The organism is Streptomyces sp. NPDC049627, assembly GCF_044465645.1.
Classification (GTDB): Bacteria; Actinomycetota; Actinomycetes; order Streptomycetales; family Streptomycetaceae; genus Streptomyces.
The window spans coordinates 82,514-195,824 of record NZ_JBITLW010000007.1; the positions used below are offsets into that span (position 1 = coordinate 82,514).

A 113,311-nucleotide genomic window follows, 5' to 3' on the forward strand; every position below is an offset into this window, starting at 1 on the left:
GACGCTGTGCGGTGGGACGTGCCGGTGCCGGTGCACGACGCTGTCGGAGACGGCTTCCAGCGCGCCGCCCGGCCCACCGCCCCGCGAACCCGGCGAGCAGGGCGCCGCGCTCGGCTTCACCCATGAGTTCCAGGGCGAGACGGAGTCGGAACAGCGCTGGCGGGCCCGGTTCGAGCGGCTGATCGAGGTGCTGGAGGGCGGATCCCAGGGACGCTGTGCGGTGGGACGTGCCGGTGCCGGTGCACGACGCTGTCGGAGACGGCTTCCAGCGCGCCGCCCGGCCCACCGCCCCGCGAACCCGGCGATCCACGACCCGCCCCCGTCCACCAGCAGGATCCGCTCCACCCCACGCCGGACGCACCCGGGAGTCGGCGGCCGGCCGGCCGCCCGCTGCGACCGCGAGCAACCGTTCGGTGCGCTTACGAGACGGGCGGGCGTGCGGACGGGACCGCCGAGGCGATGACGTCCCGTAGCCGCTCCACGTACAGCCGCATGTTCTTGTGCGCGATGTCGGTGTCCGGGAAGCGGCTCGCGAACCACAGGCCCTCGTGGAGCCGGGTGATCCAGGCGCACACCTGGTCGCCGTACGACACCCTGATCAGCCCGTACGCCTTCTGCTCGGTCCAGCGCACGGAGCCGGGGACGCCGCGGGCGTCGACGTAGGAGACGATCGAGTACAGGTCGGGGGAGGTGGGGCGGAAGTCCGAGCCGAGCAGGCGCAGCACGCGGGCGAGCGGCATGCGGGCCAGGTGCCGGTTGGCGTGCAGCGCGGCGCGTACCGTCCGCAGGGCGCCGGGCAGGTCGCGGGCCTCGGACATGGGGATCTCGATGGGGGCGCCGCCCACGTACCAGCCGACGGAGTCCGACCAGCGGGACTTCACCCGGGTGTGCAGGGGCACGACGGTGCGGTAGACGGGCTGTCCGCCGATGTCGTGGACGGCGAGGGCGGTGGCGGCCAGGACACCGACCGCGCTGCCGCCGTAGGGACGGCAGTACGCCTCGAAGGCGGCGGCGGTGTCCGCGTCCGTGAGGCTCTCGCGCAGGAGACTCTGCGTGGGCAGCCCGCCGTCGGGGTCCAGGCCGAGGTCGAGGGGGAAGTCCGGCAGCCTGCCGTCGCAGCGGCCGACGAACTCCCGCCAGCGGGCGACGATCTCGTGGCTGTCGTCGATCCGGTCCGCGTCCGTCCGTTCGATCTCGCAGAAGTCGACGTAACTGCCGACCGGCGCCAGTGTCGTGGCCCGGCCCGCGACGGCCGCCGCGTAGAGCTCCTGGATCTCGGCGGGGATGCGGTGGATGGAGTGGCCGTCGACGTTGCTGTGGTCGAAGGCCATGTACACGCTGGTGGAGTCGGAGCGGACGACGGCCGCGTAGATGAGGTTGGGCCAGCGCAGCGCGTCCGCGGTGACGTCGAAGCGGCTCTGGAGGTGCCGCACCAGGTCCGCCGGCTCCGTGAAGTCGCCGACGTCCTCGCGCTGCAGGGACACCGCGTCGGCGTCGAGCGTGAACCGGCGCATCTCGTCGCCGGGTTCGCCCGACCAGCGGAAGCCGCTGCGCAGCGTCTCGTGCCGCAGCGTCCAGCCGCGCAGCGCCTCCTGGAGCGCGTCGAGGTCGGCCCGGCCCGGAAGGTCGAACGCCGCACCGAGCCAGGTCGGCACGAACAGGCCGTCGTCGCGCACGGACCGGGCGGTTCTGATGTGCGACTCCTGGATGTACGCCGGCGGCCGTGAGTCCTCCGGCAGTCCCGTCGCCGCCGCGACGGCCGCCGGACCGAGCGTCCATTCGACGAGACGTCCGGGCCGGACCTCGCAGCGCTGGATGTCAGTGATTCGCACAGGCGGCTCCATTAGCGGCGGGGGGGGACACACCCGAAAGGGTGGTATCCCGCCCAACGAGGCAACCCTTTCCCAGAAACGGTTCGCTGCGATCAGCCCAGGCGGAGCGGCCGACGGCGTCAGCCGACGGTGATCGAGTCCAGCTTCGCCCGCAGATACACATGCGAGTCGACCGGTTCGTACGCCACCCGCCCCACCGGCGCGGGCACGGACTCGACCAGCGTCCCGGGCGTGCACTCGCCGAAGTAGACGAGGGACATCAGCTCCTCGGCGGGCGCGTCGGCGGGCGGCGGCAGCACGCGATGCCGCCCGGACCGCCACCGGTCGCCGGTCCAACGGGCCATCAGATCCCCGATGTTGATGGTGAGGGCGTCCGGATCGTACGGCGCGTCCTCCCACCCCGCACCTCCGTCCGCGGGGTCCGTGTAGACCTGCAACCCGCCCTTCCCCGCCTGCCGGTCGAGGATCGTCACCGTCCCGAAGTCGGTGTGCGGACCGATGCGGAACTGACCGGGCTCCGGTTCCCCGACGACTTCGGTCCCCGGGTACCAGTTGATGTTGAAGCCGTACGTCGGGTGGTCCATGTGCCGGGTGAAGAAGTCGGGTTCGAGACCGAGGGCCGCGCCGAGCAGGGAGAGCAGCCGGTTCTCCAGCTCGCCCATCCGCGCCAGGTACTCCTCGCACAGCGACCGGAGGCCGGGCACCTCGGCCGGCCACACGTTGGGCGCGTACCACTCGGCGTTGACGACGGGGTCCTCGAACGGCTCGTGCGTCGCGAAGGTCAGCGACTCCTTGAGGTCCGGCGGGGTTTCCGTGCCCTCCGCATAGCCGTTGGCCTCGGCGCCGGGCCCGAGCCAGCCGCGGCCGCCGACCCTGGCCGCGTAGGCCTGCTTGACCTCGGCGGGGAGGACGAAGAAGGCACGGGCCGCCGCTCGGATCCGCGCGCGCAGCGCCGGGTCCACACCGTGCCCGGTGACCAGGAGGAACCCGGCGGTCTGCAGGGCCTCGTCGACGGTGCGGGCGATCGCTCCGCGCGTCTGCGCGTCCCCTTCGAGCCAGGGCCTGAGGTCGATCGTGGGGATGCGTGGCGCGTGTGGCGTATGTGACGTGTGTGGCATGCGTGGCCTACTCACCGATGTCCTCGTTCCACAGGGCCGGATGGTTCCTGACGAAGTCGCGCATCATCCCGATGCACTCGGGATCGTCCAGGAGCACGACGTCCACGCCGTGCTCGGCCAGCCAGTCGTGCCCGCCGTGGAAGGTGACCGCCTCGCCGATCACCACCCGCGAGATCCCGAACTGCCGGACCAGGCCGGAGCAGTACCAGCAGGGCGAGAGCGTGGTGACCATGGTCGTTCCGCGGTACGACCGCTGCCGTCCCGCCGCCCGGAAGGCGGCCGTCTCCGCGTGCATGGACGGGTCGCCGTCCTGGACGCGCCGGTTGTGACCGCGGCCGAGGAGTGCCCCGTCGGGGCCGTAGAGCGCGGCGCCGATGGGAATGCCGCCTTCGCCGAGCCCGGCACGCGCCTCAGCTACGGCGGTACCGAGCCACTGGCGCGCCTGTGCTTGATCCATGACCCCACTCTCCTGTGACCGGAACACTGCCGCCGGCGGAACACTGCCCCTGGCGCAGGGTGACGAGACTCGGTCCGTTGAAGGGGGCGTAACACGTCACCGTCTTCGGGGTGCGCAGTACGTCGTCCTCGGTGAACAGCCTTCTCGCCGCCTCGACGGAGAAGTCGCCGCTGACGACGGGGGCGACCCGGTCGTAGAACGCGCGTGACGACTCCGGCAGCGGTTCCCCGGGCTTCCCCTCGTCCTCGCTCCACACGTCCCACAGCAGCGTCTCGACCTTGTTCACGGCGGCGAGGTCGAGCCGGATGTTGCCGGCCACGAACCGCTCGCCCCAGAACGGGCCTTCTTCCGGCGGGTGGAGCCCGAAGGTCCTCCGGTCCGCGCCGCCCTCGCGGATGGCCCGCCAGGCCTCGCCCGCGACGAGGAAGCGGTCGCGCGGCACGTCCATCGGGTCGAAGTCCACGTGCCCGGCGTGGTGCAGGGCGGGATCGGCGAGCTGCGGGTCGGCGAGCAGCCAGGTGCCGCGCCGGTCGTCCCAGTACTCGGTGACGACGTGGTCGCAGTGGAAGGCGTCGGCACGGAAGTAGTCGGCGAAGCCCGAGCGCACCCGGGCCGGGATGCCGTGGTGGCGCAGCAACGAGCAGTGCAGCAACGCGAAGTCACGGCAGACCCCGACGAACCGGTCGCCGACCGCACGCGGTTCGGACAGCGGGGCGGCGCTGCGGCCCACGACGATCCGCAGGATGTCGTCGATGTAGCGGGACTCGGCGTCGTGGTGGAGACGGTCGGTCGGATGGATGTGCCGGAACAGCTCGGCCTCCCCGCGGTGGACCATCAAATCCCGGACGACACGGGCCAGTTGAGCGGGGTCGGAAGGGAGGCCGGCGTAGTGGGAGGCGAGTTCGCCGGGATCGGAGAAGGTGCTCTGGGTGGTGTAGAAGGCGACGGCGTCCGGGTGCGCGGGCATGAGGGACCCCCAAGCAGAATCGATTACGCGTTCGATTGCGGGCTGGCGCTCCTCACCGTGTCAAAATTCGCCGCGCATTGTCCATGCCCTCTTCCGCTCCGGCTCCGGGGGCCGGTCACTGCCGGCCGGGCGACATCAGATCCTCCACCACCATCACCAGGGCCGACTTCGGCACGGTGGAGTTCGACGCACTGTCTGTGGAGCCCGAGCCCTTGGTGTCGTTGACGCCCTGGAAGATGCCGAAGTCGATGGGCCCGTCGTCCGCCGAGGCGGGGACGGCGGCGGCGAGGAGGGCCGCGCCGGCGAGGGCGGCGTAAGCGATGATCTTCATGCCCGACCCAACGACGGGACAGGCGCCAGGATGTTCTGCTCTACGCCTTTCGGCCGACGCACTCCAGGTAGTCGTCCAGGCGTCCCGCACCGGACAGCATCGCCCGGGTGCGGGCGGTCAGCATCTCGCCCCGTGTCCTGATCGCCGTACGCAGGGCCTGCGTGCTGCCCTCCCGGCGCAGGCCGTCCAGGACCGGGCGGATCTGGTCGAGGAGGTAGTGGCTGCGGCGCAGGGTGTGGATCAGGCGGGCGTCGCGCACGTCGGCCGGCCGGTAGACGCGGTACCCCGTGCCCCGCTCCCGCTCCGGTGCGAGCAGTCCGGCCGCCTCCCACACCCGCAGCGCCGACGTCCGTACGCCGAGCAGCGCGGCCACCTCGCCGATGCGCAGACCGGAGTGCGGCAGCTCGGCCGGGGGCGCCCCGGTCAGGGTCTCCAGGGCCTCGCTCGTCGCCCGCAACCCGGCCCGCTCCCCGTGCAGCGCGGCATGCGCGGCGTCGACGAGGGCGAGCGCGGCCGGGACGTCACCGCTGTGCACGGCCCGCATGATCCCGGCCGCCGTCACCGGCCCGTACCCGTGCAGCAGCGCGCGGTACGTCAGCAGCGCCCGCCGGTGCACGGCCGTGAACGTCCGGTAGCCGGAGGCGGTACGCGCGGCCGGGGGCAGGACGCCGGCCTCCTCGTAGTTGCGGACCTGCTGCGTCGAGATCCCGGCCAGGCGGGCCAGGTCGACCGGCCGCAGTCGTTCGTCGTCGTTGCTCACGGGACTTGAAGGTTACGCGGCAGGAATCTCCGTGTCATCAGGGAGGCATGTGCGAGACGTCCGGCCAAAGTCTCCACAAGCACTTCAATGGAAAACTTGAAGGCATGGAGGACTGCATCCGCATCACTGGCGCCCGTCTGCACAACCTCGACAACGTCACCCTCGCGATTCCCAAGAACAAGCTGGTCGTCATGACCGGCCTCTCCGGCTCCGGCAAGTCCACCCTCGCCTTCGACACCCTCCACCGGGAGGGCCAGCGGCAGTACATGGAGTCGCTGGGCATGGTCACCGGCCTCGTCAGCCGCCCCTCCGTGGACTCCGTCACCGGTCTGTCCCCGTCCATCAGCGTCGACCAGCACCTCACCAACCGCAGCCCCCGGTCCACCGTCGGCACGGTCACCGAGGTGTTCACCTATCTGCGGCTGCTCTGGTCGCGGATCGGGGTACGGCCGTGTCCCGGCTGCGGGAAGGACGTTCCGCCGTCGCATGCGTACGAGTACGGCTACGACGACGAGGTCTCCGAGGGCGAACAGGTCCCCTGCCCGCACTGCGGCACGCCCGTCCCCGAACTGGTGATGGGTTCCTTCTCCTTCAACAAGCCCGCCGGCGCCTGCCCCGCCTGCACCGGCCTCGGCGAGGTGATCCGGGCGGACGTACGACGCCTGGTCGACGAGGAGCGCTCGGTCACGGAGGGCGCCGTACTGGGCTGGCACCCGAAGACCGTCGAGCGCAATGTGCAGCTGCTGCGGGCGGCGGCCCGGCACTACGGGTTCACCTTCGACGCGGACCGGCCGCTGGGCCGACTGAGCGGACCGGAGCGGGACTTGCTGCTCCACGGCGTCGAGAGCCCGGAGTTCCGGCGCTACTTCCCGGACGCCGAGCCGCCCGCCACCGTCACCGCCGGACGCTTCGAGGGCGTCGCCACCGCGCTGATGCGGCGCTACGCCGAGCGCATCGAGGACACCGAGTACCGCGAGCGCACCGAGAAGCAGGCGCTGGTGAAGGAGGCGTGCGGCGAGTGCGGCGGCGCCCGGCTGCGGGCGGAGAGCCGGGCGGTCACCGTGCACGGCCTGACGATCGTCGAGGCGGCCCGCGCGTCCCTCGACGAACTCGCCGCCTGGCTGGGCGGGTTGCGCGAGCGGGTTGCCGCGGACGAGTGGCTGTTCGTGGAGCCGGTCGTGGCCGACCTCACGGAGCGTGTACGGCGGCTGGTCGACGTCGGCGTCGGCTATCTGACCCTGGAGCAGCCGACGCCGAGCCTCTCCGCGGGCGAGGCGCAGCGGCTGCGGCTGGCCGCGCTGCTGGGCTCGGGGCTCACCGGCGTGCTGTACGTCCTCGACGAGCCGACCATGGGGCTCCACCCTTCGGACACCGCCCGCCTGGTCGACGTGCTGCGCAGGCTGCGGGACCTCGGCAACACGGTGCTGGTGATCGAGCACGACCTGGACGTGCTGCGGGCGGCGGACCATGTGGTGGACGTCGGTCCGGGTGCGGGCCGGCACGGCGGGCGGATCGTGGCCCAGGGGACGCCGGAAGAGGTGGCGCGGGCGGGCGCGGCGGCCGCGGGTCCCTCGGTGACGGGGGCGTATCTGTCGGGGCGGCTGGCGTCGCCCGCGTCGAAGCGGCGGGGGGACGCCGACCGGGCGCTGGTCATACGCGGGGCGCGGGCGCACAACCTCAAGGACCTCACGGTACGGATCCCGCTCGGCCGCCTCGTCACCGTCACCGGGCCGTCCGGATCGGGCAAGTCGACCCTGCTGCTGGACATCCTGGGCCGGGCCGCCCGTCGGCACTTCCACGGCGCCGGTGACCTGCCCGGGGAGCACGACGGGATCGACGGCTGGGAGCACCTCGGCAAGGTGGTGACCATCGACCAGGAGCCGATCAGCCGGCTGCCGCGCTCGAACGCGGCGACGTACTCGGACGTGTTCACACCGATCAGAGAGACCTTCGCTGCCCGCTCCGGGGGACGGCTGACGCCCGGCGCCTTCTCCTTCAACGTCCCCGGCGGCCGCTGCGAACGCTGCGAGGGCGCCGGTGTGCTCTCGGTCCACATGCACTTCCTGCCGCCGGTGGAGGTGAGGTGCCCGGGCTGCCGCGGGCGGCGCTTCCGGCCGGAGGTGCTGTCGGTGCGCCACGACGGGCACGACATCGCCGAGGTGCTTCAGGCGACGGTCGACGAGGCCCTGGGGATGTTCGCCGGCATCCCGGCGATCAACGCGCGCCTGCGACGCCTGTCCGACGTCGGCCTCGGCTATCTCCCGCTCGGCCAGCCGGCCACGACGCTCTCCGGAGGCGAGGCCCAGCGGCTGAAACTGGCGAAGGAACTGGGCCGCAAGGCCGCGGGCAGCACCCTCTACCTCCTGGACGAGCCCACCACCGGCCTCCACTCCGCCGACACCGCCCGCCTCCTCGCCGTACTCCAACGCCTCGCCGACACCGGCCACTCGGTCATCACCATCGAGCACAACCCCGACGTCGCCCACGCCTCGGACTGGCTGATCGACCTGGGGCCGGAGGGCGGGGCGGGTGGGGGGAGGGTGATGGCGGAGGGGGCACCGGGGACCGAATAATGCCCGGGCCATAAGCGCGGGCCCACGGCATAAAGCGCGGGCCCACGGCGCGGGGCCGGAGTTACGCTCGCCCGAGGCCGCCCCCTCGTGCCGAGAGGAGCAACTCCGTGCCCCGTCCCCGCCCCCTGCTCTACCTCGACGTCGACGGCCCGCTGAACCCGTACGCCGCCAAGCCCGAGCGCCGCCCCGACGGGTACTCGACCCACCGTATGAAGCCCGAGGGCTGGCTCGCCCAGCACGGCGACACGCCTGCGCACCGGGTGCGGCCGCTGCGGGTGTGGCTCAACGCCGGCCACGGCCGTCGGCTCCTGGAACTGGGGGAGTCGTACGACCTGGTGTGGGCGACGACGTGGGGCGCGGAGGCGAACACGTTCATCGCGCCGGTTCTGGGGCTGCCGGAACTGGCCGTGGTGGGGTGGCCCACGATGCACGACGCGGGGCCGGACGGCACGTTCTGGAAGACCCGCCACCTCGTCGCGCACGCCGAGGGCAGGCCGTTCGCCTGGGTCGACGACGAACTCGACGCGGCCGACCGCGCCTTCGTCGCCGCGCACCACGACGGCCCCGCGCTGCTGCACCGCGTGGACGCCCGACTCGGCCTGCGCGACGAGGACTTCGCCGCCCTCGACGCGTTCGCGCACGCTCTTCGCCGTCGGGCGCCCGAAGTGTGCTGACGCGGAGGAACGCCGGGGTGGGGAGGCTTGACGGGCTGGTCGGTGAGGGAGCGGGCTTGGCGTGTCGCGGAGCTGCGGCAGCGGGGCGGTGCGCTCGCCGCATCCGTGGCCGCGTGTACCGACGACGCCGGCCGAGTGGGCGGACGAGCTCGCCGAGCACCCGGGCTGCCGCCGAACGAGAGCCGGCATGCCTGAAGGAGCCCCGCGAGGCCCACCCCGCACAGGCGCCCACAGGCTCTCAGCCCCCGGACACCCGCAGCAGCAGCTTGCCCGTGCTCGCCCGCGCCCCCATCAACCGGTGCGCCTCCGCCGCCTCCTCCAGGCCGAACTCCGCCGTCACCGGCAGGGACACCGTCCCGTCGGCCACCGCGGCGAACGCCCGCTCGGCCAGCGCCCGAAGCTCCGCCGGAGCGGTCTTCGCCAACGTCAGGATGGAGAAGCCACCGACCGAGACGCCGAGCGGATACAGCTCGGGCTGCCCCACGCTCCACGGCTCGGCGGAGCTCGCGTTGCCGAAGGAGACCAGACGGCCGAACGGCGCGAGGGAGCCCAGGGAGGCCCGGAAGGTGTCGCCGCCGACCGGGTCCAGGGCCAGATCGACCCCGCGGCCGCCGGTCGCCGCCCGCACCCCCTCCGCGAAGTCGCCGACGAACACCTCGTCGTAGCCGTGCTCGCGGGCGTACGCCGCCTTGGCCTCGCCCGACACCACGCCGTACACCGCACCGGCGCCCGCCGCCTCGGCCAGCTGCCCCACCACCGTGCCGATGCCGCCCGCGGCGCCCTGCACCAGCACCGTCTCGCCGGGCTGCAGCCGGCCCACCGCGTGGACCAGCGCGTACGCCGTCGGCAGCACCGTCGGCAGCGTGGCCGCCGTGCGCAGGCCGACGCCCGCGGGGAGCGAGAAGACGGTCACCGCGTCCGCGACGGCCACGTCCGCATAGGCGCCGCCCTCCGTCAGCGCGGTCACCTCCTGGCCGACGGCCAGGTCCGTCACGCCCGCACCTACCGCCCGGATCCGCCCGGAGACCTCCAGGCCGGGGACGAACGGCAGCCGCGCCACCCGGTAGCCCTCCGCACGTGCCTTGAGGTCGGCGAAGTTCACCCCCGTGTAGGCCACGTCGATGCTCACCTGGCCGGGGCCCGGCTCGGGGACCTCCGCCTCCACGACCTTGAGGACGTCCGGACCGCCGTACTCCTGCACCTCGACCGCACGCATGACGACACACCTCTCCTGAAGTGTTCAACAGGGATCGAACACTCGGGAGTGTATGGTTTTCATCGAACACTCGGCAACCGGTCAGAGATCCACAGATCCAGAGATCCACAGATCCATCGATCCGCAGATCCAGCCGGCGACAGATCAGGGGGTACGGCATGGCTCAGCGCACCGGTACCAGCCATCGGGTCGCCCCCGAGCACACGCACCCGGACGACGTCTCCGTCCAGACCGCGCTCGCCGCGCTCGCCGACCCCGTACGCCTCGCGCTCGTACGGGAGTTGGCGGCGTCCGACGTCTGGTCCCGCAGCTGCGGCAGCTTCGACGTCCCCGTCGGCAAGGCGGCCCTCAGCCATCACTTCGCGGTACTGCGCGGAGCCGGTCTCGTGGAGCAGCGCGACGAGGGGCCCAGGCGTGTCAACCGGCTGCGGAAGGAAGAGTTCGACGCCCGGTTCCCGGGGCTGCTGGACCTGGTGCTGCGGGCGGACCCGTAGCCATCGAGGACGCCGGTCACCCCCTCGGGGTCAGGGCTCGTCCCGCTTGTGCCGGTCGTCCTTCTTCCCGTCGTCGTCCTCGTCCAGGGACTTCAGGAACTCGGGGTTGTCGTCGGGGGCGACCCACTGCTGCCGCTCCCGGCCGGCCCGCATGCCGGACCAGCCGTCGGCGGCCGGGCTGCGCTTCTTGCCCGCGATCAGCCAGGAGATCGAGCCGACGAGCGGGAACACCAGGACGAGGATCGCCCACAGCGGCTTGGGCATGTGGCGGATGTCCTCGTCCTTCGTGCTGATGCAGTCGATGAACGCGTACACGCTCAGCGCCAGTGGCACGAGGAACATCAGCACCCGGAGCATGGGCCCTCTCCAGCGAAACGGTCGTCGGTGCCGGGGGCACGGCCCCCGGGTTCAGGGCCAGGGTAGCCGCTCGGGGATACTTGACCCCATGGCTTACGACGATCTTCGTTCCCTGCTCAGGGCACTGGAGCGCGAAGGCGACCTCAAGCGCGTCAAGGCCGAGGTCGATCCGTATCTGGAGGTCGGGGAGATCGTCGACCGGGTGCAGAAGTCCGGCGGTCCCGCGCTGCTCTTCGAGAACGTGAAGGGCTCGTCCATGCCCCTCGCGATGAACGTCTTCGGCACCGACCGCCGACTGCTGAAGGCCCTGGGCCTGAAGTCGTACGGCGAGATCTCCGACAAGATCGGCGGCCTGCTCAGGCCCGAGCTGCCGCACGGGTTCGTCGGCGTCCGCGAGGCCTTCGGGAAGCTCGGCGCGATGACGCACGTACCGCCGAAGAAGGTGAAGTCGGACAACGCTCCCGTGCAGGAGGTCGTGCTGCACGGCGACGAGGTGGACCTGGACCGGCTCCCGGCCCTGTTCACCTGGCCCAAGGACGGCGGTTCCTTCTTCAACCTGGGGCTCACCCACACCAAGGACCCGGAGAGCGGCGTACGGAACCTCGGGCTGTACCGCCTCCAGCGCCATGACAAGCGCACGATCGGCATGCACTGGCAGATCCACAAGGACAGCCGGAACCACTACCAGGTGGCGGCGCGGCGCGGCGAGCGCCTTCCGGTCGCCATCGCCTTCGGATGTCCGCCCGCCGTGACCTACGCCTCCACCGCCCCGCTCCCCGGCGACATCGACGAGTACCTCTTCGCCGGGTTCATCGCGGGCAAGCGGATCGAGATGGTGGACTGCAAGACGGTCCCGCTCCAGGTCCCGGCGCAGGCCGAGGTCGTGCTGGAGGGCTGGCTGGAGCCCGGCGAGATGCTGCCGGAGGGGCCGTTCGGCGACCACACCGGCTTCTACACCCCGCAGGAGCCCTTCCCGGCCCTGAAGATCGACTGCGTGACGATGCGCCGCCGGCCCCTGCTCCAGTCGATCGTCGTCGGCAGGCCTCCGACGGAGGACGGCCCCCTGGGTCGCGCGACGGAGCGTTTCTTCTTGCCGTTGCTGAAGATCATCGTTCCGGACATCGTGGACTACCACCTGCCGGAGGCGGGCGGCTTCCACAACTGTGCGATCGTCTCGATCGACAAGAAGTACCCCAAGCACGCCCAGAAGACGATGCACGCGATCTGGGGCGCCCACATGATGTCCCTGACCAAGCTGATCGTGGTCGTCGACTCCGACTGCGACGTCCACGACCTGCACGAGGTCGCCTGGCGGGCCCTCGGCAACACCGACTACGCCCGTGACCTCACGGTCGTCGAAGGCCCCGTCGACCACCTCGACCACGCCTCCTACCAGCAGTTCTGGGGCGGCAAGGCGGGCATCGACGCGACGAAGAAGTGGCCCGAGGAGGGCTACACCCGCGACGGCGGCTGGCCGGACATGGTGGAGTCCGACCCCGAGACGGCGGCGAAGGTCGACCGCCGCTGGAAGGAGTACGGCCTTTGAGCAGCGCATCCGCCGCGATTCCGCAGCCAGGACGCACCAAGGCGTTCTTGCGTCTGGTGATGATCGAGCACTCGGTCTTCGCGCTGCCCTTCGCGTACATCGCCGCCCTCACCGCGATGTTCCAGTGGGACAAGAACATCCACTGGGGCCGGCTGCTCCTGGTGACCATCTGCATGGTGGGTCTGCGGACGTTTGCCATGGCGGTCAACCGGATCATCGACCGGGAGATCGACGCCCGTAACCCGCGGACGGCGCACCGTGAACTCGTGACCGGCGCGATGTCGGTGAAGCACGCCTGGACGGGCGCCCTGATCGCGGTCGCGGTCTTCCTGGGCTCGGCGGCGATGCTGAACCCCCTCTGCCTCGCCCTGGCCCCCATCGCGGTGATCCCGATGGTGGTCTACCCCTACGGCAAACGCTTCACGAACTTCCCGCAGGCCATCCTGGGCCTGGCCCAGGCGATGGGCCCGGTCGGCGGCTGGCTGGCGATCACCGGCGAGTGGTCGTGGACGGCCGTGATCCTGGGCCTCGCGGTCGGCATCTGGATCGGCGGCTTCGACCTGATCTACGCCTGCCAGGACGTCGACACCGACCGCGAGATCGGCGTCATGTCGGTCCCGGCCCGCTTCGGCATCCCGGCGGCGATCTGGGGGGCGCGCGTCTGTCACGCCGTGACGACGGGACTGTTCGTCTGGTACGCGGTCGTCACCGACGCCGGCGCCTTCTTCTGGCTGGGCCTGCTGATCGTGGCAGGCGCGTTCCTCTACGAGCACTCGATCGTGCGCCCGCATGACCTGTCCCGGGTGAACAGGGCGTTCTTCAGCGTCAACGGATTCATCGGGATTGCCCTGTTCGGGTGTGCGCTCCTGGATCTCTTGGTTCGAGGTCTGACCGTGTGATTACGGTGCGGCCTACCATCGAGTGCAGAGAGAGGGAGGCCGATGTGACCATCTCGGACAGCGACCGCCTGCACTCGCAGCTCGCCCGGTACGAGGACATGTTCCGCGGGTACCGGATGGAGATTGTCGAGGGCAACATCGTGATGAGTCCCCTCAGGCCGTTCCACAACGAGACCATCGTGCGGCTGTGGACGCAGTTGGAAGCTCAGCTCGGCACGGAGTGGGGTTTCATCAGTGATGTGGCCGTCCCCTTCAGCGACGACTTCGAGTTCTGTCCCGACCTCGCGATCATCCCCGCAGCCGAGAAGAACCGGAATCTGACCGCCTACTCACCGGATCTCATCGAGCTCGCGGTCGAGGTCGTTTCCCCGAGCAGTGTTCGCAACGACTACGAGGTCAAGAACAAGCAGTACGCGTCTCGGGGCATCCCCAACTACCTGATCTGCGATCCGCAGAAGGGACACGTCGTCACTCTCTGGAACCCCGGGCCCGACGGCTATCGGGGACGAGACACGCTCCCGTACGACGGCAAGGTGGCTGTGGAGACCAAGATCGGACGCCTCACGGTCGATACCAGCCGCCTTCCTGTGGACCCTGAGTCGCCCGACGCGTCCTGAGCGCGGCCCCGCCCGCCCGGCGCCGCAGCACGAACGCCGCCGCCACCCCCGCCGCCAGCCCCACCAGATGCCCCTGCCAGCTGACGCCGGACTGGGTCGGGGCGAGGCCCGCCAGGACCGAGCCGCCCCAGACCGCGCCCACCAACAGGCCTGCCAGGACGCCGAGAGGACGCCGCTCCACGAAGCCGGTGACCACGAGGAAGCCGAAGAGACCGAAGACCAGGCCGGAGGCGCCCGCGGTGTTGGTGCCGGACGGGGATATCAGCCACACGCCCAGGCCGTCGGCCACGATGATCAGGGCGCAGACAGCGGCGAACCGGCGTATCCCGCCGAGCGCCGCGATGAACCCGAGGACCAGCAGGGGCACGCTGTTCGCGGCGACGTGGGCGAAACCGAAGTGGATGAAGGAAGCCGGGACGACGTCCACCAGCTCGGAGGAGGTGCGCGGGATGATGCCGAAGCCGTCCAGCGCGTGCCCGCTGACCACGTCGATCACTTCCAGCAGCCACAACAGCGCGACCCAGCCGACCATCAGCTTCGCTGCGGCCTTCGCACGGTCACCGCGCGACCACTCGAGCTCCCCGACCGACATGGCACCCCCACTGATCCTTCGTCCCCTCCGGGGAACGCCCGGGCCCCCTTGGCCGGTTCCCACCCCGCGACGCCGGATAGGCTCGGTGTCGTGAACCCAGTCAAGCCAGGAGAGACACCGCGTACGCCTTGGATCGTAGGGGTCTCCGGCGCTTCCGGCACCCCCTATGCCGCCTCGGTGCTGCGTGCGCTGCTCGACGCCGGCGAGAGCGTCGACCTGGTGGTGTCCCGGGCCTCGCGGCTGACGCTGCTCGACGAGACCGGGATCTCCTTCCGGGACGCGCACTGGCAGGACGACCTGCGGGAATGGCTGTCGCGGGGAGCCGACGGCAAGCCGGGGACCTTCCGGGTGGACATCGAGGGCGTACGGCACTGGAGCGCGGGCGACCTCGCCGCCGGTCCGTCCTCGGGGTCGTACCCCGCGAAGGGCATGCTGATCGTTCCGGCCTCCACGGCCTGCGTGGCGGGCGTCGCGCTCGGCCTGTCGAAGGACCTGTTGCAGCGCGCGGCGAGCGTGACCCTCAAGGAGGGGCGCAAGCTGGTCGTGGCCGTTCGGGAGACCCCGCTGAACGGCCAGACCCTGCGGCACCTGGTGACGCTGGACGACGCGGGCGCGACCGTGGTGCCCGCCTCGCCGGCCTTCTACGCGGGGGCGACGCACATCCAGGACCTGGTGGACTTCGTCGCCGGACGGGTCCTCGACGCGGCGGGCGTCGAACACCGGCTCTACCGCCGGTGGAAGGGCGAACTCGGCGGCGCGGCCCGCACGACATGAACGCCCTCTGAGCAAGTCGCAGTACCTCGCATCACTTCGGGAACCATTCAAGATCTCTTCAGCGGAAGGCTTCGAATCGCATGGACGCGGTGGACAGGCAGCTCATCCAGGCCCTGAGGGAGAACGGCCGGGCCTCCTACGCGGAGCTGGGACGCCTCGTCGGCCTGTCGGGACCCAGTGTCACCGACCGCATCAACCGGCTGGAGGCGGCCGGTGTCATCACCGGCTACCGCGCCACCGTCGACGCCGCCTCGCTCGGCCTCGGCGTCACCGCGCTGATCGGCATCTCGCTCTCCGACGCCACCGACCACGAGGACGTGGCGAACCGCCTGCGGGACCTGGGCGAGATCGAGGACTGCTGGTTCATCGCCGGCGACGACTCCTACATGCTCAAGGTACGCGCGGCCGACGTGGACGGCCTGGAGAAGATCATCCGGCGGCTGTCCGGCACCAAGGGTGTGTCCCGGACCCGTACGACGATCGTGCTCTCCACGAAGTGGGAGAACCGGGTCGGGGAACTGCCCGAAGAGGCGTAGACGTACGGTTGCTGGACAGGTCGTCGTAGAAAGGTGTGGGCATGGACGTCGGGCTCAAGCGCGAGCTGGAGGAGAAGGTCAGGGCCGGTGAGCGGCTGACCCGCGAGGACGGCATCGCGCTGTACGAGTCGGACGACCTGGCGTGGCTGGGCGGCCTCGCGCACGAGGTGCGCACCCGCAAGAACGGCGACGTGGTCCACTTCAACGTCAACCGTCACCTCAACATGACCAACGTGTGCACGGCGTCCTGCGCCTACTGCTCCTTCCAGCGCAAGCCGGGCGAGAAGGACGCGTACACGATGCGCATCGAGGAGGCGGTGAAGCTCGCCAAGGCGATGGAGAGCGAGAACCTCACCGAACTGCACATCGTCAACGGCCTGCACCCGAACCTCCCGTGGCGCTACTACCCGCGCTCGCTGCGGGAGCTGAAGGCGGCGCTTCCGAACGTCTCGCTCAAGGCCTTCACGGCGACGGAGATCCACCACTTCGAGACGATCAGCGGTCTGTCGGCGTCCGAGATCCTGGACGAGCTGATCGACGCGGGTCTGGAGTCGTTGACCGGCGGTGGCGCGGAGATCTTCGACTGGGAGGTCCGGCAGCACATCGTGGACCACCGCACCCACTGGGAGGACTGGTCCCGTATCCACCGCCTGGCGCACGAGAAGGGTCTGAAGACCCCGTGCACCATGCTGTACGGCCACATCGAGGAGCCGCGGCACCGGGTGGATCATGTGCTGAGGCTGCGCGAGCTGCAGGACGAGACGGGTGGCTTCCAGGTCTTCATTCCGCTCCGCTACCAGCACGACTTCGTCGACATGAAGGACGGCAAGGTCCGCAACCGCCTCCAGGCCCGCACCCAGATGGCCACCGGCGCGGAGGCCCTGAAGACCTTCGCGGTGTCGCGCCTGCTCTTCGACAACGTCCCGCACGTCAAGGTCTTCTGGGTCATGCACGGCGTCCAGACCGCCCAGCTGGCCCTCCAGCACGGCGCCGACGACATGGACGGCTCGGTCGTCGAGTACAAGATCACCCACGACGCGGACAACTACGGCACGCCCAACAAGCTGACGCGCGAGGACCTTCTCGACCTCATCCGGGACGCGGGCTTCCGTCCGGTGGAGCGGAACACGCGGTACGAGATCATCCGGGAGTACGAGGGTCCGGATCCGCTGCTCCGGGAGTCGCCGCAGCCGATGAGGGTTTGATTTCCGGGAGCGGGACTGCGCCGCCCTGTGAACCGGCGGACCCCTCCTGGTAGCCGCCTCGGACGAGGGGTACTCGTCCGCCATGGTGAGCACAAAGGCACCCGAGGACGCCTACACCGCTGCACCCTTCGTTCCGGACCGCGGCGGCCTCCCCGCTCTGCGCAAGGCCGCCGCCGAGTGCCGGGGCTGTCCCCTGCACCGCAACGCGACCCAGACCGTGTTCGGCGCCGGGGACAAGAACGCCCGCGTGATGCTCGTCGGCGAACAACCCGGCGACCAGGAGGACCGCCAGGGCAAACCGTTCGTGGGCCCCGCCGGTCGCCTCCTGGACCGCGCCCTGGAGGAGGCCGGCATCGACCCCTCCGAGGCCTACGTCACCAATGCCGTGAAGCACTTCAAGTTCACGCAGGCGGAACCCCGCAAGCGCCGTATCCACAAGGCACCGTCGCTGAGGGAGATGACGGCCTGCGGCCCGTGGCTGGCCGCGGAGCTCGCCGTCGTGGAGCCCGAGCTGATCGTGATCCTGGGAGCGACCGCGGGCAAGGCGCTGCTGGGCTCGTCGTTCCGGGTCGGTGAGGTGCGCGGGGCGCTGCTGGAACGGGAGATCCACGGGCGGCAGGAGAAGCTGGTGGCCACGGTCCACCCGTCGTCGGTCCTGCGGGCACAGGACGACGCGGACCGGAAGGCCGCGTACGAAGGTCTGGTCTCGGACCTGAAGGTGGCGGCGCGGGCACTCTCGTAATGGTTACGATGGCCTGGTGCCACTTACTTTTACTCTCGACCCCGCCGTCACTCCCGCCCTCCGCGACGGCATCCTCGACGTGTGGACCGACGTCTCCAACGCGGGCGGAGCCGTGGGCTTCGTGCCGCCGGTGACGCGGGAGGCGGTCCGGCCGTCGCTCGTGAAGCACTTCGTGGCGATGGCGGAGGGGCAGAGCCGGCTGCTCATCGGGCACGACGAGGCCGGCGAGGTGGCCGCGACGGCCTTCTTCACCTTCAACACGCACCCCCTGATGACCCACTGGGTGTGGCTGTACACGGTGATGGTTCATCCGCGGCACCAGGGCAAGGGCTACGGCCGCGACCTGCTGGCGGCCGCCGAGCGGTCCGCCCGCACCTTCGACGGCATCGAGGCGATACGCCTCACCTGCCGCGGCGGCGTCGGCCTGGAGCGCTTCTACGGCTCCTGCGGCTACAAGGAGGTCGGCCGGATCCCGGACGCGATCCGGATCGCCCCGGGCGAGGACCGCGACGACGTGATCATGCTGCTGCCGCTCGGCTGAGCCCGGCCCGGGGCGTCCGTACGCCCTGCCGACCCCCCTGCAAGATCGGCTGCCCCGCGTGCTTCACTGGACAGTGGCCCTTTTTGGAATCGGAAGAGTGGATTGAGATGCTCCGCTACACACTGATGCGCCTCGGGATCTTCGTGGGCTGCCTCGTGGTCGTCTGGGGCCTCGTCTACTCCGGCCTCGCCCCGCGCGGCCTCGGCGACTCCAACGGCATGTGGATCATTCTGCTCGCCCTGGTGCTCTCGGCCCCGATCAGCTTCGTCCTCCTGCGCAAGGAGCGCGACCGCGCCTCCGTCCGGATCGTCCAGAAGGTCGACCGGATGAAGGCCAACCTGGAGGCGAACCGCAGCCAGGAGGACGCGGCCGTCGACTCGGCGCAGGCGCAGGCACAGGGGCACGCTTCTTCGCAGGCTTCGTAGGACCGCCGCCCGATTGCCTCCGGGTCTTCCGGCCCGGCCTCTAGCGACCCCGCAGCCATACCGGGGGGTAACCGCACGGGCCGACCCCCTTACCCTGGCCGGGATCATGATGTGGGATGGCTGGAACCACATCGGCCCGACCGGTGTATCACCAGTAGGACCCGCATCCGACGGGCATCGCAACACAAGGGGGAACCGTGGCACGAGGGCGAGCGCGTGCGCAGCAGGGCGCACAACGCGTTGCCGAAGCCGTCGCCTCCGGCACCGATCCGCGGAAGGCCGCGCAGGAGGAACTGCGGCGGCAGATCGGCGGACGAGGGACGCAGGGCGCCGACGGCGAGGAGTACGACGCGCAGGGCTGGGCCATCGACCCGTCCGACTTCCTGGCCGCCCGGGAGCAGGGCGGCTCCACCGCCACCGTCATGCGGCAGAAGACCGTGCCGCTGGACGAGGCGGGCGAGGCGCTCGGCCGTAGCGAGCAGGTGCGCGAGGGCGGCGAGGTGGCGCACGCCATCTGCCCGATGGTGATGCCCAAGGGCCGCTCGTTCGTCTCCATGCTGCCGGTGCTGATGCTGCTCGTGCTGGGCGCCGTGGGCGCGGGAGTGGTGGGCGCGGCCGGTGCCGACGTGCTGACCAACCCGCTGTTCGGCGTGCACTACTGGGTCATCGCGGTGCTGGCCGTCGCCTTCGTGTGGTGGCGGCAGGGCATGGTCATGGTGCCGGACGGCTGCCAGGCGCTGATCACCCGGTTCGGCAAGCTGGAGAAGATCGTCGGCCCGGGCCGGGTCGTGCTGCTGAGCCCGTGGAAGCGGGTGTCGTACATCGTCAACACCACGCGCGAGTACCCGTTCAACGCGCCCGTGCGCGAGGCACCGACCAAGGGCGGCGTGAAGGCGTCGATCGACCTGTTCATCCAGTTCCGGATCAGCGACCCCACCGAGTTCGTCTACACGCTGGGCGCGGTGCGCGGCTTCGAGGAGAAGCTGAGCAACGCGGTGAGCGAGACGATCCGCACCCTCGTCTACGAGCAGGAAGCCGCCGGCATCTACGACATGGTCGGCGAGGACACCGGCCGCCTGCTGGAGCAGCTCAACCAGCAGTTCCGCCCGGCCGTCGAGCTCACCAACGCCAACATCACCCACGCCGAGCCCTCCGACCAGCGCTACCGCATGGACCTGGCGGCGCCCGAGATGGTGCGAGTGGCCAAGGAGGCGTACACCCACGAGTACGCGCTCCAGCTCCGCAAGGAACAGGACGAGGGCGACCTCACCCGGGAACTGGCCTCCAGCCTGGAGACGCTCTCCGCGATCCAGGCCGACATCGCCCAGTACCAGGCGCAGATGGACACGGCCGTGGAGCGCGAGACCAACCGCGCCGAGGCGCTCGCCCGGCAGCGCTACGTCCAGGCCGAGTCGGAGGCGAAGGCCAACGCGGCGCTGCTCGAAGCGCAGGCGCTGGACATCCGCGCGGTGACCGCGGCCGAGGCGCCGGAGATCCTGGAGTACCGCTACCAGCAGCAGGTGCTGGACACGCTGGAGCAGGTGGCCGACCACCTGCCGCGGCTCGTTCGCATCGGCGGCACCGCGGATGCGGGGATCGACTTCCTGGAGCTGGCCCGCGAGCTGGTCGGCGAGCGCGGCACGGAACTGTTCTCCGAAGAGGACATGGCCGCCGTACGGTCGCGGCTCGCCGAGGTGTCCGAGCGGATCGCCGCGCGCGAGGCGGAGATCGGCGCGCTGCTGGCGGCCGAGCGGCCGACGGTGCCGCAGGTGCCCGAACAGCCCGAGCCGGCCGACGGCTCTCCCGACTCGTCCGACCGCTCCGACCGCTCCGACGTGTCCGAGGAGGCCGCCCAGTGAGCAGCGCCCGTTCCCACCGCCGCTCGGTCATCTCCGAGTCCGTCGCCCCCTGGAGCGAGATCGCGCGGCTGCTGCGCGGCGGCGAGGCCGACACCCTGATCCCGGTCATCATCCCCCGCCACCGGCGCCGCCTGTGGTGGATGCTGCCGCTGTGGCTCGGCGTCTACGCCCTTCTGGCGGGCGTGATGCTGTCCCTGGGCGAGGCGGACTCCACCGCCGGGGACCTCGCCTACGACACCCTCGCCGTCCTCTCCTACGTCGGCGGCGTCGTCCTGCTGCTGATCGGCGCGCTGTGGTGGTGGCGCTCCTCGATCGTCGAGATCGAGCAGGGCACCAACGGTGTGCTGACCCGCTACGGCGCCGTCACCCGCACCCTCGACGCCGGCCGCCACTACCTGTGGCACCCGTGGTCCCGGGTGGACTTCGTCGTCGACACCGCCACCGAAATCCCGTACTCCGCGCCGGTCATGGCCTGCCCGACGCAGGAGAACGTGCCGCTGCGCTCGATCGAGTTCTTCCTGAAGTTCCGCATCACCGACGCCGTGCTGTTCGTCCGCACCATCGGCGCGGGCAACTTCGACCTGGTGCTCTCCAGCGCCGTCCAGGACGCGATCCGGCAGCGCGCCCGCAAGATGCGCACCGAGCGGGCGTACGACCTGCGCGGCTCGGACGTGGCCGACATGCAGGAGTTGCTCAACCGCCAGCTGTCCGGCTACGGCGTGCGCATCACCGGCTCCAACATCCCGGACGTGCAGCTGCCGACGCAGTACCAGCAGCACCTGGCCACCCGGGAGCGGGTCGCCAAGGAGCGCGCCGCGTACGAGCAGGAGTGGGGGCTGATCCGCAAGCGCCGGATCGACCAGCTGGGCATGGACATCGAGCGCGCCAAGAAGGTGCGCGACGCCCGGATCGTCGAGGTCAAGGCCGCGCTGAACCGGGCCCGCGAAGAGGTCGCCCAGCTGCTGGAGCAGCAGGAGACCAACGCGCAGCGTGTGCGGTTCGAGATCGAGACGCGGGGCCGCAGCGGTCTGATCGCCGCCGAGAACGAGGCACGCGCCCAGCGCGCCCTCGCCAAGGCCTACCGCGACAACCGCGCCGTCCTGCAGTACGAACTGGCCCGGCGTCGCCTGGAAGTGGGCGCGAAGCTCGCGGGCAAGGCCCCGCAGCCGGTGGTCGTCCGCACCGACGGCACGAGCGCCGACACCTCGGCCCTGTCCACCCTGCTCACCGCGCAGCTGCTGCCCCGGCTGACGGCCCTGCCGTCGGTGGACGGCAAGGCGTTGACCGACCGGATCGCGCGGTTCCAGGACGACGGGCACGACGAGTAGGAGCCAGCGGTTGCAGCGGGCCGGGTGGGATCGCCCCTTCCGGCCCGTACGCTAATCGCCATGGGTGCTGTGAAGACCAAGCGGATGCCGCGTGCCGTCCGTGAGCAGCAGATGCTGGACGCCGCCGTGCGGACCTTCGGTCAGCGGGGGTACATGGCCGCGTCGATGGACGAGATCGCCGAACTCGCGGGCGTGTCGAAGCCGTTGGTGTATCTGTACCTGAATTCGAAGGAAGACCTCTTCACCGCCTGCATCCGGCGGGAGGCCGCCGCGCTCACCGAGGCCGTCCGCGCGGGCGTGCGCCGGGACCTGCCGGCCGACCGCCAACTCTGGGACGGGCTGGGCGCGTTCTTCGCGCACACCTCGCAGAACCCGGACGGCTGGTCCGTCCTGCACCTCCAGGCCCGCACCCATGGCGAGCCGTTCGCCTCCGAGGTCGCCGCGATGCGCGCGGAGATCGTCGCGTTCGTGACCCAGCTGATCCTCGCGGCGGCCCGGGAGGCCCATCGCGACCCCGACCTCCCCGAGCGCGAGGTCGCCGGTCTCGCCGAGGCGCTGGTCGGCGCCGCCGAGTCGCTCGCCGACTGGGCCAACGCCACGCCGGGCGTGACGGCGAGGGAGGCAGCGGCCACCCTGATGAACTTCGCGTGGTCGGGGCTGGGCAATCTCATGGGCGGCCGGCCCTGGACGCCGCCGGAGGCCACGCCTCAGGCGAGCGGATGAACCCGGCCGCTCACGTGCACGCGCTCCGCTGACCCACTTCGCAGCTCGAACCGCCCGCCCTCCGCCGCGTACGTCACCGTCCCCGGCAGCAGCACCGGCGCCCGGAACTGGGCTTGCACCAGCACCGCCTCCGGGGTGCCGTGCGCGGCGAGGCAGCGGGCCACCGTCCACATGCCGTGCGCGATGGCGCGCGGGAAGCCGAACAGGCGGGCGGTGAGCGGATGGAGGTGGATGGGGTTCCGGTCGCCGGAAGCGGCGCCATAGCGTCGCCCGACGTCGGCGCCGAGCCGCCATTCGGCGATGGCGGGCAGTGGTTTGTGTTCCTGTGCGGGTGGTGCCGCCGCGGCGCTGCCGGTGCGGTGCCGGGCCAGATAGGTGCTCCGCGACTCCCAGACCACCTCATCGCCGGCCCGTATCTCGGTGATCACGGAGGCCTCCGTACCGCGCCGGTGCGGCGCAAGTCCATCGATGTGCACGGAGAGTTCGTACGCGCCGGTGGCCGTCAGCGCCGTGTGCCGGGTGATCTCGATCGACGTATGGACGAGCCCGAGCAGTGGCAGCGGAAAGTCCCGGCCGCTCATCAGCCGCATCGCCATCGGGAAGCCGAGCACATGCGGATACGTCACCGGCAAGGCGTCCTCCCCGGTGGGGAACCCGCACACCCGCTCGTACGCCGCGAGCCGGCCGAGGTCGACGCGCAGGCCCGGCAGGACGAGTCGGGTGCGCGGGAACTCCGCGTCGGGGCTCGGGCGTTTGAAGAGTGACAGCAGGGCGCCCCGGGCGAGCAGGGGTGTGAGGGAAGGAGCACTGGTGAGGACGAGTGACATCACGCCCCCAACAGGCTCTGGCCGCATACGCGTACGACCTGGCCGTTGACGGCTCCGGCCCCGGGATCGGCCAGCCAGGCGGTCGTCTCGGCGACGTCGACCGGCAGTCCGCCTTGCGCGAGGGAGTTCATCCGGCGCCCCGCCTCCCGGATGAACAAGGGAATCGCGGCGGTCATCTTCGTCTCGATGAATCCCGGCGCGACCGCGTTGACCGTCACCCCGTGCTCGGCGAGCGCGCGCGGCGCGAGGGAGCGGACCAGGCCGACGATGCCCGCCTTGCTCGCGCCGTAGTTGGTCTGACCGGCGTTCCCCGCCAGCCCCGCGATGGACGCCGTCGCCACGATCCGGCCGCCCCGCCTCAGGCAGCCGCTCGTCAAAAGCGCGTCCGTCGTGCGCAACACGCTCGCGAGATTGACGTCCAGTACCGAACTCCAGCGCTCGGCGGGCATGTTGACCAGGCGCCGGTCGCGGGTGATCCCGGCGTTGTGGACCAGGACGTCCAGCCCGTCGGGCAGCGCGGCCGCGATGCGTTCGCCCGCGTCGGGGGCGGTGATGTCGAGCGCGAGGGCGGTGCCGCCGAGCCGGTCGGCCACGCGCCGCGCGTCCTGCTCGGCCTGCGGCACGTCCAGGACGACGACCCGGGCGCCGTCCCGGGCCAGCGTCTCGGCGACCGCCTCGCCGATGCCGCGTGCGGCGCCGGTGATCAGGGCGGTGCGGCCGCTGAGGGGGCGGTCCGGGTCGGCGGGCGGGGCGATCTCGTCGTGGGCACCGACTTCGATCACCTGGCCGCTGATGTACGCCGATCTGGGAGAGAGGAGGAAGCGCAGGGTGGACGCGGCCGCGCGTGCGTCCGTCAGCCGCAGGAGATTCACCGTCCGCCCGCGTCCGATCTCCTTGCCGAGGGAGCGCGTGAAGCCCTCCAGGGCCTGCTGGGCGGCCGCCTGGTGGTGGTCGGCCGGGTCGAGGGGTGCGCCGAGGACGACGATCCGGCCGCTCTCGGCGACCGACCGTACGACGGGGTGGAGGGCCGCGTGCACCTCGGTGAGCGTCTCGACGTCCCGGACGCCGGTGGCATCCAGGAGGACAGCGGCCGGCTTCTCGGCGGAGACCGTCAGGCCGAGGCCCTTGTCGGCGTCGGCGAGGGCGAGGTCCGACCTGCCGGCCGTGAGCAGCAGCCGGTCGCCCTCCAGCGCGGGCCCCTGCGGTGACCAGCGTTTCAGCGCCGCGGGCTGCGGCAACCCGAGGCGGCGGGTGAGGAAGCGACCGGGCGCGGTGCCGGTGAAGGTCAGATAGCGATCGGCCATGTCCAACTCCCAGTGCCCTCCGGTGCTGACTCCAGAGTAAGGTTACCCGAGGTAAGCCAAGGTGACGTGAGGAGTGGGTGGAGATGAGGAGTGAGCGGAGATGAGCCTTCCGACGGCGCCGACGGTACGGCGCATCGCGGTCATCGGCGGCACCCGCGTCCCGTTCGCCCGCTCGGACGGCCCGTACGCCACCGCCTCCAACCAGGACATGCTCACGGCTGTCGTCGACGGCCTGGTCGAGCGGTACGCGCTCGATGGCCCGGGTGCGGTCGGAGAGTTCGTCGCCGGGGCCGTCCTCAAGCACAGCCGCGATTTCAACCTCGCCCGCGAGACCGTCCTCGGCTCGAAGCTGGACGCGCGCACGCCCGCGTACGACATCCAGCAGGCCTGCGGCACCGGGCTGCAGGCCGTCATCGCCGCCGCCAACAAGATCGCGCTCGGCCAGACCGAGTCGGCGATCGCGGGAGGCGCGGACACGGCGAGCGACGCGCCCCTCGGTGTCAACTACGAGCTGCGCCGGATCCTGCTTCAGGCCCGGCGGGCCAAGTCGCTCGGCGGGCGGCTCAAGGCCCTCACGCAGGTCCGCCCCGCCCACCTGATCCCCGACATCCCCCGCAACGCCGAGCCGCGCACCCACCTCTCCATGGGCGAGCACGCCGCCGTCACCGCCCACGCCTGGGGCATCACCCGCGAGGCCCAGGACGAGCTGGCGGCGGCGAGTCACCGGCGGCTGGCGGCGGCCTACGAGCGCGGTTTCTTCCAGGACCTGGTCGTGCCCTTCCGGGGCCTGGACCGGGACCAGAACCTGCGCCCCGGCTCGACGCCGGAGAAACTGGCCGCGCTGAAGCCGGTGTTCGGGCTCGACCGGCCCGACCCGACCATGACCGCGGGCAATTCGACGCCGCTGACGGACGGGGCGGCGGTCGTGCTGCTGGCGAGCGAGGAGTGGGCCGAGGCGCGGGGGCTGGAACCCCTCGCCTACCTCACCGCGTACGAGACGGCGGCCGTCGACTTCGTGCACGGTGATGTCGCGGACGGCGAGGACGGACTGCTGATGGCGCCCGCGTACGCCGTCCCGCGCATGCTGGAGCGGGCCGGACTCGCCCTCACCGACTTCGACTTCATCGAGGTCCACGAGGCCTTCGCATCCCAGGTGCTGGCCACGCTGGCGGCGTGGGAGAAGCGGGGTCTCGCCCCGGTGGACCGCGCCCGCCTGAATGTGAACGGATCCTCCCTGGCCACCGGTCACCCCTTCGCCGCGACCGGGGCGCGGATCGTGGCGACCTTGGCCAAGCTGCTGGCGGAGAAGGGCGGTTCGGGCCGCGGACTGATCTCGGTCTGCGCGGCGGGCGGGCAAGGGGTGACCGCGGTCCTGGAGCGGAGGTGATCGGGGGAGCCCGAGATGAACCTGAGGGGCCCTCACATAACCCCCGACGTTGCACATACCCGGCCCCGGACCCCCGCCGAACGCGCACAACCCTTACACGCGGGAGCCGTACGATCACCTGCCTAACCAGCGGTAACCCTTTCCGCAGGCCTCCGCAGGTGAACGCCACGGTGCGCGAGGCACGTACGTCATGCAGCAAGCAGTTTCTTCGCTGCACGCCCGCCGCAGGAGCCGCCCGTGTCCACCTCGCTTCCCTCCTTCGCCCCCTCGGCCGCATTCGACGACGCTCCCGGACCGGCCCTGGTCCAGCCCGAGACGCGGCGGCTGGACGGAGTCGTACGGGAGGCGTACGTACCGCCGTTCGCGCCTCCGGTGACCCACGGATCGCTCGCGGACCTGCCGTTCGACAACGCGAGCGCGGTTCCCGGCGCGGTGGTGCTCAGCCGCAGGGGCGAGGACGGGCGGTGGGCGGACGTGACGGCGAGTCAGTTCGCCGAGCAGGTGCAGTCGGTGGCCAAGGGGCTGATCGCCGAGGGGCTGATGCCGGGGGACCGGATCGCCGTCATGGCACGCACGCGCTACGAGTGGACGCTCCTCGACTTCGGGGCGTGGGCGGCCGGTCTGGTGACGGTTCCCGTCTACCCCACCTCCTCCCTCTTCCAGACCCGCTGGATCCTCCAGGACTCGGGCGCGGTCGCCCTGGTCACAGAGACCGCCGCGCAGGCGGCCGCCCTCGGCCCCGAACTGGACCGGGTGCCCGACCTGCGCCACATGTGGGTCATGGAGAAGGGCCATGTGGAGCGGCTGGCGGAGTCCGGGGCCCAGCAGCCGGACGGTGAGGTGGCCGTACGGCGCGGCATGCTGGCGCCGGACACGCTGGCGACGCTCATCTACACCTCGGGCACCACGGGCCGCCCCAAGGGCTGCGCGCTCACGCACGGCAATTTCTTCGCCGAGGTCGACAACGCGATCGAGCTGCTCTACCCGATCTTCAAGGCGAGGACGAGCGAAGAGGCGTCGGTGCTGCTCTTCCTCCCCATGTCGCACGTCTTCGGCCGGATGGTGGCGGTCGCCTGTATCCGGGCCCGGGTCCGCCTGGGCCACGCCCCGAGCATCAAGGCGGAGGACCTGCTGCCGGACCTGGCGGCCTTCCGCCCCACCTGCCTCCTGACGATCCCCTACATGCTGGAGAAGGTCTTCAACTCCGCCCGCGCCAAGGCCGAGGCGGGCGGCCGGGTGTCGTCCTTCGACCGCGCGGCATCGGTGGCCGAACGCTACGGCGAGGCGCTGGAGGCCCGGCAGGCGGGGACGGGCGGCGGCCCGAGCACGGCGCTCAAGACGGCCCGCGCCTTCTACGACCCCCTGGTGTACCGCCGTATCCGCAACGCGATGGGCGGCCGCGTGAAGTACGCGATCTGCGGCGGCTCCCCGCTCGGCCGCCGCCTGGCCGCCTTCTACGCCGGTGCGGGCATCGAGATCTACGAGGGCTACGGCCTCACGGAGACCACGGGCGCGGCGACCGTGACGCCCCCGCTCAAGCCCCGCCTGGGCACGGTGGGCTGGCCTCTGCCCGGCACCCGGGTCCGGATCGCCGCGGACGGCGAGATCCTCGTCTCCGGCGAGCAGGTGCTGCGCGGCTACTGGGACCCGGCGGCGGGCGGCGTGGTCCCCGCGGCGGCCGAGGGCTGGCTGGCGACCGGCGACATCGGCGAACTCGACGACGAGGGCTATCTGACCATCACCGGCCGCAAGAAGGAGATGCTGATCACGGCGGGCGGCAAGAGCGTGGCCCCGGCGCCCCTGGAGAACTGGCTGCGCTCGCACCCCCTGATCTCCCAGTGCATCGTCCTCGGCGACCGCCGCCCCTATGTCTCCGCCCTCATCACCCTGGACATGGACGGCGTCACCCACTGGCGCCGGATGAACGGCAAGCATCCGGTCCCCGCCGAACTCCTCGTCGCCGACGACGAGTTGCGGGCGATCCTGCAGCGCGCCGTGGACGAGGCCAACAAACTGGTCTCCCGCCCGGAGTCCATCCGCCGCTTCGCGATCCTGCCGACCGACTTCACGGAGATGGACGGCCATCTGACACCGTCCATGAAGCTGCGGCGGGATGCGGTGCTGCGGGACTTCGCGGTGGAGGTGGAGGGCCTGTACGCCAAGTAGCGTGTGATGCACCTCACTTGGTGGGGTGGAACTCGGCGACGGGTGTCGGCGAACAGCAGGAGACCATGACACCCGGTCTTCGAGGGATACGACATGAACCACAGAGGTAGGACGTGACGCTCCTGCCGAGCGCGGACGCAGCCTTCGCCACGGCAGCGGAGGCGACCGGCGGCTCCGACGGCTCGGTCATCGAACGGTCCTGGGCGACGCCCGACGCGTTCGCCGTGATCTTCGACCGCTACGCCGACGACATCCACCGCTACATCGCACGACGTCTGGGCTCCGACACCGCCGACGACCTGATGGCGGAGACGTTCGTGATCGCCTTCCAGCGACGCCGGCGCTACGACCTGTCGCACGCGCACGCCCGGCCCTGGCTGTACGGCATAGCGACCAACCTGATCGGCCGTCACCGCCGCGAGGAGGCCCGCCGGCTGAGGGCCCTGTCACGCATGGCGGCCCTGCCTCCCGGCCGGGAGGAGAGCGGTCCCGAGGAGGCGGTCACCGAAAGGCTCGGCGCCGGGGGGACACACGGCACGGTGGCCGGGGCGCTCGCCGCACTGCCCGCACGGTACCGGGACGTGCTGCTGGTCATCGCCTGGGGAGAGCTCGACTACGAGGAGGCCGCTCAGGCCCTGGGCGTACCCGTGGGCACAGTGCGCTCCCGCCTGCACAGAGCCCGTACCGGGTTGCGACGGGCCCTGGGCGGACCGGATCGCACCCCCTCGACCGCGCCTCAGAAGGAGACCGACCATGGATGAACTGACGACGGTGCGCGAATGGGGCACCGCCACCGCCCCGGACGGGCCCTCCGACCAGGCCCGCGCCGCCGCCCGAGCCCGCCTGCGGACCGCCATCGACGAGGAGTCCCGCAGCGCCGCGTCCCGCGGCCGGGTACTGAGCCGACGTGTCGTGTTCCGTGCCTCGCTCGCCGGCCTGAGCGCGGCGGCGGTGGGCGTCGCCGTCGTCGTGGCACGCGGCGACGAGGACGACGACACGCCCCGGCTGAGCACGGTCAGCGCGACGGAGGTGCTGCGCAGGGCCGCCCAGAGGACACGCGCCGAGGGCAGCGACCTGCCGGTGCCGCGCAACGACCAGTACTTCTACACGCAGACCTACATCACGCGGACGCCGGTGAAGGGCGGCAAAACCAGGACGTGGACCGACGAGAGCTGGATGTCGGTGGACGGTTCCAAGCCCTCCCTGCGGGAGGAGTACGGCAAGATCCACCACGACCCTCCGCTCGGCGAGCACGAGGTGAGATGGCCCCCCACCGTCTACTCCAAGCTCCAGACGATGCCGACCGACCCCGACGAACTCCTGAAGCAGTTCAGGCGCGTCGGCGGGGACTCGCCCAAGGCAGACATGCTTGCGTTCATGGAGGGCTGCATGTTGATGATGGGGCCCCGGGTGATGCCCCCCGGCCTGCAGGCCGGCGCCTTCGAAGCGTTGTCGAAGCTGCCCCGGATCCGCCTGGACTTCGACGACGTGGACGTCGTCGGCCGCAGCGCCGTCGGTGTCTCGTACCCCGAGGCGAACTGGACCTTCCTCTTCGATCGCCGGACGTACGACTACCTGGGCCTGCGGACCAAGGGCAGCGTGCCGAGGAAGGTCGGCAAGGACGACTGGGTGCAGAGCGGCTGGTACTGGGAGACCAGGACGCTGCAGGACATCCGGGTGGTCGACCGCATCGGGCAGCACGCCTGAGCCCTCGCACCGCGCGGGCCACCTTTACGGCTCCGGCTCAGCCCGACCGCTTGGCGGTCTTCAGCGCCCTCTCCAGCAGCCGGTCGGCCAGGTCCGTGAAGGCCGTGCTCAGGGACTTGTCGGTGGTCCGCTGGGCGTAGGACTGGAACACCAGCGCGGCCGTGGCCTGGACGGCGGGGGAGACGCGGTCCGGGATGAAGACGAGCTGCTGCTGGAGCTGCACGGGCAGGCAGTGGGCGGACGCGGGGATGTATGTGCAGACGGTCATGCTGCTGCTGAGGGCGGAAGGGCTGCACAGCTGTCCCCAGGTGATGTGGACGATGTATCGCAGGACCGTCAGCCGGGCAGGCGGAGCCGATGACGGGCCCGTGCTGCTCTGCGGTGTCGCGGTGGGATTCGAGAAGGAAGGCGTGCCACCCCTGCGTACCGGGCGGGCGGACCTGACGGAAACAGTGCGCTTCACCGGGGCATGACCGCACCGACGCCCCTGGACGCCCTGCGCACCGAAGGCAATTGAACAGCAAACGGTTGTCGTCTCGTTACGACAACCGCTTGACGTGACATGCCCTCGCCGCGTTGGCTACCGCCAACCCGGGTAGCAACGCCGCTCCTCCCCGCTCGGAAGGTCCCCCCAGTGAACGCTCGTACCCCCCACCCCTTCGCTGTACGCCGCATCGGCATAGCCCTCGCCGCATCCGTCTCGGCCCTGTCGCTCGCAGCGTGCGGGGTCGACGGCATCGGGGGCGGTGACAGCTCCGCGACGCCGGAGAAGGGTGACGACATCACGGTGGGGCTGCTGCTGCCCGACAAGGACACGGCGCGCTTCGAGAAGTTCGACCACCCGCTCATCCAGAAGGAAGTCGCCGCCCTCACCCACGGCAAGGGCAAGGTCGAGTACGCCAACGCCGAGGCCAGTCCGGACAAGCAGAGCCGGCAGTTCCAGCAGATGATCGACGACCGGGTGGACGTCATCCTGATCGACGCGCTGGACGCCAAGGCCATCGCCTCGGACGTGCAGAAGGCCAAGGACGCGGGCATTCCGGTCATCGCCTACGACCGGCTCGCCGAGGGCCCGATCGACGCGTACGTCTCACACGACAACGAGCTCGTCGGCGAGGTGCAGGGCCGCTCCCTCGTCGAGGAACTCGGCTCCAAGGCGGCGACCAGCAAGGTCGTCATGATGAACGGCGACCCCGCCGATCCGAACACGGCCCGGTTCAAGGAAGGCGCGATCGACGAGCTCGAGGGCGAGGTCGAGATCGTCAAGCGGTACGACACCGACAAGTGGTCGCCCGAGGTCGCCAAGAGGAACATGCAGAGAGCGATCGCCTCCGTCGGGGTGAACAACATCGCCGCCGTCTACTCGGCCAACGACGGTATGGCGGGCGCCGTCATCGATGCGCTGAAGGACGCCGGCGTCAGCAAGATGCCGCCGGTGACCGGGCAGGACGCGAACCTGGACGCGATCCAGCGGATCGTCGCGGGCGAGCAGTACATGACGGTCTACAAGCCGTTCGCGCAGGAGGCGACCAACGCCGCGAAGATGGCCGTGTACAAGGTCCAGGGCCGCGACATCGAGTTCGACGCGCTGACCCAGGACTCGGTCAGCAGTGGGTCGCAGAACGACATTCCGGCACAGCTGGTGGCCGTGGTCGCCGTCACCCGGAAGAACATCGAGAACACGGTGATCCAGGACGGCGTCTACACCGTCAAGGACATCTGCACCGCCGAGTACGCGGCGGACTGCGCGGCGATCGGCCTCAAGTAGGCCTGCGGGCCTCAAGTAGGCCTGCGTGGCGGTGGCGGGGTGCCGCGCCGGTATCCCTCCACCAGGTCCGCGAACGCCCTGGCCGGAGGGCTGAGCGCCTCCCAGCGCCGTACCGCCCAGCCGACGGGGAGGGGGCGCAGGGCGGGCACGGGAATCAGGCGCAGGTCGCCGGATCCGCCGTCGCCACCGCCCTCGCCACCGCTCCCGTCGTCGCCCTCGCCGGCGACGGGCAGCCCCGGCAGCGCGGGCACGATCGCCCGCCCGACCCCCAGCTCGGCCAGCAGCAGCGCGGTGTCCCAGTCGGCGACGCTCGTGTCGTGGGCGAACCGGACGCCCGACTCCGCGCAGGCCGCGTCCAGATGAGCGGCCGACGCGGAGTTCGGCGGCAGCCGGATCAGCCGTACGTCGTGCAGGTCGGCCCCGGCATCGACGTACGGCCGCTCGGCCAGCGGATCGTCGGCCCGCACCGCCAGCACCCACGGCAGCTCCACCACCGGCCGCTGCTCGATGCCGCGCACGGGCGGCCCGAGGGTGATCCAGGCCAGGTCGAGCGTGCCGTCGGCCAGCGCGTCGAAGCTGCCCCGGCCCGAACTCACCGTGCGGAACTCCAGGTTGACCCGGGGATGCCTGCGGCGGTACGCGACGACCGCCTCCGACATGAAGTGCCGTACGGTCGTCGCCCCCGTCGCCACGCGTACGTACCCGCTCTCGCCGTCGACGAGATCCCGCAGCTGTCGTATCGCCAGATCCAGCCCGGATATGCCCTCGGCGGCGGCCGCCTCCAGCACCCGCCCCGCCTGGGTCGGTACGACACCCCGGGGCTGCCGCTCCAGCAGCGCGACCCCGGTCTCCCGCTCCAGCCGCTTCACGTGCTGACTCACCGCGGACTGGGTGCAGCCCAGGTCCCGGGCCACCGAGCTCAGGCTCCCGGCCCGGCACACGGCCACGAACACACGCAGGTCATCGAGGGTCACAACCCCCAAGTTAACACTTGGGGTTGAGCAGAAATCCCAAGGATTGACTGCACTCTGCCCGGTGTACGACGATCCTCACGGGCCCGGGCGGCAACCCGCTCCACACCCTCGCCGGAGTCCGGACCGGTGCGGGGGAGGGAGCGGGTGCCGACCCAAGACGACGACGAGCGCCACGACCGGATGCGCCGAAAGGACGGCACGTGTCGATTCCCGCCGCTCAGGCCGAGTCCTTGCTGGAGGATCTCGGCGCCGCCGGCATCCCGCACCCCGGAGGCACCCTTCTCGCCCACCTGCGGCGGGTGCGGTCTCGCCTCGCCGCCTGGAACGCCCGCCCGGCGCTGCAACTCGCCGGTCTGTGTCACGCGTTCTACGGCACCGACGGCTTTCCGGTCGCCCTGCTGCCCCTCGATCGCCGTGGCGAGCTGGTGGAGGCGATCGGCGCGGAGGCGGAGTCGATCGTCCACTTCTACGCTGCCTGCGACCGCGCGGCCACGTATCCGGCGCTGGCGGAGCACGGCTCCGAGGTTCGCGACCGCTTCACGGGCCGGTGCCACACCCCCGACCTGCGTCTGCGCCGCGACTTCGCCGAGATCACCGCCGCCAACGAACTCGACCTCGCCGACCACGATCCGGCGTTCCGTGAGCAGTACGGCGCCGACCTGTTCGCCTTGTTCAGCCGCTTCCGGCCGTTGCTGAGCGAACCGGCCTGGAAGGACTGTCTGACCCTTGACTTCACAGGGCAGTCGCGTCACATTCGCATTTCTGACACATCGTCAGGATGATCGGGGACGGTCGGTCCGGGCGCAGACGGGAGCGGCGAGATGAACGGTGGCGTGAACCCCTCGCGAAGACACGTACTCGCCGCGGGCGCCGCGGGCACGGCCGCAGCTCTTGCGGGTGTCTCGGCACAGGGCGCGCAGGCGGCCGACCTCCCCCTGCTCGGCACCTACGACGTCGTCGTCATCGGCTCCGGAGCCGCCGGCATGACCGCCGCCCTCACCGCCGCCAAGCAGGGCCTGAGCTGTGTGGTGCTGGAGAAGGCGGCCACCTTCGGCGGCTCCGCCGCCCGGTCGGGTGCCGGGATCTGGATTCCCAACAACTCGGTGATCCTCGCGGCCGGCGTGCCGGACACGCCCGCGAAGGCCGCCGCCTACCTCGCCGCCGTCGTCGGCCCGGACGTTCCCGCCGACCGGCAGCGCGCCTTCCTCGCCCACGGCCCGGCGATGCTCTCCTTCGTCATGGCCAACAGCCCGCTGCGGTTCCGCTGGATGGAGGGGTACAGCGACTACTACCCCGAGCTGCCCGGCGGCCTCCCGGGCGGCCGCTCCGTCGAACCCGACCAGCTCGACGGCAACCTCCTCGGCGCCGAACTGGCCCGGCTGAACCCGCCGTACATGAGCGTGCCCGCCGGCATGGTCGTCTTCAGCGCCGACTACAAGTGGCTGGCCCTGGCCGCGGTGAGCGCCAAGGGGGCCGCCGTGGCGGCGGAGTGTCTCGCGCGCGGTACGGCTGCCGCCCTGCGCGGGGAGAAGCCGCTGACCATGGGGCAGTCGCTGGCGGCGGGGCTGCGGGCGGGGCTGTGGTCCGCCGGGGTTCCCGTCCGGCTCGGCACACCGCTCACCGAGCTGTACGTCGAGGGCGGCGCCGTGCGCGGAGCCGTCGTGACCCGGGACGGCGGTCCCGCTCTGGTCCGCGCCCGCCGGGGGGTGATCGTCGGCTCCGGCGGCTTCGAGCACAACGCGGCGATGCGCGAGCGCTACCAGCGCGCACCCATCGGCACGGACTGGACGGTGGGCGCGAAGGAGAACACCGGCGACGGCATCCGGGCCGGTCAGCGGCTCGGCGCCGCCCTCGGCCTCATGGACGACGCCTGGTGGGGCCCGGCGATCCCGCTCCCCGGCCAGCCGTACTTCTGCCTCGCCGAACGCACCCTCCCCGGCGGACTGCTGATCAACGCCGCCGGCTCCCGCTTCGTCAACGAGGCCGCGCCGTACAGCGACGTCGTCCACACGATGTACGAGGCCGACGCCACCAGTCCCGCCATCCCGTCCTGGCTGATCGTCGACCAGAACTACCGGAACCGGTACCTCTTCAAGGACGTCGCCCCGACCCTGCCCTTCCCCGCCGGCTGGTACGACTCGGGCGCCGCGCACAAGGCGTGGACCCTGGATGCGCTCGCCGCCTCGATCGGCGTCCCGGCGACGGCCCTGCGGACGACGGTGGACCGCTTCAACTCCCAGGCGCTGAAGGGGAAGGACCCCGACTTCCACCGCGGTGACAGCGCCTACGACCACTACTACACGGACCCGTCGGTCCTGCCCAACTCCTGCCTGGCCCCGCTCTGGCTCCCTCCGTACCACGCCTTCCGGATCGTCCCCGGCGACCTGGGCACGAAGGGCGGCCTCGTCACGGACGCCCGCGCCCGCGTGCTGCGGGAGGACGGCTCGGTGATCCCCGGCCTGTACGCGGCCGGGAACGCGAGCGCGGCGGTCATGGGCCACAGCTACGCGGGGGCCGGTTCGACGATCGGCCCGGCGATGACGTTCGGGTACATCGCGGCGCGGGACATCGCCGGGCTGCCCGGATGATGTCCCGCGCCGTCAGAGCCGTTACTTCGGGTCGCTGTTGAACTTCGCGGTCGACCAGAAGTAGCCGAGGACCGCGAGGCCCAGGCACCAGGCGACGGCGAGCCATCCGTTGTGGCCGATCCCGGTGCCCAGCAGCAGGCCGCGCAGGGTCTCGATGGCCGGCGTGAACGGCTGGTACTCGGCGATCGGCTGGAACCAGCCGGGCATGGAGTCGACCGGCACGAACGTGCTGGAGATCAGCGGGAGGAAGATCAGCGGCATCGCGTTGTTGCTGGCCGCCTCGGCGTTCGGGCTGACCAGGCCCATGCCGACGGCGATCCAGGTGAGCGCCGTGGCGAACAGCACGAGCAGCCCGAACGCCGCCAGCCACTCCAGGGCCGTCGCGTCGGTGGAGCGGAAGCCGATGGCCACGCCGACGGCACCGACGAGGACCACGCCGGCGACCGACTGCAGGACGCTGCCGACGACGTGTCCGACGAGCACGGAGCTGCGGTGGATCGCCATCGTGCGGAAGCGGGCGATGATGCCCTCGGTCATGTCCATGGAGACGGAAACCGCGGTGCCGATCGTGGTGGAGCCGATGGTCATCAGCAGCAGGCCGGGCACCAGGTAGGCGATGTAGGCGGAGCGGTCCGGGCCGCCGCTGATGCCCGCGCTCATGGTGTCGCCGAAGATGTAGACGAAGAGCAACAGCAGCATGATCGGCGTGAGCAGCAGGTTCAGCGTCATGGACGGATAGCGCCGGGCGTGCAGGAGGTTGCGGCGCAGCATCGTGGACGAGTCGCGTACGGCCAGGGAGATCCGGGTCGGGCGGGCGGGAGCCACGGGGGTGCTCATCGGACAGCCTCCTTGGGCTGGGTCAGGGCGAAGAAGACGTCGTCGAGGTCGGGGGTGTGCACGGTCAGCTCGTCCGCCTCGACGCCGGCCGAGTCGAGCCAGTCGAGGACGGAGCGCAGCTCGCGCTGGCTGCCGTCGCTGGGGATCTGCAGCGCGAGGGAATCGTCGTCCCGGGTCACCTCGCGCAGTGCTGCAGCAGCGCCGTGGTAGGCGGCCGGGTCGGTGAAGCGGAGCCGTATGTGGCCGCCGGGGACGATCCGCTTGAGCTCCTCGGCGGTGCCCTGGGCGGCGATCCTGCCGTCGTGGAGCACGGCGATGCGGTCGGCCAGCTCGTCGGCCTCCTCCAGGTACTGGGTGGTGAGGAAGACGGTGACGCCGCCCGCGACCAGCTCGCGGATGATCTGCCACATGGTGTGCCGCGAACGCGGGTCGAGGCCGGTGGTCGGCTCGTCGAGGAAGATGATCCGCGGGTCGCCGACGAGGGTCATGGCGATGTCGAGGCGGCGCTTCATGCCGCCGGAGTAGGTGGAGGCGGGTTTCTTCGCGGCGTCGGTGAGGTCGAAGCGCTCCAGCAGCTCGGCGGTGACCTGCCGTCCCTCCCGCTTGGACAGGTGATGCAGGTCCGCCATGAGACGCATGTTCTCCTCGCCGGTGATCAGGCCGTCGACGGCGGAGAACTGCCCGGTGACGCCGATCGCGGCACGCACGGCCTGCGGATCGGTGGCGAGATGGTGACCCGCGACCTGGGCCTGTCCGCCGTCGGCGGAGATCAGTGTGGAGAGGATCTTGACGGCGGTGGTCTTGCCGGCGCCGTTCGGGCCGAGCAAGGAGAAGACCGTTCCTTCCGGGACGGCGAGGTCGACACCGTCGAGGACGGTCTTGTCGCCGTAGGACTTGCGCAGCCCGTTCGCCGCGATGGCCAGGTCGGTCATGGGGAGTGCTCCTCGTGAGGTCTAGAGGCTGCGGGCGGTGATGTCGCCGTGGGAGGTGGTCGCGCGGATGGTCAGTTCGGCGTCGGCGCCGTCGGTGTTCCTGAGCGCGTTGTGGATGCGGCCGTAGCCGGTGCTGGCGTCCAGGGAGGCGGACACACCGTGGGCGGCGTCGATGGACACGTCGCCCATCTGGGTGGTCAGCACGACGCTGCCGCGCACCGCCTCGGCGATCCGGATGTCGCCCTTCTGGGTGCTGATCTGTGCGGGACCGCCCAGGCGGCCCACCGATACGTCACCGGCGAGGACGGTGAGGCGGGCGCTCGCGGTCTCGTCGAGCTTGAGCGGGCCCTGCGCGCCCTCGAAGGTGACGTCGCCGAGCCGTCCGACGCCGCGGAACTCGGCGCTGGCCGCCTTCCCCTCGATGTGGGAGCCGGCCGGCAGCTGGACGGTCACCTCGATGGATCCGGAGGGGCCTAGGTACTGGTTCCGCGCCGCCGGGGCGTCGATCCGCAGAACGCCGTCGGCGTATTCGACCGTGGTCTGCTCGGCCGCCTTCACATCGCGGCCCTTGGAGGCGTTCGCGGGCAGGACCTCGACGGTGGTGTCGGCCCGGTCGGCGGCGATGAAGTGGATACGCCCGGCGGGGATGTCGAGGACGGCGGAGATCGGGGCGGGGGTGTTGAACGTCTGCATCGTGCGCTCCTGGGTTCGTCTTTGTTTCTTACAACGGAAACGCTACGTTGCGTTCAAAAATCTGGCAACAGCGTCATTGCGTCTGACCCGGATAAGCGCAGCTCAAGACAGAAATATCGTTGCAATGATCCTCAAGCGTAATGCAACGACCTGTGGCGGGTCGTTGCAATGGAGTGGATGTGAACGCTATGGTGACGGCACCACGGAGCAGTAAGGAGACCGCGATGCCGGGAGGCAGGCTCACCCAGCAGGAACGTCAGCAGATCGCGCTGGGACTGGCCGACGGGCTCGCCTACGCGGAGATCGCCAGGCGTCTCGACCGCCCGACCTCGACCATCACGCGCGAGGTCATGCGCAATGGCGGCCCGACCGCCTACCGTGCAGACCTCGCCCACCGCGCCACCGAACGCCGTGCCCACCGGCGCAGGCAGGCCGCGCCCCGGGGGCAGGAGGCGTCGCCGCAGGCCCACGGACGCGACGCCGAGGCGGTGCGCGAGTACGAGGAGACGCTGACCACCGTCTTCATGCAGTCGGGCATGCCCAAGATGACGGCGCGGGTGATGGCCTGCCTCACCATCAGCGACACGGGCAGCCTCACCGCCTCCGAACTCGTCCGGCGCCTCCAGGTCAGCCCGGCGTCCGTCTCCAAAGCGGTCGCGTTCCTCGAGAGCCAGGACCTCCTGCGCCGGGAACGCGACGAGCGCCGCCGCGAGCGCTACGTCGTCGACGACGACATCATGTACCAGTCGATGATGGCCAGCGCCCGCGCCATCGCCCAGGTCGCCGAGACCGCACGGCAGGGTGTCGGCGTCCTCGGCTCCGGCACCCCGGCCGCCACCCGCCTGGAGAGCATGGCCCGCTTCCTGGACTTCGTCGCCGAGAGCACGGCCCGCGCCGCTGACCAGGCGCGCGAGATCCTGCACACCAAACCCGGCACGCCCGCGGGCGGCGGCGCCGAGCCGGGTTCAGGTCACTGACGGACGGCCTCTGAGGCGCTCACCGGGGCTTGCGGGCGATCAGGAACGCCTGCTGGCACGTCTCGTCGAGCGCAGGGTCGGGTTCGCGGACCGTCCGGGACACCAGGGCGAAGCCCGCCGCCGTCAGCAGGTCGGCGATGTGCTCCGGCCGGCGACGCTGGAAGGTGAGCGAGACCGGGTGACCGAAGGGCCGGTCGTGGTGCCGGTGTTCGTCGCCGGCCTGGAAGGCGACCAGCAGCGGCGCGCCGGGAGCCAGCACGCGGTGGAACTCGGCGAACAGGGCCGGGAGCCGATCCACGGGCGTGTGGATGGAGGAGTAGAAGGACAGGGCGCCGGCCAGCGTGCCGTCCGGCACATCCAGCTCCAGCATCGAGCCCTGCTCGAAGCGCAGCTGCGGGTTCTCGCGGCGGGCGATCGCGAGCATCGACTCCGACAGATCGACCCCGAACACGGGCAGCCCCAGAGCGGCGAGCCGGGCGGTCGTCCGGCCCGGACCGCATCCCAGGTCGGCCACCGGGCCGTCCCCCTCGACGAGTTCGGCGAACAGACCCAGCACCGCCCGCTCCAGGGGCCTGTCCGCCAGCTCGTTCCGGAAGAGGTCCGCGTAGTCCTCGGCGATGGCGTCGTAGAAGGTGCGGGTCGTGGTGAGGAAGTCGGCTTCGGTCATGGCCGGGGACCCTAGCGAAGCCGGTGCCTGCTCGCCGCTCCCTTTGTGCGAGAGCCCGTCATGCCACGCCCACCGCCCGCAGCACCGCGGTGGCCCCCGCCGCCCCCAGCACCACCACCGCGAACGGCGCCCTCCGCCACGCCAGGACACCGCCCACCAGCACCCCGGCCGGACGTGCCCAGCCCGCGAAGCCGCCGTCCTCGGTCAGCGCGCCCGTGGCCAGCAGGGCCACCAGCAGGACGATCGCGCCCGCCGACAGCACCTCCTGGACGGCGGGCGAGAGTTCGACGCGCCCGTGGAGCACCGGCCCGACCAGCCGGAAGGCGTACGTGCCGGCCGCCAGCGCCAGCATCATGACCACCGTCGCGCTCATGCCGTACGCCTCCCGCCACCGCGCCCGTACACGGCGAGCCCCGCCAGCGCCACCAGCACCGGCACGCCCGCCGGAACGGCCGGCGTCACCACCAGCGCCAGACCGGCACCGAGCAGCGCGGACCGCCGTACGGCCGGACCCTCGCGCAGAGCGGGCAGCACCAGGGCGACCAGGACGGCGGGGAAGGCCGCGTCCAGGCCATAGGTGCTCGTGTCGCCCAGCGCGCCGCCGGCCAGTGCCCCGGCCAGGACGCCCAGGTTCCACACGGCGAACAGGCCCAGCCCCGAGATCCAGAAGGCCGCCCGCCTGCGCGCCGGGTCCGACTGGGCGAGGGCGAAGGCCACCGTCTCGTCGGTCACCAGGTGCGCGCCCAGGAGGCGGGCGACGCGACCCTGGCCGAGGATGTCCGCGACGGTGAGGCTGAAGGCCGCCGTGCGCGCGTTGAGCAGCAGTCCGGTGGCCACGGCCGCCACCGGCCCGCCCCCGGCGAGCAGCACACCGACCGCGCTGAACTGCGCGGAGCCCGCGTACACGACCAGCGACATCACCACCGGCACCCACACCGGCAGGCCCCCGGTGACGGCGATCGCGCCGAAGGAGACACCGACGACGCCACTCGCCAGCCAGACGAGCGCACTGTCCCGCACGAGAGCTGCTGTCGGAGGTCGCGTGAGAGGTGCCATCATCGGTGTTCGGAGAAACGAACGCATGTTTTCCAGAGTGAACGCACGCCGATCGTTCGTCAAGACGAACGAATGTACTCGTAAAACGAACGACAGGGAGTGAGCCGCATGGGTGAGCCCCTCACCTGGATCGCCGCCTCCCTGCGCCGCGAGCGCGCCCGGGCCGGGCTGTCACTGTCCGAGCTGGCCAAACGGGCGGGAATCGCCAAGTCCACGCTGTCCCAGCTGGAGGCGGGCAGCGGAAATCCCAGCGTGGAGACGCTGTGGGCGCTGGGAGTGGCGCTCGGTGTGCCGTTCAGCGCGCTCGTGGAGCCGCCGGCACCGGCCGTACAGGTGATCCGGGCGGGTGAAGGGCCCACTGTCGCGTCCGAACGGGCGGACTACGTGGCGACCCTGCTCTCGGCCAGTCCGCCGGGCGCCCGCCGGGACATCTATCACCTGCGGGCGGAACCGGGACCGGCCCGGGAGTCGGAGCCGCACATTCCGGGCTCGGTGGAGCATCTGATCGTCAGCACGGGGCGGGTGAAGGCCGGGCCCCGGGGCGAAGAGGCCGACCTGGGACCGGGCGACTACATGTCGTATCGCGGGGATGTGCCGCACTCGTACGAGGCGCTGGCGCCCGGGACGACGTTCGTGCTGGTCATGCAGCACGTATAAGGCAACGCGTACAAGGCAGGAGCCCCTGCGCCGGAAGGCGAGGGGCTCCTTGGGTACTGCTCTCAGACGTCTTCAGAGGGGCATCCCTCGGATCAGACGGGGGTGACGTTCTCCGCCTGCGGACCCTTCGGGCCCTGCGTCACGTCGAAGGAGACCTGCTGGTTCTCCTCCAGCGAACGGAAGCCGCTCGCGTTGATCGCGGAGTAGTGAACGAAGACGTCGGGGCCGCCGCCTTCCTGGGCGATGAAGCCAAAGCCCTTTTCGGCGTTGAACCACTTCACGGTTCCGGTAGCCATAAGCCCTCCTTGGGCCCAAAGGGTTGCCCTGCTCCAGAACCCTGCAAGTGTGAAAACAAGATGCCGCACAACTGCATACGTCTGAAAACGACGAGAGCCCGCGGTTACATGCTCCGCAGGCTCTGTACTGCAAGGGAAACCAAACTGCAACTTGCGGCGAGCCTAGCACGCGGGCAGCCGAAAGCAATAGAGGTCAAGATCACGTCACCCGGACGTTTGAAGATCGAGAAGGTGTTGACCCTGGGGGTCGAAGTCCGAAGCGTACCTCACGGGGTCTAGTCTCGCGATGTGGACAATTCTCGCACCCGGCCGCGCGTAGGCCACATCCAGTTCCTGAACTGCCTGCCCCTGTACTGGGGGCTCGCGAGAACGGGCACGCTCCTCGACTTCGAGCTGACCAAGGACACCCCGGAGAAGCTCAGCGAGCAGCTGGTGCGGGGTGATCTCGACATCGCGCCGATCACCCTCGTCGAGTTCCTGCGCAACGCGGACGACCTGGTCGCCTTCCCCGACATCGCAGTCGGCTGCGACGGCCCGGTGATGTCCTGCGTGATCGTCTCGCAGGTCCCCCTGGACCAGCTGGACGGCCGCCGGGTCGCCCTCGGCTCGACCTCGCGCACCTCCGTCCGCCTCGCCCAGCTCCTCTTCGCCGAGCGCTACGGCGTACGGCCCGACTACTACACCTGCCCGCCCGACCTCAGCCTGATGATGCAGGAGGCGGAGGCGGCCGTACTGATCGGGGACGCGGCGCTGCGGGCCAACCTCCTCGACGGCCCGCGCTACGGCCTTGAGGTGCACGACCTCGGCTCGCTCTGGAAGGAGTGGACCGGCCTGCCCTTCGTGTTCGCGGTGTGGGCGGCGCGCCGGGACTATGTGGAGCGCGAGCCGGTCATCACCCGCAGAGTCCACGAGGCCTTCCTCGACTCCCGCAACCTCTCCCTGGAGGAGGTCGCCAAGGTCGCCGAGCAGGCGGCCCGCTGGGAGGATTTCGACGAGCGGACCCTGGAGCGGTACTTCACCACCCTGGACTTCAGCTTCGGCGGCCCGCAGCTGGAGGCGGTCGCGGAGTTCGCGCGGCGCGTGGGGCCGACGACGGGGTTTCCGGCGGATGTGAAGGTGGATCTGCTGCGGCCGTAATCTGCCGCGGCCGTAATCTGCCGCGGCCGTAAAGGCGGGGCTGCTTCCGCATTAACCTGCTGGGAGTTCCACGGGCGCAGGAAGCCGTACGGGGGAGGGGTGGGCGCCGATGCAGCCGCTCGGAGTTGACGAGCCGACCGCCGTCGGGCCGTACCGGCTGCTCGGGCGGCTCGGTTCCGGCGGGATGGGGCGGGTGTACCTGGGGCGCAGCGCGGGCGGCCGTACGGTCGCCGTCAAGATCGTGCACCCGCACTTCGCGCTGGACGAGGAGTTCCGCGCCCGTTTCCGCCGGGAGGTGGAGGCGGCGCGGCGGGTGGGCGGTGCCTGGACGGCGCCCGTGCTGGACGCGGATCCGGAGGCGGCGGTGCCGTGGGTGGCCACGGCGTATGCGGCGGGGCCGTCGCTGGCGGCGGCGGTCGCGGACGCGGGTGGCCCGCTGCCGGCGCACACCGTACGGGTGCTGGGCGCGGGCCTGGCCGAGGCGCTGGCCGCCGTGCATGAACTGGGGCTGGTGCACCGGGATGTGAAGCCGTCGAACGTGCTGCTCACGCTGGACGGCCCCCTGCTGATCGACTTCGGCATCGCGCGGGCCACGGACGGTACGGCGTCCCTGACGTCGACCGGCGTCTCGATCGGCTCGCCCGGTTACATGTCGCCCGAACAGATCGTGGGCAAGGGGGTCACCGGGGCGGCGGACGTCTTCTCGCTGGGCGCGGTGCTGGCGTACGCGGCGAGCGGGCAGCCGCCGTTCTCCGGGGACTCGTCGGCGGCGCTGCTGTACAAGGTGGTGCACGAGGAGCCCGAACTGGACGCGCTGGACGGCGAGGTGCGGGAACTGGTGGCGGCCTGCCTGGCCAAGGAGCCGGGTGCGCGGCCCGCGCCGGGCGAGGTGGCGCGGCGACTGGCCCCCGACGGGGCGGCCCGGGCGGTGGCGGGCGGGTGGCTGCCGGGGGCGTTGGTGGAGCAGGTCAGCCGTGGTGCCGTGCAGCTGCTGAACCTGGAGGCGGGGGAGGACGTCGCCTCGGGGCCGGTGGCCTTCAGCAGGCAGGCGACGGTGGGGGAGTTCGGGCCGCCGCCGGTGATGCCGGGGGCCGTGCCCGGGGCAGCTTTCGCCTCCGGGTCCGCCTCCGGGACCCCTTCCGCCTCCGGGACTGCTTCTGTGCCCGATGCCCCCGTCGCCGTACCCGAACCGCGTGACGCCCGGCCTCCTCAGGACCGTGCTGCCCCGACTCCCGAGGACACCGCCCCGGCATCCGATCAGCGGCCCGGCAAGCTCTCCCTCTCCGTCGCGGCGGCCTCCACGCCGGGGGAGGGAGGCCGTGGGCGGCGGATGAGCTGCACGGTGGCGCTCGCGGTGGCGGGGGCGTTGGCCGCGGTGACGGTGGGGTCCGTGTTCGTGTTCGAGCTCCTGCCGGGCGGGGACCAGGACACCAACGCGGATTCGGGGGCGGCCTCGTCCCAGGCGCCGGGCACGGACGCCTCCACGCCGGCCGCGGGCTCCGTCCCCGCCCGCTACCTCGGCACCTGGGAGGGTGAGGCCAGCGCCCTCGGCAGCCTGCCGGCGGGCACCTTCCGGCTGACCGTGCACAAGGCCGACGTGGGCGACGAGTTGGGCACTCTCCGGCAGACGGACCTGCTAGGCGGCGTCTGCAACGACGTCCTGACGCTGAAGAAGGTGACGGCGAAGGAGCTCGTCGTGACGTCCGTGGGCCGGAAGACCAACCACGGCGGCTGCAACCCCACACCGCACACCGTCCGGATCACACCGAGCGGAGACGACCTCGTGTACCGCTCGGAGAGCGACGCTGAGGGGAACCCCGAGGCGCGGCTGTCGAAGGTCGGGTAGCGGCGAGGGGCGGCGAGAAGCGGCGAGGGGCGTCTGAGGGGGGTCCTCTACTGTTGCTGCTCGCACGTGAGCATGACGACGGGGAAGGCCACCATGGAGACACTGCAGCCCGACGATCCGCGGGAGTTGGGCAGTTACCGACTGCTGCGAAGACTCGGTGCCGGCGGCATGGGGCGGGTGTATCTGGCCCGTTCTCCCGGAGGCCGTACCGTCGCCGTGAAGGTGGTCCGCCCGGATCTGGCGGCGGACGCCGACTTCCGGGAGCGCTTCCGGCACGAGGTCGAGATAGCCAAGGCGGTCTCCGGCCGCTTCACCGCCCCCGTGGTGGACGCCGACCCGGACGCCGCGCTGCCGTGGCTGGCGACGTCGTACGTCCTCGGTCCCGACCTCACCGATGTGGTCGCCGCGCACGGAGCGCTGCCCGAGCACACGGTCCGCGCCCTGGCCGCGGGGCTCGCGGCCGCTCTGCAGGAGGTCCACGCGGCGGGGCTGATCCACCGTGACCTCAAGCCCTCGAACGTCCTGCTGGCCGCCGACGGCCCCCGTGTCATCGACTTCGGCATCGCGCGTGCGGTGGACGGAAACCGTATGACGCAGACGGGAGTTGTGGTCGGCTCGCCCGGCTACATGCCGCCGGAGCAGGCCCTGGGGCAGGACGTGGGCCCGGCCGGTGACGTCTTCTCGCTGGGCGCGGTGCTGGCCTTCGCCGCGCGGGGCCGCAACGCCTTCGGCGAGGGCGCCGTCTCGCACGCGGCGCTGCTCTACCAGGTCGTCCACGGGGAGGCGGACCTGACGGACGTACCGCCGTCCCTGCTCGGGCTGATCCGCGCCTGCCTGCTGAAGGACCCGGCGCAGCGGCCGGCGCCCGACCGGATCGTCACCGCACTGGCACCGCAGGGCGTCGAAGGCGTCCTGCACGACTGGCTGCCGTCGGCCGTCGCGTCCACCATCGCCACGCATGCCGCGGGGATCCTCGACCTGGAGGCACCGCAACAGCCGCAGCCGGCCGCGTCCTTCGGACCGGCACCGACGATCCCGTCGGGATACGGCACCCCGCCCGGCAACACCCCCGTGCCGGGGCACGCCACCCCTCCCGGCGGCGCTCCCGTGCCCGGTTACGGCTACCCGCCTCCGCCCGCTCAGGGACAGGGCGCCCCGCGGCAAGCCGGCACGGTCCAGCTGGGTTCCACGCAGGCCGATTCCGCTGCCGATGCCGCTGCCGGGCCGTCCCGCCGTCGTGCCCTCGGCCTGGCACTCGGCGGGGCCGCGGCGGTCGCGGCCGTGGGCGGGGGTACGGCGTGGTGGTTCGGACGCGACACCGAAGGCTCCGGAGGGGCGACGCGGGAGAACGGGGAGGGCGGTCCGGCCCGGCCCGCCGCCGAGAACTTCACGACCCCGCCGGCCGGAGTGGCCCCCCAGCCGCTGTGGCACAAGACGGTCGCGGAGGACAGCACCAACCCCGCCGTGCCGCTGCTCGTCCACAACGGCCTGCTGCTCGTGAGCGGCGACCCGCTGGTGGCGTACAACGTGAAGACGGGCAAGCCCCGTTGGTCCAAGCCGGAGATCTGCCGCCCCGGAGCCCCGCTCCTCTTCCACGGCGGCAAGGTGTTCCTGGCCGACGGCGACTACGACGGCGTCCTCGTCGCCCACGACGCCACCACCGGCGAGGAGGCCTGGCGCAGCCGGCTCGGCAAGCAGTTGCGCATCGAGGATCCGCTCGCCATCGACGACAAGAACGTGTACGTCACGGTGACCGACTACAGCGACTCCAAGAGCGCCACGGACTACCGCACGGCGGTCGCCGCGATCAGCCACACCACCGGAAAGAAGGTGTGGCTGCAGAAGCGCGACTGGGGCACGGACGACTACGACGTGCAGGGCACCGCCGCCGGCAAGTACCTCGTCTACACCGACTCCAGGAAGAACCTCACCGTCCGCGACACCGCCACCGGCCGACAGCTGTGGACCAAGAAGATCGGCGACGACTGGAGCTGGCAACCCACGGTCGCGAACGGGCTGGTGTTCCTTCCGGGGAGCAAGCTGACGGCCGTGGACGCGACCACGGGCGCCACCGTCTGGACGCTGTCCCCCAACGGCCGCCGCGGCTTCAAGAACCCGACCGTCGTCGACGGCGTGCTCTACACCAGTGACTACGACGACGGCGTCTGGGCCGTGAACGCCGACACCGGAAAGCGGCTCTGGCTCTGCGACGAACTCGACGTGGAGGGCCCGGAGACGTTCCTGAAGGCGGGCGCGACCCTGTACGGCGCCACCGGCTCCCTGGACGGCGGCGTGGTCGCCCTCCAGGCCAGGACCGGCAAGCTGCGCTGGACCTTCACCGTCAGCGAGGACCACGGCGACCCCTGGCAGATCGCCCTCGCCGGCTACCGCCTGATGGTGACGAACGGTCCGGCGCTCTACGCGTTGCCGGCCGTCTGATGAGCACCGCCCTGCTGGTCCTCGCCGCCGCGCTCTGGGGTGCGGCGGCGGGGGCGCTGCTGCCGCGGGCCGCGTATCGGTTCTCTGTTCCGGACGAGGACGAGGACGAAGAGGCGGGGGCGGACAGGGAGGAAGGGTGGCGGGAGCGGTGTCCGGCCGGGCACCCGATCAGAGGGTGGATCGGGCGCGCGCGGTGCGGAGGGTGCGCGACCCGCACGCCGTACGACCCCGGCGCCCCGACGCTCGCCACCGTCACCTCCCTCGTCTGCGCCGCCCTGGCCGCGGCCACCGATACCCGTCCCGAGCTGGGCGCCTGGCTGCTGCTTGCTCCGGTCGGCGTGCTGCTCGCGGCCGTCGACGTCCGGGTGCGGCGGCTGCCCGACCCGCTGACCCTCCCGCTCGCGGGCGCCGCGCTGCTGCTGCTCGGCCTGGTCGCCCTCGTCCCCGAGCACGCCGGCGACTGGCCGACCGCCCTGTGGGCCACGCTCGCGCTCGGCGCCGGCTACTACCTCCTGCACCTCATCAACCCCGCCGGCATGGGCTTCGGCGATGTGAAGCTGGCCCTCGCGGCGGGCGCGGCGCTGGGCTGGTACGGCTGGGCGACGGTCATGCTCGGCACCTTCGCCGGGTTTCTGTTCGGGGCGTTGTACGGCTGGGGGCGGGTGCTCCTGCGGCGGGCCGGGCGCAAGTCGGCGATCCCGTTCGGGCCGTTCCTGCTCGGCGGGGTGCTCGTCGGGCTGCTGATCGGGGCGTACGCGGCCTGAGGTGAGCCCTGTAAAAGGGCTGGCGTAGGCTGGTTCGGTCCGTCCACAACCCTTGACGAAAGGGACGCCCCGGTGACCGAGAAGGCCGACCTCCAGTCCGTCCTCGACCGTGCCGCAGCGGGCGGACGCATCACCCCAGAGGAAGCGCTCGACCTCTACCGCGACGCCCCGCTGCACGCGCTGGGCGCCGCCGCCGACGCCGTACGCCGCCGCAAGTACGCGGGCACCGAGCACATCGCGACGTACATCATCGAGCGCAACATCAACTACACGAACGTGTGCGTCACGGCGTGCAAGTTCTGCGCGTTCTACGCGGCCCCCAAGGACACGGCCAAGGGCTGGACCCGCGACCTGGACGACATCCTTCGGCGCTGCGCCGAGACCGTCGAACTCGGCGGTACCCAGATCATGTTCCAGGGCGGTCACCACCCGGACTACGGCGTCGAGTACTACGAGAAGCACTTCGCCGCCATCAAGAAGGAGTTCCCCCAGCTGGTGATCCACTCGCTGGGCGCGTCCGAGGTCGAGCACATGGCCCGGATCTCGAAGGTGTCGGTCGAGGAGGCGATCCAGCGCATCCACGCCGCCGGTCTCGACTCCTTCGCGGGCGCCGGAGCCGAACTCCTGCCCGCCCGCCCCCGCAAGGCCATCGCCCCGCTGAAGGAGAGCGGTGAGCGCTGGCTGGAGATCATGGAGACGGCGCACAACCTCGGCGTCGAGTCGACGTCGACCATGCTCATGGGCACGGGCGAGACCAACGCCGAGCGCATCGAGCACCTGCGGATGATCCGGGACGTCCAGGACCGCACGGGCGGCTTCCGCGCCTTCATCCCGTACACCTACCAGCCCGAGAACAACCACCTGAAGGGCCGTACGCAGACCACGATCTTCGAGTACCTGCGGATGATCGCCGTCGCACGCCTCTTCATGGACAACATCCAGCACATCCAGGGCTCCTGGCTCACCACCGGCAAGGAGGTCGGCCAGCTGTCGCTGCACTACGGCGCCGACGACCTCGGCTCGATCATGCTGGAGGAGAACGTGGTCTCCTCGGCCGGCGCCAAGCACCGCTCCAACCGCCTGGAGATCATCGACCTGATCCGCAAGGCGGGGCGGGTCCCGGCGCAGCGCGCCACCACCTACGAGCACCTCGTCGTGCACGACGACCCGGCGAACGACCCCGTCGACGAGCGCGTCATGTCCCACATCTCGTCCACGGCGATCGAGGGTGGCACGGCGCATCCCGAACTGAAGATCCTCGCGTCCAACTGACCTGCCCGTGCTGACGATCCACGCCGACTCAAGGGGCCGCGCGCTCGCCGTCAAGGGTGCGTGGATCGCCGACGCGGGGCAGTTGGCGGACCTGGTCGCCGCTCATCCGGGGGCACGGGTACGGGAGTGGCCCGGCATCCTCACGCCCGGGCTGATCAACCTCCACGGCAACGAGCTGCTGGAGCAGGCCTACCACCCCGATCCGCGCGAGGCCGACGAGCTGGGCACCGAGCCACTGACCGGGGATGCGTTGGCGGCCCTCGCGATGGACGACGCCCGCTGGGCCGCCAGCGCCCGCCGCGGTCTGCAGCGCATGCTGGCGCACGGCACCGTCCGGGTGGCCTGCGAGGAACTGCGCAACCGGGCGGTGCGGGATGCGGTGCACCGCTCGGGGCTGGCGATGGGCCGGCTCGGACGTCCTGGAGGGACTCCGTCGCTGGACCCGTACCGATCCGGTCTGCCGGTGGAGTTCGCCGAGCCGAGGGAACGGGACTCCGCAGCCCGGTTCGCGGTGTTCGACGTACAGGACGAGGCGGAGCTCGCCGAACGGGGCGCGGGCACGTGTGTGGCAACGGTGGTCGAGGGCCGGCTGGTTTACCGCCGACGGTGAGCGTATCGCCGTCAGGGGGCGCGGGCTGTATTGATATGCGGCTCCGCCGCGCGGGCGCGACCAACCACAGACGACCGGCCGGGCGCTGCGGGGCCGTCCGGGCCGTACTGCCACAATGGGCCCGTGACCCGCGCATCCCTGGACAAGCAGCCGCACGAAGTCGCCTCGATGTTCGACAACGTGGCGGAACGGTACGACCTGACCAACGACGTGCTGTCGCTCGGCCAGGACCGCAGATGGCGCAAGGAGGTCGCCAAGGCCGTCGACGCCCGACCCGCGCAGAAGGTCCTCGACCTCGCCGCCGGCACGGCCACCTCCTCGCTGCCCTTCGCACAGACGGGCGCGTACGTCGTCCCCTGCGACTTCTCCCTCGGCATGCTCCAGGTCGGCAAGCGCAAGCACACCTGGCTGCCGTTCACGGCGGGCGACGCGACGCGGCTGCCGTTCAAGGACGACACCTTCGACGCCGTGACGATCTCCTTCGGGCTGCGCAACGTCCAGGACTTCGACGCCGCGCTGCGCGAGATGTACCGGGTGACGCGGCCCGGCGGCCGGGTCGTGATCTGCGAGTTCTCGCACCCCACCTGGGCGCCCTTCCGCACCGTCTACACCGAGTACCTGATGCGCGCCCTGCCCCCGGTCGCGCGCGCGGTGTCCTCCAACCCCGACGCCTACGTCTACCTCGCCGAGTCCATCCGCGCCTGGCCCGACCAGCCGGCCCTCGCCGAGCGGCTGCGCAAGGCCGGCTGGTCGAAGGTGGCGTGGCGGAACCTGACGGGCGGGGTGGTGGCCCTGCACCGGGGCTTCAAGCAGAGCTGAGCGTCGCTTCAGGCAGAGCTGACGACGGCGTACGGGTCACCGGGCTCGTCGAGCTCGCGCTGCAGCCCGCCCGAGGGCGGCCGTGGGATGCGCGGCTCGTGTACGCCTCCGCCGCCTTCGCCCTCACCGAAGTCGAACCAGATGTAGACCATCGACTCCCGCGGCACCTCGGCACCCGGCTGGGGGTACTGGCGTACGACGTAGTCGACGACGGTGAGGTGGAAGTCCGGCCGGTCCGGTGCGTTGAGGAGCAGGCCGTGCGATTTCGCTGCCTCGCGCGCGTCCATGGCCATCAGTCCGACGAGCTTCGGCACGCGCACCTCGGGCGTTTTGGGTGTTATGCGCACAGATGTCACCCCCAGCGGTACTGGCAGGGTAACCGCCCAGGGGTACCGTCCGGAAGCGTCAAGTACCTTTCTGTAGCAGTCGGTTACTCTGTGTGAGTGTTCCCCAGGTCAAGCCGGAAACAGAGCGCCTCCTCGGGGAGCCGCGGATGCGGGAAGGTCTCCGCCGGCTTCATGCCGAGGCGCCGGGCGACCGCGATGGACCGCTCGTTCCCGGGTCTGACCAGCGCCACGACATCCGGTACGCCCGCCGCCCTGAGCCGGTCAAGCGTCATCCGGGCGGCCGCCGTCGCGTACCCCTTGCCCCAGTGCTCCCGGCCGAGCCGCCAGCCGATCTCGATCTCGCCCGTGGGACCCCAGTCCTGCTCCCACGGCTGGGCGCCCGTGAAGCCGATGACCTGCTCGTCCTCGCCGAGCATGGTCCACAGGCAGAAGCCCCGCTCGGCGTCGTGCCGGCGCTGGCGCGCGGTGAGCTCCTCGTAGACGGAGAGCTCCGCGGCCCTGCCGCCGTGGAACTCCATGACATCCGGGTGGGCGAAGACCCGGTGCCAGGCGATCGCGTCCTCGTCGGTGGGCACACGCAGCCGTACTGCGGGGAGAGCTCGGTTCACAGGGCAGCCCTTCAGCCGGGTGATCAATTCTGCTGAATAGACTGCCCATGTCCAGTGCCGGTCGGCACGCAGATTTCGAACCCGGGGAGATCCAGCCGTGACCGTCGTGACCGAGCCCCACTCCTCGCCTCTCTCCGAGAACACCGCCGACGTGATCGTCGTGGGCGCGGGGCCGGCCGGCTCCACGACGGCGTACCACCTGGCCAAGTCCGGCCTCGACGTGCTCCTGTTGGAGAAGACCGAGTTCCCCAGGGAGAAGGTCTGCGGTGACGGCCTGACCCCGCGCGCGGTCAAACAGTTGGTGGCGATGGGCATCGACATCTCCGAGGAAGCCGGCTGGCTGCGCAACAAGGGTCTGCGGATCATCGGCGGCGGTGTGCGCCTCCAGCTGGACTGGCCGGATCTCGCCTCCTTCCCGGACTACGGCCTCGTCCGCAAGCGCGACGACTTCGACGAGCAACTCGCCCGCCAGGCCCAGAAGGCCGGCGCCCGGCTCTACGAGCGCTGCAACGTCGGTGCCCCGATCATCGACGACCGCACCGGCCGCATCACCGGCGTCCACGCCAAGCTCGGCGAGGAGAAGCGCGAGGTCACCTTCCACGCGCCGCTGGTCGTCGCCGCCGACGGCAACTCCACCCGCCTGTCCCTGGCGATGGGCCTGCACCGCCGCGAGGACCGCCCGATGGGCGTGGCCGTACGGACGTACTTCGAAAGCCCCCGCCACGAGGACGACTACCTGGAGTCCTGGCTGGAGCTCTGGGACCGCCGGGGGCCGGGAGAGGACCGCCTGCTCCCCGGATACGGCTGGATCTTCGGCATGGGCGACGGCACCTCCAACGTCGGTCTGGGCGTCCTGAACACCTCCGACTCCTTCAAGGAGCTGGACTGGCGCGAGGTGCTGAAGGCCTGGTGCGCGTCCATGCCGGAGGACTGGGGCTACACCCCGGACAACATGACCGGCCCGATCCGCGGCGCCGCCCTCCCGATGGCCTTCAACCGCCAACCGCACTACACCAAGGGCCTGCTGCTGGTCGGCGACGCCGGCGGCCTGGTGAACCCCTTCAACGGCGAGGGCATCGCCTACGCCATGGAGTCCGGCCAGATCGCCGCCGACGTCATCGTCCAGGCCCACGCCCGCTCCACTCCCGCGGGGCGTGAACTGGCCCTCCAGCACTACCCGCGCGTCCTGAAGGACACCTACGGCGGCTACTACACGCTGGGTCGCGCCTTCGTGAAGCTCATCGGCAACCCGAAGGTCATGAAGATCGCGACCCAGCGCGGCCTGACCCACCCGCTGCTGATGAAGTTCACGCTGAAGCTCCTCGCGAACCTCACGGACCCGACCGGCGGCGACGCGATGGACCGCATCATCAACGGCCTCAGCAAGGTGGCACCGAAGGCCTGACGAGGGGGCCGGGGCCTGCCGGGGCCCCTTCTCCCGTTGCGGGTTGTGAGGATGCTGTGGCCGGCCGGGAAACGGGCTTCCGGCCTGCGCGGCCCCTCCCTACCCTCCGGGACTCATGACAACAGAACACACGCACGAGCCCCAGGAGACGTCAGGTCCCCCGCACACCGGCCATACCCGCAGACGCTTCCTGGCCGGCGCCGGGGGAGTCGCCGGCGCCCTCGCCTTATGGCCCGCCGACCCTGCGAAGGCCGCCGCAGGCACACGCGTCGCCGTCCTCGGCGGCGGCGTCTCCGGTCTGAGCGCCGCCCACGAACTCGCCGAACGCGGCTATGCCGTCACCGTCTACGAGTACTACGACGCCCTCGGCGGCAAGGCCCGCTCGATGCCGGTACCGGGCACCGGGACCGACGGCCGGGGGGACCTCCCCGCCGAACACGGCTTCCGCTTCTTCCCCGGCTTTTACCGGAACCTGCCGGACACCCTGCGCCGCATTCCCGTCCCCGGCAACGCGGGCGGCGTCCACGACAATCTCGTCAGCGGCACCGAGGCCCTGTTCGCCCGCGCCGGCGGCCGTCCCGACCTGCACTTCCCGCTCCGTCGCGCCACCACCCCGCCCCGCCCCGGCGACCTCACCCTCAGCTGGATCCGCGACCAGATCCTCTCGGTCCTGGACCTGGGCACCCGCCTCCCCGCCCACGAGGCCGCCTACTTCGCCGACCGCCTCCTCGTCCACCTCACCAGCTGCGACGCCCGCCGCGAGAACCAGTGGGAGAAAGTGGCGTGGTGGGACTTCATACGCGCCGAGGAGATGGGTGAGGAGTACCGCACCGTCCTCGGCGTCGGCCAGACCCGCAACTTGGTCGCCACGCGCGCGGAGGTGGCGTCCACCCGAACCGTCGGCCGCGTCATCATCGAGGCCCTGCTCCTGTGGGGCCTGCTCGGCCGCGGCTTGGACGGCGACGCCGACATCGACCGCGTCCTCAACGCCCCCACCAGCGAGGCCTGGATCGACCCCTGGGAAGCCCACCTGCGCTCCCTCGGCGTCGAATTCGTCCTCGGCACCCAGGTCCGCGACGTCCGCTACGACGCCGGCCGCGTGACCGGCGTCCGCGTCTCTGCCCGCGACGGCGGCGACGAACGCACGGTCACCGCCGACCACTACATCTGTGCCCTGCCGGTCGAGCACGCACGCGCGACATGGGGCCCCACCCTGCGCGCGGCCGACCCGCAGCTCGCCAGGTGCGACGCGTTGCGGACGGACTGGATGACCGGCGTGATGTTCTATCTGCGCACGCCCACACCCGTCGTGCACGGCCACATCAACTGCCTCGACTCACCCTGGTCGGTGACCGCCGTCGGCCAGGCCCAGTTCTGGGCCGGACGGGACTTCCCCCGCGACTACGGCGACGGCCGCGCCCACGACTGCCTCTCCGCGATCATCTCGGAATGGGACAAGCCCGGCATCCTCTACGGCAAGACGGCCAAGGAATGCACCAAGGAGGAGGTCGTCGCCGAACTCTGGGCCCAGCTGAAGGACGGCCTGAACGACGCCGGCAAGACCACACTCCGGGACGAGGACCGCCTCGGCTGGTTCATGGACCCCGCGGTGACGGGCCTCGGCGGCCCCGACCCGCGCAATCGCGAACAGCTCCTCATCCACCCCACGGGCACCCTCTACAACCGCCCCACGGCCCGCACGAGGATCCCGAACTTCTTCCTCGCGGGCGACTACGTCCGCACCGACGTGGACCTGGCCACGATGGAGGGCGCCAACGAGTCGGCACGCCTCGCGGTCAACGCACTCCTGGACGCGGACAATTCGGGCGCCGACCGGTGTGAGATCTGGGAGCTGTACCGGCCGCCGGAACTGGAGTCCCTGAAGCGCGTCGACGAGGTGCGCTACAAGCTCGGCCTGCCCAACACCTTCGACCTGGGATGAGACAGAAGGGCCGCTGCCCCCGAGCGGCTGCGGCCCTTCCAAAAACCGTACGGCTCAGAGCACGCGCACGGCACCCGACGCCGGGTACCCGGAAAGGTCCTGGATGACGACGCCCTTGGAGGGGTTGGCCGCGTCCAGGTACTGGCCGTTCCCGATGTAGACGCCCACGTGGTACGCGGAGCCCTTGCCGCCCCAGTACAGGATGTCGCCGACCTGGATCTGCGAGAGCGGGATGTCGGTGCCGGCCATCGACTGGTCCTGCGAGACCCGCGGCAGGTCGACGCCGACCTGCTTGAACGCGGCCTGGACCAGGCTGGAGCAGTCCCACGCGTTGGGGCCGGTGGCACCCATGACGTACGCGTCGCCCAGCTGAGCCTTGAGGAAGGAGATCACCGTCGCGACGCTGCCGCTGGCGGGAGCGGACACGCTCGTGCTCGCGGAGGCGGACAGGGTGGCCCGCTCGGAGGAGCGCGAGGCGGCGGCCTCTGCGGCGGCCTTGCGGGCCTCCTCGGCCTTCTTCTTGGCCTCGGCCTTCTTCTTCGCCTCGGCGAGGTCCTTCTTGGCTTCCTTGGCCGCCGCTGCGGCAGCCGCGTCACGCTCGGCGTCGAGCTCGTAGTTCGCCGCCGCCAGCTGAGTGGCGTCCGCGGACTGGGCGAGCTGGTCGGCCAGCTCACCCGTGAGGGTGGGCAGTTCGATGGTCTGCGTCACCGGCTCGGCGGCGTTCGCCGTGGCCGATGCACCTGCCGCTGCCATGCTGAGGACGCCACCGGCAACTCCGGCGCGCATCGCGATGGTCGTCGACGCGGTGCGGCGGGGTTTCCGGTGGCTGCGTATGTGAGCGGTGTGGGACATGAGAACAACCGGTATCAGGGGCTCCTCCATACCTTCAAGAAACGTGTGCTGCGCCACAATTGCTCAATCGCGGCCTCGAATACCGGGCGCGCCGCTCTTTATTGACGCCGTAACGGACATTGCGGACTCCCTCGATTCGGCCCGTGATCACGGCCTTTCATCATTAAGTCCGAATTGCCCATCGCTTACCACTGGTTGGGACAGGTGGCCAAGCCCGGTTCTCAGGGTCTCGCATTGATGTGGTGGAGGTCACGCAACGATTACGACCACGTGTGCGTCCTGTGCCCGGATCTCGCTCGCTGCCGCTCGTGAACGCGTGCACGCGTCCACATCCCGCTCCGAAGCTCCCTCCGATGTGTGAACGGGGCCTCTATCAAGACATCCCGTCCAGCACCAATTTGCATGCAAGAGAACTCTCTTGATATGGAGACGCCCCCTCCGAGCTGCGCCGACGAGCGAAAATGTCACCTCTGGTGATCACTCGGACGCTTCTCGTAGGAAGATCGCCACTCCTCCGGCTTCATGATCCTTCGTCAGGTGGTGGAGATCACAAAGCTTGTGCAATACCCCGTGTCGCAGATCACAGAGTGGCGGGCATAAGATGCGAGGCAGTTGGGCTTGTGACCTGCTTCACATGTTCTCGATCTTCGCCGGGACGAGCGGGGCTCGTGGGACTGGTGAGGCGGCTGTGAGCCCAGTGCAACCGCCAGCAGTCAGTGCCGACTGAGAGGAGCGAGGAGCGGTGAACGCGTATGCGCCCATCCTCGTACTGGGAGCCCTCGGGGCAGGCTTTGCGATCTTCTCCGTGGTCATGGCCACGCTGATCGGTCCGAAGCGGTACAACCGGGCCAAGCTCGAGGCCTATGAGTGCGGTATCGAGCCGACCCCCACGCCGGCCGGCGGCGGGCGCTTCCCCATCAAGTACTACCTGACGGCGATGCTCTTCATCGTCTTCGACATCGAGATCGTCTTCCTCTACCCCTGGGCCGTCACCTTCGACGCCCTGGGTGTTTTCGGGCTCGTGGAGATGCTGCTCTTCGTGCTCACCGTCTTCGTCGCGTACGCGTACGTATGGCGGCGCGGCGGCCTGGAATGGGACTGAGGGGCCTTTAACGACATGGGACTCGAAGAAAAGCTGCCGAGCGGATTCCTGCTGACCACCGTCGAGCAGGCCGCGGGCTGGGTGCGCAAGGCGTCCGTCTTCCCGGCCACCTTCGGCCTCGCCTGCTGCGCCATCGAGATGATGACCACCGGCGCCGGCCGCTACGACCTGGCGCGCTTCGGCATGGAGGTCTTCCGCGGATCCCCGCGCCAGGCCGACCTGATGATCGTCGCCGGCCGGGTCAGCCAGAAGATGGCGCCGGTGCTCAGGCAGGTCTACGACCAGATGCCGAACCCCAAGTGGGTGATCTCCATGGGGGTCTGCGCCTCCTCGGGCGGCATGTTCAACAACTACGCGATCGTCCAGGGCGTCGACCACATCGTCCCGGTCGACATCTATCTCCCCGGCTGCCCGCCACGGCCGGAGATGCTGATGGACGCCATCCTCAAGCTGCACCAGAAGATCCAGACCTCCAAGCTCGGCGTGAACGCCGAGGAGGCGGCCCGGGAGGCGGAGGAAGCGGCGCTCAAGGCCCTGCCCACGATCGAGATGAAGGGGCTGCTGCGGTGAGCGACGCCAACGGCACCAACGGGGCGAACGGGTCGAACGGGGTCAACCCCGAGAAGGACCTCTCCGCCTCCAACCTCCCCGGCCAGCGTGGCCAGGGCGGCGAGGAGATCCGCGTCCAGCGCGGCATGTTCGGCGCCAACAACGGCGGCGACACCTCCGGCTACGGCGGCCTGGTCCGCTCGGTCCGGCTCCCGGGACCGGCGAGCAGGCCGTACGGCGGCTGGTTCGACGAGGTCGCCGACGAACTCGAGGGCGCGCTGGAGGAGCAGGGCCTCCTGCCCGACAACGCCATCGAGAAGACGGTCGTCGACCGCGGCGAACTCACCTTCCACATCGAACGCGAGCACCTCGTCCGCGTCGCCCGCACCCTGCGCGACGACCCGGCCCTGCGCTTCGAACTGTGCACCGGCGTCAGCGGCGTCCACTACCCGAACGACAAGGGACGCGAGCTGCACGCCGTCTACCACCTGCGCTCGATCACCCACAACCGGCTGATCCGCCTCGAAGTCAGCGCCCCCGACAGCGACCCGAAGATCCCGTCGCTGGTCTCCGTGTACCCGACGAACGACTGGCACGAGCGCGAGACCTACGACTTCTTCGGCATCGTCTTCGACGGTCACCCGGCCCTGACGCGGATCATGATGCCGGACGACTGGCAGGGCCACCCGCAGCGCAAGGACTACCCCCTCGGCGGCATCCCCGTCGAGTACAAGGGCGCCCAGATCCCGGCTCCGGACCAGCGGAGGTCGTACTCGTGAGCACGCAGTCAGCAGCCGCCCGCGAAACCACCGAGGGCACCGTCTACACGGTCACCGGTGGCGACTGGGACGAGGTCGTCGAGTCCGCGGCCCGCGCCGACGACGAACGCATCGTCGTCAACATGGGCCCCCAGCACCCCTCCACCCACGGAGTGCTGCGCCTCATCCTGGAGATCGAGGGCGAGACCGTCACCGAGGCCCGCTGCGGCATCGGCTATCTCCACACCGGCATCGAGAAGAACCTCGAGTACCGGACCTGGACGCAGGGCACCACATTCGTGACGCGCATGGATTACCTGACGTCCTTCTTCAACGAGACCGCCTACTGTCTCGCCGTCGAGAAGCTCCTCGGCATCGAGGACCAGATCACCGAGCGCGCCAAGATCATCCGGGTGCTCCTCATGGAGCTGAACCGGCTCTCCTCCCACCTGGTGTGCATCGCCACCGGCGGCATGGAGCTCGGCGCCACCACGATCATGATCTACGGATTCCGTGATCGTGAAATGATTCTCGACATCTACGAGCTGGTCACGGGCCTGCGCATGAACCACACGTACATCCGGCCCGGCGGACTCGCCCAGGACCTGCCGCCCGGCGCGGTGGACCAGATCCGCGAGTTCGTGAAGAAGATGAAGAAGAACCTCCCGGAGTACGACAAGCTCGCCACCGGGAACCCCATCTTCAAGGCCCGCATGCAGGACGTCGGCTATCTCGACCTGGCCGGCTGCATGGCCCTCGGCGCCACCGGTCCGATCCTGCGCTCCACCGGCCTGCCGCACGACCTGCGCAAGACGCAGCCGTACTGCGACTACGAGACCTACGACTTCGAGATCCCGACCGCCGACACCTGCGACTCCTACGGGCGCTTCCTGATCCGCCTGGAGGAGATGCGCCAGTCGCTCGGGATCATCGAACAGTGCCTGGACCGGCTGCAGCCGGGACCGGTCATGGTCGCCGACAAGAAGATCGCCTGGCCCGCCCAGCTCGCCCTGGGACCGGACGGGCTCGGCAACTCCCTCGACCACATCAAGAAGATCATGGGCACCTCCATGGAGGCCCTGATCCACCACTTCAAGCTGGTCACCGAGGGCTTCCGCGTCCCGCCGGGACAGGCGTACGCGGCGGTCGAGTCGCCCAAGGGCGAGCTCGGGGTGCACGCCGTGTCCGACGGCGGCACCCGCCCCTTCCGGGTCCACTTCCGCGACCCGTCCTTCACCAACCTGCAGGCCATGGCGGCGATGTGCGAGGGCGGCCAGGTCGCCGACGTCATCGTCGCCGTCGCGTCCATCGACCCCGTGATGGGAGGCGTCGACCGGTGACCACCTCTTCTTCCGAGCGGGGCGTCAGCCTGGGCATGCCCCAACTGCCCGCGCCCGCCTACCCGGACGACGTTCGAGCCCGGCTGGAGGCGGACGCGCGCGAGATCATCGCCCGCTACCCGGACTCCCGGTCCGCCCTCCTGCCGTTGCTGCACCTCGTACAGGCGGAGGAGGGCCATGTCACGCGCACCGGGATGCAGTTCTGCGCGGACGTGCTCGACCTGACCACGGCCGAGGTCACCGCGGTCGCCACCTTCTACACCATGTACCGGCGCAAGCCGAGCGGTGACTACCAGGTGGGCGTCTGCACCAACACCCTGTGCGCGGTGATGGGCGGTGACGCGATCTTCGAGGAACTCCAGCAACACCTGGGCGTCGGCAACGGCGAGACCACCGACGACGGCAAGGTCACCCTGGAGCACATCGAGTGCAACGCGGCCTGCGACTTCGCGCCCGTCGTGATGGTCAACTGGGAGTTCTTCGACAACCAGACCCCGGCGAGCGCCAAGCGCCTCGTGGACGACCTGCGCGCGGGGCGGGCCGTCGAGCCGACGCGTGGGGCGCGGCTGTGCACCTTCAAGGAGACCGCGCGGATCCTGGCCGGCTTCCCCGACGAGCGGCCCGGGGCCGTCGAGGAGAGCGGCAGTGCGGGACCGGCGTCACTGGTGGGCCTCCGCCTGGCCAGGGGAGAGACCGCACCCGCGCGCGTGGTCCATCCGCGGGAGGGCGGCCCGCACAGGGGACCGCAGGACAGGGCAGTGCACGAACCGTCGCCGACTGAACACCTCAGCTCGCACGACGCGCCGCAGAAGACGTCCGCGTCCGACCCAGCCCACCCGGCAGGGCCTGTCGCCGAGGAGGGGGAGTGATGACGTTGGCACCCGAACTGAAGGAAAACAGCCCCGAGAAGCTGCTCGCACCCGTGCTGTCGGCCTTCTGGGACGAGGACAGGTCCTGGACGCTGGACGTCTACCGAAGGCACGAAGGGTACGAGGGACTCCGCAAGGCGCTCGCCATGTCGCCGGACGACCTGATCGCGTACGTCAAGGACTCCGGTCTGCGCGGGCGCGGCGGCGCGGGATTCCCGACGGGAATGAAATGGCAGTTCATTCCCCAGGGTGATGGAAAACCGCACTATCTAGTTGTCAACGCCGACGAATCGGAGCCCGGAACCTGCAAGGACATCCCGCTCCTCTTCGCGAACCCGCATAGCCTCATCGAGGGCATTGTCATCGCCTGTTATGCCATCAGGTCGTCGCATGCCTTCATCTATCTGCGTGGTGAAGTCGTCCCCGTGCTGCGGCGGTTGCACTCGGCCGTGAGCGAGGCCTATGCGGCCGGCTACCTCGGCGAGAACATCCTCGGCAGTGGCCTCGACCTCGAACTCACCGTGCACGCGGGCGCGGGCGCGTACATCTGCGGTGAGGAGACCGCACTGCTCGACTCGCTCGAAGGCCGCCGTGGTCAACCGCGGCTCCGTCCCCCCTTCCCTGCGGTGGCAGGTCTCTACGCCTGCCCGACTGTTGTGAACAACGTCGAGTCGATCGCCTCGGTTCCCGCGATTCTGAATCGGGGCAAAGAATGGTTCCGGTCGATGGGCAGCGAGAAGTCCCCGGGCTTCACGCTCTACTCGCTCAGCGGCCATGTCGCCAACCCCGGTCAGTACGAGGCCCCGCTCGGCATCACACTCCGCCAGTTGCTGGAGATGAGCGGCGGAATGCGCCCCGGGCACCGGCTGAAGTTCTGGACGCCGGGCGGCTCCTCGACCCCGATGTTCACCGACGAGCACCTCGACGTCCCTCTTGATTACGAAGGAGTGGGCGCCGCGGGTTCCATGCTCGGCACCAAGGCGCTCCAGTGCTTCGACGAGACGACCTGCGTCGTACGCGCCGTCACCCGCTGGACCGAGTTCTACGCCCACGAGTCCTGCGGCAAGTGCACACCCTGCCGCGAAGGCACGTACTGGCTCGTGCAGTTGCTGCGCGACATCGAGGCCGGCAAGGGCGTGATGAGTGACCTCGACAAGCTGAACGACATCGCCGACAACATCAACGGCAAGTCCTTCTGCGCCCTCGGCGACGGCGCCGCCTCGCCGATCTTCTCCTCGCTGAAGTACTTCCGCGAGGAGTACGAGCAGCACATCACGGGCCGTGGCTGCCCCTTCGACCCGGCCAAGTCGACGGCCTGGGCCGATCACCGCACGGAGGTGAACGCATGACCGTGACCACCAATGCTCCCTCGGGAGGGGGAGAGGCGGCGGTCCCGCCGGAAGATCTCGTGACGCTGACGATCGACGGCATCGAGATCAGCGTGCCCAAGGGCACCCTGGTCATCCGGGCCGCCGAGCAGCTCGGCATCGAGATCCCCCGCTTCTGCGACCACCCCCTCCTCGACCCGGCCGGCGCCTGCCGCCAGTGCATCGTCGAGGTCGAGGGCCAGCGCAAGCCGATGGCGTCCTGCACCATCACCTGCACCGACGGCATGGTCGTGAAGACGCACCTCACCTCGCCGGTCGCGGAGAAGGCCCAGAAGGGTGTGATGGAGCTCCTGCTCATCAACCACCCGCTGGACTGCCCCGTCTGCGACAAGGGCGGCGAGTGCCCGCTGCAGAACCAGGCCATGTCGCACGGGCACGCCGAGTCCCGCTTCGAGGGAAGGAAGCGGACGTACGAGAAGCCCGTCCCCATCTCGACGCAGGTGCTGCTCGACCGCGAGCGGTGCGTGCTGTGCGCCCGCTGCACCCGGTTCTCCAACCAGGTCGCGGGCGACCCGATGATCGAGCTGCTCGAGCGCGGCGCGCTCCAGCAGGTCGGGACCGGTGAGGGCGACCCGTTCGAGTCGTACTTCTCCGGCAACACCATCCAGATCTGCCCGGTCGGCGCGCTCACCTCGGCGGCGTACCGGTTCCGCTCCCGCCCCTTCGACCTCATCTCCTCGCCGTCGGTCTGCGAGCACTGCTCCGGCGGCTGCGCGACGCGCACGGACCACCGACGCGGCAAGGTCATGCGGCGGCTCGCCGCCTACGACCCCGAGGTCAACGAGGAGTGGATCTGCGACAAGGGCCGGTTCGCGTTCCGCTACGCCCAGCAGCGCGACCGGCTTCAGACACCGCTCGTGCGCAACGCCGAGGGCGACCTGGAACCGGCCTCCTGGCCGGAGGCGCTGCAGATCGCGGCCCAGGGTCTGCTCGCCTCGCGCGGCCGGACCGGTGTGCTGACCGGCGGCCGTCTCACCGTCGAGGACGCCTACGCGTACAGCAAGTTCGCGCGCGTGGCGCTCGACACCAACGACATCGACTTCCGCGCGCGGTTGCACAGCGGCGAGGAGGCCGACTTCCTGGCGGCCCGGGTCGCGGGCCACGGCCGCGACCTCGACGGTACGGGCGTCACCTACGCCTCCCTGGAGAAGGCGCCGGCCGTCCTGCTGGCCGGGTTCGAGTCCGAGGAGGAGGCGCCCGGCGTCTTCCTGCGGCTGCGCAAGGCCTGGCGCAAGCACGGCCAGAAGGTCTTCTCGCTCGCCACGCACGCGACGCGCGGCCTGGAGAAGGCCGGCGGAACGCTGCTGCCGGCAGCCCCGGGCACCGAGACCGAGTGGCTGGACGCGCTCGCGAGCGGCGTCGGCCTGGACGAGGCCGGCACCAAGGCGGCCGAGGCGCTGCGCAGCGAGGGCGCGGTGATCGCCGTCGGCGAGCGGCTGGCCGGTGTGGCGGGCGGGCTCACCGCCGCCGTACGGGCCGCGACCGCGACCGGCGCCGAGCTGGTGTGGATCCCGCGCCGGGCGGGGGAGCGCGGTGCCGTCGAGGCCGGTGCGCTGCCGTCGCTGCTGCCGGGCGGGCGTCCGGCGACCGACCCGCGCGCGCGTGAAGAAGTCGCCGCCGTCTGGGGCCTGGCCGACCTCCCGCACCGCTACGGCCGTGACACCGGCCAGATCGTCGAGGCGGCCGCGACCGGTGAACTCCAGGCCCTGCTGGTCGCGGGCGTCGAGGTCGCCGACCTGCCCGACCCGGCACGCGCGCGTGAGGCGCTCGCCGAGGTGGGCTTCGTGGTGTCGCTCGAGCTGCGGCCCGGTGAGGTGACCGAGCTTGCCGACGTCGTGCTTCCGGTCGCGGCGGTCGCGGAGAAGGCCGGCACGTTCCTCAACTGGGAGGGCCGGGTCCGCTTCTTCGAGGCCGCGCTCAAGCCCGACCAGATGACCCGCCGCCTGGCTCCCACCGACGCGCGCGTGCTGCAGATGCTGGCCGACGCCATGGACGTACACCTGGGTCTGCCGGATCTGCGTACCGCGCGCGCGGAGATCGACCGGCTCGGCCCCTGGGACGGGCCGCGGGCCACCGAACCGCTGGCCACCGCCAACCCGTTGCCCCGGCCGGCCGCCGGAGAGGCCGTCCTCGCGGGGCACCGGCTGCTGCTCGACCAAGGCCTCCTCCAGGAGGGCGACGAGGCGCTCGCCGGCACCCGGCATGCCGCCTACGCGCGCGTGTCGGCCGCCACGGCTGCCGAGGCGGGCGTCAAGGGCGGCGACCTGCTGGCCGTCACCGGTCCCTCCGGAGCCGTCGAACTGCCCCTGCAGATCACGGAGATGCCCGACCGGGTGGTGTGGATCCCGCTGAACTCCACCGGTGGCGGCGCCGCCTCCGACACCGGGGCGCTGCCCGGCTCACTCGTCCGCATCGGCCCGGCGACGCTCGCCGGCGAGGCCCCCAAGGAGGTGGAGGCATGAGCCCGTACCTCGCCGCTGAAGACCTCTCGATGTTCGGCCGCGACCCCTGGTGGCTGGTCGTCATCAAGGCGGTGTTCTGCTTCGCCTTCCTGATGGTGACCGTGCTGTTCTCCATCGTCTGGGAGCGCAAGGTCGTCGCCTGGATGCAGCTGCGCATCGGCCCCAACCGGCACGGCCCCTGGGGCATGCTCCAGTCGCTCGCCGACGGCATCAAGCTGATGCTCAAGGAAGACGTCATCGTCAAACGCGCGGACAAGGTGGTGTACATCCTCGCGCCGATCGTCGCGGCCATCCCGGCCTTCATGGCGATCGCGGTGATCCCCTTCGGCCCGGCCGGCAACGAGATCTCGATCTTCGGCCACCGCACCACGATGCAGCTCACCGACCTGCCGATCGCGATGCTCTACATCCTCGCGGTCGCCTCGGTCGGCATCTACGGCATCGTGCTGGCGGGTTGGAGTTCTGGATCCACGTATCCGCTGCTCGGCGGTCTGCGTTCCTGCGCGCAGATGATCTCGTACGAGATCGCCATGGGCGCCGCCTTCGCCTCGGTCTTCCTCTACTCCGGGTCGATGTCGACATCGACGATCGTGGAGGCGCAGCAGGACCGCTGGTACGTCGTGCTGCTGCCGGTGTCCTTCCTGATCTACATCGTGACGATGGTCGGGGAGACCAACCGCGCCCCGTTCGACATGCCGGAGTCCGAGGGCGACCTGGTCGGCGGCTTCAACACCGAGTACTCGTCGATCAAGTTCGCGATGTTCATGCTCGCCGAGTACGTGAACATGGTGACGGTCTCGGCCGTGTCGGTGACGCTCTTCCTGGGCGGCTGGCGGGCCCCGTACCCGGTCAGCGCCTTCTGGGAGGGCGCGAACCACGGCTGGTGGCCGCTGCTCTGGTTCGTGATCAAGGTCCAGCTGCTGCTCTTCTTCTTCATCTGGCTGCGCGGCACGCTGCCTCGCGTCCGCTACGACCAGCTGATGAAGCTCGGCTGGAAGGTCCTCATCCCGGTCTCCGTCGTCTGGCTGATGCTCGTCGCGACCGTGCGGACTCTTCGCAACGAGAACTACGACTTCGCCGACATCGCTCTCTACGTCGGCGGCGGCGTCCTCGCGCTGCTGCTCCTGTCCTTCGTCGCGGACATGTTCCGCGAGCGGACGAAGGCGGCCGCGCAGGCGGCCGAGGAACCCGCCGGCTTCGACGCGATGGCGGGCGGATTCCCCGTACCGCCCCTGCCCGGACAGGAGCTTCCGCCGGTGCCGCGGCGCCGCTCGCACCGCGAGCGGGAGCTGATTGTCAGTGGTGGGCCCGATACTCAGAGTGACGGATCTCTGGATGGAAAGGAGGCGTCCGATGGCTGAGGAGCCCAAGGAGACCAAGCCCGGTTTCCTGAACCCCGTGGCCGGCTTCGGCGTGACCTTCAAGGCCATGTTCAAGAAGCGGCTGACCGAGCAGTACCCGGAGCAGCAGAAGACCACCGCTCCGCGCTTCCACGGACGGCACCAGCTCAACCGCCATCCGGACGGCCTGGAGAAGTGCGTCGGCTGCGAGCTGTGCGCCTGGGCCTGCCCCGCCGACGCCATCTATGTGGAGGGCGCCGACAACACCGACGAGGAGCGGTACTCGCCGGGCGAGCGGTACGGCCGCGTGTACCAGATCAACTACGCCCGCTGCATCCTGTGCGGACTGTGCATCGAGGCGTGCCCCACGCGCGCGCTCACGATGACGAACGAGTTCGAGCTCGCCGACTCCAGCCGCGCCAACCTCATCTACACCAAGGAGCAACTGCTCGCCGGTCTTGAGGACGGCATGGTCGACACGCCCCACGCCATCTATCCCGGGACCGACGAGCAGGACTACTACCGGGGTCTGGTGACGGAGGCCGCGCCGGGTACGACCCAGCAGGTCGCGCTCTCCAAGGGCGAGGTCCCGCAGGAGGCCGCCGCGACCTCCGGCGAGGAAGAGCCGGCGTCCGAGAAGGTGATCGGCCGATGACCGAGCAGCTCGCCGCCTACTCCACCTCCACCGGAGAGGCCGTCCAGTTCTGGATCCTCGGCACCGTCGCCGTGATCGGCGCCCTGTGCACCGTCTTCATGAAGAAGGCCGTGCACAGCGCGCTCTGTCTCGCCGGGACCATGATCGTTCTGGCGGTGTTCTACCTCGCCAACGGCGCCTACTTCCTGGGCGTCGTGCAGATCATCGTCTACACCGGCGCGATCATGATGCTCTTCCTGTTCGTGGTGATGCTCGTCGGCGTCACGGCCGCGGACTCCCTCAAGGAGACCATCAAGGGCCAGCGCTGGCTGGCCCTTCTCTGCGGCCTCGGCTTCGGCATCCTGCTCATCGCAGGTATCGGGAACGCCTCCTTGAAGGAGTTCAACGGCCTCGGCCAGGCGAACGCGAACGGCAATGTGGAAGGTCTCGCGAACCTCCTCTTCACTCAGTACGTCTTCGCCTTCGAGATCACCGGCGCCCTGCTCATCACCGCCACCGTCGGCGCCATGCTGCTCACGCACCGAGAGCGCACCGAGCGCGCCAAGACGCAGCGCGAGCTGTCCGAACAGCGCATCCGGGAAGGCAAGTACATCCCGCCGCTGCCGGCCCCCGGCGTCTACGCCCGGCACAACGCGGTCGACATCGCGGGCCTGCTGCCCGACGGCACCCCGTCCGAGCTCACCGTCAGCAAGACGCTGCGTGAGCGCGGCCAGATCCGCGACGTGTCCACCGAGGCGCTCAACGACCTGAAGGCGCTGGAACAGCGCGCGGAGGAGCGGCTGGAGCGGACCGCGATCGAGCCGTCGACCTTCAAGCGGCCGGAGGAGGCGTCGAAGTGAACCCGGTCAACTACCTCTACCTCGCCTGCCTGCTCTTCACGATCGGCGCCACGGGCGTGCTGATCAGGCGCAACGCGATCGTCGTGTTCATGTGCATCGAGCTCATGCTCAACGCCTGCAACCTCGCGCTCGTCACCTTCTCCCGGATGCACGGCAATCTCGACGGCCAGATCATCGCCTTCTTCACGATGGTCGTCGCCGCCGCGGAGGTCGTCGTCGGGCTGGCGATCATCGTGTCGCTGTTCCGTTCCCGCCACTCGGCCTCGGTCGACGACGCCAGCCTGATGAAGCTCTGAGGGGTCGGAAGAATCGTGGAGAACCTGATTGCGCTGCTGATCGCGGCGCCCTTGCTCGGAGCGGCCGTCCTGCTGTGCGGCGGCCGGCGCCTCGACGCCGTCGGCCAGTGGATCGGCACGCTCCTGTCGTTCGTCTCCTTCGCCTTCGGCGTCGTCCTCTTCGCCGACCTGCTGGGCAAGGACGCCGAGCACCGGACCCTCACCCAGCACCTGTTCAGCTGGATCCAGGTCGAGAGCTTCCAGGCGGACGTCGCCTTCCGCCTCGACCAGCTGTCGATGACGTTCGTGCTGCTGATCACCGGCGTCGGCTCGCTGATCCACCTGTACTCGGTCGGGTACATGGAGCACGACGAGCGGCGCCGCCGCTTCTTCGGCTATCTGAACCTGTTCCTCGCGGCGATGCTGCTGCTCGTCCTCGCCGACAACTACCTGCTGCTGTACGTCGGCTGGGAGGGCGTCGGTCTCGCGTCCTATCTGCTGATCGGCTTCTGGCAGCACAAGCCCAGCGCCGCCACCGCCGCGAAGAAGGCATTCCTGGTCAACCGCGTCGGCGACATGGGCCTGTCGATCGCGATCATGCTGATGTTCCTGTGGTTCGGCACCTTCGCCTTCGGGCCGGTGCTCGGCACGCAGGAGGAGGTCGGCCTGGTCGGTGACGCGAGCGAGGGCAAACTGACCGCCATCGGCCTGATGCTGCTGCTCGCCGCCTGCGGCAAGTCCGCCCAGGTGCCGCTGCAGTCCTGGCTCGGGGACGCGATGGAGGGCCCGACCCCGGTCTCGGCCCTCATCCACGCCGCGACGATGGTGACCGCGGGCGTCTACCTGATCGTCCGCTCCGGAGCCATCTTCAACGCCGCGCCGGACGCGCAGTTGGTCGTCACCGTCGTCGGCGCGGTCACGCTCCTCTTCGGTGCGATCGTCGGTTGCGCGAAGGACGACATCAAGAAGGCGCTGGCCGGCTCGACCATGTCGCAGATCGGCTACATGATCCTCGCCGCGGGCCTCGGCCCCATCGGCTACGTGTTCGCGATCATGCACCTGGTGACGCACGGCTTCTTCAAGGCCGGGCTGTTCCTCGGCGCCGGTTCGGTCATGCACGGCATGAACGACGAGGTCGACATGCGCAAGTACGGCGGCCTGCGCAAGTACATGCCGATCACCTTCGTCACCTTCGGCCTCGGCTACCTCGCGATCATCGGCTTCCCGGGCCTGTCCGGTTTCTTCTCCAAGGACAAGATCATCGAGGCGGCGTTCGCCAAGGGCGGCACCGAGGGCTGGATCCTGGGTGGTTGCGCGCTGCTGGGCGCGGCCATCACGGCGTTCTACATGACGCGCGTGATGCTGATGACGTTCTTCGGAGAAGAGCGCTGGCGCCACACCCCGACACCGTCCCCGGCCGAGCCCAGCGTGGAGCCCGCGGCCGAGACGCGCGGCGAGCACGCGGAGCCGCACCCGCACGAGTCGCCCAAGGTCATGACGATCCCCATGATCGTGCTGGCCGTCGGGTCGGTGGCCGGCGGTGCGTTCTTCAGCATCGGCGACCGCTTCCTGCACTGGCTGGAGCCCATCACCGGGCACTCCCACGGCAACCCGCCGATCAGCGCGGGAGCCGTCACCGGCGCGACCGTCGCATGCATGGTCATCGGCGTGGCCATCGCCTACGCCCAGTACGGCCGTCGCCCGGTCCCGGTCGTCGCCCCGCGCGGGTCGCTGCTCACCCGGGCCGCCCGGCGCGACCTGCTCCAGGACGACTTCAACCACGTCGTCCTCGTACGCGGCGGCGAGCACCTCACGCGCTCCCTGGTGTACGTCGACCACACCCTGGTCGACGGCGTCGTCAACGGCACGGCGGCCTCCATGGGCGGCCTGTCCGGACGGATGCGCAGGCTGCAGAACGGCTTTGCACGGTCGTACGCGGTCTCGATGTTCGGCGGTGCGGCGATCCTCATCGCCGCGACCCTGCTGATGAGGGCGGTCTGATACCGATGTCCTTTCCTCTGCTGACAGCTACGGCGGTGCTCCCGGCGCTCGGGGCGATCGCCACGGCCGCCGCACCGGCCGCCCAGCGCACCGCCGCCAAGTGGCTGGCGCTGCTGTTCTCGCTCGCCACGCTCGCGCTCGCGATCACCGTCCTGGTCCGCTTCGACCCGGACGGCGACCGCTATCAGCTCACCGAATCCCATGCCTGGATCGCGGACTTCGGGGTCCGCTACGAGCTCGGCGTGGACGGCATCGCGGTGGCGCTGATCGCGCTGACGGCGCTGCTGATGCCGTTCATCATCCTCGCGGGCTGGCACGACGCCGACCCGCTGGAGACCGGCAGCTCGCGCTGGCGGCCCACGCAGGGTTTCTTCGCCCTGATCCTGGCCGTCGAGGCGATGGTGATCCTCTCCTTCGAGGCCACCGACGTCTTCCTCTTCTACATCTTCTTCGAAGCCATGCTCATCCCGATGTACTTCCTCATCGGCGGCTTCGGGGACCGTGCCCACGAGCACGGCGAGAAGGCGGCGTCGACGCAACGGTCGTACGCGGCCGTGAAGTTCCTGCTCTACAACCTGGTCGGCGGTCTGATCATGCTGGCCGCGGTGATCGGCCTGTACGTGGTCGCCGGGAACTTCAGCCTCCAGGAGATCGCCGAGGCCCGTGCCAACGGCACGCTCGACATGGCGACGAACACCGAACGCTGGCTGTTCCTCGGCTTCTTCTTCGCCTTCGCGGTGAAGGCACCGCTGTGGCCGCTGCACACCTGGCTGCCCAACGCCATGCAGGAGTCCACCGCCCCGGTCGCCGTGCTCATCACGGCGGTCGTCGACAAGGTGGGCACCTTCGCGATGCTCCGCTTCTGCCTCCAATTGTTCCCGGAGGCGAGCAAGTGGGCGACGCCCACGATTCTCGTCCTGGCACTCATCAGCATCGTCTACGGGGCGCTGCTCGCGGTGGGCCAGCGGGACATCAAGCGGCTGGTGGCGTACGCGTCGATCTCGCACTTCGGCTTCATCATCATGGGCATCTTCGCGATGACCAGCCAGGGCCAGTCCGGCGCGACGCTGTACATGGTCAACCACGGCATTTCCACGGCCGCGCTGATGCTGGTCGCCGGCTTCCTGATCTCGCGGCGCGGCTCGCGGCTCATCGCCGACTACGGCGGTGTCCAGAAGGTCGCCCCGGTGCTCGCCGGCACCTTCCTGATCGGCAGCCTGGCGACCCTGTCGCTGCCGGGACTCGCGCCCTTCGTGAGTGAGTTCCTCGTCCTGGTCGGCACGTTCACGCGCTACCCGGTGATCGGCATCATCGCCACCTTCGGCATCGTCCTCGCCGCGCTCTACACCCTCGTCCTCTACCAGCGGACGATGACGGGCCCGGTGAAGCCGGAGGTCTCCGCGATGCCCGACCTCAGGGTGCGCGAACTCGTGGTCGTCGCCCCGCTGGTCGTACTGCTGATCTTCCTGGGCGTCTACCCGAAGCCCGTCACGGACATCGTCAACCCGGCGGTCAAGCAGACCATGTCCGACGTACAGAAGAAGGACCCCCAGCCCGAGGTGGAGGCGGCCAAGTGAGCGCATCAGCCGTCCACAGCCTGTGGACAACCGCGGCCGATCCGATCTCGAAGATCGACGCGCCGAAGATCGAGTACGGACAGTTGTCGCCCACCCTGATCGTCGTCGGCGCGGCGGTCGTCGGGGTGCTGATCGAGGCGGCCGTCCCGCGCAGGTCGCGCTACTACGCGCAGGTGTTCGTCTCCGTCGTGGCGCTGGTCGCGGCCTTCGCCGCGGTCGTGGCGCTGGCGGCCCGCGGATACGCCACGACCAAGTCGGGCATCGCCGCGATGGGCGCGATCGCCGTTGACGGACCGGCCCTCTTCCTGCAGGGCACGATCCTGCTGGCGGGCCTGGTCGGCCTGTTCACGTTCGCCGAACGGCGACTCGACCCGGCGGCGCACGGCAACCGGGTCGACTCCTTCGCCGCACAGGCGGCGTCCGTGCCGGGCAGCGACAGTGAAAAGGCCGCCGTGAAGGCCGGGTTCACCACGACCGAGGTGTTCCCGCTGCTGCTGTTCGCGATCGCCGGCATGCTGGTCTTCCCGGCGGCGAACGACCTGCTGACGCTGTTCATCGCCCTGGAAGTCTTCTCGCTGCCGCTGTACTTGATGTGCGCGCTGGCCCGCCGCAAGCGGCTCATGTCGCAGGAGGCCGCGGTCAAGTACTTCCTGCTGGGTGCCTTCGCGTCCGCGTTCACGCTGTTCGGCATCGCGCTGCTGTACGGCTACGCGGGGTCGGTGTCGTACGGGACGATCGCGCAGGTCGTCGACGGCACGGTCCCGGACGTGACGCCGGCGCTCGCGGACACGATGGGCAACGACGCGCTGCTGCTCGTCGGCGCCGCGATGATCGTCATGGGTCTGCTGTTCAAGGTGGGCGCGGTGCCGTTCCACATGTGGACGCCCGACGTCTACCAGGGTGCGCCGACGCCGGTCACCGGCTTCATGGCGGCCGCGACGAAGGTGGCCGCCTTCGGTGCGCTGCTCCGCATCCTGTACGTCGTCCTGCCCGGGCTGCGCTGGGACTGGCGGCCGGTCATGTGGGGCATCGCGATCGTCACCATGCTGGGCGGTGCGATCGTCGCGATCACGCAGACGGACATCAAGCGGCTGCTGGCGTACTCGTCGATCGCGCACGCCGGATTCATCCTCGCGGGTGTCATCGCGGCCACGCCGTCCGGCGTGTCGTCCGTCCTCTTCTACCTGGCCGCGTACTCGTTCGTGACGATCGGCGCGTTCGCGGTGGTGACGCTGGTGCGCGATGCCGGCGGCGAGGCGACGCACCTGTCCAAGTGGGCTGGCCTGGGCCGCCGTTCGCCGCTGGTGGCGGCCGTGTTCGCGGTGTTCCTGCTGGCCTTCGCCGGCATTCCGCTGACGTCCGGCTTCGCCGGGAAGTTCGCCGTGTTCAAGGCGGCGGCGGAGGGCGGGGCGGGCCCGCTGGTCGTGGTCGGTGTGATCTCGTCCGCGATCGCTGCGTTCTTCTACATCCGCGTCATCGTGCTGATGTTCTTCAGCGAGCCGAAGCCGGAGGGGCCGACGGTCGCGGTGCCGTCGCCGCTGACGATGACGGCGATCGGGCTCGGTGTGGCGGTCACCCTGGTGCTGGGTGTGGCTCCGCAGTACTTCCTGGACCTGGCGAGCCAGGCAGGCGTGTTCGTGCGCTGACCCGGCACTCGCCTGCCTGGACCACGGCGGCCCGGCACCTCTCGGGGGTGCCGGGCCGCCGTGCGCGCTGCGGGCGCAGTCATACCGATGACGCAATAAAGCCGATCGATTACGGAAGGGGGCCGGGCAGCCTGTGGATAACTCCGGCGCTGTCCGTGGCGGCCCCTATCGTGGAGGCAGTGGTCGAGGGACGACGTACGGGGGACATGGCGATGGGTGCGACGGGCGGGATCAGTGAGATGCCAAGGGTGACCGAGGCGGTACCGGCGAGCGACGGCGAGGCGCTGGCCACGTTGCACCGGGTCTTCGGGTACGACGCCTTCCGGGGCGAGCAGGAAGCGGTCATCGAGCATGTGGTGGCCGGCGGGGACGCCGTCGTCCTCATGCCGACCGGTGGCGGGAAGTCGCTGTGCTACCAGATTCCGTCCCTGGTCAGACCGGGTACGGGAATCGTCGTCTCGCCGCTCATCGCACTGATGCAGGACCAGGTGGACGCGCTGCGGGCGCTCGGCGTGCGCGCCGGGTTCGTCAACTCCACGCAGGACTTCGACGAGCGGCGGGTCGTGGAGGCGGAGTTCCTGGCGGGCGAGCTCGACCTGCTCTACCTGGCCCCGGAGCGGCTGCGGCTCGACTCGACGCTGGACCTGCTGTCGCGCGGCAAGATCGCCGTCTTCGCGATCGACGAGGCGCACTGCGTGTCCCAGTGGGGCCACGACTTCCGCCCCGATTACCTCGCCCTCTCGCTGCTCGGCGAGCGCTGGCCGGACGTCCCGCGGATCGCGCTCACGGCGACGGCCACGCGGGCGACGCACGAGGAGATCACCCAGCGGCTGAACATGCCGACGGCCCGGCACTTCGTGGCGAGCTTCGACCGGCCCAACATCCAGTACCGGATCGTGCCGAAGGCCGACCCCAAGAAGCAGTTGCTGAGTTTCCTGCGCCAGGAGCACGAAGGCGACGCGGGCATCGTCTACTGCCTCTCGCGCAAGTCGGTGGAGGCGACGGCGGAGTTCCTGACCCGCAACGGCATCGAGGCGGTGCCGTACCACGCGGGTCTGGACGCGGGCACGCGCGCGGCGCACCAGTCCCGCTTCCTGCGCGAGGAGGGCCTGGTCGTGGTGGCGACCATCGCCTTCGGGATGGGCATCGACAAGCCGGACGTCCGCTTCGTCGCCCACCTCGACCTGCCCAAGTCGGTCGAGGGCTACTACCAGGAGACGGGCCGCGCCGGCCGTGACGGACTGCCCTCCACGGCCTGGATGGCCTACGGCCTCAACGACGTCATACAGCAGCGCAAGCTGATCCAGTCGGGCGAGGGCGACGAGGCGTTCCGGCGCCGGGCCGCCGCGCACCTGGACGCGATGCTGGCGCTGTGCGAGACGGCTCAGTGCCGGCGCGGTCAGCTGCTCGCCTACTTCGGCCAGGACCCCGATCCGGTGGGCTGCGGCAACTGCGACACCTGCCTGACGCCGCCGGAGACCTGGGACGGCACGATCGCGGCGCAGAAGGTGCTGTCGACGGTGGTGCGGTTGCAGCGGGAGCGGGGGCAGAAGTTCGGGGCGGTGCAGATCGTCGACATTCTGCTGGGGCGGCGTACGGGCAAGGTGATCCAGTTCGATCATGACCAGCTGTCCGTGTTCGGCATCGGCGAGGAGCTGAGCGAGGGCGAATGGCGGGGTGTCGTCCGGCAGTTGCTGGCGCAGGGGCTGCTGGCCGTAGAGGGGGAGTACGGGACGCTCGTGCTGACGGAGGCCAGCGGGTCCGTGCTGCGGCGGGAGCGGGAGGTGCCGCTGCGGAAGGAGCCGAAGAAGCCGGTGACCTCGCGGGCGGCATCGGGCTCGGGTTCCGGGGGCTCCGGGCGCGGTGAGCGCAAGGCGAAGGCGGCTGTGGCCGAGTTGCCGGAGGACCTGCTGCCGGCTTTCGAGGCGCTGCGGGCCTGGCGAGCCGAGCAGGCTCGGGAGCAGGGGGTTCCGGCGTATGTGATCTTCCATGACGCGACGTTGCGGGAGATCGTGACGGTGTGGCCTGCGTCGGTGCGCGAGCTCGGCGGCATCAGCGGGGTGGGGGAGAAGAAGCTGGCGACGTACGGGGAGGGGGTGCTGGAGGTCCTGGCCTCGGAGCGGGGCGAGTCGGGGGCGGAGGTGCCGGCTGCCGAGGCGGACGACTGGCCCGAGATGGAGCCGGAGCCGGAGGACTGGGCCTAGAGGCAGCCTGGGGGTCGGGAGCAGGGCTCGGCGAATGGCGCATGCCCGGGGATTGCGTCGGTCGGCGGCGGAGCGCGCACCCCGGTGTCGGCCGGGTGCGGCCTGCGCCCACCTGGGACGCCCCGGCGGCACGACTGCCCGCAGCTACGAGCGGCCGTAGGGGCGCGGGGCTGTACCGATATGCGGCTCCGCGGCGGGGGCGCGACCAGACCTGACCGGCCCGCAGCCGAAGGGCCGACGCCGCCTACGCCAACGCACTCAGCCCCGGCCCGAAAACGATCAGTAGCGGCAGCAACGGCACCAGCGATGCCACCGCCGTCGTCATGGCCCTGTGCCGGCGGCCCAGACGCGGCGGCGGCTCCAGGAGCCGATCCACCCGCTCGCCCAGAAGGCGGTGGCTGTTGGCGCAGGACAGGACGCCGCGGTGCTGGTTGAGCTCGATCAGGGCCAGGGCCGTCGTCAGGTGACCGCAGCGGCGGGAAGCGGTGTCGTCGGCGGCCAGTTCGACCAGGCGGTGGGTCTGGTCGCAGAAGTGGGCGAACAACGGGATGCGGGGGAAACCGGTGGCAAGCGCGGTGGAGAGGTGCAGCAGCCAGTCGTGGCGGGCCTGGGCGTGGCCACGTTCGTGGGTGAGGACGGCGTCGAGCTGGTGGTCGGTCAGGCGGTGCACGGCGCCCGTGGTGACGATCAACTGCGGCGGGCTGCCGGGCATCCACCAGGCGTCCGGATACTCGTCCTCCAGCACCAGCAGCGGGCCGCGTGCCGAGCCCAGGCCGGCGGGCAGGTCGGGGGCGCGTTCGCGCAGATGGGCCCTGGCCCGGCCGCGTCGCCGACGTGCCTCGACTAGTTCGCGGGCCAGCATCGCGGTCGTCCAGGCGGCACCACCGGCCAGCAGCACGGTGAGCGCGGCCGCCCAGGCGGGCGCGGCCGAGAGGTCGTACGCCTCGGTCACCGAGGGCGGCGCGGGAGCGAAGAGCTGGGTGCGTACCGTGCTGAAGACGGCGGCGGTGCCCAGGGCCAGTGCCGTCAGGCAGCACAGCAGGACGGTGGCGACCAGGCACTGCCACACCCAGAGCGCGACGACGGGTTCCCGTTCGGGCCAGTCGGCGCGGGTCAGCGCTCGCGGCACGGGTACGGCGGCCGTCAGGGCGACGATGCTCAACAGGAGCAGGCAGACGGTCATGCCAAGGGCTCCGGATCCTGGTCAGGGAGCGTGCGGGGGCGGCTGTGCGAGGCGGTGGGCCGCGACGACCGGGTGCGGCTCGCTTCCCACCGCCAGCCAGTATGACGGTGACCATCGCAGGAGTCAGGGGGAAAGACTCGCCGAATGCGTTGTCCGGGGCCGATCACCTACCCGTCCGGCCCCCCGTGCCGCGGCCGCGAACCGGCGGGCGGGAGCCGGTGGTTGGGCCGGGTGACCGGTCCCGGGTCGGGTGACCGGTCCCGGTCGGATCGAGGTGTCCGGAAGTCGCAGGGGCCGGGATCGGCTCTCGGCCCTCCGGCTCACTCAGCCGCGACCCGCCCCGTGACCTCGCCCAGGCCCACCCGGACCCCGCCCGGGCCCGGAGCCCAGGCGGACAGGGTCACGACGTCGCCGTCCTCCAGGAACGTCCGCTTGCCGTCCGGGAGTTCAAGAGGGTCGCGGCCGTTCCACGTCAGCTCCAGCAGTGATCCGCGCTCGCGTTCGGTCGGGCCGCTGACGGTGCCCGAGCCGTACAGGTCGCCGGTGCGCAGGGAGGCGCCGTTCACGGTCATGTGGGCGAGTTGCTGGGCGGCCGTCCAGTACATGGTGGAGAAGGGAGGTTCGGAGACGACGTGGCCGTTGATGGCCACCGAGATGCGCAGGTCGTAGCCGCCGGGTTCGGTTTCGGGGCCGGAGTCGTCGAGGTACGGCAGCAGGGGGTGCGTTCGCTCCGGCGGGGTCACCTGGGCCGCCTCCAGCGCGTCCAGCGGGGTGATCCACGCCGACACCGACGTGGCGAAGGACTTGCCGAGGAACGGGCCGAGGGGGACGTACTCCCAGGCCTGGATGTCGCGGGCCGACCAGTCGTTGAGCAGGCACAGGCCGAAGACGTGTTCGCGGAAGTCGCCCAGCGCCACCGGTTCGCCCATCTGCGACGGTGTGCCGACCACGAAGCCGACCTCGGCCTCGATGTCCAGGCGTACGGAGGGGCCGAAGACCGGCGCCGGGTCAGTGGGGGCCTTGCGCTGGCCGGACGGCCGTACGACATCCGTGCCGGAGACGACGACCGTGCCCGAGCGGCCGTGGTAACCGATCGGCAGGTGCTTCCAGTTGGGGGTCAGGGCGTCCGCGGCGTCCGGGCGGAAGATCTGGCCGACGTTGCGGGCGTGGTTCTCGGAGGCGTAGAAGTCGACGTAGTCCGCGACCTCGAAGGGGAGGTGCAGGGTCACGGAGGACAGCGGATGGAGGAGGTCCGCGATGGCCTCCTGGTGCGCCGGCACCGTCACCCACGCTGTCAGGGCGCGCCGCACGTCCGACCAGGTGGTGCGGCCCGCGGCGAGCAGCGGGTTGAGGGAGTCCTGGGCGAGCAGTGGGGCGTACGGCGAGCCGAGCGTGTGGGCCGCCTTGCCCGCGTCGAGGACGTGGTCGCCGAGCCGGACGCCGACCCTGCGAGCGGAGTCCGAGCCGGGGAGGGAGAAGACGCCGTAGGGAAGGTTGTGCGCGCCGAAGGGGTCGCCCTCGGGGAGATCGAAGGGGGGCATGGGGTGCTGCCTCACTCTCATCCGCTCCGTGTCCATGTGGTCGGGCCACACGTTACGGCCTCCGAAAAAGATCTTCGGTGTGCCGGTCACAACTGCTTCCTTGGTTCCGTCAGTGCAGTGAAGACGGAAGCGCGGACAACGGACACAGGAGGCACGAACCATGCAGGCACGAACCATGCAGGCACGGATGACCAACCCGGCGTACATCCTCTCCGGCGCGGGGAAGGGGATCGGTACCCTCCTGCAGGCCATCGGTGAGGGCGGCCTGGATCAGGAGCTCGCCGAGATCGTCGGGCTGCGTGCCAGCCAGATCAACGGGTGCGGTGCCTGTGTGCACGGCCATGCGGGCAACCTGCGCAAAGCAGGGGTGAGCGAGGAGCGGATCGACGCCGTCTCCGCCTGGCGTGAGGCGCCCTGGTTCACCGACGCCGAGCGGGCCGCGCTGCAGCTGACCGAGGCGATGACGAGGCTCGCGGACCGTTCGCACGAGTCGGTGCCGGACGCGCTCTGGGACGAAGTGGCCGACCACTTCGACGAGAAGGAGCTGTCGGCGCTGATCCTCACCATCGCCGTCATCAACATGTTCAACCGAATCAACACCACCATCAAGGAGCCCGCAGGCACCACGTGGGGGTGAAATCGCAACAAGTGGAGGCCAGTTGTCGCCCGAAAGCACAAAGGCGGACAGGACTGGAAGCAGAAGCGGAACCAGCACGGCAACCGGAACAGGTGTCAACACATGTGAACGCAGCAGCCGTCCGGTTCGCGTCGAGTCGATGGGGCGTCCTGTCCGTATTCTCTGATCATGGCCGCACCTATCGCATATTCACTCATCGCCACTGACCTGGACGGGACGCTGCTCCGAGGCGACGACACGCTCTCGGACCGGTCCATCGACGCACTCGCGCTGGTGGCGGCGGCCGGTGCCCAGCACCTCGTCGTGACGGGGCGGCCGGCACCCAGAGTGCGGCCGCTCCTCGACGAACTGGGCAGCGGGGGGCTCGCGGTGTGCGGACAGGGCGCGCAGTTGTACGACGCCGGCGCGGACGGTCTGCTGTGGTCCGTCACCCTGGACCGGGAGTTGGCGGAGACCGCGCTCGGCAAGATCGAGGCAGAGGTCGGGCAGGTGTACGCGGCCGTCGACCAGGACGGTGTCGACGGGCTCACGCTCATCGAGCCCGGGTACCTGATGCCCCACCCCACCCTGCCCGCCGTACGTGTCCGGCACCGCGACGACCTGTGGTGCGAGCCGATCAGCAAGGTACTGCTGCGTCATCCCAGCCTGTCGGACGACGAGTTGGCGGCGACGGCGCGTTCGGTGGTCGGCTCCCTCGCCACCGTCACCATGTCGGGGCCCGGGACCGTCGAACTCCAGCCATGCGGCATCACCAAGGCGACCGGTCTCGCGCTCGCCGCCGAACATCTCGGTCTCGGCCCGCAGGAGACCATCGCCTTCGGTGACATGCCCAACGACATCCCCATGTTCGACTGGGCCGCCCGCGGGGTCGCCATGGCCAACGCCCATCCCGAACTCAAGGCGGTCGCCGACGAGATCACCCTGTCGAACGAGGACGACGGCATCGCCGTCGTCCTCGAGAGACTGTTCATGGGCAGTATGGCCGATTTCGGCCACTAAGGGCCTTTTGGACGGAAAGGCTGGTTCTTCGGGTACTTGGGCTGTTGGCCCGATGTCGGCCTAGTAGGGGCCGTTCACGTTGTCGATCGAGCCGTACCGCGCGGCCGCGTAGTTGCAAGCGGCCACGATGTTCGCGACCGGGTCGAACGGGTCGTACACCGTGCCCGGTACGTGGTAGGCGGCGAACGTCGGGTCGATGACCTGCAGGAGGCCCTTGGACGGAGTGCCCGCGGCGGCGTTGGAGTCCCAGCCGTTCATGGCGGTGGGGTTGCCGGACGACTCGCGCATGACATTGCGGTAAATACCGTCGTAAGACCCGGGAATTCCGTTCTGGGACATGATGTCCAGTGCGTTACGGATCCAGCCGTCCAGGTTGTTCGGGTACGTCTTCACGGAGGACTGGGTGGCGTGGGCCACGGACGACTTCTTGACGGGCGCGGAAGCCTTGCCGGCCGTCGTGCTCGCCTTCTTCGTCGCCCGGACCTTCAGGTCGAGGCCCGGGTGGATCAACCGGGGGTTGTCGCCGACGGCCTTGCGGTTGTCCTTGTAGAGCTGTCGCCAGCCGCCCTGTGCGTCGTAGCGGTCCGCGATCCCGTAGAGCGAGTCGCCCTTCTTCGTGGTGTACGTGATGGAGCCGGTCTTCGCCACGGCGGGGGCCTGGGCGGGCTCTGCGGCGCCCGCGGTGGTCGCGCTCAGGAGCGGGAGGGCGAGAGCGGCGGTGCCGGTTCCGGCGGCGACGACGTGTCGGGTGAGCGGGTTGGTGCGGGGGCGGCGGTGCTTGCCTCGGGCCATGGCGCTGTTCCTCTCCGACGCCTGCGAGGTGAGCTGTCGGGTTCGGGCGGGAGATGCCCGGCCGCGCCGCCCTGCGGCAGCGCGACTTCACCCCGAGCCGCGCCGGTGCGCCATCAAGGCGGCCGGTTCGGCGACTTACCTGGGTCCCCCGCTCCTGCCGTGCGTGTGTGAGTGCGTCGGTGGATGACTCGGGCGGCGGCAGGATTCGGCGTCCGCCCGGCTGAGCGGGAACGTATGCGAGAGCACATGCCCGGAACAAGTGCCAACGTCGCCTGTCGTGCCGGTTGACCATGGTCTGGTGGGTATGGGGTGCTTGATCCTTTGCGGTTGCCAAGACTCAACTTGCGTTTGAGGTAAGGGGAGACGGGATGTGCCACGTGGGAGGCGTGGGGGTGGTCGCGTGACTCAACTCACTTGCATCCACAAGAGTGGCAAATCGGGCAATGAGTCCAACTCGCCGTTAAATGGCTGTCCGTAGAGTCCGTTTCTCCCGTGTGGGGCGGAAAGGCTCCTCTTTGTGTCGCTTGCGGGTCACCCCGCCCGGGAGTGCCCAACGCCCCCGCGTTCTCGCTCACTTCGAAGGCGAAGTGCGTCGATGGCGCATGTCGGCCGCGAAGGATGGAACCTCTCGCGGAGTGCGCGTCGTTGTCATGGTGATCGTCCGTGGCGCCGGCTACCGGCCGCGGTCATCGCGGTCATCGCGGTGATCGCAGTGATCGTGGTGATCGCGGTGAGTGGCTCGAGTGTGAGGGGTGCGGTCTGGTGAGGTGGCGAGGCCGCATCGGAAGGGGACTACGGCTGGCCGTCGCGGCTCCTGGTGGCATGCCCATGTCGCCCGAACGGGTGTGTCCGCGAGATGTGGCTGGAGGGTGCGGGCGAGCGTGCCTCTGGGCCGGTCGGGGGAGGTGCGGATGTCGCGGGGCGGAGGGTCGCTGCCTGGCTCGATGATGACGTCGAGTCGGGATACAGGCGGGTACTTCCCTATAAGTCGATGGATGTCCGGCCTTATCAGGTGATCAAAAACATACCGGTCGTGATCCGATACCGCCCGTGGTGGACGGGTGGGCGGCATCGGTGATCGAAACGTGACCGGATACGCTGACTTGAGTGATGGCAGCGACCTATCGACAAACCGTGTAACCGCCAGTAGACACCAGCAGACAGGAGACCCCTCGTGACCGTCGTCGGGCCGTTCGGGCTGAGCGTGCGGGACCAGGCTCTGGAAGCCGATGTCCAGGCCGGATTGGCGGCTGTCGAGGAGGGATTGCTCGAAGCCACCAAGAGTGAGGTCCCCTTCATCACCGAGGCCGCCCAGCACCTGGTGCGAGCGGGCGGAAAGCGGTTCCGGCCGTTGCTCGTGATGCTCGCGGCCCAGTTCGGGGACCCGTATGCGCCGGGGGTCGTGCCGTCGGCGGTGGTGGTGGAGCTGACCCATCTGGCGACGCTGTACCACGACGACGTGATGGACGAGGCTGCGGTGCGGCGCGGTGTCGAGAGCGCCAACGCCCGCTGGGGTAACTCGGTCGCCGTCCTGACCGGGGATTTCCTCTTCGCGCGGGCCTCGCACATCCTCGCCGACCTCGGGCCGGAGGCGGTGCGGGTGCAGGCCGAGGCGTTCGAGCGGCTGGTCACCGGGCAGATCCTGGAGACGGCGGGACCGCAGGACGGGCGGGATCCCGTGGAGCACTACCTGGACGTGCTGAGCGGGAAGACCGGGTCGCTGGTGGCGGTGTCGTGCCGGTTCGGGGCGATGATGTCGGGCGCCGACGAGACGGTGGTCGATGTGCTGACCCAGTACGGGGAGCGGCTCGGGGTGGCCTTCCAGCTGGCGGATGACGTGCTGGACATCGCGAGTGACTCCCATGAGTCCGGGAAGACGCCGGGGACGGATCTCCGGGAGGGCATTCCTACGCTGCCGGTGCTGCGGTTGCGGGAGCGGGCCGAGCGGTTGGGGCTGGCGGAGGATGCCGCGCTGTGCGAGCTGCTGGACTCGGATCTGAGCGATGACGCGCGGCATGCGGAGGCGTTGGCTGCGTTGCGGGTGCATCCGGCGTTGGAGCAGGCTCGGCGGGACACGGTGCGGTATGCGGAGGATGCGCGGGCTGCGTTGGCGCCGTTGGCGGACATCGGTGCCAAGGCTGCGTTGATGGAGTTGTGCGACGCCGTGGTGCATCGGGCCGGGTGAGGGGGTTCGCCCCCGCCGCCCCTACCCGTCCCATCCTTGAAGGGGCTCCGCCCCTTCGACCCCGCCAGGGGGCTGCTGCCCCCTGGACCCCCGCTTCGGCCCCGAACGGGCCTCGTCCTCAAACGCCGGACGGGCTGAAAGACGTGGACCGGCGCCGAGAAGCGGAGCCTCCTACGCGTCTAAGCGTGGCATGTGATGCGCATCACAAGACTGGACTGAGTCCAAACTGAGATCGTCTCCGTATTCATGCCCAGAAGCTGACGCAGGGGGCGTCAGCTGCACTACGGGGAGACAACAGCATCATGGGCATGAAAACGACGTTTTCGAAGCGCCGTACGAGCCTGATCGTCACCGCTGTCGCGGTGGCCGCCGCCAGTGGGGTTGCCGCTGCGGTGATTCCTGCCTTTGCCGCCGGAGGCGACCGCGCTGACCACGCGGGTCATGCCGGAGGCGACGCGCAGGGGATCGTCAGCCGGAGTGGGGCCGCCAGTGGTGGGACCGTCAGTGGCGGCACCGAGGGAACCCTCCTCGCCGCAAGCCTTCGCGGAGCGAACGAGGTGCCCGTCACGGGTGGGCCCGCCGTGGGCGACAAGGACGGGGCCGCCCTGCAGTTCGTGAAGGTCAAGGGCGACAAGGTGTCCGTCGCCGTCACCTGGCGCGGCACTGGCAGGCCGACCGCCCTCCACATCCACCAGGGCGCCAAGGGCACCAATGGCGGCATCAAGGTCGACTTCGGTGGCCTCCTCGGCGAGAGCCAGAGCCAAGGCAAGGGCAAGGGCAACGGCCACAGCCTCACCGGCACCGTCACCGTGAAGGACTCCGCCCTTCTCAACGCCCTGAAGACCGACCCGAATTCGTTCTACGCCAACCTCCACACCGCCGAGTTCCCGGGCGGTGCCGTACGCGGCCAGCTCCACAAGGTCACCGTCGCCCGGTTCGACTTCCGCGACGCGCTCGACAACTTCCAGGCGTCCGTCATCAAGGGCAAGCAGATCTACGAGTGCAAGCCGGCCGAGGGCGGCGGGTACGCCTTCGCCCAGCGGGACGTCAGCGCCGTACTCGGCGGCCGTATCGCGCACTCCTTCGTCGCACCCAACTCCGGTACGCCGCAGTGGATCGCGCGGGACGGGAGCGCGGTGACGGGATCCGTCATCTCCAGGACCCCGAACGGGAACGGGAACATCCCCGAGCTCGATCTGAAGGCCACTCAGTCCGGCAAGCACCACGGCCTGCTCGCCGACACCGCCGAGATCCTGCGTCTGAACACCGTCGGCGGCGTGGCCCCGGCCGGCTCGTGCACGCCCGGCGCCGTCGTCGGCGTGCCGTACCAGGCCGACTACGTGTTCATCAACGGCTAGTCCGCGGCAGCCGCCCCCCTTGGCGGAGCCATCAGGCGGCGTCTCCCGCACCGACCCCTACGGGTCGGGGGAGGCGCCGCCCGCATGTGTCATACCGCAGGTGTACGTGGAGTTGGCTCCGGAGGTTGACGAATGTCCGTGACTTATTTGGTCAGATGGAAACCACGGAAATCACCACTCCTCACCGATTCGGGTGAGAATGGCGGCTCAGGGGTGGACGAGTGCGGGGTCGCGAGACTCGCGGGCGAGCAAACCAGAACGAGAAGGACAGCCGCCGCCGACCACGGAGGTAAGGCACACATGGCACCGTACGCATCCGACGACAGTACGACCGCCGCGGAGGGCGACGACCTGCGCGCGGGGCGGCGCAAGGCCGCGCGGTACGTCGTCCCGGTCGCGGTCGTGGGAGTCGCGGCGGCGACCATCGGGCTCGTCCCGGCGATCGCCGACTCCGGCGACCCGGACCTGCCGGAGATCACCGCGCAGCAACTCATCGAGAAGATCGCCCAGTCGGACGTACAGCAGATGTCCGGCACCTTCAAGATCACCACTGATCTGGGCCTGCCCGACCTGGGCGGTCTGGAGTCGAGCCTCGCCTCCGGCGCCATGGGGTCGGGGCCGGGATCGGGTGACGGATCGTCCGCCGATCCCTCGGCCAAGCTCACCGAGCTCGCGTCCGGCACGCACACTCTGCGCGTCGCCGCCGACGGCCCGGACCGGCAGAAGCTCTCCCTGCTGGAGAACGCCGCCGAGTACAGCCTCATCCACAACGGCAAGGACGTCTGGGGTTACGACAGCAAGTCGAACGAGGTCTTCCACGGCACCGCCGACGAGGCGAAGGGCGGGCAGGACAAGGAAGACGTTCCCGCCACGCCCAAGGACTTCGCCGAGGAGGCACTCAAGGCGGCCGACGACACCACGGCCGTCACCGTCGACGGCACGGCGCAGGTGGCCGGCCGGGACGCGTACCGGCTGCTCATCAAGCCGAAGCAGTCCGGGACCACGGTGGGTGCGATCACCGTGGCCGTGGACGCCGAGACCGGTATGCCACTGAAGTTCACGCTGACCCCGTCGAGCGGTGGTGCGGCCGTGGTCGACGCGGGCTTCACCCAGGTCAGCTTCGCCAAGCCGGCCGCCTCCACCTTCGACTTCACCCCGCCGAAGGGCGCGAAGGTCACCGAGGAGAGCAAGCTCGACGGGGCGCCTTCGGAGCACGGCTCCGCCAAGTCCGAGGACGAACTCCGCAAGGAGCTCGACAAGGAGTTCGGGGGCCTGAAGTCCGGGGACGGGCACGGCAAGGCGTCCGAGGGTGGCCCCGAGGTCATCGGTGAGGGCTGGAACTCCGTGGCCGTCTTCGACACCGGCGGCGAGGGCGTGCCCTCCGGCGGTGAGGTCGGCGGCGACCTGGGCGGCTTCCTCGACTCCCTGGGCGACAAGGTCAGCGGCAAGTTCGGCTCGGGCACGGTCTTCAAGACGCGCCTCATCAATGCCCTGATCACGGACGACGGCAAGGTCTACGTGGGCGCCGTCGACAAGGACGCGCTCGTGAAGGCGGCCAACTCGGGGAAGTGACCGACCCGGAGCCGACCTTCGCACACGCATCGTGAGTCGAGGAGCCTGAGGAGCGTATGGAGGAACTGCCCGCCGCGGAGGCCGACGAGGCCGGTCGCGCCGATCACGTCGGTATCGCCGGTCCCGCCGGTCACGCAGATCGGGCCGCTCAGGCGGACCATGGTCACCAGGCCGACCCAGCCGAGCAGGGCGCTCGGGCTGAGCAGGGCGCTCGGGCCGGCCGGGTCGGCCAGGTCGGCAACGGCGACACGGTGATCGCCACCCGCGCGCTCACCAAGCGCTACCGCGGCGGGCAGCTCGCCGTGGACGGTCTCGATCTGACCGTCCCGGCGGGCAGCGTCTTCGGCTTCCTCGGGCCGAACGGCTCCGGCAAGACCACCACCATCCGCATGCTGATGGGCCTCATCGAGCCCACCTCCGGTACCGCGCACGTACTCGGGCAGTCCATGCCCCGGACCGCGCGCACCGTACTGCCGCACGTCGGCGCGCTCATCGAGGGGCCCGCCCTGTACGGCTTCCTCTCCGGCCGCGACAACCTCCTCCGCTACGACGCAGCCGACCCGACCGCCGATCCGCGCACCCGGCGTGCCCGCGTCGCGGCCGCGCTGGACCGGGTGGGCCTGACGGCCGCCGCGGGCAAGAAGGCGAAGGCGTACTCGCTGGGCATGAAGCAGCGGCTGGGGCTCGCGGCCGCGCTGCTCCAGCCGCGCAGGCTCCTCGTCCTCGACGAGCCGACCAACGGCCTCGACCCGCAGGGCATGCGCGAGATCCGTTCTTTGATCAGGGAGTTGGCCTCCGACGGTACGACCGTCTTCCTCTCCTCGCACCTGCTCGACGAGATCGAGCAGGTGTGCACGCACGCGGCGGTGATGGCTCAGGGCCGGCTGATCACCCAAGGCGCGGTGGCGGAGCTGGCGGCCGGGATGCGCGGCCGGCTCGTCGTGACCACGCCCGACCCCTCGGACGCGGCCCGGGTGCTGAAGGAGCAGGGCGCGGGTGACATCGTCATCGCCGACGACAAGGTGACCGCGGAACCTCCGGATCGTGATCTCGCCGACGTCAACACGGCGTTGGTGACCGCCGGGGTCCGCGTCCGCGGCTTCGGCGTCGAACGGGCCTCCCTGGAGGACGCGTTCGTGGCGCTCACGGGGGAGGGTTTCGATGTCGCAGGTTGAGGCGCCGCAGGCTGAGGCAACCCGTGAACGCGGCCCGTTGACCCGTAGGCCGAACCCGTTGTGGACCTTCGGCCTCCTCCGCAGCGAACTGATCACCACGTTCCGACGCTGGCGCACCCTCGCGCTGCTCGGCGTCCTGGCCGCCGTACCGATCCTGGTCGGGATCGCCGTGAAGATCGAGACCGGCGACGGTTCGTCGGTGGGCGGCGGCGGCCCGCAGGGCGGCGGTCCGGCCTTCATCTCCCAGATCACCAACAACGGCCTCTTCCTGGTCTTCACCGCGCTGGCCGCGACGCTCCCGTTCTTCCTGCCGATGGCGATCGGCGTCATAGCGGGCGACGCGATAGCGGGCGAGGCGAACGCGGGCACCCTCCGCTATCTCCTCGTAGCCCCGGCCGGCCGCACCCGCCTGCTGCTCACCAAGTACGCGACCACGATGGCCTTCTGCCTGGTGGCCACCCTCGTGGTCGCGATCTCGGCCCTCACGGTCGGGGCACTGCTCTTCCCGCTCGGCGACCTGACGACGATCTCCGGCACCCGGATCAGCTTCGCCGAAGGCCTCGGGCGAGCCCTGCTGATCGCCCTGGTCGTCGCCGCGTCACTGATCGGGGTCGCGGCCCTCGGGCTGTTCGTCTCGACGCTGACCAACAGCGGCATCGCGGCGATGGCCACGACGGTCGGCCTGCTGATCACCGTCCAGATTCTCGACCAGATACCCCAGCTCCACGCCCTGCAGCCGTACTTCTTCTCCCACTACTGGCTGTCCTTCGCGGACCTCATGCGCGAACCGGTCTACTGGGACAACCTGGTCAAGAACCTGGGCATCCAGGGCCTCTACGCGGCGGTGTTCGGCTCGGCGGCATGGGCGAGGTTCACGGCGAAGGACGTCACGGCGTAGACCCGCAGGGCTCAGTCGGTCTCGTACGGGAAGCGCGCGAGTGATGCTTCCTGGGCGAAGAACGTCTTCGCGCGGGCGAGGGCCTCGGTGTCGTTCAGTACGTCACCGGGCTTGCTCCCGTTGCCGAGCAGCACGCCACCGAAGCGCATCCCCAGATAAGCGGCTGAGTTGTTGAGTGTGCCGACCAGCGGGTCGGCGACCTCCTGCTCCTCGTGGGCGAGTGCGGTGACGCCCCACAGAGTGCGCCCGGCCATGGTCGCCTTGAAGTCGACGCCGGGTGTGCGCAGCCAGCCCGACCAGTAGTCGAGGTAGCGCTTGACGTGGGCGGACACCGAGTACCAGTACAGCGGGGAGGCGATCACGACATCCGTCGCCGCGAGCGTGGCGTCGAGCAGCAGCGCCACGTTCCCCTCCGTCGGGCGCACATGGTCGCTGTCGTGCCGCAGGTCCTCGAAGTCGGGCAGCGGATGCGCGGCCAGGTCGATCCACTGCTGCTCGACACCCTCGGGCAGCTGCTCGGCAGCCCTGCGGGCCAGCAGCTCCGTGTTGCCGTCAGAGCGGCTGCTGCCGAGGACGAACAGAAAGCGACGGGTCATGGGTCCCCCAAACCGTCGGCCACAATAGTGGGTCGGATGGTCGGCGTACAGCAATTAATCGCTCATGCATTATATGCGTACGCATGCAGCTGGCCAAGGCCCGACCTCTCTCTCGATCGCCCCTGCCACGCCGAGCAGCAGCGACTCCGCTCCGTGGGCCGCCACCAGTTGGAGCCCGACCGGACAGCCGTCGGGGCCGAAGCCCGCCGGGATGCTGATCGCCGGATGCCCGCTCAGGTTGAACGCCCAGGTCAGCGCGGTGGAGTACCGGTCGCCGGGGCCTTCGTGGCCATGCGGTGGGGTGGGCGCGGTCGAGGTCAGTAGCAGTTCCGCGTCGGCGAAGAGGGCGTCCAGGAGGCTGTCGTTCGCGGCCCTGATGCGGTGAGCGAGGGCTGGGTCGGCGCCCGGGGTCCGCAGGGCGAGCCATGCGGAGGCGGGGTCGTCGAGGCGGAGGGTGGTGGTTGAGCGTACGAGCCGTATCGCGCCGGCTTCGGCGAGCCGTACGGCGGCGGAATGAGCGACGGCGACGATGTCCGGGTCGGGGGCGTCGAAGCCGAGGTCGGGGGACCATACGGCGGTCGGGGCGGCGTACTCGCCGGGCGTTGTCGCTGCGGTCGAACCGTGCGCTCGCGGCTCGCCATGTTCGCCGCACAGCCCGTCGGCACTCGGCCCGCGCCCCGGCACCGCTGCCCGGTACGGCCCCCGGTTGTACGCGCCCGACATCACACCCCAGTAAGCCGCCACGTCCCCCACGCACCGCGCCAGCACCCCCGGCGCCATGAGCCCCGTACGGTCGGCCGACGGCAACCGCCCGTTGCCCACCTTCAGCCCGACGACTCCGCACCACGCCGCCGGAATCCGTACCGAACCGGCCCCGTCGCTCCCGGTGGCGAGCGGCACGAGCCCCGCCGCCACCGCCGCCGCGGAACCGGCGGAGGAGCCGCCCGGCGTGCGGTCGTGCCGCCACGGGTTGACCGTACGGCCGTACCGGCCAAGGCCCCAGGTCTGCCAGGGAGTTCCGGGCCCCGGGACGGACGTCGCCCCCACCGGTACGCACCCCGCCGCGACCAGCGGACCCGCGGTGCGCAGACCGTTCCGCCCCTTCACCCCGATCGGCACGCCGGCCAACGGCAGCCGCTCACCCGCGCCCACTCGTGCGTCCACCTCGCGGGCCCGCTCAAGTGCCTCCTCGTCCCACACCTCGGTGAAGGCGCACAGGACGGGATCGGCGCGCCGGATCCGTTCGAGGGCGGCCGCGACGACGTCGACGGCGCGGAGGGCCCGCGCCCGTACCGCCGAGGCGATCTCCTCGGCCGACAGGGGGGCAGGGGTGCGCATCACCGACTCGGTCAGTTCCTCAAACCCTTCGCCCCGCAGTCCACTCGGCCCGTCCCTCAGCGAGCCCGCCCCGTCAGCCGCGTCAACGCATCGGTCTCCCGAGGCGGCTGTCCGCTCAGATCGCCGAGTCGCCACGCGGGGACCCACGGCACCCGGTACACGTCGATGACCGACTCGATCACCTTGACGCGCTCGGCGAGCGGTCGCGGAAGCCGCCCCGGCGCGTCCGCGACCAGGACGACGGCATCGAGGTCGAGCCCGTGCGGAGCCTCCCCGCGCCGGAAGACCTCAACGGTGCCCAGGGCGGCGGCCAGCCCGGCCGCATGGGTGCGGGCGACGAGCAGTACCGACGGCGGATCGGCGGGCCCGGGCCAGTTGCGTCCGCAGTCGTGGCCGCCGTAGACCGCGGCGAGCGTGGAGACACCGGCCCCGCCGTGCGTGCCGACCCAGGAGAAACGCCGGGGCGCGCCGCCGGCGGCGAGGGGCGGCGGCTCCTCGGGAAGGGCCACCGGCCCGCGGATCCAGATCTCCGGACCGGGCTGCGGCCGTCGCCCCTGCTGCACGTGCATGTCCGTGCGCATGCCCGCACACCTCCCTCGTCACGCCACCGATCTTCGCGTCAGGCATGAGAACGCTGTGACGTGGCACAAGCTCCTGGAACGAGTCTGTGACGTCACGGTGACGTCGGCGCCGCGCGCGGCCGGAGAGACTCGACAGTACATGTACGACGTGTCCGAATCACAGGTCCGGCCGGTACGGCCGGGCCTGTGACGCCGACGGGGCGGGCGGACGGCGGGAGGGAGCACCATGGGACCCGAACGCGCTGTCCGCGCATTCCCCGGCGCATGCGAGTAAGGGAAGCGATGTCTCGACTGAGCCGCGCGAAGAAGCGGGAACAGAAGCACGCCGCGGCCTCGGCGGCCTCCGTGGCCACGCCGATCGACGTGCGCGTCCCCGCCGTCGGCCCGGGCGCGGGCGGCGCGTCGATCGGCGGCGTACCCGTCAGCGCGGCCCCCGGCGAGGAGATCCAGCACGCCGTCCTGACCCACCTCCAGCGCATCGCCCTCGCCGTCGGCCATCCCGTGCACGCCACGGTCCACGACGAGCGCATCGGATACGTCGTCCCGCTGCGCGTGGACGCGGACGGCTCCAGCCAGTTCACGGCGGAGCCCGTGCGGACGGCTCCGCCGGGGGAGCAGCGGGTGTCACCCACATCTACCCCGGACGAGGCGCCGTACCAGGACAAACCCACGCATGTCCTACGACCCCTGCCGGGCTCGGAGCAGGACGCCTCGCCCACGTTCCGGATGCGTGCCCTGCCCGCGCCGGTGCAGGACGCCGTGCCCGGCACGGTCGCGCCGCCGCTGGGGGAGTTCGGCCCACCGCCCTCCATGGAGCCGAGGCCGCTGCCGGGCGCCGTACCGCGTGCCGACGTACGGCGAGGCGACGTACCGCGTGCCGACGTACGGCCAAGCGATGCACCGCATGCCGACGTACGGCCAAGCGACATGCGGCACACCGACGCACCGCAAGCCGTGGCCCCCCTCCTCCCCCCGAACCCCGACTCGGACCCTGCCCCCGGCCGTGACCGTGATCGTGACCTCGGCCTCCGCCCCGACGCCGACCCCGACCCGAAACCCACCCCACCCCGGGGCTTCGATGCCGTGGCCGAAGCCGTACTCGGGGACGCGCCGCCCGCCGGTACCGCCGACGCCTCCCCTTTCGACGGGCCGATGAGCCGGATCAACGAGGCCGTGAAGGCGGGGCGGACGGCGGAGGCGGCGGAGCTTGCGGAGCGGACCGTGGCGGAGGCGTCCGCGGTGCTCGGCCTGGAGCACGCCGAGGTGCTTCGGATGCGTGAACTCGCCGCGTACATCGCCTACTTGACGGGTGAGCCGGTGCACGCCTTCCGTCTCTCCCTGGACGTGGCCCGCACGCACCACCGCATCCGGGACGCGGAGGCGGCGTACGGCAGCCTCCAGAGCGCGGCCACGGCCTGGCGGGCCGTACGGGATCCGAAGCTGGGGCTCGACCTGGGCCGGGAGCTGCTCGGCCTGTGGACCGAGCTCACGGCCGAGGGCGGCCCGGCCGACGAGGACATCGAGGAGCTGGAGTCGGCCCGCGCGCGCATGGACCGCCTCGCCGCCCGAGCCGCCAAGTCGGCCGAACCGCCCAGGGGTTGAGTCAGGGAATCAGTCGTCTCACAGGTCAGGGGATCCGGGGATCACTCCGACAGCTCCCACACCGCGTACGCGACCGCGTCGCTGTTGCGGTCGAGTGCGGTGTCGTTGATGTTGGACGTGGTGTCGCAGGACGAGTGGTAGCAGCGGTCGAAGGCCCGCCCCGACGTACCGCCCCACTTGGCCACCTGAGCCGCGGTCTTCGTACGGCTCGCCCCGGTGAACAGCCCGCCCACCGGCACGCCCGCGCTCTTGAACGGCGCGTGGTCGGAGCGGCCGTCGCCCTCGGTCTCGATCTCGGTCGGGACGCCGAGGCCGGTGAAGTAGTCCTTGAACGTCTTCTCGATCGCGGGGTCGTCGTCATAGACGAAGTAGCCGGGGTTGGGTGAGCCGATCATGTCGAAGTTCAGGTAGCCGCTGATCTTCGCGCGGTTCGTGGCGGAGAGGTTGTTGACGTAGAAGCGGGAGCCGACGAGCCCCAGCTCCTCCGCGCCCCACCAGGCGAACCGCAGATGCTTGGTGGGCTGGTAGCCGGCCCGTGACACGGCGAGCGCGGTCTCCAGGACCGCCGCCGAGCCGGAGCCGTTGTCGTTGATGCCGGGGCCGGAGGAGACGCTGTCGAGGTGCGAGCCGGCCATGACGACCTGGTCGGTGTCGCCGCCGGGCCAGTCGGCGATCAGGTTGTAGCCGGTACGGCCGGAGGACGTGAACTGCTGGATGGTGGTGGTGTATCCGGCGGCGTCCAGCTTGGCCTTCACATAGTCGAGCGAGGCCTTGTAGCCGGGGCGGCCGTGGGCGCGGTTGCCGCCGTTCGCGGTGGCGATGGACTGGAACTGGGTGAGGTGGGCCTTGACGCTCGCTACGGGTATGTCGGGCGCGGCGGCGGCCTCGACGTCGGCCTCGGTTGCCGCGCCGGCTATGGAACCGCTGGTCAGCAACGTGGTGGCCGCGACTGCGGCGGCCGCCGACGTGCGCCAGGAGAAGGGGAGCTTCATGTGGGGGGCTCCGAATTCCAGGGGGACCCCATGGGGTGACCACAGGGATCCACAGTGAATGGGGTGCCTGGATGGTGGAGCTGTGCCTGACTCTCCGTCAAGGTCACTATCTGGACAGCGAGTTGAGGCAGGCGTTCAGACAGGGGGTTCAGGCGGGGAGTTGAGAAGGGAAGTCAGACAGGGAGAAGCGTGAGAAGCGCCTAGGGATAGGTTTGTCCCCGCGTGCCTCACTGCACGCAGAACTCGTTCCCCTCCGGATCCGCCATCACCACCCACTCCCCGCCCGGCTCCTTGACCTGCCGCAGCACGCTCGCGCCCAGCCCCTCCAGCCGCGCCACCTCGGCCTCACGCTCCCCGGTCGCCGCGTGCAGGTCGAGATGGAGCCGGTTCTTCACGCTCTTCGCCTCCGGCACCCGCTGGAACAGCAGCCGCCGCCCCAGCCCCGTCCCGCTGTCCTGGTCGTACGGGTCGTCCGGATGCCGTACGGCCACCAGATCCCGGAAGGCGAGTCGCGCGTGAAACTCGACGACGGCCTCGCGCGGCAGCGCGCCGAGCTCGAGGAGCCGCTCGATGAGGGCGTTGTTGTCCTCGACCTCGTAGCGCAGCGCGGCGGCCCAGAAGTCGGCCTGGGACTGCGGGTTGGCGCAGTCGATGACGAGCTTCCAGTGGAGGGGAGCCGGTGTGGTGCCGGGTGCCTGAGTCATGCGACCACTCATAGGGGGTGGGGGAGCGGGCCGCAACGGAGAATCGCCGGTCGGATGTACATCAGCCCGTCCGGGGGCGCCGGCCCCCCAGGTCAGGCGTCCACCGCAGCGGACGTCGGCTTCTCGGCCCGCGGCGCCTCGAACTCGGCCACCCTGCTCCTGCGCGCGGAGCGCCACGCGTCCGCCGTCAGCAGCGTCAACGCCAGCCACACCAGCGCGAACCCGGCCCACCTCTCGGCCGGCATCGCCTCGTGGAAGTACAGGACACCGAGCAGGAACTGGAAGACCGGCGCCAGGTACTGCAGCAGGCCCAGCGTCGACAGCGGCACCCGTATCGCGGCCGCGCCGAAGAACACCAGGGGCAGGGCGGTGACGGCGCCCGCGGCCGCGAGCAGCGAGGCGTGCCCGAGGCCCTCTGTCGTGAACGTCGACTCTCCGCGAGCCGTGAGCCATGCCAGGTATCCCACGGCGGGCAGGAACTGGATCGCGGTCTCCGCGGCCAGTGACTCGACCCCGCCGAGGTTGACCTTCTTCTTCACCAGTCCGTACGTGGCGAAGGAGAAGGCGAGGACGAGGGAGATCCACGGCGGCCGGCCGTACCCGACGGTCAGCACCACCACCGCCGCGAAGCCGACCCCCACCGCCACCCACTGCACGGGCCGCAGCCGTTCCTTGAGGAGCAGCACGCCCATGGCGATGGTCACGAGCGGGTTGATGAAGTACCCGAGCGAGGCCTCGACGACATGGCCCGAGTTGACGGCCCAGATGTAGACACCCCAGTTGACGGTGATCACACCCGCGGCCACGGTGACGAGCGCCAGTCGTCGCGGCTGCCGTATCAGCTCACCCGCCCAGGCCCAGCGCCGTACGACAACGAGTACGGCCGTCACGAAGACGAGGGACCAGGCCATTCGGTGGGCGAGGATCTCGACCGACCCGGCGGGCTGGAGCAGGGGCCAGAAGAGCGGAAAGAGCCCCCAGATCCCGTATGCGGCGAAGCCGTTCAGCAGTCCTATACGCCGCTCGCCCTTGGACGTCCCGGTCACGGCCCCTCCTTCGCACCACACCTGGCCGCGCTCAGATGACGGCCCGCACGAAGGTAACGCCGAATGCCCCCGCCTGTCATGCCCGTATCGCTATACGGTCATGACAGGCGGGGCGGACGGCTTGCGGGAGCCGCGGCGGAGCTCAGCCCTTGAGTGCGACCGTGATCGCGTCGGCGAGCGGAGTGGTCGGACGGCCGGTCAGGCGCGACAGGTCTCCGCTGTCGACGACCAACTCACCCTTCTCGACGGAGGCGTCCACACCGGCCAGGATCGCGGCGAGCGGCTCGGGCAGCCCGGCGCCGGTCAGGATGGCGGTGTAGGCCTCGACGGAGACGGGGTTGGCGGCGATCTCCTTGCCGGTCTGCCGGCTCAGCTCGGCGGCGTACTCGGCGAAGCTCCAGGCGACGTCGCCGCCCAGCTCGTACGTCTTGTTCTCGTGCCCCTCGCCGGTCAGTACGGCGACGGCGGCGGCCGCGTAGTCGGCGCGGGAGGCGGAGGAGACGCGGCCCTCGCCGGCGGCGTGGGTGACCGCGTTGAACTGCAGGACCGGGGCGAGGTTCTCCGTGTAGTTCTCGTGGTACCAGCCGTTGCGCAGCAGCGTGTACGGCAGGCCGGAGGCCAGGAGCGCCTTCTCCGTGCCCCGGTGGTCGTCGGCGAGGGCGGCCGACAGGCTGCCGGGGGCGCTGGTGTACGCGAGCAGGGCGACGCCGGCGGCCTTGGCGGCGTCGATGACGACCTGGTGCTGGCTGACCCGGCCCTTGTCGAACTCGTTGCCGGATACGAGCAGCACCTTGTCGCCGGCCGCGAACAGCCCGTCGAAGGTCTCGGGGGCGTTGTAGTCGGCGACAGCGAGCTTCACGCCGCGCTCGGCGAGGTCGGCGGCCTTCTCGGGGGTGCGGACGACGGCGGTGACCTGGTCGGCCGGAACCTTCTCCAGCAGCTGCTGCACGACGTGGCGGCCCAGGTGTCCGGTGGCTCCGGTGACGACGATGCTCATGATGTGTGACTCCTTGTGGGGTGCGTTGGCACTAACCCTAGGACTGGCGCTAACTCTGCGAAAGTACCCACTTTGAAGTAAGGTACTGGCATGGCCGTAAGTGAAGTGGTGCCGGTGACAGGCCCTGGGGCGTACTCGGCGACGGGCAAGTACGACGCCGGCGAGGAGATGTGCCCGTACCGCCTGGTCCTGGAGCACCTGACCAGCCGCTGGGGTGTCCTCGTCCTGATCGAGCTCCTGGAGCGCTCCTACCGCTTCAGCGAACTGCGCCGTGCGATCGGCCGGTGGGGAGGGCGGGGCGTCAGCGAGAAGATGCTCACCCAGACCCTCCAGACCCTGGAGCGCGACGGCCTTGTCCACCGCGACGCGAAGCCGGTGATCCCGCCGAGGGTCGACTACTCCCTGACCGAACTGGGCCGTGAGGCGGCGGAACAGGTGCGCGGGCTGGCGTTGTGGACCGAGAAGCGGATGGCGGAGGTGCAACAGGCGCGGGAGGTGTACGACGCGCGCAGGAGCGCCTCTGAGCAGGGATGACGTAGGAGTCGGGGTCCTGTCCGAAGGAATGCCGACGGCGCCTGGGGGCACACATATGTCAGGGCGTTGGTCGACATGCGAGACACGTCCTTCCATGCGCCCCCTCTCCGCTCCCACGCCGCCTCGAGCCGCCGGGCACGCTGGGTGCGGAGTGCTACGCCCACCGCGCACCCGCCCACGATCCGCCCTTCGGTGCGCGGTCACCGGATCCAGGGGGATTACTTGACATGGCCACACAGAACCCGGCCGAGGGGGCCAGCAGGATCGGTTCTGCGTTAGTGGCGGGACTCGGTCTGCTCCGAGCCCCGTTCGTGCGCGAGACGCGCCGCCGGCAGGAGGACATCCTGGCGCAGCTCCTTCGTCAGGTCACGCTCATGACCGAGGAGATCCACCGCGCGAATCTGATTCAGCACTACCGCCTCGTCGTCGATCAGCTGGACCGGGCGATCGACGACCCCGCCCTCGCCGCCGCCGTCAGTACGCTCACCGAGATCTCGGAGCGCAAGCGTCGCGCCATGCTCTACGCCAACAGGGAGTGGGGAATCGTGCTGCTCGCCCATCGCGTCGGCGCGATGGACTACGACGAACTGCTCGGCCATCTACGCGTCCTGTGCCGGAACAAGGTCTTCGCGGAGTACTGGGAGCGGACGGTCGAACACCGCCGGAGCCTGCCGATGGAGTCGCTGGAGGCGCGAGTCGGCAGGGCGGTGGACGCCATGATCGACGAGCTGGCCGATGATCCGGACGAATGGTGGATCGTCGGACCCGGTGCCGAAGCCTCGCCTCCATGATCGAACACTTTCCACTCGAAAGAGTGGTTTACGGGATGCGAGTCGCTCAGGATGGCACTAAAGCGGCCTGCTGCTGTCGAGACTTCCTGGGGGTCACCGTGACCCCAGGGCTCCGCAGTCGTTAATGACTGACCCTGTGAGATTCGGGGTCTCGCGGCCCCGAGAGGGGACCGCTCTTGGCGCGCATCGAGAATCAGCCCGCCCCCATCGTCCGACGCCTCGGGGACCCTCCGCGCAAACGGGGCAGCTACTCCGGCGAGACCTGCCCCGACCTCTTCGAACTGTCCGACGGCAACTTCGCGGTCATCGGTACCGAAGCCACCGCCGCCCTCGACCCGCACCTCCCCCCGGATGCCGCCCGGGCGGACTACGAGCGCATCGTGGTCATCACCAGGGACACGCTGATCCGCGCCAAGAAGGACATCCCAGACCTATGACGCCGAGGGCCTGGGTGCCGTACGACACCCAGGCCCTCCACGCGTGTTCGAAGGAGTCGGTCAGCCGACGACCGTCCAGGTGTCCCCACCCGCCAGCAACGCCGCCAGATCCCCCTTGCCGTTCTGCTCGATCGCCGAATCCAGCTGGTCGGCCATCTGGGTGTCGTACACCGGCCGGTCCACCGAGCGGAAGACGCCGATCGGGGTGTGGTGCAGGGTGTCCGGGTCGGCCAGGCGGGACAGCGCGAAGGCCGTGGTCGGGGACGCGGAGTGGGCGTCGTGGATGACGATCTGCGACTCGTTCTCCGCAGTCACCGTCACCACCTTCAGATCACCGGTCTGCGCGTCGCGCACGACGCCCCGCGACCTGTCCGCTCCGAAGCGGATCGGCTGCCCGTGCTCCAGGCGGATCACCGCCTCCTCGGCCTGCTGCTTGTCCTTGAGGACCTCGAAGGCGCCGTCGTTGAAGATGTTGCAGTTCTGGTAGATCTCGATCAGCGCCGTGCCCCGGTGCGCGGCCGCCTCGCGCAGCACCTGGGTGAGGTGCTTGCGGTCGGAGTCGATCGTGCGTGCCACGAAGGACGCCTCCGCGCCGATCGCCAGCGACACCGGGTTGAAGGGGGCGTCCAGCGAGCCCATCGGCGTCGACTTGGTGATCTTGCCGACCTCGGAGGTCGGGGAGTACTGGCCCTTCGTCAGGCCGTAGATCCGGTTGTTGAACAGCAGGATCTTGAGGTTGACGTTGCGGCGCAGGGCGTGGATCAGGTGGTTGCCGCCGATCGACAGCGCGTCACCGTCACCGGTCACCACCCACACCGACAGGTCCCGCCGCGACGATGCCAGCCCCGTCGCGATCGCGGGGGCGCGACCGTGGATGGAGTGCATGCCGTACGTGTTCATGTAGTACGGGAAGCGCGACGAACAGCCGATGCCCGAGACGAAGACGATGTTCTCCTTGGCCAGGCCCAGCTCCGGCATGAAGCCCTGTACCGCGGCGAGAATCGCGTAGTCACCGCAACCGGGGCACCAGCGCACTTCCTGATCGGACTTGAAGTCCTTCATGGACTGGCGGGCCTCGGCCTTGGGGACGAGCGAGAGCGCCTCGATCGTGCCCGTGCCTTCCGCGGACGTCTCAGGCATCGATGGCCTCCTTGAGAGCCTTGGCGAGCTGTTCCGCCTTGAACGGCATACCGTTGACCTGGTTGTACGAGTGGGCGTCCACCAGGTACTTCGCGCGGACCAGGGTGGCGAGCTGGCCGAGGTTCATCTCGGGGATCACCACCTTCTCGTAGCGTCCGAGTACCACGCCCAGGTTGCCCGGGAACGGGTTCAGGTGGCGCAAATGCGCCTGCGCGATGGACTCGCCGGCCTTGCGCAGGCGGCGGACCGCGGCCGTGATCGGCCCGTACGTCGATCCCCAGCCGAGCACCAGCGTCTTCGCCTCGTGCGGATCGTCGACCTCGAGATCCGGCACCTCGATGCCGTCGATCTTGGCCTGGCGGGTGCGGACCATGAAGTCGTGGTTGGCAGGGGCGTACGAGATGTTGCCCGTGCCGTCCTCCTTCTCGATGCCGCCGATCCGGTGCTCCAGGCCCGGCGTGCCCGGGATCGCCCACGGCCGGGCGAGGGTCTGCGGGTCGCGCTTGTACGGCCAGAAGACCTCGCTGCCGTCCTCGAGGGTGTGGTTCGGTCCCTGCGCGAACTGCACGGTCAGGTCCGGCAGCTCGTCCAGCTCCGGGATCCGCCAGGGCTCCGAGCCGTTGGCCAGGTAGCCGTCCGACAGCAGCATCACCGGCGTGCGGTACGTCAGCGCGATCCGCGCCGCCTCCAGGGCCGCGTCGAAGCAGTCGGCCGGGGTGCACGGGGCGATCACCGGGACCGGCGCCTCGCCGTTGCGGCCGTACATCGCCTGCAGCAGGTCCGCCTGCTCCGTCTTGGTCGGCAGTCCGGTCGACGGGCCGCCGCGCTGGATGTCCACGATCAGCAGCGGCAGCTCCAGCGACACGGCCAGCCCGATGGTCTCGGACTTCAGGGCCACGCCCGGGCCGGAGGTCGTGGTCACCGCGAGCGAGCCGCCGAATGCCGCGCCCAGCGCCGCGCCGATGCCCGCGATCTCGTCCTCGGCCTGGAAGGTCCGTACGCCGAAGTTCTTGTGCTTGCTCAGCTCGTGCAGGATGTCCGAGGCCGGGGTGATCGGGTACGAGCCCAGGAACAGCGGCAGGTCCGCCTGGCGAGACGCGGCGACCAGTCCGTAGGACAGTGCGAGGTTCCCGGAGATGTTCCGGTAGGTACCGACCGGGAAGGCCTTCGTGGCCGGGGCGATCTCGTAGGAGACGGCGAAGTCCTCGGTCGTCTCGCCGAAATTCCAGCCCGCGCGGAAGGCGGCGATGTTGGCGGCCGCGATGTCGGGCTTCTTGGCGAACTTCGACTTCAGGAACTTCTCGGTGCCCTCGGTCGGACGGTGATACATCCAGCTCAGCAGGCCCAGCGCGAACATGTTCTTGCTGCGCTCGGCCTCCTTGCGGGTGAGGTCGAACTCCTTCAGCGCCTCCACGGTCAGCGTCGTCAGCGGCACCGGGTGAAGGCTGTAGCCGTCGAGCGAACCGTCCTCCAGCGGCGAGGTCTCGTACCCCACCTTCTGCATCGCCCGTCTGGTGAACTCGTCCGTGTTGACGATGATCTCGGCGCCGCGCGGCAGATCGCCGATGTTGGCCTTCAGCGCCGCCGGGTTCATCGCGACCAGCACGTTCGGCGCGTCGCCCGGCGTCAGGATGTCGTGGTCGGCGAAGTGCAGCTGGAAGGAGGACACGCCCGGCAGGGTGCCGGCGGGGGCGCGGATCTCGGCCGGGAAGTTCGGCAGTGTCGACAGGTCGTTGCCGAAGGACGCCGTTTCGGAGGTGAAGCGGTCGCCGGTGAGCTGCATACCGTCGCCCGAGTCCCCCGCGAAACGAATGATCACCCGGTCCAGCCGGCGGACGTCCTTCGTCCCTGCCGGTTTGCGCTGCTCTCCCACGACGGCTTCGTCGGCCTGCTCCGCTGGGCTACTGACCTGGCTGGTCACTGAACTGGACCTCCCTCGAGGCGGCTGTCTGGGCATGGCCTTCCCACAAGCCTTCCCAGGATCAACCCTACGTCCGCAAAGGTCGCCCTCCCGGGGCCATTCGCATGACGGACATGATTTTGAGACGCTTCCCCGCCTTGACTTGTCATGATTTACACGCCCCCCGGCGCTTGCTTACAAGACGCTCCCCGCTCGTTCTTTGGTTCTAGGTCTGGGCGGATCCCCCCAGGCGCACCCCTTCTGTCTGACACAGTGTCAGATGGTTAGGAGTTCAGGTAGGTGAGGACCGCCAGGACACGTCGGTGATCCCCGTCGCTCTGGGACAGCCCGAGCTTGAGGAAGATGTTGCTGACGTGCTTCTCGACGGCTCCGTCGCTCACCACCAGCTGCCGGGCGATCGCCGAGTTGGTGCGCCCCTCGGCCATGAGCCCCAGGACCTCCCGCTCCCGCGGAGTGAGCCCCGCGAGCACGTCCTGCTTACGGCTGCGGCCCAGCAACTGGGCGACGACCTCCGGGTCGAGGGCCGTACCCCCTTGGGCCACCCGCACGACCGCGTCCACGAACTCCCGAACCTCCGCCACGCGGTCCTTGAGCAGATAGCCGACCCCACGGCTGGAACCGGCCAGCAGTTCGGTGGCGTACCGCTCCTCCACGTACTGCGACAGTACGAGTACCCCAAGTCCCGGATGTGCCTTCCGCAGCTGCACGGCCGCCCGCACTCCCTCGTCCGTGTGCGTGGGCGGCATCCGTACGTCCGCGACCACCACATCCGGCAGCTCGCCCTGGGCGTCCAGCTCCGTGATGGTCTTGATCAGCGCCTCGCCGTCCCCGACCCCCGCCACCACGTCGTGCCCACGGTCGGTCAACAGCCGGGTCAGTCCCTCCCTGAGCAGCACCGAGTCCTCGGCGATGACCACCCGCACCCTGTCCTCCACGATCCTCGGCCCCCCGAACCTTGGCATGTGGCCGAGCGTGTCCCGGCCCTGTCGTCCTTCGCGATCTCAGTATCCCGCGATCGGCTGTTCGTTACCGGGCCTGTGGATAACCTGCCGGCCTTCGTTCGTATCGCGTGGGCACCGGGGAGGCGTTTCGGGGCGCACGCTGAAGGAGTGCTTGCGGACAAGGCCGCTTGAGACGGGGCGCAGGCCCAGGTGTGCTTGCCGGCGTGGGCGCGGGCTCAGGAACGGTTGTCGGCGTGGGCGCGGGCTCAGGAGCGGTTGCCGACAGGGGTGCGGGCTCAGAAGCGGCCGCGGGCAAACGGAAATCCGGCCCCGCATCAACCGGAGCCGGATCCCCACCCCACTGGGCCGAACGGCACACCCGACCTACACGGTCCGCCAGGGGAGCTCCGCCGTGACCCGGGTGGGCCCGCCGACCGGCGAATCCGCCACCAGAATCCCGTCCACCGCGTCCAACCGCTCGGCCAGCCCGGCCAGCCCCGAACCCCCGGAGACGTCGGCGCCACCGATCCCGTTGTCCACGACCTGCAGCATCAGCCGGTTCTCCACCCGCCACACGTCCACGGCCGCCCAGGTGGCCCGAGAGTGCTTGCTGATGTTCTGGAGCAGCTCCGACACCGTGAAGTAGGCGATCCCCTCGATCGCCGGCACCGGCCGCTCGTCCAGGTCGACCTGCACCTCCACCGGCACCGTGCAGCGCGAGGCCACCGCGGACAGCGCCGCGTCGAGCCCTCGGTCGGTCAGGACCGCCGGATGGATCCCGCGGGCCAGGTCCCGCAGCTCCTGCAGCGCCGTCTTCACCTCGCCGTGCGCCTCGTCGACCATCCGGGCCGCCGCCTGCGGATCCTCCGCGAGCTTCTCCTTCGCGAGGCCGAGATCCATGGCCAGGGCCACCAGGCGGGCCTGGGCGCCGTCGTGCAGGTCGCGCTCGATGCGCCGCAGGTCGGCAGCGGCCGTATCGACCACGACACCGCGGTCCGACTCCAGCTCCACCACGCGCGTGGCCAGCCGCGACGGCCCGAGCAGGCCGTGCACCAGCAGCCGGTCGACCATTGTCAGCGCGCGCACGATCCACGGCGTGGCCAGCGTGAACAGCAGTCCGATCAGCGCGGTCACGGTGATCTCGAAGGGGTTGTCGAGGTAGATGTGGTGGGTCTCGTCGCCGTACAGCTGAAGGCCGTCCTGACCGGCCCACACCGGGAACACCCAGAACCACAGCGGATACGTCAGCAGCGCCCAGCCGTACGCCCAGACGTTCACGGCGACGACGAACGAGAACGTCGCCCACGGGAGGTGCAGCACCGCATAGAGCAGGCTCCGCCACGACGTCCCGCTCTTCAGTACGGCGCCCATCCACGCCATGAACCCGCTCCGGCGCATCCGCAGCGGCTCCGGGTCGGCCACCTCCAGATCCAGCAACGCACGCGCGCGTGCCCGCTCCAGCGCCCCCAAGCCCCGGCAGCCGGCGAGGCCCGCCGCCAGGATCGGGATGCCGAGGAAGGTCACCAAAAGACCGGCGCCCAGCGACACCATGGTGACGGCGTACACGAACAGCACGATGCTGATCGGCAGGCTCAGCAGCACGTACCCGAACTCGCGCCAGGTGCGTGCCTCGAACGGCGCCCGCAGCCCGGCCGGCAGCCGGTGCTGTCGCTCGCCGCCGTGCTCGGGAAAGCCGCTCGCGGGGCCGTGCCCGGCGTGACCGAGCCCCTGCCCGTAGCCCTGTCCGTACTCCGTGGCCATCGGCGTCGTCCGTTCTCCTCGTCCCGTCAGCCCCGCTCGCCCGGGCTGTGCCGTCGTATCTCCACCCTGCTCGAGTGCAGGTCTGCGGACCATGGAGGCCGTCGGCGTCTTGAACGGGGGGTTTTCCCTACCCCGGCCGCTACCCCTGCCCGGGCACGCGGTCCCGCCAGGGCAGCTCCGCCGTCACCGTCGTAGGGCCGCCCTTCGGTGACTCGATGACGAACAGGCCGTCCACGGCCTCCAGCCGGTCGGCGAGCCCGCGCATGCCCGTACCGCCGTCGAGGCGTGCGCCTCCGCGGCCGTCGTCCCGGACCTGGATGAGCAGCCGGTCCTCCGACCGCCACACGTCCACCGACGCCGACTTCGCCCCGCTGTGCTTGCTGACGTTCTGCAGCAGCTCGGAGACGGTGAAGTAGGCGATGCCCTCGATGGCCGCGGCCGGTCTGGACAGCAGGTCCACGGTCACCTTCACCTCCGCCGTGCAGCGTGAGGCGACCGCCGACAGGGCGGCGTCCAGGCCACGGTCCGTCAGTACGGCCGGGTGGATGCCGCGCGCCAGATCGCGCAGCTCCTGCAGCGCGAGCTTCACCTCGCCGTGCGCCTCCTCGACCATCACCGCAGCCGAGTCGGGGTCCTCCAGCAGCTTCTCCTTGGCCAGCCCCAGCCCCATGGCCAGGTTGACCAGGCGGGCCTGGGCGCCGTCGTGCAGGTCGCGCTCGATGCGGCGCAGATCGGCGGCGGCCGTATCCACGACGACTCCCCGGTCCGACTCCAGTTCGGCGATACGGCGCTCCAGCTCGTCGGACGGCGACAGCAGGCCGCGCACCATCGCCCGGTCCGCGTTGGCCAGGCCCCGCGCGATGAACGGCAGCACCGGCCACAGCACGAACAGCGAGGTGATCGTGATGGTGAAGGTCAGGATGCCCCAGGGCAGACGGATGAAGTCGTACAGGATCGTGCGCCAGCCCACGGGGTCCTTCAGCGCCAGCCACAGCTGCGGGAAGAAGCCGTCCTTGCCACCGCGCAGTGGCAGCGGACTCGGCTCGTCCACCCGCACTCCGAGCAGCGCACGCGCGCGTGCCCGCTCCAGCTTGCCCAGCTGCCGCGCACCCATCAGCCCGGCCGCGAGCAGCGGGAACCCGATCACCGTCAACGTCAGGAACGCACCGGTGAACAGCACCGTCGCGACGTAAGTGAAGCCGAGCAGCGACAACGGAAGGTTCGCCAGGAGATGTGCGATCTCCTTCCAGGTGTGCCGGTCGTAGGCGAAACGGGCGGGTGGCAGCGGCGGCTGCTCGTCGTCGGACCGCCTTGAGGCGACCCGCGAAGGGCTGGGGCGTTCGGTCATATGGGCTAGCGTGCCGCGCGGTGCGCCACCGCGCCATGAGGCGGGCCGCCCCTGTATCCGGGGGAAATCCCCACCCTCACGACCCTGCCGGGCGGCGGGCCTCGCACCCGGCCCTCGCATCTCGACGAGATCTCAACGCGTGACGGGCTGCTTACGGTGTCTTTAGCAGGGCCTAGACTCCCGTGCGTACAGATCGTCGAACAGCGATGTTCACGAGGAACAGCGGTGTTCATGAGGAACAGCGGTGTTCACGGCGAACAGCGGGGTTCACGAGTTCACAAGTCGCAGGACACTGGTTCTGGGGCATCGGTTGCGAGGTCAGGGAGCGAGGGGCGGACGTGTCGGAACAGACCGTCGTCGTCGCGGCGGACTACTTCCAGTCCTACTCGGTCGTCGGACTGCTGGCCGTCATCGGCGTGCTGTTCGTCGCCGTCGCCTTCGGGGCGGGCCGCCTGCTGCGTCCCGTCGTCCCCACGCCCGAGAAACTCCTGACGTACGAGTGCGGCGTCGACCCGGTCGGCGAGGGCTGGGCCCACACCCAGGTCCGCTACTACGTCTACGCCTTCCTCTACGTGATCTTCGCCATCGACTCGATCTTCCTGTTCCCCTGGGCGACGGTCTTCGCCGACCCCGGCTACGGCGCGACGACGCTCGTCGAGATGTTCGTCTTCCTCGGCTTCCTGGCCGTGGGCCTGCTCTACGCATACAAGAAGGGCGTTCTGGCATGGACGTGACGCCAGACACCAACGAGCAGCCGGTTCTGTTGCCGGAGCCGAAGCGGCTGGGCGCGCTGGCCCGCCTCGCTCCCGAGCCGATGAAGGTGATCCTGAACTGGGGTCGCCGCTACTCGCTCTGGGTCTTCAACTTCGGCCTCGCCTGCTGTGCGATCGAGTTCATCGCCGCGTCGATGGCCCGCCACGACTTCATCCGCCTCGGCGTGATCCCCTTCGCGCCCGGCCCCCGCCAGGCCGACCTGATGGTCGTCTCGGGCACGGTGACCGACAAGATGGCCCCGGCCGTGAAGCGTCTGTACGAACAGATGCCCGAGCCGAAGTACGTCATCTCCTTCGGAGCCTGCTCGAATTGCGGCGGCCCCTACTGGGACTCCTACTCCGTCACCAAGGGCGTCGACCAGATCATCCCGGTCGACGTGTACGTCCCGGGGTGCCCGCCGCGTCCTGAGGCCCTGCTCCAGGGGATTCTGAAGCTTCAGGAGAAGATCGCGCGCGAGTCGCTGGGGGAGCGGTACGCGGGCGCGGCGGGGCGCCCGTCGACGGCGGCGCTGCAGAGCGGGCTGGTGAAGGCGCCCGGTGCGCCGGGTGCTGGTGCGCCGGGCGCGGGTGCCCCCGGTAGCGGTGGTGCCGACGCCGGGGAGGCCGGCCGATGACGACGATCGGCTGGCTGCCCGCCCCCGTCGAGGACCTCTTCGGCCCGGAGGCCACGGCCGAGGAGTCGTACGAGGTCCTGACGGTCGACGTAGCCCCGGCATCCTGGATCGCGGCGCTGGAGACGGCCCGTGACCAGCTGGGCTGCACCTACTTCGACTGGCTGAGCGCGGTCGACGAACCGGGCACGGGCTTCCGCGTCGCGGCCCACGTCGCCGCCCTGTCTCCGGTACGGCGTCTGCTGGTCCGTACGACGGTCCCGCACGAGGCGCCGACGCTGCCCTCGGCCGTGGGCGTCTACGCGGGCGCGGCCTGGCACGAACGCGAGACGCACGAAATGTTCGGCGTGGTCTTCGCCGACCACCCTGCCCTGGACCACCTGCTCCTCCCGGAGAACTTCGAGGGTCACCCCCTCCGCAAGGACTTCGTCCTGGCGGCCCGCGTGGCCAAGGCCTGGCCCGGCGCCAAGGAACCCGGTGAGTCCGAACACGGAGGCCCGAAGCGCCGCCAGATGCTGCCCCCCGGCGTCCCCGACCCGAACGAATGGGGCCCCCTGAAGGGCCAGCTCCCGCCTGCCCCGGCCCGCCCGGCCCGGGGCGCGGGGCGTGCGGCCGGGGAGCGGCCGGCCCGGGCTGCGGGGGAGCGGCCGGTGCGGCGGGCTCGTACTGCGGCGGAGGGCTCGGCGAGCCAAGCGGCGGAGCCTGCGGCTGGAGCGCAGGCGGGTGCCGTGCCGCGTCGCGCTCGTACGGCGGCGGAGGGTTCCGCGAGCCAGGCGGAGACCTCGGCAGGCGCGGCTCCTACGGCGGCATCGCCGGAGGGTGCGGTGCGACGTGCGCGTACGGCTGCGGAAGGGTCGGCGAGCCAGCAGGGGGCGGCTTCGGAGGGCGGCGCTCCCGCGGCGGGTGCGGCGCGGCGTTCACGTACGGCGGCGGAGGGCTCGGTCAGCCAGGCCGCCGCTCCGGACGCCGAGCCCTCGCCGGAGGCGGGCGCACCTGCGGCGGGTACCGGAACGACGCCGACCACCCCCGGGACGCCGACCACGCCCCGCCGCGCGCGGAGCGCCGACGAGGGCTCGGCGAGCCGGCGGGCCGAGGCGGCGGCGGAGACGACGACCGGCGGAGCAGCGGAGCCCGGAGCGGCCGAGCAGCGCGGAGCGGGGGACGGCGGCGAGGCGGCTGCGCCCAGCACCCCGCCGACCCGACGTGCGCGCAGCGCGAGCGAAGGCTCGGCAAGCCAGAGGGCCACATCCGATGCGGCGGCGTCCGATACGACGTCACCCGATGCGGCGTCGGCAGGCGCGGCATCCGACACGTCCGACACGTCCGACGCGACTGCACCGAACGCGGCGTCGGCCGACACGGCGTCCACCGGTGCGGCGTCCACCGGTGCGGCCGAACAAGGGCGCCCGCCCTCGTCTCCCTCGGCTGTTCCGAGGACTCCCCCGCCCCCCAAGGCCCCCCGCAGCCCGGACGCCCCGTGGCACCACGCCCGTCCGGCCTTCGACGAGCCCGAGCCGGGACGGCGAGCCGAGCCCGAATCCGCCCCCGATCGGCCCGAGCCCGGCGAGGCAGTCACCCCCGCAGACACAGACGCCGCAGACGCGGACCGCACGGACGCAGACCGCAAGGAAACCGGCCGCACCGACTCCGCCGCCGACGACGCAGACCCCACAGGAGGCCCGCAGTGAACGACGCGCTCGACGTCACCCTGCGACTCCTGATCGTCTTCGTCGTCTTCCTCACGTTCCCGCTGATCATCGGTCAGACCGAGCACAAGGTGATGGCCCATATGCAGGGCCGCCTCGGCCCGATGTACGCCGGCGGCTTCCACGGCTGGGCCCAGCTCGTCGCCGACGGCGTGAAGTTCGCGCAGAAGGAGGACGTCGTCCCGGCCGGCGCGGACCGCCGTATCTTCCAGCTCGCCCCTGCCGTGGCCCTCCTCCCGTATCTGCTCGTCCTCCTCGCCATCCCCATCGGCCCGGGCGAGGGCGCGGTCGGCGAGGTCATCGACGCGGGCATCTTCTTCGTCCTCGCGGTCATGGGCGTGGGCGTCCTCGGTTCCCTCATGGCCGGCTGGGCCTCCGCCAACAAGTTCTCCCTCCTCGGCGGCCTGCGCACCGCCGCCCAGCTCCTCGCCTACGAGCTCCCCATGCTGCTCGCCGCCGCCTCCGTGGCGATGGCGGCCGGCACCGTGTCCCTCCCCGGCATCCTCGACGCCTTCGAGTGGTGGTGGCTGCCCTGGCAGATCGTCGGCGCGATCGTCTTCTTCGTCGCCGGACTGGCCGAGCTCCAACGCCCGCCCTTCGACATGCCCGTCGCCGACTCGGAGATCATCTTCGGCGCGTACACCGAGTACACCGGCCTCCGTTTCGCCCTCTTCCTCCTCGCCGAGTACGCCGGAATCGTCGTCCTGTGCGGCCTGACCACCGTCCTCTTCCTGGGCGGCTGGCACGGCCCCTGGGGCGCCGACGGCCTCGGCTGGGTCTGGACCCTGCTGAAGACCGCCGTCCTCGCCTTCCTCGTGATCTGGCTCCGCGTCACCTACCCCCGTCTGCGCGAGGACCAGCTCCAGAAGCTCTCCTGGACCCTCCTCGTCCCCCTCTCCCTCGCCCAGATCGCCCTCACCGGCGTCGTCAAGGTGGTGATCCAGTAACCATGGCTGCGCCTCTCCCTCCCTCCTCCCGGTCCCGCATCCCCGGCTCGGGCCTGGCCAAGGGCCTGGCCGTCACCCTCCGCACGATGACGAGGAAGTCCGTCACCGCGCAGTACCCGGACACCCAGCCCGACCTCCCGCCCCGCACCCGCGGCGTGATCGGCCTGTTCGAGGAGAACTGCACGGTCTGCATGCTGTGCGCCCGCGAGTGCCCGGACTGGTGCATCTACATCGACTCCCACAAGGAGACCGTCCCGGCGGCGACGCCCGGCGGCCGCGAACGCAGCCGCAACGTCCTCGATCGCTTCGCCATCGACTTCTCCTTGTGCATGTACTGCGGTATCTGCATCGAGGTCTGTCCTTTCGACGCCCTGTTCTGGTCCCCGGAGTTCGAGTACGCCGAGACCGACATCCGCGACCTCACCCACGAACGCGACAAGCTCCGCGAGTGGATGTGGACGGTCCCGGCCCCGCCCGCCCTCGACCCCGGCGCCGAGGAGCCCAAGGAGATCGCCGCCGCCCGCAAGACCGCCGAGAAGCTGGCCGCCCAGCAGGAGGCGGCAGTGGCGGAGCAGGCCACACCGACAGAGCCCACCGCGGCGGACGCTCACGCGGAGGAGCAGGCCCGCGCCGCCGAGCAGCCCACCCGGCCGGCCGGAGAGTCCAAGCAGCAGACCGACCAGCCGAGGCAGGAGGGCAACGAATGACCCTCGCCGCAGCCGCAGGTCTCCTCGCGGCGGGCCCGACCACCAGGGCCACCGCCGAAACCCACGGCTTCCTCTCTCCGACCGGCGTCGAGATCGCCTTCCTCCTCGTCGGCCTGGTCACCTTCGGGGCCGCGCTGGTCACCGTCACCACGCGGCAGCTGGTGCACGCCGCGCTGTGGCTGGTGGTCACGCTCGGCGGCCTCGCCGTCGAGTACCTCCTGCTCACCGCCGAGTTCATCGCCTGGGTGCAGGTGCTCATCTACGTCGGTTCCGTCGTCGTCCTCCTCCTGTTCGGTCTGATGCTCACCAAGGCCCCCATCGGCCGCTCCCCGGACGCCGATTCCGGCAACCGCTGGGCCGCACTCACCGTGGCCGTCGCCGCCGCGGCCTCCCTGATCTGGGTGGTCGTCGACGCCTTCCGTGCCACCTGGATCGACCTCGACGGCCCCGCCGCCGGCTCCACCAAAGCCACCGGCGAGAGCCTCTTCCAGAACTGGGTCCTCCCCTTCGAGGCCCTCTCCGTCCTCCTCCTCGCCGCTCTGGTCGGCGCGATCGTCCTGTCCCGCAAGGCGAAGGAGACCGCCACCGACCGGCCCGGCGCCGGCGCCCCGGCGGGCCGCAGCACAGCCCCGAGCGCCCCCTCGGCGAAGCCGGCGGCCGACCGCTCCACCACGGCCCCCGCCCCCGCCGACCGCGAGCCCTCGGCGACCGGCGCCGCCTCTCCCGCCGCCACCGAGCCCGGCGCCCCGAGCGAGAAGGAGCCGCGCTGATGCATCTCGCCTATCCCGCCGTACTCTCCGCCCTCCTCTTCTGCACCGGCCTGTACGGCGTCCTCGCCCGCCGCAACGCGATCCTGGTCCTGATGTCCGTCGAGCTGATGCTCAACGCCGTCAACCTCAACCTGGTCGCCTTCGACGTCTGGCTCAGCAGGACCGCCGAGGAGACCCTGCACTCCGGCCAGGCGCTGACCCTGTTCACCATCACCATCGCCGCCGCCGAGATCGGCATCGGCCTGGCGATCGTCCTCGCCGTCTACCGCAACCGCGGCACCTCGGACATCGACAAGCTCCGCGACACCGCCGAGAGCCCGGACACCGACGGCCCCGACCGCGACGCCCTCACGGCCCCGCAGGCCGAGAAGGCTGAGGCCACCGCGTGACCACGACCACCCTCGCCGCACTCGTCCCCCTCCTTCCGTTCCTCGGTGCCGCATCGGGCCTGCTCCTTGGCCGCACCGCCCCGGGCTTCGTCCGCCCGCTCGCCGTCCTGCCGACGCTCGCGTCCCTCGTGCTCGCTGCGGTGGTCGCCGTGCGCCAGGGCGGCGACCAGGCGATCGACGCCGCCACCGAACTCACGCCCACCGGCTCGGTCCCGATCGACCTTGCCCTGTACATTGACGGCTTCGCCGCTCTCGTCGCCGTCCTGGTGGGCGTCGTCGCCACCTGCGTGCAGATCTACTCGACGGGCTACCTGCGCGAGGACCCGCGCTACCCCTCGTACGCCGCGCTCGTCTCCCTGTTCACCTCCGCGATGCTGCTCGTCGTCTACTCCGGCGACCTGATGGTGCTGCTGGTCGGCTGGGAGATCATGGGCATCTGCTCGTACTTCCTGGTCGGCCACTACTGGGAGACCCCGGAGGCCCGCGCCGCCTCCATCAAGGCCTTCCTGGTGACCAAGCTCGGTGACGTCCCCTTCCTCATCGGCCTGTTCGCCCTGGCCACCGACGCCGGGTCCTTCCGCATCACGAAGGTCCTCGGCACCGTCGCGAGCGGTGGACTCGACCACCCGACACTGATCGCCCTGCTGCTCCTCGCGGGCGTGGCCGGCAAGTCGGCGCAGTTCCCGCTGCACACCTGGCTCCCCGACGCGATGGCGGGCCCGACGCCCGTCTCCGCGCTGATCCACGCCGCGACGATGGTCGCCGCCGGTGTCTACTTCATCGCCCGTCTCCTCCCGGTCTTCCAGGCCTCCCAGGCCGCGATGATCGTCCTCGCCGTCATGGCCGCCGTCACGATGCTCGGCTCGGGTCTCGCCGCGCTCGCCCAGGACGACATCAAGCGCGTCCTCGCCTACTCGACGATCGGCCAGCTCGGCTACATGACCGGTGCCCTCGCCGTCGGCGACCGCGGTGCCGCCGTCTTCCACCTCCTCTCGCACGGCGCCTTCAAGGCGCTGCTGTTCCTCGCGGCCGGCGTGATCATCCACGCCGCCGGCACCAACTCGCTGGCCGCCATGTCCCGCATGAGCCACCTGCGCGACCGCATCCCCGACGCCTACTGGACGATGAGCGTGGCGCTCCTCGCGCTCGCCGCGATCCCGCCCTTCAGCGGTTTCTTCTCCAAGGAGTCCGTCCTCGGCGCGGCCGAGCACGTCGCCACCGGCCACACCGAGCACGCCCCCGGCGCCGCAGGCTGGACCGTGCTGATCACCGGCATGATCACGGCCCTGCTCACGGCCGCGTACGCGATGCGCCTGTGGCTGCTGGCCTTCCGTGGCCGGGGCGCCGAAGCCCCCGACCACGGCAGGCAGCCGCTGACGATGACCGTGGTGCTGTGGGTGCTCGCCGTCCCGTCCCTCGCCGTCGGCGCGCTCGCCTACCGCGTCCTGCCGGACTGGTTCGACGGCCGCGACCTCGCCCCGACCCTCACCACGTCCGTGGTCGGCACGGGCGTGGCCCTGGTCGGCGGCGTCGTCACCTACGCCGCCTGGCGGCACACCACGGCCTTGGCGGCCCGCGTCCCTCCCCCACTCTCGGCTTCGCTCGAGCGGGGGCACCCCCATGGTGCGGTCGCGGCACACCCCGAGGGCGACGCCGCTCAGGTCGAGGCCGAGGCCATCGCCAGCCACGCGCCCGTGTACGGGGGAGTGGCCTACGCGCCCGACCCCGCCGACCCCGGGCGACTGCTGCTCGGCCCGCTGCACCGGCACGCGGCCGTCGGCTTCCACCTCGACGCCCTGTACCGGGCGCTGTTCGTCCGCCCGGTCCAGGGCGGCGCGAGTCTCGTCCGGTTCCTCGACCGCGAGGTCGTCGACACCTACGTGCGTGGCGCGGGCGCGCTACCCCGCTGGCTCGGCATCGCCGTGCGGCGCGCCCAGACCGGCAACGTGCAGACCTATGTGAGCGCTCTGCTCGCCGGCACCGTCGTCCTGGCGATCGCCGCCGTCCTCGTCGCCACGGGAGCGTGAGCAGGCGTGATCGATATCAACGAGTCCGTGATGCAGTTCCTTCTGGCATTCGTCGTCGTCGGCCCGCTCCTCGGCGCCGCCGCCGCTCTCCTGCCCGCCCCGCCCGGGCTGAAGGGGAAGTCGCCCGAGCAGGCCGTGCTGCGGCACGGCGTCACCGTCACCGGCGTGGTGCTCGTCGCCGCGATCGTCCTCGCGCTCGGCTTCGACCATGACCAGCCGTCGAAGATGCAGGCCAGCACGGACATCAGCTGGATCCCCGCACTCGACGTGCGCATCCACCTCGGCATCGACGGCATTTCGCTCCCCCTTCTGGTCCTGACCGCGCTGCTGACCTTCCTCTGCGCGCTCTACTCGTACTTCAAGATGCCTGCGGGCCCGAGCCCGAAGGCCTTCGTCGCACTGCTGCTCGTCCTGGAGTCCGGCACCCTCGCCACCTTCGCCGTCCTCGACCTGCTGCTGTTCTTCCTCGCCTTCGAGATGGTCCTGATCCCGATGTACTTCCTCATCGCCCGCTGGGGCGGCGAGGGCCGCGCCGCGGCCGCCTGGAAGTTCATCCTCTACACGCTGCTCGGCTCCGTGGTCATGCTGCTCGGCCTGCTCCTGATCGGAATCAAGGCGGGCACATTCGACATGGTGGCACTCGCCACTGACAACGGCCCGTCACTGAGCACGTCCGTGCAGGTCACCGCCGTTCTGGCGATCGGGATCGGGCTCGCGGTCAAGACGCCGATGTGGCCGCTGCACAGCTGGCTGCCCGACGCCCACACCGCCGCCCCGACGGTCGGCTCGGTCCTGCTGGCCGGTGTCCTGCTCAAGATGGGTACGTACGGGTTCGTACGGATTCTGCTGCCGATCGCTCCCGACGGCTTCGCCGACTTCGCGCCGTACCTCGCCGCCTTCGCCGTCGTCGGGATCATCTACGGATCCCTGGCCTGCCTCGCCCTCGCCAAGCGGGGCGCGAAGGGTGACCTGAAGCGCCTCATCGCCTACTCGTCCGTCGGCCACATGGGCTTCGTGCTGCTCGGCATCGCGACGATGACCCCGACCGGCCTGAACGGCGCCCTGTTCGCCAACGTCGCTCACGGCCTCATCACCGGCCTGCTCTTCTTCCTGGTCGGCGCGCTGAAGGACCGTACGGGCACGACCGACCTCGACGCCCTCGCCGAGCAGACCGGCGCCGCTCTGTACGGCAAGGCCCCGCGCCTCGGCGGACTGCTCGCCTTCGGTGCGGTCGCCTCGCTGGGGCTGCCGGGCCTCGCCGGGTTCTGGGGCGAGATGCTCGCGTTGTTCGGCGCGTTCAAGCCCGCCGCCGAGCTCAGCCGCCCGGCTTTCCTCACCTTCATGGCCATCGGCGCCTTCGGCACCCTGCTCACGGCCGCGTACCTGCTCGTCGTGGTCCGCCGCGTCTGCATGGGCGCCGCGCCGCAGGAAGCCCCGAAGCTCGCCGACGTCCAGACGTACGAGTTCGCGGCCTGGACCCCGCTCGTCGCCCTCACCGTCGTCGCCGGACTGTGGCCGAAGACCCTCCTCGGCCTGACCGACCCGGCCGTGCAGCAGCTCCTCGCAGGAGGCACCCGATGAGCTCCCTGGCCCAGCCCCTGGCCGAGTCGCTGGTCCAGTCCGTCGACTGGCTCGCCATCGCGCCGCCCACCGTCGCGGCGGCCGTCGCACTCGTGGTCCTCGTCGCCGACCTGTTCGTCGCGGAGAACCGGAAGGCCCTGCTCGGCTGGACGTCCGTAGCCGGTCTGGCAGCCTCCGCGCTCCTGCTGCTGCCCCTCCTGGACGGCGACCGCTCCACCTTCTGCCTCACCGGCGACCCCGCCGTCTGCAGCTACACGGCCGACCGCTTCACGCTCGTCATCCA

General features: G+C 70.5%; 107 protein-coding genes, 1 pseudogene and 1 riboswitch (1 of these 109 only partly in view). Of the genes and pseudogenes, 70 read left to right on the forward strand and 38 right to left on the reverse strand.

Annotated elements, in window-relative coordinates; translation table 11 throughout:
• Window positions 1–419 precede the first annotated feature (419 nt).
• The 6 genes from ACIBU0_RS19965 to ACIBU0_RS19990 all read right to left on the reverse strand — a co-directional run bounded on the left by ACIBU0_RS19965 (window position 420) and on the right by ACIBU0_RS19990 (window position 5,465).
• The gene (locus ACIBU0_RS19965) at window positions 420–1,832 is read right to left on the reverse strand and encodes a condensation domain-containing protein (RefSeq protein WP_398819863.1); all 1,413 of its coding nucleotides are present in this window, start codon (window positions 1,830–1,832) and stop codon (window positions 420–422) included.
• A gap of 119 nt (window positions 1,833–1,951) precedes the next feature.
• Complete coding sequence (locus ACIBU0_RS19970) at window positions 1,952–2,950, reverse strand: isopenicillin N synthase family dioxygenase (RefSeq protein ID WP_398819866.1); 999 nt, start codon at window positions 2,948–2,950, stop codon at window positions 1,952–1,954.
• Window positions 2,951–2,957: 7 nt separating this feature from the next.
• Window positions 2,958–3,407: a nucleoside deaminase gene (locus ACIBU0_RS19975; RefSeq protein WP_398819869.1), complete on the reverse strand. Its 450-nt coding sequence runs from the start codon at window positions 3,405–3,407 to the stop codon at window positions 2,958–2,960.
• Entirely contained in the window at window positions 3,361–4,374 is a 1,014-nt protein-coding gene (locus tag ACIBU0_RS19980; RefSeq protein WP_398819872.1) for a transglutaminase-like domain-containing protein, read from the reverse strand. Before ACIBU0_RS19980 ends, ACIBU0_RS19975 begins: the two co-directional genes overlap by 47 nt.
• 115 nt (window positions 4,375–4,489) lie before the next feature.
• On the reverse strand, window positions 4,490–4,705 hold the full coding sequence (locus ACIBU0_RS19985; protein ID WP_398819874.1) for a hypothetical protein: 216 nt from the start codon (window positions 4,703–4,705) through the stop codon (window positions 4,490–4,492).
• 40 nt (window positions 4,706–4,745) lie between these two features.
• Window positions 4,746–5,465, reverse strand: coding sequence for a MerR family transcriptional regulator (locus ACIBU0_RS19990; RefSeq protein WP_398819877.1), 720 nt, complete (start codon window positions 5,463–5,465; stop codon window positions 4,746–4,748).
• A gap of 104 nt (window positions 5,466–5,569) precedes the next feature.
• On the opposite strand from ACIBU0_RS19990, the gene uvrA reads away from it, so the two are divergent.
• Both uvrA and ACIBU0_RS20000 read left to right on the forward strand, forming a co-directional pair.
• Window positions 5,570–8,038 carry an excinuclease ABC subunit UvrA gene (gene uvrA, locus ACIBU0_RS19995; protein ID WP_398819880.1) on the forward strand — a complete coding sequence of 823 codons (2,469 nt, stop codon included), beginning with the start codon at window positions 5,570–5,572 and terminating at the stop codon, window positions 8,036–8,038.
• 107 nt (window positions 8,039–8,145) lie between these two features.
• Window positions 8,146–8,712, forward strand: coding sequence for a hypothetical protein (locus ACIBU0_RS20000; protein WP_398819883.1), 567 nt, complete (start codon window positions 8,146–8,148; stop codon window positions 8,710–8,712).
• A gap of 238 nt (window positions 8,713–8,950) precedes the next feature.
• Here the strand turns inward: ACIBU0_RS20000 and ACIBU0_RS20005 are convergent, their stop codons facing one another.
• Entirely contained in the window at window positions 8,951–9,928 is a 978-nt protein-coding gene (locus ACIBU0_RS20005) for a zinc-binding alcohol dehydrogenase family protein (protein WP_398819885.1), read from the reverse strand.
• Between the two features lie 158 nt (window positions 9,929–10,086).
• Between ACIBU0_RS20005 and ACIBU0_RS20010 the strand changes: the two genes are divergently transcribed.
• Window positions 10,087–10,422: an ArsR/SmtB family transcription factor gene (locus ACIBU0_RS20010; RefSeq protein WP_398819888.1), complete on the forward strand. Its 336-nt coding sequence runs from the start codon at window positions 10,087–10,089 to the stop codon at window positions 10,420–10,422.
• 30 nt (window positions 10,423–10,452) lie between these two features.
• On the opposite strand, the gene ACIBU0_RS20015 is transcribed toward ACIBU0_RS20010, so the two are convergent.
• The gene (locus ACIBU0_RS20015; RefSeq protein ID WP_398819890.1) at window positions 10,453–10,779 is read right to left on the reverse strand and encodes a PLD nuclease N-terminal domain-containing protein; all 327 of its coding nucleotides are present in this window, start codon (window positions 10,777–10,779) and stop codon (window positions 10,453–10,455) included.
• Between the two features lie 88 nt (window positions 10,780–10,867).
• On the opposite strand from ACIBU0_RS20015, the gene ACIBU0_RS20020 reads away from it, so the two are divergent.
• From ACIBU0_RS20020 to ACIBU0_RS20030, 3 genes are read left to right on the forward strand one after another with little or no spacing between them, the layout of a single operon-like run.
• A complete protein-coding gene (locus tag ACIBU0_RS20020; RefSeq protein WP_398819893.1) occupies window positions 10,868–12,325 on the forward strand; it encodes a menaquinone biosynthesis decarboxylase in 1,458 nt (485 codons plus the stop codon).
• Complete coding sequence (mqnP, locus tag ACIBU0_RS20025; RefSeq protein ID WP_398819896.1) at window positions 12,322–13,224, forward strand: menaquinone biosynthesis prenyltransferase MqnP; 903 nt, start codon at window positions 12,322–12,324, stop codon at window positions 13,222–13,224. Before ACIBU0_RS20020 ends, mqnP begins: the two co-directional genes overlap by 4 nt.
• A gap of 44 nt (window positions 13,225–13,268) precedes the next feature.
• Window positions 13,269–13,841 (forward strand): Uma2 family endonuclease, encoded by a 573-nt coding sequence (locus ACIBU0_RS20030; RefSeq protein WP_398819898.1) that lies wholly within the window; start codon window positions 13,269–13,271, stop codon window positions 13,839–13,841.
• Here ACIBU0_RS20030 and ACIBU0_RS20035 read toward each other — a convergent pair.
• A complete protein-coding gene (locus ACIBU0_RS20035) occupies window positions 13,786–14,433 on the reverse strand; it encodes a rhomboid family intramembrane serine protease (protein ID WP_398819901.1) in 648 nt (215 codons plus the stop codon). The two genes, ACIBU0_RS20030 and ACIBU0_RS20035, sit on opposite strands and share 56 nt — an antisense overlap.
• Before the next feature lie 90 nt (window positions 14,434–14,523).
• On the opposite strand from ACIBU0_RS20035, the gene ACIBU0_RS20040 reads away from it, so the two are divergent.
• From ACIBU0_RS20040 to ACIBU0_RS20080, 9 genes are all read left to right on the forward strand, one after another.
• Window positions 14,524–15,207, forward strand: a complete 684-nt coding sequence (locus ACIBU0_RS20040) for a UbiX family flavin prenyltransferase (RefSeq protein WP_398819904.1) — start codon at window positions 14,524–14,526, stop codon at window positions 15,205–15,207.
• Window positions 15,208–15,287: 80 nt separating this feature from the next.
• Window positions 15,288–15,743: an Lrp/AsnC family transcriptional regulator gene (locus ACIBU0_RS20045; protein WP_398819907.1), complete on the forward strand. Its 456-nt coding sequence runs from the start codon at window positions 15,288–15,290 to the stop codon at window positions 15,741–15,743.
• 41 nt (window positions 15,744–15,784) lie between these two features.
• A complete protein-coding gene (gene mqnE, locus ACIBU0_RS20050; protein ID WP_398819910.1) occupies window positions 15,785–16,948 on the forward strand; it encodes an aminofutalosine synthase MqnE in 1,164 nt (387 codons plus the stop codon).
• An 82-nt stretch (window positions 16,949–17,030) separates the two neighbouring features.
• Entirely contained in the window at window positions 17,031–17,690 is a 660-nt protein-coding gene (locus tag ACIBU0_RS20055; RefSeq protein WP_398819913.1) for a UdgX family uracil-DNA binding protein, read from the forward strand.
• Window positions 17,691–17,706: 16 nt separating this feature from the next.
• Complete coding sequence (locus ACIBU0_RS20060; protein ID WP_398819916.1) at window positions 17,707–18,231, forward strand: GNAT family N-acetyltransferase; 525 nt, start codon at window positions 17,707–17,709, stop codon at window positions 18,229–18,231.
• Between the two features lie 107 nt (window positions 18,232–18,338).
• Window positions 18,339–18,656 (forward strand): DUF4229 domain-containing protein, encoded by a 318-nt coding sequence (locus ACIBU0_RS20065; protein ID WP_398819918.1) that lies wholly within the window; start codon window positions 18,339–18,341, stop codon window positions 18,654–18,656.
• Window positions 18,657–18,853: 197 nt separating this feature from the next.
• Entirely contained in the window at window positions 18,854–20,515 is a 1,662-nt protein-coding gene (locus ACIBU0_RS20070; RefSeq protein WP_398819921.1) for an SPFH domain-containing protein, read from the forward strand.
• Window positions 20,512–21,843, forward strand: coding sequence for an SPFH domain-containing protein (locus tag ACIBU0_RS20075; RefSeq protein ID WP_398819922.1), 1,332 nt, complete (start codon window positions 20,512–20,514; stop codon window positions 21,841–21,843). The genes ACIBU0_RS20070 and ACIBU0_RS20075 overlap by 4 nt, the downstream gene beginning before the upstream one ends.
• 60 nt (window positions 21,844–21,903) lie before the next feature.
• On the forward strand, window positions 21,904–22,566 hold the full coding sequence (locus ACIBU0_RS20080; RefSeq protein WP_398819925.1) for a TetR/AcrR family transcriptional regulator: 663 nt from the start codon (window positions 21,904–21,906) through the stop codon (window positions 22,564–22,566).
• Here ACIBU0_RS20080 and ACIBU0_RS20085 read toward each other — a convergent pair.
• Window positions 22,551–23,393 carry a MaoC family dehydratase gene (locus tag ACIBU0_RS20085; RefSeq protein WP_398820829.1) on the reverse strand — a complete coding sequence of 281 codons (843 nt, stop codon included), beginning with the start codon at window positions 23,391–23,393 and terminating at the stop codon, window positions 22,551–22,553. The genes ACIBU0_RS20080 and ACIBU0_RS20085 overlap by 16 nt on opposite strands.
• A complete protein-coding gene (locus ACIBU0_RS20090; protein WP_398819927.1) occupies window positions 23,393–24,697 on the reverse strand; it encodes a 3-oxoacyl-ACP reductase in 1,305 nt (434 codons plus the stop codon). The genes ACIBU0_RS20085 and ACIBU0_RS20090 overlap by 1 nt, the downstream gene beginning before the upstream one ends.
• Before the next feature lie 100 nt (window positions 24,698–24,797).
• Between ACIBU0_RS20090 and ACIBU0_RS20095 the strand changes: the two genes are divergently transcribed.
• The 4 genes from ACIBU0_RS20095 (at window position 24,798) to ACIBU0_RS20110 (ending at window position 29,957) form a co-directional block, all read left to right on the forward strand.
• Window positions 24,798–26,084: an acetyl-CoA C-acetyltransferase gene (locus ACIBU0_RS20095; protein WP_398819930.1), complete on the forward strand. Its 1,287-nt coding sequence runs from the start codon at window positions 24,798–24,800 to the stop codon at window positions 26,082–26,084.
• Window positions 26,085–26,321: 237 nt separating this feature from the next.
• On the forward strand, window positions 26,322–28,250 hold the full coding sequence (locus tag ACIBU0_RS20100; RefSeq protein WP_398819933.1) for an AMP-dependent synthetase/ligase: 1,929 nt from the start codon (window positions 26,322–26,324) through the stop codon (window positions 28,248–28,250).
• 113 nt (window positions 28,251–28,363) lie between these two features.
• The gene (locus ACIBU0_RS20105; protein ID WP_398819936.1) at window positions 28,364–29,011 is read left to right on the forward strand and encodes an RNA polymerase sigma factor; all 648 of its coding nucleotides are present in this window, start codon (window positions 28,364–28,366) and stop codon (window positions 29,009–29,011) included.
• Window positions 29,004–29,957 (forward strand): CU044_5270 family protein, encoded by a 954-nt coding sequence (locus tag ACIBU0_RS20110; RefSeq protein WP_398819939.1) that lies wholly within the window; start codon window positions 29,004–29,006, stop codon window positions 29,955–29,957. The genes ACIBU0_RS20105 and ACIBU0_RS20110 overlap by 8 nt, the downstream gene beginning before the upstream one ends.
• Before the next feature lie 37 nt (window positions 29,958–29,994).
• Here the strand turns inward: ACIBU0_RS20110 and ACIBU0_RS20115 are convergent, their stop codons facing one another.
• Window positions 29,995–30,225, reverse strand: coding sequence for a hypothetical protein (locus tag ACIBU0_RS20115; protein WP_398820866.1), 231 nt, complete (start codon window positions 30,223–30,225; stop codon window positions 29,995–29,997).
• Between ACIBU0_RS20115 and ACIBU0_RS20120 the strand changes: the two are divergent.
• Together ACIBU0_RS20120 and ACIBU0_RS20125 are read left to right on the forward strand one after the other, a co-directional pair.
• Window positions 30,188–30,430, forward strand: a pseudogene (locus tag ACIBU0_RS20120) (nitroreductase family protein); the annotation flags it as partial. The gene ACIBU0_RS20115 and the pseudogene ACIBU0_RS20120 overlap by 38 nt on opposite strands.
• 161 nt (window positions 30,431–30,591) lie before the next feature.
• Complete coding sequence (locus tag ACIBU0_RS20125) at window positions 30,592–31,725, forward strand: sugar ABC transporter substrate-binding protein (RefSeq protein ID WP_398819941.1); 1,134 nt, start codon at window positions 30,592–30,594, stop codon at window positions 31,723–31,725.
• 11 nt (window positions 31,726–31,736) lie between these two features.
• On the opposite strand, the gene ACIBU0_RS20130 is transcribed toward ACIBU0_RS20125, so the two are convergent.
• Window positions 31,737–32,699, reverse strand: coding sequence for a LysR family transcriptional regulator (locus ACIBU0_RS20130; RefSeq protein ID WP_398819944.1), 963 nt, complete (start codon window positions 32,697–32,699; stop codon window positions 31,737–31,739).
• 206 nt (window positions 32,700–32,905) lie between these two features.
• On the opposite strand from ACIBU0_RS20130, the gene ACIBU0_RS20135 reads away from it, so the two are divergent.
• Entirely contained in the window at window positions 32,906–33,481 is a 576-nt protein-coding gene (locus tag ACIBU0_RS20135) for a DUF6817 domain-containing protein (RefSeq protein WP_398820831.1), read from the forward strand.
• A gap of 39 nt (window positions 33,482–33,520) precedes the next feature.
• Window positions 33,521–35,287, forward strand: a complete 1,767-nt coding sequence (gene kstD, locus ACIBU0_RS20140; protein ID WP_398819946.1) for a 3-oxosteroid 1-dehydrogenase — start codon at window positions 33,521–33,523, stop codon at window positions 35,285–35,287.
• A 21-nt stretch (window positions 35,288–35,308) separates the two neighbouring features.
• Here kstD and ACIBU0_RS20145 read toward each other — a convergent pair whose 3' ends face one another.
• From ACIBU0_RS20145 to ACIBU0_RS20155, 3 genes are read right to left on the reverse strand one after another with little or no spacing between them, the layout of a single operon-like run.
• Window positions 35,309–36,124, reverse strand: coding sequence for an ABC transporter permease (locus tag ACIBU0_RS20145; protein ID WP_398819949.1), 816 nt, complete (start codon window positions 36,122–36,124; stop codon window positions 35,309–35,311).
• Window positions 36,121–37,056, reverse strand: a complete 936-nt coding sequence (locus ACIBU0_RS20150; protein WP_398819952.1) for an ATP-binding cassette domain-containing protein — start codon at window positions 37,054–37,056, stop codon at window positions 36,121–36,123. Before ACIBU0_RS20150 ends, ACIBU0_RS20145 begins: the two co-directional genes overlap by 4 nt.
• Before the next feature lie 21 nt (window positions 37,057–37,077).
• Window positions 37,078–37,749: a DUF4097 family beta strand repeat-containing protein gene (locus ACIBU0_RS20155; RefSeq protein ID WP_398819955.1), complete on the reverse strand. Its 672-nt coding sequence runs from the start codon at window positions 37,747–37,749 to the stop codon at window positions 37,078–37,080.
• A 224-nt stretch (window positions 37,750–37,973) separates the two neighbouring features.
• Here ACIBU0_RS20155 and ACIBU0_RS20160 point away from each other — a divergent pair, with 224 nt between their 5' ends.
• The gene (locus tag ACIBU0_RS20160; RefSeq protein ID WP_398819958.1) at window positions 37,974–38,726 is read left to right on the forward strand and encodes a helix-turn-helix domain-containing protein; all 753 of its coding nucleotides are present in this window, start codon (window positions 37,974–37,976) and stop codon (window positions 38,724–38,726) included.
• Window positions 38,727–38,745: 19 nt separating this feature from the next.
• Here the strand turns inward: ACIBU0_RS20160 and ACIBU0_RS20165 are convergent, their stop codons facing one another.
• The 3 genes from ACIBU0_RS20165 to ACIBU0_RS20175 are packed head-to-tail and all read right to left on the reverse strand — an operon-like array spanning window position 38,746 to window position 40,476.
• Complete coding sequence (locus ACIBU0_RS20165) at window positions 38,746–39,393, reverse strand: class I SAM-dependent DNA methyltransferase (RefSeq protein ID WP_398819960.1); 648 nt, start codon at window positions 39,391–39,393, stop codon at window positions 38,746–38,748.
• Between the two features lie 58 nt (window positions 39,394–39,451).
• Window positions 39,452–39,766, reverse strand: coding sequence for an AzlD domain-containing protein (locus ACIBU0_RS20170; RefSeq protein ID WP_398819963.1), 315 nt, complete (start codon window positions 39,764–39,766; stop codon window positions 39,452–39,454).
• Entirely contained in the window at window positions 39,763–40,476 is a 714-nt protein-coding gene (locus ACIBU0_RS20175) for an AzlC family ABC transporter permease (protein WP_398819965.1), read from the reverse strand. The genes ACIBU0_RS20170 and ACIBU0_RS20175 overlap by 4 nt, the downstream gene beginning before the upstream one ends.
• 81 nt (window positions 40,477–40,557) lie before the next feature.
• Between ACIBU0_RS20175 and ACIBU0_RS20180 the strand changes: the two genes are divergently transcribed.
• Window positions 40,558–41,106, forward strand: coding sequence for a helix-turn-helix domain-containing protein (locus tag ACIBU0_RS20180; RefSeq protein WP_398819968.1), 549 nt, complete (start codon window positions 40,558–40,560; stop codon window positions 41,104–41,106).
• A gap of 92 nt (window positions 41,107–41,198) precedes the next feature.
• Here the strand turns inward: ACIBU0_RS20180 and ACIBU0_RS20185 are convergent, their stop codons facing one another.
• Window positions 41,199–41,402, reverse strand: coding sequence for a cold-shock protein (locus ACIBU0_RS20185; protein ID WP_003992177.1), 204 nt, complete (start codon window positions 41,400–41,402; stop codon window positions 41,199–41,201).
• A gap of 288 nt (window positions 41,403–41,690) precedes the next feature.
• On the opposite strand from ACIBU0_RS20185, the gene ACIBU0_RS20190 reads away from it, so the two are divergent.
• The 7 genes from ACIBU0_RS20190 (at window position 41,691) to ACIBU0_RS20220 (ending at window position 50,289) form a co-directional block, all read left to right on the forward strand.
• Complete coding sequence (locus tag ACIBU0_RS20190) at window positions 41,691–42,539, forward strand: menaquinone biosynthetic enzyme MqnA/MqnD family protein (RefSeq protein ID WP_398819971.1); 849 nt, start codon at window positions 41,691–41,693, stop codon at window positions 42,537–42,539.
• 109 nt (window positions 42,540–42,648) lie between these two features.
• Window positions 42,649–44,385 (forward strand): protein kinase, encoded by a 1,737-nt coding sequence (locus ACIBU0_RS20195; RefSeq protein ID WP_398819974.1) that lies wholly within the window; start codon window positions 42,649–42,651, stop codon window positions 44,383–44,385.
• Between the two features lie 93 nt (window positions 44,386–44,478).
• Window positions 44,479–46,824 carry a PQQ-binding-like beta-propeller repeat protein gene (locus ACIBU0_RS20200; RefSeq protein WP_398819977.1) on the forward strand — a complete coding sequence of 782 codons (2,346 nt, stop codon included), beginning with the start codon at window positions 44,479–44,481 and terminating at the stop codon, window positions 46,822–46,824.
• Window positions 46,824–47,588: a prepilin peptidase gene (locus tag ACIBU0_RS20205; protein ID WP_398819980.1), complete on the forward strand. Its 765-nt coding sequence runs from the start codon at window positions 46,824–46,826 to the stop codon at window positions 47,586–47,588. The genes ACIBU0_RS20200 and ACIBU0_RS20205 overlap by 1 nt, the downstream gene beginning before the upstream one ends.
• Before the next feature lie 72 nt (window positions 47,589–47,660).
• Window positions 47,661–48,860 carry a cyclic dehypoxanthinyl futalosine synthase gene (gene mqnC, locus ACIBU0_RS20210; protein ID WP_398819983.1) on the forward strand — a complete coding sequence of 400 codons (1,200 nt, stop codon included), beginning with the start codon at window positions 47,661–47,663 and terminating at the stop codon, window positions 48,858–48,860.
• 7 nt (window positions 48,861–48,867) lie between these two features.
• Complete coding sequence (locus tag ACIBU0_RS20215; RefSeq protein ID WP_398819986.1) at window positions 48,868–49,470, forward strand: hypothetical protein; 603 nt, start codon at window positions 48,868–48,870, stop codon at window positions 49,468–49,470.
• Between the two features lie 123 nt (window positions 49,471–49,593).
• A complete protein-coding gene (locus ACIBU0_RS20220; protein WP_398819989.1) occupies window positions 49,594–50,289 on the forward strand; it encodes a demethylmenaquinone methyltransferase in 696 nt (231 codons plus the stop codon).
• A gap of 8 nt (window positions 50,290–50,297) precedes the next feature.
• Here the strand turns inward: ACIBU0_RS20220 and ACIBU0_RS20225 are convergent, their stop codons facing one another.
• Window positions 50,298–50,609 (reverse strand): PASTA domain-containing protein, encoded by a 312-nt coding sequence (locus tag ACIBU0_RS20225; protein ID WP_398820833.1) that lies wholly within the window; start codon window positions 50,607–50,609, stop codon window positions 50,298–50,300.
• A gap of 110 nt (window positions 50,610–50,719) precedes the next feature.
• The gene (locus ACIBU0_RS20230) at window positions 50,720–51,244 is read right to left on the reverse strand and encodes a GNAT family N-acetyltransferase (RefSeq protein ID WP_398819993.1); all 525 of its coding nucleotides are present in this window, start codon (window positions 51,242–51,244) and stop codon (window positions 50,720–50,722) included.
• Between the two features lie 97 nt (window positions 51,245–51,341).
• On the opposite strand from ACIBU0_RS20230, the gene ACIBU0_RS20235 reads away from it, so the two are divergent.
• Window positions 51,342–52,649 (forward strand): geranylgeranyl reductase family protein, encoded by a 1,308-nt coding sequence (locus ACIBU0_RS20235; protein ID WP_398819996.1) that lies wholly within the window; start codon window positions 51,342–51,344, stop codon window positions 52,647–52,649.
• A gap of 115 nt (window positions 52,650–52,764) precedes the next feature.
• Window positions 52,765–54,591, forward strand: a complete 1,827-nt coding sequence (locus ACIBU0_RS20240; RefSeq protein WP_398820000.1) for an FAD-dependent oxidoreductase — start codon at window positions 52,765–52,767, stop codon at window positions 54,589–54,591.
• A gap of 54 nt (window positions 54,592–54,645) precedes the next feature.
• Here ACIBU0_RS20240 and ACIBU0_RS20245 read toward each other — a convergent pair whose 3' ends face one another.
• A complete protein-coding gene (locus tag ACIBU0_RS20245) occupies window positions 54,646–55,473 on the reverse strand; it encodes a C40 family peptidase (protein ID WP_398820003.1) in 828 nt (275 codons plus the stop codon).
• 712 nt (window positions 55,474–56,185) lie between these two features.
• Here ACIBU0_RS20245 and ACIBU0_RS20250 point away from each other — a divergent pair.
• The 15 genes from ACIBU0_RS20250 to recQ all read left to right on the forward strand — a co-directional run bounded on the left by ACIBU0_RS20250 (window position 56,186) and on the right by recQ (window position 74,448).
• Complete coding sequence (locus tag ACIBU0_RS20250; protein WP_007383963.1) at window positions 56,186–56,545, forward strand: NADH-quinone oxidoreductase subunit A; 360 nt, start codon at window positions 56,186–56,188, stop codon at window positions 56,543–56,545.
• Between the two features lie 15 nt (window positions 56,546–56,560).
• The gene (locus ACIBU0_RS20255) at window positions 56,561–57,115 is read left to right on the forward strand and encodes an NADH-quinone oxidoreductase subunit B family protein (protein ID WP_003998928.1); all 555 of its coding nucleotides are present in this window, start codon (window positions 56,561–56,563) and stop codon (window positions 57,113–57,115) included.
• Complete coding sequence (locus ACIBU0_RS20260) at window positions 57,112–57,873, forward strand: NADH-quinone oxidoreductase subunit C (protein WP_398820007.1); 762 nt, start codon at window positions 57,112–57,114, stop codon at window positions 57,871–57,873. The genes ACIBU0_RS20255 and ACIBU0_RS20260 overlap by 4 nt, the downstream gene beginning before the upstream one ends.
• Window positions 57,870–59,192 (forward strand): NADH-quinone oxidoreductase subunit D, encoded by a 1,323-nt coding sequence (locus ACIBU0_RS20265; protein ID WP_398820009.1) that lies wholly within the window; start codon window positions 57,870–57,872, stop codon window positions 59,190–59,192. The genes ACIBU0_RS20260 and ACIBU0_RS20265 overlap by 4 nt, the downstream gene beginning before the upstream one ends.
• Window positions 59,189–60,061: an NADH-quinone oxidoreductase subunit NuoE gene (gene nuoE / locus ACIBU0_RS20270; RefSeq protein ID WP_398820012.1), complete on the forward strand. Its 873-nt coding sequence runs from the start codon at window positions 59,189–59,191 to the stop codon at window positions 60,059–60,061. The genes ACIBU0_RS20265 and nuoE overlap by 4 nt, the downstream gene beginning before the upstream one ends.
• Complete coding sequence (nuoF, locus tag ACIBU0_RS20275) at window positions 60,061–61,410, forward strand: NADH-quinone oxidoreductase subunit NuoF (protein ID WP_398820015.1); 1,350 nt, start codon at window positions 60,061–60,063, stop codon at window positions 61,408–61,410. The genes nuoE and nuoF overlap by 1 nt, the downstream gene beginning before the upstream one ends.
• On the forward strand, window positions 61,407–63,911 hold the full coding sequence (locus ACIBU0_RS20280; protein WP_398820018.1) for an NADH-quinone oxidoreductase subunit G: 2,505 nt from the start codon (window positions 61,407–61,409) through the stop codon (window positions 63,909–63,911). The genes nuoF and ACIBU0_RS20280 overlap by 4 nt, the downstream gene beginning before the upstream one ends.
• Window positions 63,908–65,272 carry an NADH-quinone oxidoreductase subunit NuoH gene (gene nuoH / locus ACIBU0_RS20285; protein ID WP_398820021.1) on the forward strand — a complete coding sequence of 455 codons (1,365 nt, stop codon included), beginning with the start codon at window positions 63,908–63,910 and terminating at the stop codon, window positions 65,270–65,272. Before ACIBU0_RS20280 ends, nuoH begins: the two co-directional genes overlap by 4 nt.
• Complete coding sequence (gene nuoI, locus ACIBU0_RS20290; RefSeq protein ID WP_398820024.1) at window positions 65,265–65,906, forward strand: NADH-quinone oxidoreductase subunit NuoI; 642 nt, start codon at window positions 65,265–65,267, stop codon at window positions 65,904–65,906. Before nuoH ends, nuoI begins: the two co-directional genes overlap by 8 nt.
• Window positions 65,903–66,745, forward strand: coding sequence for an NADH-quinone oxidoreductase subunit J (locus ACIBU0_RS20295; RefSeq protein ID WP_398820027.1), 843 nt, complete (start codon window positions 65,903–65,905; stop codon window positions 66,743–66,745). The genes nuoI and ACIBU0_RS20295 overlap by 4 nt, the downstream gene beginning before the upstream one ends.
• The gene (nuoK, locus tag ACIBU0_RS20300; RefSeq protein ID WP_398820030.1) at window positions 66,742–67,041 is read left to right on the forward strand and encodes an NADH-quinone oxidoreductase subunit NuoK; all 300 of its coding nucleotides are present in this window, start codon (window positions 66,742–66,744) and stop codon (window positions 67,039–67,041) included. The genes ACIBU0_RS20295 and nuoK (ACIBU0_RS20300) overlap by 4 nt, the downstream gene beginning before the upstream one ends.
• A gap of 15 nt (window positions 67,042–67,056) precedes the next feature.
• Window positions 67,057–69,021 carry an NADH-quinone oxidoreductase subunit L gene (gene nuoL, locus ACIBU0_RS20305; RefSeq protein WP_398820033.1) on the forward strand — a complete coding sequence of 655 codons (1,965 nt, stop codon included), beginning with the start codon at window positions 67,057–67,059 and terminating at the stop codon, window positions 69,019–69,021.
• Between the two features lie 5 nt (window positions 69,022–69,026).
• Window positions 69,027–70,598 (forward strand): NADH-quinone oxidoreductase subunit M, encoded by a 1,572-nt coding sequence (locus tag ACIBU0_RS20310; RefSeq protein ID WP_398820036.1) that lies wholly within the window; start codon window positions 69,027–69,029, stop codon window positions 70,596–70,598.
• Window positions 70,595–72,244 (forward strand): NADH-quinone oxidoreductase subunit NuoN, encoded by a 1,650-nt coding sequence (gene nuoN / locus ACIBU0_RS20315; protein ID WP_398820039.1) that lies wholly within the window; start codon window positions 70,595–70,597, stop codon window positions 72,242–72,244. The genes ACIBU0_RS20310 and nuoN overlap by 4 nt, the downstream gene beginning before the upstream one ends.
• Window positions 72,245–72,456: 212 nt before the next feature.
• Entirely contained in the window at window positions 72,457–74,448 is a 1,992-nt protein-coding gene (gene recQ / locus ACIBU0_RS20320; RefSeq protein WP_398820835.1) for a DNA helicase RecQ, read from the forward strand.
• Window positions 74,449–74,692: 244 nt separating this feature from the next.
• On the opposite strand, the gene ACIBU0_RS20325 is transcribed toward recQ, so the two are convergent.
• Entirely contained in the window at window positions 74,693–75,631 is a 939-nt protein-coding gene (locus ACIBU0_RS20325; RefSeq protein ID WP_398820042.1) for a M56 family metallopeptidase, read from the reverse strand.
• Between the two features lie 320 nt (window positions 75,632–75,951).
• Entirely contained in the window at window positions 75,952–77,172 is a 1,221-nt protein-coding gene (fahA, locus tag ACIBU0_RS20330) for a fumarylacetoacetase (protein ID WP_398820045.1), read from the reverse strand.
• 175 nt (window positions 77,173–77,347) lie between these two features.
• Between fahA and ACIBU0_RS20335 the strand changes: the two genes are divergently transcribed.
• On the forward strand, window positions 77,348–77,809 hold the full coding sequence (locus tag ACIBU0_RS20335; protein WP_398820837.1) for a carboxymuconolactone decarboxylase family protein: 462 nt from the start codon (window positions 77,348–77,350) through the stop codon (window positions 77,807–77,809).
• Between the two features lie 168 nt (window positions 77,810–77,977).
• Window positions 77,978–78,808 (forward strand): HAD family hydrolase, encoded by an 831-nt coding sequence (locus tag ACIBU0_RS20340; protein WP_398820047.1) that lies wholly within the window; start codon window positions 77,978–77,980, stop codon window positions 78,806–78,808.
• A 60-nt stretch (window positions 78,809–78,868) separates the two neighbouring features.
• Here ACIBU0_RS20340 and ACIBU0_RS20345 read toward each other — a convergent pair whose 3' ends face one another.
• A complete protein-coding gene (locus ACIBU0_RS20345) occupies window positions 78,869–79,600 on the reverse strand; it encodes a transglycosylase SLT domain-containing protein (RefSeq protein WP_398820050.1) in 732 nt (243 codons plus the stop codon).
• 5 nt (window positions 79,601–79,605) lie between these two features.
• A riboswitch (cyclic di-AMP (ydaO/yuaA leader) is annotated at window positions 79,606–79,789 on the reverse strand.
• 985 nt (window positions 79,790–80,774) lie between these two features.
• On the opposite strand from ACIBU0_RS20345, the gene ACIBU0_RS20350 reads away from it, so the two are divergent.
• The 5 genes from ACIBU0_RS20350 (at window position 80,775) to ACIBU0_RS20370 (ending at window position 86,788) form a co-directional block, all read left to right on the forward strand.
• Window positions 80,775–81,785 (forward strand): polyprenyl synthetase family protein, encoded by a 1,011-nt coding sequence (locus ACIBU0_RS20350; protein WP_398820053.1) that lies wholly within the window; start codon window positions 80,775–80,777, stop codon window positions 81,783–81,785.
• Between the two features lie 308 nt (window positions 81,786–82,093).
• Window positions 82,094–83,143: a CHRD domain-containing protein gene (locus tag ACIBU0_RS20355; RefSeq protein WP_398820056.1), complete on the forward strand. Its 1,050-nt coding sequence runs from the start codon at window positions 82,094–82,096 to the stop codon at window positions 83,141–83,143.
• Between the two features lie 300 nt (window positions 83,144–83,443).
• On the forward strand, window positions 83,444–84,715 hold the full coding sequence (locus ACIBU0_RS20360; RefSeq protein ID WP_398820058.1) for an outer membrane lipoprotein carrier protein LolA: 1,272 nt from the start codon (window positions 83,444–83,446) through the stop codon (window positions 84,713–84,715).
• A 56-nt stretch (window positions 84,716–84,771) separates the two neighbouring features.
• Entirely contained in the window at window positions 84,772–85,890 is a 1,119-nt protein-coding gene (locus ACIBU0_RS20365; RefSeq protein WP_398820061.1) for an ABC transporter ATP-binding protein, read from the forward strand.
• Window positions 85,877–86,788 (forward strand): ABC transporter permease, encoded by a 912-nt coding sequence (locus ACIBU0_RS20370; RefSeq protein ID WP_398820064.1) that lies wholly within the window; start codon window positions 85,877–85,879, stop codon window positions 86,786–86,788. Before ACIBU0_RS20365 ends, ACIBU0_RS20370 begins: the two co-directional genes overlap by 14 nt.
• A gap of 11 nt (window positions 86,789–86,799) precedes the next feature.
• Here ACIBU0_RS20370 and ACIBU0_RS20375 read toward each other — a convergent pair whose 3' ends face one another.
• The 3 genes from ACIBU0_RS20375 to ACIBU0_RS20385 all read right to left on the reverse strand — a co-directional run bounded on the left by ACIBU0_RS20375 (window position 86,800) and on the right by ACIBU0_RS20385 (window position 89,303).
• Window positions 86,800–87,384: a flavodoxin family protein gene (locus ACIBU0_RS20375; RefSeq protein ID WP_398820067.1), complete on the reverse strand. Its 585-nt coding sequence runs from the start codon at window positions 87,382–87,384 to the stop codon at window positions 86,800–86,802.
• A gap of 69 nt (window positions 87,385–87,453) precedes the next feature.
• Entirely contained in the window at window positions 87,454–88,722 is a 1,269-nt protein-coding gene (locus tag ACIBU0_RS20380; RefSeq protein ID WP_398820069.1) for an amidase, read from the reverse strand.
• Window positions 88,723–88,778: 56 nt separating this feature from the next.
• A complete protein-coding gene (locus ACIBU0_RS20385; protein ID WP_398820072.1) occupies window positions 88,779–89,303 on the reverse strand; it encodes a DUF6668 family protein in 525 nt (174 codons plus the stop codon).
• Between the two features lie 282 nt (window positions 89,304–89,585).
• Here ACIBU0_RS20385 and ACIBU0_RS20390 point away from each other — a divergent pair, with 282 nt between their 5' ends.
• Entirely contained in the window at window positions 89,586–90,905 is a 1,320-nt protein-coding gene (locus ACIBU0_RS20390) for a tetratricopeptide repeat protein (protein ID WP_398820074.1), read from the forward strand.
• 41 nt (window positions 90,906–90,946) lie between these two features.
• Here the strand turns inward: ACIBU0_RS20390 and ACIBU0_RS20395 are convergent, their stop codons facing one another.
• From ACIBU0_RS20395 to ACIBU0_RS20410, 4 genes are all read right to left on the reverse strand, one after another.
• A complete protein-coding gene (locus ACIBU0_RS20395; RefSeq protein ID WP_398820077.1) occupies window positions 90,947–91,897 on the reverse strand; it encodes a M28 family metallopeptidase in 951 nt (316 codons plus the stop codon).
• Window positions 91,898–92,124: 227 nt separating this feature from the next.
• Window positions 92,125–92,601: a VOC family protein gene (locus ACIBU0_RS20400; protein WP_398820080.1), complete on the reverse strand. Its 477-nt coding sequence runs from the start codon at window positions 92,599–92,601 to the stop codon at window positions 92,125–92,127.
• A 92-nt stretch (window positions 92,602–92,693) separates the two neighbouring features.
• On the reverse strand, window positions 92,694–93,647 hold the full coding sequence (gene rarD, locus ACIBU0_RS20405) for an EamA family transporter RarD (RefSeq protein WP_398820083.1): 954 nt from the start codon (window positions 93,645–93,647) through the stop codon (window positions 92,694–92,696).
• A 142-nt stretch (window positions 93,648–93,789) separates the two neighbouring features.
• Window positions 93,790–94,644, reverse strand: a complete 855-nt coding sequence (locus ACIBU0_RS20410; RefSeq protein WP_398820086.1) for an SDR family oxidoreductase — start codon at window positions 94,642–94,644, stop codon at window positions 93,790–93,792.
• Window positions 94,645–94,734: 90 nt separating this feature from the next.
• On the opposite strand from ACIBU0_RS20410, the gene ACIBU0_RS20415 reads away from it, so the two are divergent.
• From ACIBU0_RS20415 to ACIBU0_RS20425, 3 genes are all read left to right on the forward strand, one after another.
• Complete coding sequence (locus tag ACIBU0_RS20415; protein WP_398820089.1) at window positions 94,735–95,178, forward strand: winged helix-turn-helix transcriptional regulator; 444 nt, start codon at window positions 94,735–94,737, stop codon at window positions 95,176–95,178.
• 227 nt (window positions 95,179–95,405) lie between these two features.
• Complete coding sequence (locus ACIBU0_RS20420) at window positions 95,406–95,969, forward strand: DUF6082 family protein (RefSeq protein WP_398820092.1); 564 nt, start codon at window positions 95,406–95,408, stop codon at window positions 95,967–95,969.
• A 176-nt stretch (window positions 95,970–96,145) separates the two neighbouring features.
• Entirely contained in the window at window positions 96,146–96,406 is a 261-nt protein-coding gene (locus ACIBU0_RS20425; RefSeq protein ID WP_398820094.1) for a hypothetical protein, read from the forward strand.
• 60 nt (window positions 96,407–96,466) lie between these two features.
• Here the strand turns inward: ACIBU0_RS20425 and ACIBU0_RS20430 are convergent, their stop codons facing one another.
• From ACIBU0_RS20430 to ACIBU0_RS20450, 5 genes are all read right to left on the reverse strand, one after another.
• Window positions 96,467–97,546: a 2-oxoacid:ferredoxin oxidoreductase subunit beta gene (locus ACIBU0_RS20430; protein ID WP_398820097.1), complete on the reverse strand. Its 1,080-nt coding sequence runs from the start codon at window positions 97,544–97,546 to the stop codon at window positions 96,467–96,469.
• Complete coding sequence (locus ACIBU0_RS20435; RefSeq protein WP_398820099.1) at window positions 97,539–99,467, reverse strand: 2-oxoacid:acceptor oxidoreductase subunit alpha; 1,929 nt, start codon at window positions 99,465–99,467, stop codon at window positions 97,539–97,541. Before ACIBU0_RS20435 ends, ACIBU0_RS20430 begins: the two co-directional genes overlap by 8 nt.
• Window positions 99,468–99,730: 263 nt before the next feature.
• Window positions 99,731–100,429: a LuxR C-terminal-related transcriptional regulator gene (locus ACIBU0_RS20440; RefSeq protein ID WP_398820102.1), complete on the reverse strand. Its 699-nt coding sequence runs from the start codon at window positions 100,427–100,429 to the stop codon at window positions 99,731–99,733.
• 363 nt (window positions 100,430–100,792) lie between these two features.
• Entirely contained in the window at window positions 100,793–102,169 is a 1,377-nt protein-coding gene (locus tag ACIBU0_RS20445) for a sensor histidine kinase (RefSeq protein ID WP_398820105.1), read from the reverse strand.
• Between the two features lie 139 nt (window positions 102,170–102,308).
• A complete protein-coding gene (locus tag ACIBU0_RS20450; RefSeq protein ID WP_398820108.1) occupies window positions 102,309–103,517 on the reverse strand; it encodes a sensor histidine kinase in 1,209 nt (402 codons plus the stop codon).
• Between the two features lie 338 nt (window positions 103,518–103,855).
• Between ACIBU0_RS20450 and ACIBU0_RS20455 the strand changes: the two genes are divergently transcribed.
• The 10 genes in view from ACIBU0_RS20455 to ACIBU0_RS20500 are tightly spaced (at most 6 nt apart) and all read left to right on the forward strand, a layout consistent with a single transcriptional unit that may run on beyond the window.
• Complete coding sequence (locus ACIBU0_RS20455; protein ID WP_398820110.1) at window positions 103,856–104,251, forward strand: NADH-quinone oxidoreductase subunit A; 396 nt, start codon at window positions 103,856–103,858, stop codon at window positions 104,249–104,251.
• Entirely contained in the window at window positions 104,242–104,904 is a 663-nt protein-coding gene (locus tag ACIBU0_RS20460; protein ID WP_398820113.1) for an NADH-quinone oxidoreductase subunit B, read from the forward strand. The genes ACIBU0_RS20455 and ACIBU0_RS20460 overlap by 10 nt, the downstream gene beginning before the upstream one ends.
• Entirely contained in the window at window positions 104,901–106,589 is a 1,689-nt protein-coding gene (locus ACIBU0_RS20465; protein WP_398820115.1) for an NADH-quinone oxidoreductase subunit C, read from the forward strand. Before ACIBU0_RS20460 ends, ACIBU0_RS20465 begins: the two co-directional genes overlap by 4 nt.
• Window positions 106,586–107,554, forward strand: coding sequence for an NADH-quinone oxidoreductase subunit H (locus ACIBU0_RS20470; protein ID WP_398820118.1), 969 nt, complete (start codon window positions 106,586–106,588; stop codon window positions 107,552–107,554). The genes ACIBU0_RS20465 and ACIBU0_RS20470 overlap by 4 nt, the downstream gene beginning before the upstream one ends.
• A 2-nt stretch (window positions 107,555–107,556) precedes the next feature.
• Window positions 107,557–108,261 carry a NuoI/complex I 23 kDa subunit family protein gene (locus tag ACIBU0_RS20475; RefSeq protein ID WP_398820120.1) on the forward strand — a complete coding sequence of 235 codons (705 nt, stop codon included), beginning with the start codon at window positions 107,557–107,559 and terminating at the stop codon, window positions 108,259–108,261.
• Window positions 108,258–109,031, forward strand: coding sequence for an NADH-quinone oxidoreductase subunit J (locus ACIBU0_RS20480; RefSeq protein ID WP_398820123.1), 774 nt, complete (start codon window positions 108,258–108,260; stop codon window positions 109,029–109,031). The genes ACIBU0_RS20475 and ACIBU0_RS20480 overlap by 4 nt, the downstream gene beginning before the upstream one ends.
• Complete coding sequence (nuoK, locus tag ACIBU0_RS20485) at window positions 109,031–109,420, forward strand: NADH-quinone oxidoreductase subunit NuoK (RefSeq protein ID WP_398820126.1); 390 nt, start codon at window positions 109,031–109,033, stop codon at window positions 109,418–109,420. Before ACIBU0_RS20480 ends, nuoK (ACIBU0_RS20485) begins: the two co-directional genes overlap by 1 nt.
• Window positions 109,417–111,447, forward strand: a complete 2,031-nt coding sequence (locus tag ACIBU0_RS20490) for an NADH-quinone oxidoreductase subunit L (protein WP_398820129.1) — start codon at window positions 109,417–109,419, stop codon at window positions 111,445–111,447. Before nuoK (ACIBU0_RS20485) ends, ACIBU0_RS20490 begins: the two co-directional genes overlap by 4 nt.
• 6 nt (window positions 111,448–111,453) lie before the next feature.
• A complete protein-coding gene (locus tag ACIBU0_RS20495) occupies window positions 111,454–113,028 on the forward strand; it encodes a NuoM family protein (RefSeq protein ID WP_398820132.1) in 1,575 nt (524 codons plus the stop codon).
• Window positions 113,025–113,311 carry the 5' end (the start) of an NADH-quinone oxidoreductase subunit N gene (locus ACIBU0_RS20500; RefSeq protein WP_398820134.1) on the forward strand. The gene runs 1,237 nt beyond the window's last position, so only the first 287 of its 1,524 coding nucleotides appear in the window; it begins with the start codon at window positions 113,025–113,027; its stop codon lies beyond the right edge, outside the window. Before ACIBU0_RS20495 ends, ACIBU0_RS20500 begins: the two co-directional genes overlap by 4 nt.

Coding starts and splice junctions, on each gene's coding strand:
- ACIBU0_RS20150 (WP_398819952.1), bottom strand. CDS start 37,056: ATGACCGACCTGGCCATCGCGGCGAACGGGCTGCGCAAGTCCTACGGC.
- ACIBU0_RS20400 (WP_398820080.1), bottom strand. CDS start 92,601: ATGACTCAGGCACCCGGCACCACACCGGCTCCCCTCCACTGGAAGCTC.
- ACIBU0_RS19970 (WP_398819866.1), bottom strand. CDS start 2,950: ATGCCACACACGTCACATACGCCACACGCGCCACGCATCCCCACGATC.
- ACIBU0_RS20325 (WP_398820042.1), bottom strand. CDS start 75,631: ATGACCGTCTGCCTGCTCCTGTTGAGCATCGTCGCCCTGACGGCCGCC.
- ACIBU0_RS20010 (WP_398819888.1), top strand. CDS start 10,087: ATGGCTCAGCGCACCGGTACCAGCCATCGGGTCGCCCCCGAGCACACG.
- ACIBU0_RS20420 (WP_398820092.1), top strand. CDS start 95,406: ATGGCCACACAGAACCCGGCCGAGGGGGCCAGCAGGATCGGTTCTGCG.
- ACIBU0_RS20475 (WP_398820120.1), top strand. CDS start 107,557: ATGGCTGCGCCTCTCCCTCCCTCCTCCCGGTCCCGCATCCCCGGCTCG.
- ACIBU0_RS20090 (WP_398819927.1), bottom strand. CDS start 24,697: ATGGCCGATCGCTATCTGACCTTCACCGGCACCGCGCCCGGTCGCTTC.
- mqnE (WP_398819910.1), top strand. CDS start 15,785: ATGGACGTCGGGCTCAAGCGCGAGCTGGAGGAGAAGGTCAGGGCCGGT.
- ACIBU0_RS20045 (WP_398819907.1), top strand. CDS start 15,288: ATGGACGCGGTGGACAGGCAGCTCATCCAGGCCCTGAGGGAGAACGGC.
- ACIBU0_RS20115 (WP_398820866.1), bottom strand. CDS start 30,225: ATGACCGTCTGCACATACATCCCCGCGTCCGCCCACTGCCTGCCCGTG.
- ACIBU0_RS20205 (WP_398819980.1), top strand. CDS start 46,824: ATGAGCACCGCCCTGCTGGTCCTCGCCGCCGCGCTCTGGGGTGCGGCG.
- nuoK (WP_398820126.1), top strand. CDS start 109,031: ATGCATCTCGCCTATCCCGCCGTACTCTCCGCCCTCCTCTTCTGCACC.
- ACIBU0_RS20085 (WP_398820829.1), bottom strand. CDS start 23,393: ATGTCACTCGTCCTCACCAGTGCTCCTTCCCTCACACCCCTGCTCGCC.
- ACIBU0_RS20110 (WP_398819939.1), top strand. CDS start 29,004: ATGGATGAACTGACGACGGTGCGCGAATGGGGCACCGCCACCGCCCCG.
- ACIBU0_RS20160 (WP_398819958.1), top strand. CDS start 37,974: ATGCCGGGAGGCAGGCTCACCCAGCAGGAACGTCAGCAGATCGCGCTG.
- ACIBU0_RS20370 (WP_398820064.1), top strand. CDS start 85,877: ATGTCGCAGGTTGAGGCGCCGCAGGCTGAGGCAACCCGTGAACGCGGC.
- ACIBU0_RS20020 (WP_398819893.1), top strand. CDS start 10,868: ATGGCTTACGACGATCTTCGTTCCCTGCTCAGGGCACTGGAGCGCGAA.
- ACIBU0_RS20310 (WP_398820036.1), top strand. CDS start 69,027: ATGTCCTTTCCTCTGCTGACAGCTACGGCGGTGCTCCCGGCGCTCGGG.
- fahA (WP_398820045.1), bottom strand. CDS start 77,172: ATGCCCCCCTTCGATCTCCCCGAGGGCGACCCCTTCGGCGCGCACAAC.
- ACIBU0_RS20195 (WP_398819974.1), top strand. CDS start 42,649: ATGCAGCCGCTCGGAGTTGACGAGCCGACCGCCGTCGGGCCGTACCGG.
- ACIBU0_RS19975 (WP_398819869.1), bottom strand. CDS start 3,407: ATGGATCAAGCACAGGCGCGCCAGTGGCTCGGTACCGCCGTAGCTGAG.
- uvrA (WP_398819880.1), top strand. CDS start 5,570: ATGGAGGACTGCATCCGCATCACTGGCGCCCGTCTGCACAACCTCGAC.
- nuoH (WP_398820021.1), top strand. CDS start 63,908: ATGAGCCCGTACCTCGCCGCTGAAGACCTCTCGATGTTCGGCCGCGAC.
- ACIBU0_RS20340 (WP_398820047.1), top strand. CDS start 77,978: ATGGCCGCACCTATCGCATATTCACTCATCGCCACTGACCTGGACGGG.
- ACIBU0_RS19980 (WP_398819872.1), bottom strand. CDS start 4,374: ATGCCCGCGCACCCGGACGCCGTCGCCTTCTACACCACCCAGAGCACC.
- recQ (WP_398820835.1), top strand. CDS start 72,457: ATGGGTGCGACGGGCGGGATCAGTGAGATGCCAAGGGTGACCGAGGCG.
- ACIBU0_RS20355 (WP_398820056.1), top strand. CDS start 82,094: ATGAAAACGACGTTTTCGAAGCGCCGTACGAGCCTGATCGTCACCGCT.
- ACIBU0_RS20430 (WP_398820097.1), bottom strand. CDS start 97,546: ATGCCTGAGACGTCCGCGGAAGGCACGGGCACGATCGAGGCGCTCTCG.
- ACIBU0_RS20155 (WP_398819955.1), bottom strand. CDS start 37,749: ATGCAGACGTTCAACACCCCCGCCCCGATCTCCGCCGTCCTCGACATC.
- ACIBU0_RS20080 (WP_398819925.1), top strand. CDS start 21,904: ATGGGTGCTGTGAAGACCAAGCGGATGCCGCGTGCCGTCCGTGAGCAG.
- ACIBU0_RS20465 (WP_398820115.1), top strand. CDS start 104,901: ATGACGACGATCGGCTGGCTGCCCGCCCCCGTCGAGGACCTCTTCGGC.
- ACIBU0_RS20380 (WP_398820069.1), bottom strand. CDS start 88,722: ATGCGCACCCCTGCCCCCCTGTCGGCCGAGGAGATCGCCTCGGCGGTA.
- ACIBU0_RS20200 (WP_398819977.1), top strand. CDS start 44,479: ATGGAGACACTGCAGCCCGACGATCCGCGGGAGTTGGGCAGTTACCGA.
- ACIBU0_RS20365 (WP_398820061.1), top strand. CDS start 84,772: ATGGAGGAACTGCCCGCCGCGGAGGCCGACGAGGCCGGTCGCGCCGAT.
- ACIBU0_RS20005 (WP_398819885.1), bottom strand. CDS start 9,928: ATGCGTGCGGTCGAGGTGCAGGAGTACGGCGGTCCGGACGTCCTCAAG.
- ACIBU0_RS20175 (WP_398819965.1), bottom strand. CDS start 40,476: ATGCGTTCGTTTCTCCGAACACCGATGATGGCACCTCTCACGCGACCT.
- ACIBU0_RS20185 (WP_003992177.1), bottom strand. CDS start 41,402: ATGGCTACCGGAACCGTGAAGTGGTTCAACGCCGAAAAGGGCTTTGGC.
- nuoF (WP_398820015.1), top strand. CDS start 60,061: ATGACGTTGGCACCCGAACTGAAGGAAAACAGCCCCGAGAAGCTGCTC.
- ACIBU0_RS20170 (WP_398819963.1), bottom strand. CDS start 39,766: ATGAGCGCGACGGTGGTCATGATGCTGGCGCTGGCGGCCGGCACGTAC.
- ACIBU0_RS20360 (WP_398820058.1), top strand. CDS start 83,444: ATGGCACCGTACGCATCCGACGACAGTACGACCGCCGCGGAGGGCGAC.
- ACIBU0_RS20065 (WP_398819918.1), top strand. CDS start 18,339: ATGCTCCGCTACACACTGATGCGCCTCGGGATCTTCGTGGGCTGCCTC.
- ACIBU0_RS20095 (WP_398819930.1), top strand. CDS start 24,798: ATGAGCCTTCCGACGGCGCCGACGGTACGGCGCATCGCGGTCATCGGC.
- ACIBU0_RS20440 (WP_398820102.1), bottom strand. CDS start 100,429: ATGCCAAGGTTCGGGGGGCCGAGGATCGTGGAGGACAGGGTGCGGGTG.
- ACIBU0_RS20375 (WP_398820067.1), bottom strand. CDS start 87,384: ATGACCCGTCGCTTTCTGTTCGTCCTCGGCAGCAGCCGCTCTGACGGC.
- nuoI (WP_398820024.1), top strand. CDS start 65,265: ATGGCTGAGGAGCCCAAGGAGACCAAGCCCGGTTTCCTGAACCCCGTG.
- ACIBU0_RS20180 (WP_398819968.1), top strand. CDS start 40,558: ATGGGTGAGCCCCTCACCTGGATCGCCGCCTCCCTGCGCCGCGAGCGC.
- ACIBU0_RS20295 (WP_398820027.1), top strand. CDS start 65,903: ATGACCGAGCAGCTCGCCGCCTACTCCACCTCCACCGGAGAGGCCGTC.
- ACIBU0_RS20165 (WP_398819960.1), bottom strand. CDS start 39,393: ATGACCGAAGCCGACTTCCTCACCACGACCCGCACCTTCTACGACGCC.
- ACIBU0_RS20415 (WP_398820089.1), top strand. CDS start 94,735: ATGGCCGTAAGTGAAGTGGTGCCGGTGACAGGCCCTGGGGCGTACTCG.
- ACIBU0_RS20460 (WP_398820113.1), top strand. CDS start 104,242: ATGGACGTGACGCCAGACACCAACGAGCAGCCGGTTCTGTTGCCGGAG.
- ACIBU0_RS20345 (WP_398820050.1), bottom strand. CDS start 79,600: ATGGCCCGAGGCAAGCACCGCCGCCCCCGCACCAACCCGCTCACCCGA.
- kstD (WP_398819946.1), top strand. CDS start 33,521: ATGAACGGTGGCGTGAACCCCTCGCGAAGACACGTACTCGCCGCGGGC.
- ACIBU0_RS20280 (WP_398820018.1), top strand. CDS start 61,407: ATGACCGTGACCACCAATGCTCCCTCGGGAGGGGGAGAGGCGGCGGTC.
- ACIBU0_RS19985 (WP_398819874.1), bottom strand. CDS start 4,705: ATGAAGATCATCGCTTACGCCGCCCTCGCCGGCGCGGCCCTCCTCGCC.
- ACIBU0_RS20395 (WP_398820077.1), bottom strand. CDS start 91,897: ATGAAGCTCCCCTTCTCCTGGCGCACGTCGGCGGCCGCCGCAGTCGCG.
- ACIBU0_RS20145 (WP_398819949.1), bottom strand. CDS start 36,124: ATGAGCACCCCCGTGGCTCCCGCCCGCCCGACCCGGATCTCCCTGGCC.
- ACIBU0_RS20245 (WP_398820003.1), bottom strand. CDS start 55,473: ATGGAGGAGCCCCTGATACCGGTTGTTCTCATGTCCCACACCGCTCAC.
- ACIBU0_RS20445 (WP_398820105.1), bottom strand. CDS start 102,169: ATGGCCACGGAGTACGGACAGGGCTACGGGCAGGGGCTCGGTCACGCC.
- ACIBU0_RS20015 (WP_398819890.1), bottom strand. CDS start 10,779: ATGCTCCGGGTGCTGATGTTCCTCGTGCCACTGGCGCTGAGCGTGTAC.
- ACIBU0_RS20255 (WP_003998928.1), top strand. CDS start 56,561: ATGGGACTCGAAGAAAAGCTGCCGAGCGGATTCCTGCTGACCACCGTC.
- ACIBU0_RS20035 (WP_398819901.1), bottom strand. CDS start 14,433: ATGTCGGTCGGGGAGCTCGAGTGGTCGCGCGGTGACCGTGCGAAGGCC.
- ACIBU0_RS20480 (WP_398820123.1), top strand. CDS start 108,258: ATGACCCTCGCCGCAGCCGCAGGTCTCCTCGCGGCGGGCCCGACCACC.
- ACIBU0_RS20335 (WP_398820837.1), top strand. CDS start 77,348: ATGCAGGCACGGATGACCAACCCGGCGTACATCCTCTCCGGCGCGGGG.
- ACIBU0_RS20240 (WP_398820000.1), top strand. CDS start 52,765: ATGACAACAGAACACACGCACGAGCCCCAGGAGACGTCAGGTCCCCCG.
- ACIBU0_RS20450 (WP_398820108.1), bottom strand. CDS start 103,517: ATGACCGAACGCCCCAGCCCTTCGCGGGTCGCCTCAAGGCGGTCCGAC.
- ACIBU0_RS20385 (WP_398820072.1), bottom strand. CDS start 89,303: ATGCGCACGGACATGCACGTGCAGCAGGGGCGACGGCCGCAGCCCGGT.
- ACIBU0_RS20055 (WP_398819913.1), top strand. CDS start 17,031: ATGGTGAGCACAAAGGCACCCGAGGACGCCTACACCGCTGCACCCTTC.
- ACIBU0_RS20410 (WP_398820086.1), bottom strand. CDS start 94,644: ATGAGCATCGTCGTCACCGGAGCCACCGGACACCTGGGCCGCCACGTC.
- ACIBU0_RS20390 (WP_398820074.1), top strand. CDS start 89,586: ATGTCTCGACTGAGCCGCGCGAAGAAGCGGGAACAGAAGCACGCCGCG.